Raw genomic sequence first — 112,682 nt, 5'->3', positions numbered from 1 at the left:
GCCCCGTTCGGCCAACGGCGTCAGCGCCTGGCGATAGGCCGATTGCCAGACCAGCGTGGCAAAGACCGCCACGCCGCACAGCGACAGGGCCAAGATCATGAGACGTCGCGACATCCTACCTCCGGCTCTTGGTTTAGCGCGCGGGGGCTTGCCTTGGCCAGTTCCCGCGATATGGATCTGGCATGACCATGCTGCATCAATCGCCCACCGATCCCGATTTCGTCCAGAACCCGTATCCGTTCTACCGCACCGCGCCTGCGCCGGTCTGCACTTGGGCCGAGTACGACATGCCCGCCGCCTTCACCTATGATGCAGCCAACGCCATCCTGCGCGACCGTCGCTTTGGCCGCGAGGTGCCCGCCGATCTGCGCGCGCCGGTGCCCGATCACCTGGCGCCCTTCTACGCGGTTGAGGACCATTCCATGCTGGAACTGGACGGCGATGTGCACCGCCGCCTGCGCGGGCTGGTGCTGCGGGCCTTCACCTCGCGCCGGATCGCCGGGCTGGCGCCCGAGATCGCGCAGCTGTGCCACGATCTGATCGATGCCTTTCCCGAGGGCGATTTCGACCTGATCCCCGCCTATGCCACCCAGGTGCCGGTGATCGTGATCGCCCGTCTTCTGGGCGTGCCCGAGGACATGGCCCCCCAGCTGCTGCGCTGGTCCAACGACATGGTCGCGATGTACCAGGCCCGCCGCACCCGCGAGATCGAGGACCGCGCCGCCCGCGCCGCCGCCGAGTTCGCGGCCTTTGTCAACGACTATGCCGATCAGCGCCGCGACGCGCCGGGCGATGACCTGATTTCCAGCCTGCTGGCGGCAGAGGAGGACGGCGCCCGCCTCAGCCGGGAAGAGCTGGTGACCACCTGCATCCTTCTGCTGAACGCCGGGCACGAGGCCACGGTGCACACCATCGGCAACGGGGTGAAGGCGCTGCTGGGCCTTCCGGATCCGGCGCATTGGCTGACGGAGGACCGGGTGGACGGCACGGTGGAGGAGATCCTGCGCCACGATCCGCCGCTGCACATGTTCACCCGGATCGCGCATCAGGATGTGGAGGTGCAGGGCCACAGGTTCCAACGTGGTGACAGCATCGCCTGCCTGCTGGGCGCGGCCAACCGCGACCCGGCCCGCTGGGAGGATCCCGACCGTTTCGATCCCGGCCGGCCTGTACAGGCCAACCTGGCCTTTGGCGCCGGGGCGCATTTCTGCATCGGCGCGCCGCTGGCCCGGCTGGAGCTGCGCGTCGCCCTGCCCGTCCTGCTGCAACGCTGCCCCGGCCTGACCCTGGCAGAGCCGCCGCGCTATGCCGACCTGTACCATTTCCACGGGTTGGAACGGCTGATGGTCCACTGCTGAGACAGGTCAAAGACAGGGCGCCGCCCTACCCGGACACGTCCAACGTCGCCAGAGGCAATTCGGTGGTGGATTTGATCTCCTCCATCGACAGCAGGGCGGTGACATTATGCACCCGCACCTCCGAGATCAGCGCCTGGTAGAAGGCATCGTAGGCGCGGGCGTTCCTGACCCGGACCTTCAGGATATAGTCGATATCGCCCGCCAGGCGGTGGGCCTCCATCACCTCGGGCCGATTGTGCAGGGCGTGCAGGAAGCGGGTCTGCCACTCCGCCTCGTGTTCCGAGGTGCGGATCAGCACGAAGAAACAGGCGTCGAATCCCAAGGTCTCGGCATCCAGCAGGGCGACCTGCGCGCCAATCACCCCGGCCTCCTTCATCTTGCGGATCCGGTTCCAGACCGGCGTCTTCGACGACCCGACCTTGCGCGCGATGTCATCCAACGATTGCGCCGCGTCGCTTTGCAGCTGCAAAAGGATTTTCCGGTCGATCTCGTCTAGTCGGGCCGTCATCCCCGGTTTCCCCCTTGTCATGGAACGCCCCCCCATCGCGGACGGCACGTTGGAACTGCGTTCTTATTTCCCCGCCCCCATGGCGTCAGATCGGGAATATTTCCTATCTTGTAGACAAGTCAACGCTTCAATCCGGGGACCGCAATGGAGGACCAGAGCATGCGTCATTTTCCGATCTTCGTGGATATGGACCGCGCCCATGTCGTCCTGTCGGGCGGCGGCGATGCCGCGCTCGCGAAACTGCGGCTGATCCTGAAAACCCGCGCCCGGGTCACCGTGCATGCCGCCCACCCGGCAGCAGAATTGCGGAACTGGGCCACGCAGGGCCGGCTGACCCTGACCGATGCACCGCTGAATGCCGGCGCCCTGGCCGGGGCCACGCTGGTCTATGCCGCCGACGAGGACGTGCGCCGCGATGCGCGCACCGCCGCGCTGGCCCAGGCGGCAGGGGTGCTGTGCAATATCGTCGATGATCTGGACGGCTCGGCCTTCATCACGCCTGCGATGGTGGACCGCGCGCCGCTGACCATCGCCATCGGCACCGAAGGCGCCGCCCCCATGCTGGCCCGCAAGATCAAGGCAGAACTGGAAGAACGCCTGCCCGCCGCAACTGCTGCCCTGACCCGTGCCGCCCAGGCGTTTCGCCCCGAGGCGGAGGCCCTGCCCCATGGCCGCGCCCGGCGGGAATTCTGGGCCGACTGGTTCGACCACGAAGGCCCCGCCGCCCTGGCCGCCGGCTCCGACCTGCCCGACGCGCTGCGCGATCTGCGTGACAGGCATCTGGCCGGCTGGACCCGCGCGGCGCGGATCACCCTGTCCTTCACCGGCTCGCCCGATCCGGACTTGATGACCCTGAAAGCGCGCAAGGCGCTGGCCGCCGCCGATGTGGTGGTACACGACGCCGCGATCGCCCCCGCCGTGCTGGAGCTGGCCCGCCGCGAAGCGAAGTTCGTGTCACTCTCCGGCACGCCCGAGGTTCCGCCGCTGCACGCGCTGCTGGCGGGGGAGACGCGGGGGGGCGCGCATGTGCTCTACCTCGGGGCGACATCCCTGCCCCAGACGCTGGTGGCCGCCTGTCGCGCCACCGGCATCGACACCCAGATCATCCCCGGCCTTCCGGCCCAAGACACCGCAGAATTGAGGGAAACCGCCTGATGGCCCGCCGCCCGTTCACACCCAAAGTCATCACCGCCAACGCCCTGCTTGAGGGCGACGTGGTCTATTTCACCGCAGCCGATGTCTGGACCCGCCATCTGGCGGAGGCGGAAATCCTGACCGACGAAGCTCATGCCGACCTGCGCCTGCTGGACGCTGCACGCCAGGCCGATCAGGTCGTCGGCCCCTACCTTGCCGACATGGCAGAGGGTGCCGACGGCCCCCAACCTACCCATTTCCGGGAGGAGTTCCGGCGCACCGGCCCCTCCAATTACTTCCACGGAAAACAGGCGGAGCACTGACATGTATCGTTACAACGATTTCGACGCGGCCTTTCTGGCCGAACGCAACGCCCAGTTCCGCGCCCAGGTGGCGCGACGCATCGACGGATCGCTGACGGAAGACGAATTCAAGCCGCTGCGCCTGATGAACGGGCTCTACCTGCAATTGCATGCCTACATGCTGCGCGTGGCCATACCCTATGGCACGCTGGGCAGCGCCCAGATGCGCCAGCTGGCGATGATCGCCGACCGCTGGGACAAGGGCTATGGCCATTTCACCACCCGCCAGAACATCCAGTACAACTGGCCGAAGCTGCCCGATGTGCCCGATATCCTGGACGCGCTGGCGGAGGTGCAGCTGCACGCCATCCAGACCTCGGGGAACACCATCCGCAACGTGACGGCGGACCATTTCGCCGGCGCCGCCCGGGACGAGATCGAAGACCCCCGCCCTGTGGCCGAGCTGATCCGCCAATGGTCCACCGACCACCCGGAATTCCAGTTCCTGCCGCGCAAGTTCAAGATCGCCGTCACCGGCAGCCCTCGCGACCGGGCCGTCACCCGCGCCCATGACATCGGCCTGCGCATGGTGCGCAACGCCGCCGGGGAACCGGGGTTCGAGGTTCTGGTGGGTGGCGGTCTGGGCCGCACCCCGATGATCGCCAAGGTGATCCGCGACTTCCTGCCCAAGGCCGACCTGCTGCCCTACCTTGAGGCCATCGTCAGCGTCTACAACCTGCTGGGCCGCCGCGACAACAAGTACAAGGCCCGGATCAAGATCACGGTCCATGAAAACGGCATCGACACGGTGCGGGAGAAGGTCGAGGCGCGGTTTGCCCAGCTGCGGCCGCTGTTCTCGGGCGTGGATCAGCAGATGCTGGACGGGATCGAGGCGCAATTCGCCCCGCCCGCCTTCCGCAATGCGCCGGTGGACCTGTTCGAGGCCGCCTACCAGACCGATCCGGTGTTCCGCGCCTGGGCCGATGTGAACCTGACGCCGCACAAGGCCGAAGGTTACGCCATCGTCTCCATCAGCCTGAAGAAACACGGGGCCACGCCGGGGGATGCGACCTCCGCGCAGATGCGCGTGATGGCCGATCTTGCCGAACGCTTCGGCCATGACGAGCTGCGGGTCAGCCACGAGCAGAACATCGTGCTGCCCCATGTGCACAAGTCCGACCTGCCCGCATTGTATCGTGCGCTGCGCGATGCGGATCTGGCGACGGCCAACATCGGACTGGCCTCCGACATCATCGCCTGCCCCGGCATGGATTACTGCGCCCTTGCGACCGCCCGGTCGATCCCCGTCGCGCAGGAAATCGCTCGCCGGTTCGAGGACATGAAGCTGGAGCATGACATCGGCCCGCTGAAGATCAAGATTTCGGGCTGCATCAACGCCTGCGGGCACCATCACGTCGGCCATATCGGCATCCTGGGCCTGGATCGCGCGGGGGTGGAGAACTACCAGATCACCCTGGGCGGCGACGGGACGGAGGACGCGGCCATCGGCAGCCGCACCGGGCCGGGCTTTGCCTATGACGAGATCACGGATGCCATCGAGCGGATCCTGATGGCCTATCTCGACCTGCGGAGCGATCCGGGGGAGACCTTCCTTCAGGCCTATCGCCGCGTGGGCGCCGATCCTTTCAAGGCCGCGCTTTACGAGGCTCCTGCGGAAGAGACGCGGGAACCGGCCCATGCCTGAAGCCGCCCTTGACGTGGCTGCCCCCGCACCGCCCGAACAGGCGGCGCGGATCGCGGCCCTGAACGCCCGCTATCGCCACCACAGCGCCACCGCCGTGCTGGACGGCGCGCTGCGCGATCCGCAGGCCGGCCGGCTGACGCTGGTGTCGTCCTTCGGGGCGGAATCGGTGGTGCTGCTGCACCTCGTCTCGGTCATCGATCCGGCCACGCCGGTGCTGTTCATCGACACGCAGATGCTGTTCACCGAAACGCTGGAATACCAGCAGGACCTGTCCGAACGCCTGGGCCTGCGCGATGTGCGCATCATCCGCGCCAGCGATGCGGCAATGGCGGCCGAAGATCCCGACGGCACCTTGAACCAGCGCGATACCGATGCCTGCTGCGACCTGCGCAAGACCCGGCCCCTGCAAAAGGCGCTGTCCGGCTTCGATGGCTGGATCACCGGACGCAAGCGGTTCCAGAGCGGATCGCGCGCCGCGCTGGATTTCTTCGAGGCCGACGGCCCGGGCCGGATCAAGGTGAACCCCCTGGCCCATTGGGCGCCCGAGGACGTGCGCGCCTACATGGAGGAGAACCGCCTGCCGCGTCACCCGATGGTGGCCCGCGGCTACCCCTCCATCGGTTGCGCGCCCTGCACCTCGCCGGTGGCGCCGGGCGAAGATCCCCGCGCCGGACGCTGGCGTGGACAGAACAAGGAAGAATGCGGCATCCATATCGTCGATGGCCGCGTGGTGAGAGGACCGATTGCATGACTGCGCACCCCGACCAGACCCCCGAAACCGCCGTGGCGGACCATGTCATCGTCACCGATGCGGGATTTGCCGCCGTCGATCCCAAGGGCGGCGCACCGCTGTCGGTGGTGGAGTTGTGCTCCGACGCCGATCCCGACACCGCGCCGCTGGACGCCGACATGATCGTGGTGGATTTCCCCAGCTTCGCCGATGGCCGCGGCTTTACCATCGCGCGGCGGCTGCGCCTGCGCGGCTATGCCGGGCACCTGCGGGCGCGCGGCCATGTCATCGCCGATCAATACGCCATGGCGCGGCGCTCGGGGTTCGACGATGTCGCGATCTCTGCCGAGCTGGCGGCGCGCCAGCCGCAGGAGCAATGGGTGTTCCGCGCCGCCTGGCAAACACATGACTATCAGTCGCGGCTGAGCGCCGGCTGAGACGCTGGAAATCCGCTCCAATTCCGACTAAACCGCTCAGGACTCCGAGGTAGAGATGAACGAGGCACCTGCCGTGACCCAACCGACCGACGCGGCCGCCCCCGCTGCCGCCACCCCCACCGCCGCCGCGCCCAAACCCAAGGCACTGCCCGACACGCAGAAGGTGACTTTCGTGCGTCACTGGACCGACCGGCTGTTTTCCTTCCGGGTGACGCGGCCGCAATCGCTGCGCTTCCGCTCGGGTGAATTCGTGATGATCGGGCTGATGGGCGACAATGGCCGCCCGCTGCTGCGCGCCTATTCCATCGCCTCCCCCTCATGGGACGAGGAGCTGGAATTCTACTCGATCAAGGTGCAGGACGGGCCTCTGACTTCGCGCTTGCAGCATATTCAGGTCGGTGACGACCTGGTGCTGCGCCCCAAGCCGGTGGGCACGCTGGTGCATGACGCGCTGCTGCCGGGCAAGCGTCTGTGGCTGTTCGCCACCGGCACCGGCATCGCGCCCTTTGCCTCCCTGCTGCGCGATCCCCAGACCTTCGAGGATTACGAAGAAGTCATCCTGACCCATACCTGCCGGGAAGTCGGGGAACTCGCCTATGGCGCGGAGCTGATCGAGACGATCCGCAACGACGACCTGCTGGAAGAGCTGATCGGCCGCGAGAACCTGGGCAAGCTGCGTTACTACCCCACCACCACCCGGGAGGAGAGCGCGAAGATGGGCCGGATCACCGACCTGATGCGATCCGGCGAAGTCTATGCCGATCTGGGCATCGCCCCGATCGAACCGGGCACCGACCGCGCCATGGTCTGCGGCAATCTGGCCTTCAACATCGAGATCAAGGAATTGCTGGAAGGGTATGGCCTGCGCGAAGGCGCGAATTCCGACCCGGCCGAATACGTGGTCGAAAAGGCCTTTGTCGACTGAATGGCCCGACGGGCGCCGATCCCGCGCCCGTCACGGTAAAAAAGCGCGGCTCTCAGGGCCGATCCCCCGCTTTTGGCTCGATTGCGGGTTGAAAGGCGGGGCCTTGGTGGCTACCTTCCCGCCTCACACCGGATAACGATCAAAGGACGAAAAAGATAGCTCGCAGACCTCACAACGCGCCGCCCACCCGTGACACCGGACCGCGCGTCAACGACCGAATTCGTGCAAATGAAATCCGCCTCATCGGGGCGGACGGCGAAAATGTCGGAGTCGTCACTCCGACCCGTGGCATGGCCCTGGCAGAAGAGGCGGGGCTTGACCTTGTCGAAATCTCGCCGAACGCCAATCCGCCGGTCTGCAAGATCATGGATTTCGGCAAGTTCAAATATGAACAGCAGAAGCGGGAATCCGAAGCGCGCAAGAAGCAGAAAGTGATCGAGGTGAAGGAGGTGAAGTTCCGCCCCAACACCGATACCCACGATTACGACGTGAAGATGCGCAACGTGATCAAGTTCCTGGAAAACGGCGACAAGGTAAAAGTCACCATGCGGTTCCGTGGCCGCGAAATGGCGCACCAGAACCTGGGCAAGGAATTGCTGGAACGCGTCGCAGCGGACGTCAAGGATCTGGGCAAGGTCGAGAACATGCCCAAGATGGAAGGCCGTCAGATGATCATGATGGTCGGCCCGATCAGCCGCTGATCCGACGCCCGGCACCGTCCGGGACGCACCGGAGCAAGTTGTTGACGCCCCTGCGCCTCTGGCCGGGGGCGTCTGGCGTTTTCGGGTGGCGCTATGGCCGCGGGACACGGGGCGGGGTGCGGACCATCGCGACAGGCGCGGACCGCAAAACCAGAGCCCAGAGCAATCACCCATATTCAGCAGCGTCGGCAACCGGCTGCGCGGCTACCCTTCGCGGGGGCGGGGGCGGGTCGGGATTTCCTTGAGCAGGCCGCCGACGCCCATCGCGGCGATGCCCTGCGGAGTGACGGGAACCCCGCACAGCAGCCGTTCCAACACCCAGTCCGCGCCGTTCAGCGCAGGCGACCGGGCGCAGCCCGGCAATCCGATCACGGGGCGCCCGGCATGGCTGCCAAAGAACAGCAGGTTCCCCGGATCGACAGGCATTCCGAAATGGATCACCTCGCCGCCCGCGTCGCGCAGGGCGGCCGGGGCCAGGTCATCGGGATCGGAAGTCGCAGAGCCGGTCAGAATCAGCACCGCCTCCCCCTCCGCTTCGGCGATGGCGCGGGCCAGGTCGGCGCGGCGGTGGCGGATGCGCTGCGGCGTGGTCATGGCGACGCCCAGCCGGTCCAGCCGAGTGCGGATCGCGGCCTCTCCCTTGGTTGACAGGGTATCCTGCCCCTCGACCAACGTCTCCACGTAGGCGGCGCGGGCGATCACCGGGGGGCAAAGCCGCAGCGCCCCGCCCGCCGCCACGGCGCAGGCGCGGTCCAGCGCGGCGCCCGGTACGGCATAGGAGATGATCTTGATCGTCGCGGCCATGGTCCCGGCGATGACCCGCTGCCATTCCGGCAGGGTGGCCAGGGTGATCATCGGGTGCACCCCATTCACCGCCGCCACGATCGCGGGGTCGATCCGCATCACCCCCGCCCCGGCGGCCGTGACATTGACCCGCCCCGTGGCCGCGCTGCCCAACCGCAGACCCAGCGCCTCCGGGTCGGGGGCCAGGGCGGCGGCCAGGCGCGTGGCGGCAGCGTCTTCGGCGACATCATCGGGGGCAAGGCGCGCCGCCGTGACCTGATCGAACCCGGCCTCCCCCAGCGCGCGCAGAGCCGCCGCGTCCAGCCGCTGCCCCTTGCGCAGGCGCCCCTGGGGCAAGGCGATGGAATGGGCCAGGATGGCACCCTGCGCCTGATCCAGCGGTACGGGACCGAAGATCATGCGCCGCGCCGCAACACACGGATGAGTTCCGCCAGCGTGGCGGTCGCGATCTCTGCCGGGGTGGCCGCGCCGAGGTCCAGACCGATGGGCGCGTGGATGCGTCCGATCTGCTCCGGCGGGATCCCGGCCTCCGCCAGGCGGGCTGTCCGCTTGGCATGGGTGCGGGTCGAGCCGAGCGCACCGATGTAGAACACATCCGTTTCCAGCGCGGCCAGCAGCGCGGGATCGTCCAGTTTCGGGTCATGGGTCAGCAGCACCACCGCCGTGCGGGCGTCCGGCGCCTCGGCCTTGATCGCAGCGTCGGGCCAATCGTCCAGCAGACGCTCGCCGGGAAACCGCGCCGGGCTGGCGAAGGCCGGGCGCGGGTCGATCACCACCGGGTCGAACCCGGCGATGCGTGCCATCGGCAGCAGCGCCTGCGCGATATGTACCGCGCCGACACACAGCAACCGCAGCGGCGGGTTATGGATGGCGACGAAGCTGCGGCCGTCCTCCTCCACCCCGGAGCGGTCCATGCGAAACCGGTCGGCATGGGCGTCGGGCGTGGCCACGCGGCTGCTGTGATCTTCCAGATCGGTGACCAACGCCACGGCGCGGCGGGCACCGCGCGCGGCACAAAGATCGGCCAGCGTGGCCTCCGTCAGGCCGGAGGGGGCAGCGCCCACCGGCTGCACCAGCACCCGGATCGTGCCGCCGCAGGCCAGCCCGACGGCAAAGGCATCGTCGTCCGACACCCCGTAGCTGAGCAGCCGGGTCTCCCCGGTTTCCATCGCCTCCAGCGCCTCCATCACCACGGCGCCTTCTACGCAGCCCCCGGAAACGGAACCGGTCATCTCCCCTTCGGCGCTGACCGCAAGCGTGCTGCCGGCGCGGCGCGGGGCACTGCCCCAGGTGTCCACCACCGTGGCCAACGCGGCCCCCTGGCCAGCGCGAAACCACGCCAGCGCCTGTTCGGGCGCAGTATCGAAACGGTCCATGAGGGGCTCCTTTCGGTCTGACGGGGCATGTGGTTGGGGCAGCTTAGGCATGGCTTCGGGCGGCGCAACCGCCAATTTGAGGCGCTCTCGCCGCGCCCTGGCCCGGCCAGTGCAGGTCAAGGGAGCGGGCAGGAAGGCGGGCCAGAGGGGCGAACATGACAAGGGCCGCCCCCAGTGGGACGGCCCCTTATCATGGTCTGAACCCGCACAGGCCGGGCCGGGCGGCGCGGGGTCGGGCCGGTCAGCTTTCGGTCAGCAACTGGGTGATGCGGCGCACGGCGGCGCGGCGGTTTTCGCGATTGGCATCGCTGGTGCGGATCTTCAGATCACTTTCGCCATAGCCCTGCACCACCATGTTTTCCGGCGGCACGTCGAAATATTGCGTCAGCGCCAGCGCCACGGTTTCCGCCCGCCGGTCGGAGAGCGCGAGGTTGTAGCCCGCGTTGCCCACGGCGTCGGTATGGCCTTCGATCAGGAACACCTCCTGCGGGTTGCGGTCGATCAGGTCGCGCATCAGGGTACCCAGCTCTGCCAGTTCCTCCGCCTCTTCGGGGCGGATCGCGGCGGAGCCGGTGTCGAAATTGATGGTGTCCACTTCGATTTCCGGAACCAAGGCGCGCACGCTGTCGATATTGCGCACCTGCGACAGGGAGAACGTCCGGTTCACGTCACGGGCCAGTTCGGCCTCCAGCGCGCGGCGCAGGGAGGTCTCGTCGGCGCGGGCCATATCGACCCCGTCGCTTTCGCGAACCTGGGGCAGCTCGTTCACATCCACATCGGCGACCTGGCGGGTATCGTCGAACAATACGACCTCCCGCCCGTCGGGCAGGATACGGGTCCGGCGCAGCACGCGCCCATCGGCAGAGCGGATGGTTTCGACCTGTGCGCCATTCTCGCGCGTCACCACGGTCCGGGTGGAGCCGTCGTCAAAGGCATAGGTCTTCACGTCCGAGCCGGGACGGCGCAGCAGGGCGTCGTCATCCTTCAGCACGCGGTAGCGGCCGTTTTCCTCGACCACGACGCGGTCACCGGAATTGGTCACGACCTTTTCGCCCGATTTCAGCACCTGACCCACGGCCAGTGCGCCCAGCCCCAGCAGAGCGGCCTTGCCCGCCGTGGACAGGCCCCGGTCCTCGTCATTGGTATCGGCCTGCGCCTCGGCATTGGCCTCGCCGCTGACGGAAGTGTCGAAATCCTCCTCGGCAGAGCGGGCGGTTTCCTCGGTCACCTGCTCTTCACGGACTTCGGCGGCGTCGCCGCCCTGCGCGGCCATGCTTTCGGTTGCCTGCTGGGCGGCTTCGGCTTCGGCCTGGGCCTGGGCTTCGCTGTCCTGCTGGACGACCTCGTCCTGGGCGGAGTCTTCCTCCGCAGGCTGTTCGGCGGTTTCTTCGGCCGGGGCGTCCTCGGCGGGTTGCTCGGCAGTCTCCTCGGCCGGGGCATCCTCGGCAGGCTGTTCGGCGGTCTCCTCGGCCGGGGCATCCTCGGCAGGCTGTTCGGCGGTCTCCTCGGCCGGGACGTCCTCCGCAGGCTGCTCGGCGGTCTCCTCGGCCGGGGCATCCTCCGCAGGTTGTTCGGTGGTTTCCTCAGCGGGAACGTCCTCCGCAGGTTGTTCGGTGGTTTCTTCGGCCGGGGCGTCCTCCGCAGGTTGTTCGGTGGTTTCTTCGGCCGGGGCATCCTCCGCAGGCTGTTCGGCGGTTTCCTCGGCCGGGGCATCCTCGGCAGGTTGCTCAGTCGCCTCGGCCTCCGCTGCGGCTTGCGCTTCGGCTTCCTGCTGGCGGGCCAACTCCGCCTCCAGCTCGTCGATCTGGGATCTCAGCGCTTCGCCCATGCTGTCGGCCGAGGTGATCCGGTCACTGTCTACTCCGGTCTCGCTCGACTCCATCTGCTGCAACTGGATGCGCAATTCCTCGATCCGGTTGGCCAGATCGTCGTCCTGCGCCAGGATCGGAGCGGGCATTGCAACCGCAACCGCAAGGGCGATCGCCGTCGTGGATTTCAGAAACCGTTGTTTCATCCTGTAGATACTCCTTTTTGCGGCTTCCCGGTGGCCCGCACCCGGTATGGGCGGGAGGGATCGCTTTGAACTCAGAACGCGCCAGCGGCGCATCGGGTTTCATCGCGGCGCAAATGATCCTGACCGCCACCGGCGAAAACACGCTGCGGGACCGGCCCCGATCCTGCCCGCCCTTGCCCGGCCCCTGACCGTTCACCCCTGGCCCGCCGGCCCGGAGGAGGTCGGCAAACCGCCCTAAATTCGCCATTCTGGTCACCGAAACATTGGCGAAACACCGGCCCGGCATGATACCACCCAACGGTGGGTGGCGCGGGAAACGGGACCAGGATCGCGGCGCTCCGTCAGGGCGACCCGCATAGCGAGCAGGGCACAGACATGACCAGAATCAAGCGTCAGGCGCGCGCGTCGCGATGAAGATCACCGCCATCACCTGCGTCAAGAACGAAGGCCCCTTCCTGCTGGAATGGATCGCCTTCAACCGACTGCTGGGCGTGACCGATTTCCTGATCTATTCCAACGATTGCACCGATGCGACTGACCGGATGCTGGATGCGCTGGACGGGCACGGCGTGGTGCGCCACCTGCCCAACCCCGCCCAGGGGCGCAACTACCAGATGGAGGCCCTGAAGGATTCGCGCAGACACGACATCGTCACCGGCGCCGATTGGGTCTGGATCGCCGATGTGGACGAGTTCCTGAACATCCATACAGGCGACCACACGATCCCGGCGCTGATCGCCGCCTGTGGCGACCCGCAGGCGATTTCCGTCACCTTCCAGTTCTTCGGCAATGACGGTATCGACGCCTTTGCCGACCGCCCAGTGATTGAACAATTCACCCGGTCGCACAATCCCGACATCTGGTGCGGGGAAAAGGCAATCGAGGTCAAGTCCCTGGTCCGCAAAGATTTCCCGCTGCAATATTACGGCGCGCATCGCCCGTTCTTCAAGAAGACGCTGCCGCCACGCCGCCGCCCCGCCTGGACCGACGGATCGGGTCGCCCGGTGCCGCACAAGTTCCTGGTGGCCGCCAACGACCGCCGCATCCGCAAGTTCCCGGCCCAGGGTGCGCGCGACCTGGCGACGTTGAACCATTACGCGCTGCGCTCTCTGGACAGCTATCTGGTGAAAAACGACCGGGGCGACGTGAACCGCGAAAACCGCGCCTTTGACAACACTTACTGGCGCGAGCGCGCCGATGTCGCCTATCAGGACCAAAGCATCCAACGCTATCTGCCCCGGTTGGAGGCCGAGATCGCGGCGCTGAAATCACTGCCCCGCATCGACAGCCTGCATGCGGAGGCCGTGATCCAGCACCGCGCCTGCCGCGACGCGCTGCTGGCGCTGCCCGCCTACCAGGCGATGCAGGCGCAGTTGCGCGCCGTCTCCACCCTGCCCCCGCAGGAGGAGGCGCTGTTGCACCGCCTGGGTCTCCTTCCGGAGGGCACGGGATGAGCCGGATGCGCGTGATCAACCTTGGCCTGCCGAAAAGCGGCACGACCACCTTCGCGGAGGCGATGAAAGCCGCCGGGCTGGCCGTGGCCGACCACCGCATCCGGCGCGGCCAGACCGCCGACCCGGCGCTGTGGCGCAATTTCGTCGGGTTGGTTCTGTATCGCGGGTTCTTTGCCACCGGCGATCCGCTGCATCTGCTGGGAGAGTTCGACGCCGTGGCCGAGGCCTCGTTCCTCAAGGGCGGACATTCGGCCTGGCCGCAGATGGATCACGCCCTGATCGCCGCGCTGCGCGCGCGTCACCCGCAGGTGAAATTCACCGCCACCCGCCGCGACGCCGGCGCACTTGCCGGATCGATGATGCGCTGGACCAACATGGCCAAGCGTCTGCCCGATGCCGATATTCCCGGTCTTCCCAGCGGCTTTGGCACCACGCAGGCCGAGCTGACGCGCTGGATCGACGGGCATTACGCACATCTGGAGCAGATTTTCGCAGGCGATCCCGCCTACCTGGAACTGGACATCGCCGCCCCCGACGCGCAGGCACGGCTGGCAGCGCATCTGGGGCTGGATCTGCCATGGTGGGGCCGCGCCAACGAGAATGCGCAACGGCGCGATCCGGCCGCCATGCACCAGGAGGGACCAGCATGAAGATCCACCTGCATATCGGCCCCGACCAGACCGGCGCCCTGCGCCTGCAACGCGTGCTGGCGGACAAGCGGGACCAGCTTTTGGCCAGGGGCGTTCTGTTCCCACGCGCCCCCGGCCCCCGCAACCACACCCGCCTGTTCATGGCCGTCTCCGATCCGCAGGCCGTGGATCCGCTGCGCTTCAACCGGGGGTATGTCACCGCCGAGAAACAGCAGACCCTGCGGGAGGATGTCCAGCGTGGATTGCTGCGAGAGGTGGAGACCCATCGCCCCGACGTGCTGATCCTGTCGGCCAGCCAACTGGCCAGCGGCCTGACCCGCCCGTCGGAGCTGGAGCGCCTGCGGGCGCTGCTGGCGCCGCTGTCCGGCGACATCAGTGTCACCGCCTGGGTCGACGACCGCGCCCGGCTTCTGGCCCGCAGCTATGCCCAGCAGGTGATGGAGGGCCGCGCCCGACCGCTGGACCTGGAACGCGACCTGCCGCAGGGTGCCGATTGGTGGGACGCCTGCCTGGCACTGGCCCCGGAGGCCGATCCCGTGGCCGGTCGGTTCCAGCGCATCCAGACCCCGGTTTTCTGGCTGGATTACGCGCGGCTGGTGGCCCATTGGGACGGTATCTTCGGCGCCGGTGCGACGCGGCTGCGGCCCTATCTGCCCGACCGCCTCCATGGCCCCAAGGTGACAGCGGAACTGCGCGCCGCCTTCGACATTCCCGACCAGATCGGCAAGGCCGAGCCAACCGCCGCCCCCGCGCAGCCCCCTGCGGCATTTGTCACCCGCGCGCGGCAGATGAACGACCTGCTGCTGCGCCATCTCTCTGACCGGACGCGGGTTCTGCCGCGCAAGCTGTGGTCCGCGCTGCTGGAGGACGTGTTCATCCCCGGCCCGCCGCTGGACCCTGCCGCGCTGTCGGACATGGTGCAGCGCCTTGCCCCGCAGGATTCCACGCTGCGCGCCGCCCATCCCGCCCTGGCCGATTTCCCCCTGACCCCGCCGCCGCCGACCGGCGGCCAGACCTGGGCAGAAGCCGACCCGACGCGGGGCTATCGTCCCTCGCAATACCTGCTCGCCAATCTCTGGCGGATCGACCGCGCCACCGCCGAGGCCACCGCCGAAAAGCGCCCCGACACGGCGGACGCGCCGACGGCTGCCCTTTCCCCTGGAGGGCAGCAGGCCCTGCCGCCCCTGGCGGTTGAGAAATTCCACGCCCTCCAGACCTCCAGCTTCAAGCCGCACAACGATATCGGCCGCCTGGCGGAGGAAGCCGCGGCCCCCGCCTACACTCCTGCCGCGCCCCGCACCCTGCCGCCGGGCAGCACCGGCAATGTCGCCGTCGCCTGCATGAAGAACGAGGCCCCCTATATCCTGGAATGGATCGCCTATCACCGCGCCGTGGGGTTCGACAATTTCCTGATCTACACCAATGATTGCAGCGACGGGACCGATGCGATCCTGGACCGGCTGGACCACTTGGGCGTGGTCCATCACCGCAACAACAACGATTGGAAGGGCAATTCCCCGCAGCAATGGGCGCTGGACAACGCGCTGACCGAACCTGTGGTGCAGAACGCCGAGTGGATCGCCCATTTCGACGTTGACGAATTCGTCAACGTGCGCTGCGGCAATGGCACGCTGGCCGATTTCTTCGACCGGGTGCCGGGCGCGACCAACGTGGCGATGACCTGGCGGCTGTTCGGCCACAACGGCGTGACCGACCTGCGCGATGACCTGGTGATTGACCAGTTCGACAGCTGCGCCCCGAAATTCTGCCCCAAGCCGCATACCGTCTGGGGGTTCAAGACGATGTACCGCAATATCGGTGCCTACGCGAAACTGTCCTGTCACCGCCCGAACAAGCTGGACGAAGACAGGACCGACCAGGTGCTGTGGGTGAACGGCTCGGGCGCGCCGATGACCAGGGAGGTACTGAAGAACGGCTGGCGGTCGTCGAAAAAGACCATCGGCTATGACTTGCTGCAACTGAACCATTACGCCCTGCGCTCCGCCGAGAGCTACCTGGTGAAACGCCAGCGGGGCCGGGCGCTGCATGTCGACCGCTCCATCGGGTTGAACTACTGGATCCGCATGGATTGGTGCGATTTCCGCGACATCACGATCAAGCGCAACGTGCCCCGCACCCGCGCCGAGATAGACCGCCTGATGCAGGACGCCCCGCTGGCGCAGCTGCACCGCGACGGATTCGACTGGCACCGGGCCAAGGCCGTCGAACTGCACGCGACACCGGAATTCGAGGATCTCTACCAGCAGGCCATCGCCCTGCGCCTGACGGCGGCAGAGCGCGTGGCCTACGCCCTGGCGCTGGACCTGGAAAGCTGAGCCATGCGCATCCTCGCCATCCTGACCCTGCGCAACGAGGCCGCGTTCCTCTTGGAATGGCTGGCCCATCATCGCGCCTGTGGAATTACGGATTTTCTGGTGTTTTCAAACAATTGCCAGGATGGCACCGATGCAATGCTGGACCGGTTGCAGGCGATGGGTCAGCTGACCCACATCCGCAACGACGGCCCGCATGACAAGGGCGGCATCCAGTTCACCGCCCTGAAACAGGCCGCCGGGCTGGAGATCACGCGCCGCGCCGACTGGATCCTGCCACTGGACGTGGACGAATTCGTCAACATCCATGTCGGGGCGCGCCGCATTCCCGATCTGCTGGCCGCCCTGCCCGAAGCCACCGCGATCACCCTGACCTGGCGGCTGTTCGGCAATGCTGGCCAGATCCATTACGACGACCGCCCGGTCACCGAAATCTTCACCCGCGCCGCGCCGGAGGTCATCCACTGGCCCTGGCGCGCGGCGATGTTCAAGACGCTATATCGCAATGACGGCATATATGCCAAACCCGGCGTCCACCGCCCCCGCGCCCCGGCTCCCGACCGCCTGGACAGCGCGCGCTGGTTCGACGGGCATGGCCGGGAGCTGGATGCGGCGTTTCGCAGCGGGCGCATCTTCTCCCCCTATGGACGGCCCAATTTCGGGTTGGCGCAGCTGAACCATTATCCGCTGGGCGCGATGGAAAGCTACGTGCTGAAGGCCGATCGCGGACGCGCGGTGCATGATGCCGACATGCTGGACGTGGATTACTGGGTGGATCGCAATTTCAACACGGACGAAGACCGAAGCATCGCCGCGCTTGCCCCCCGGATGCAGGCCGCCCGCGCCGAATTGCTGGCCGATGCGACGCTGGCCCGCCTGCACGCCGCCGCCGTCGCCTGGCGCAAGGCGCGGTTCACCGAACTGATGGGGTCAGAACCCTTTCGCGCCCTGTTCGGCCGTCTGCTGATGACCGGCCCGACCCGCCCCCTGCCCCCGGAGGCAGCGCGCTTCATGGTGCATCACGCCAACCTGGCGCGCGCCCGGAGAGAGGCGGAGGCACGCCCGGAAAAGTGACAACAAGTTGCATGAAGTTTTCCCAGTTTATGCCCGAATCCGCCGCTAGCCTGACCCTTCACCCCGGCGCGCATGCGGTGGCCGATCCCGCCCCCGGCGCGCCTGCGGAAGAACGGCCGGACAATCGGTCCGAAAAACCGGGACCGGGACAATCACCAGGACCGGCCACGGCCCGGTAGCCAGATACGCGAGGCAGACCACATGGCGCAGGATTCACCCGTCGATCTTTCCGCATCCCTGTCACATCTTTCCCGGGCGGACTGGCTGCGCGCCTTGATGGCCGTCAGTCGGGAGGCCGGCCATTTCCAACCGCTGGGCAAGCGCCATTTCGCCGCCATGATCGACGGTGGACGGTCGCTTCTGGTGTCGTTTGAAACGATCCAGGGCATGCAATCGCTGAACGAGGGCGCCCAGCCGCTGGGCTGGACCATGGTACGCGACCACGGCTGGTCGCATATGTGCCTGGCATCGGACGGCGACACCTGGTTCCGCAACCCACGCGTCTATGCCTTCTTTGACCGGTTGATCGACGACGGCATCTTCGAGGAATTCGACCAGGTGCTGTTCTACGGCGCCGGGCCCTGCGCCTATGCCGCCTGCGCTTTTTCCGTAGCAGCCCCTGGGGCGCGGGTGGTGGCAGTGCAGCCGCAGGCGACGCTGGATCCGCGCGTGACCGAATGGGACGACAGGTTCAGCCACATGCGCCGGACCTCCTTTACCGATCGCTACGGCTATGCCCCCGACATGATCGACGCCGCCGAGCGCGTGCATGTGCTCTACGATCCGCGTCACGATATGGACGCCATGCATGCCGCCCTGTTCACCCGCCCCCATGTGACCAAGCTGCGCCTTCCCTTCATGGGCGAGGCGCTGCAAGGCAGCCTTCTGCGCATGGGCATGTTCTACCCCCTGCTGGAGGCCGCAATGCTGGGCGAACTGACGCCCGCGCGCTTTGCCGTCTTGCACCGCGCCCGGCGCGACCATCCGCCCTACCTGCGCAGTCTCCTTGGCCATCTGGAGACGGAGGAGCGGGAACGGCTGGTCTATTACCTCTGTGCCAATGTGTCGGACCGGCTGTCTATGCCCCGGTTCCGCAAACGTTTGGAACGGTTCGAAAACGCCGACCGCCCGCTTCGGGACGACGCCGCGCCGGAATAGGGTCCGCAGGGACAGCCAGCGCGACGGCGGGCCTGCGCGATCAGCCGCCGCTCACCCCCGCCTCGGCAAAGGTCGCCATGCCGGAATGGCAGGCAATCGCCCCCTTCAGCACCCCGAGGGCCAGCGCAGCGCCGGAGCCTTCGCCCAGGCGCAGATCCAGCGACAGCAACGGCGTCTTGCCCAGCCGGGACAACAGCGCAGGATGCGCGGCCTCGGCACTGACATGACCGGCCAGCGCATGATCCAGCGCACCGGGCACCACATCGGCGAGCGCGGCGGCGGCGGCACAGCAGATGAACCCATCCAGCAGCACCGGGATGCGCAGCAGCCGCGCCCGTGCGATGGCCCCCGCCATGGCCGCGATTTCCCGTCCGCCCAGGCAGCGCAGCACCTCCAACCCGCCGACGGGACGGTTGGCGGCCACGCCCGCAGCGACGACCTCGGCCTTGCGGGCCAGCCCTTCGGCATCCACGCCGGTGCCGCGCCCGACCCATTCCGCCGCCGCGCCGCCGAACAGCGCATGGACCATGGCCGCCGCCGACGTGGTGTTGCCGATCCCCATCTCTCCGGTGATCAGCAGATCGGCCTGCGGATCCACCGCGTCCCAGCCGGTGCGCAAGGCGGCCAGGCAGTCCGCCTGGGTCATCGCCGGGCCCTGGGTGAAATCGGCGGTGGGACGGTCCAGCGCCAGCGGATGGACCGACATGGCCGCGCCATGCAGGTCGGACAATTGGTTGATCGCCGCCCCACCCGCCTGGAAATTCAGCACCATCTGGGCCGTCACCTCCGCCGGGAAGGCCGAGACACCGCGCGCTGCAACCCCGTGATTCCCCGCGAAGATCAGCACCTGCGGCGCGGTGATCCGGGGCCTTGGGTCGCCGCGCCAGCCGGCATACCACTCCGCCAGATCCTCCAGCCGGCCCAGGGCGCCGGGGGGCTTGGTCAGCTGACCGTTGCGCGCCGACGCGCCGGCAGCAGCGCCGGAATCGGGACCGGGCGCGGCGCGCAAGACCTCGGCAAACGCGGTGAAGGTGGCAAAGGGGTCGGACATCGCGCTGGCTCCGCATCTGGTATAGGATCCGACCTGTCTAATCTGTCCCCCGTGCGGAGCAAGCTGAAATGACCCCTGCCCGATATGCCCCCGCCGATCTGCTCGCCGCGCTTGGATTGCTCAGCCGGTTGCCGCTGCCCGACCACGCGCCCCGCGGCGCCGGGGCGGCCTGGGCCTATCCGCTGGCGGGGCTGGTGCTGGGCGCGCTTGCGGCCCTGGCGGGAATGCTGGCGCTGCGGCTGGGCCTGCCGTCGGGTGGCGCGGCGATCGTGGTGCTGGGCCTGTCGGTCTGGCTGACCGGCGCGCTGCACGAGGACGGGCTGGCCGATTGCGCGGACGGATTCGGCGTTCAGGCCGACCGCGCGCGCCGGCTGGAGATCATGCGCGACAGCCGGTTGGGCAGCTACGGCGCGGTGGCGCTGATGCTGGCGCTTCTGGCGCGGTGGTACGGTCTGACCCTGGTGCTGGCGCAACCGGGTGGCGGCTGGGCGGTGCTGGGCGTCTTTGCCCTGTCGCGCAGCGCCATGGTGCCGCTGATGGCAGTGCTGCCCTTTGCCCGCGCCGACGGTTTGGCGCGCGGCATGGGCCGGGTGCGCGGGGGCGATGCGGCGCTGGCCGTCGGGCTGGGACTGGCCGTGGTACTGGCCACGGCAGGGCTGCGCGACATGCTGGCAGCCGGGTTGCTGGCCGGCGTCGCGGTGCTGGCGCTGGCGGTGCGGGCCCGGCGGCTGATCGGCGGTCAGACCGGCGACGTGCTGGGCGCCGCGCAACAGGTGGCGGAGATCGCGATCCTGGCTGCATTGATGGTCTGATGCCCGGCAGAGCCTGAAGGCGTGCCCCCCGCCGCCCCCCGGGACGTGAAAAAGCCGCAGCACGGGGCCACGGCTTGTTCGGATCTTTACCGGGTCTTCACCCTTTCGCGTCAGGCTGCACGGGAGACGAGAACCTCATCCACCTGCTTTGCCGCCGCGACCTCATCCCCGCCGGACACAGCCGCGACTTCGCGGGTCAGCCGTTCCAGCGCCGCTTCGTACAGCTGGCGTTCGGAATAGCTCTGCTCCCGCTGATCATCGCTGCGATGCAGGTCACGCACGACCTCAGCGATGGCGATCAGATCGCCGGAATTGATCTTCTGTTCGTATTCCTGCGCGCGGCGGGACCACATGGCGCGCTTGACCTTGGCCTTGCCCTTCAGCGTGGTCATCGCCTTGGATACCACATCGGGGGTGGACAGGGACCGCATCCCGATCTCCGTCGCCTTGTGCGTCGGGACGCGCAGGGTCATCTTGTCCTTTTCAAAGGAGATGACGAACAACTCCATGGAGATGCCGGCGATCTCCTGCTCCTCGATAGAGATGATCTGACCCACCCCATGCGCAGGATAGACGACATAATCGTTCGGACGGAATTCGGGTTTCTTGGCTTTTGTCATAGAGTTTCTTCCTCTAACGCCCACGTCCGGACGAAACGAGGACCGCAGGCGCTGTGTGCAACGCCGATACGATCGCGAATTTCGTCAGATGAACGTCGTCCGGCAGGCAGCAACCGGAAACGAGAGCAGGCAGTCTTGTTCATACGTAGCGTGAACGTATAACACAGAATCACCCCGAATCAAAGGGGTGTGCAAACTGCGCCGCAATGCGACCCTGGCTCAGCCGCCCTCGCCAGGGGTTTCGGAGAAATACTTCTCCAGTTTGCCGGGCTCCCCATCGCGGGCGTCGGCCTCCGGCAGCGGGTCTTTCTTGGTGATGATCACCGGCCACATCTCGGAATACTTCCGATTGAATTCGACCCATTTTTCCATGTCAGGCTCGGTATCCGGCCGAATCGCGTCGGCGGGGCATTCCGGCTCGCAGACGCCGCAATCAATGCATTCGTCGGGGTGAATCACCAGCATGTTTTCCCCCTCGTAGAAACAATCCACAGGGCAGACTTCAACGCAGTCAGTGTATTTGCAGGCGATGCAGTTGTCGTTGACGATATAGGTCATCATTCTCTCGCGGCTCGGGCCTCTTGCGGCCTAGCTAATCCAGCCTCGGGGATCATTCAACCCGGGTCAGTCGATCTCGGTCTTGCGGATCTGCTGCAACTTGCGCCGATCCCGCTTGGTCGGGCGGGCGTTGCCCTCCATCCGGGCGATCGGGGGCGGGTCGGCGGGGGCCTTGTCCTGCGGCGGGTCCAGGTCAAAGTACAGCGCCTGCGCCTCGGGCGCCGGGCCGCGCCGGGTGCCCAGGGCCTCCACCCGGATGACGCGCACCACCTGCCCCTGGGAGAAGGTCAGCACATCGCCCGGTCCCACCCCATGCGAAGCCTTGACCGTGCGCTGACCATTGATCCGCAGATGCCCACCAGTGACACAGGCGGCGGACAGGCTGCGGCTCTTGAAGAACCGCGCCTGCCACAACCACTTGTCGATCCGCAGTTTTTCGTCCCCGGCCATGGCCGTCTATTGCTTGCCCTTCAAGGCCGCCAGCGCGGCAAAGGGATTGTCCGGGTCGATCTTCTGTTCCTTGCGCGGCGGCCGCGCCTGGTAGGTCTTGGCCTTGTCCTCGCGGGGGCCCTGCCCCTTGCCGCGCGGCTTGCCCCGAGGCTTTCCACCCGGCTTGTCGCCGTTGCGGTCATTGCCGCGATCGCCACGGCCCTTGCCATCGCCCTTGCCGCCAGCGGACTGGTTCCCGGCAGAGCGGTTGCGGCCCCGGCCACGCTGGGCACCGTCGCCCTGACGGCCGCGGCCCCCGGCACGCCCCCCCCAGGTGAAGGTAAAGAAAACCTCCGTCTCCTCTTCCTTGGGGGCGCCCTCGGCGGACGCATCTGGCGTGGTCTCAGCGGGCGCTGCATCTGTCGGCGTCTCAGCCGTGGTCGCGGCTTCGGCGCCGGTCTCCGCACCAGCGGCCTCCGGCACGGCCTCAACTTCGGAGACAGGCATGGTCGCGCTCTCCTCCGGCGGCTGGGCCGGGGTTGTGGCGTCCTCCGCAGGGGCGTCCAGGGCGGGTGCTTCCGTCACGGCTGTAGGCTCCGCCGTCGCGTCGGACGAGGTGCTGCCACCTTCACCCTTTGCATCAACTTCACCTGCCAGCCCCTTGTTTTCGGAGGGAGCTTTCCCCTCCGCGGCAGGGGTCGCCTGCGGTTGCGTCGCGGGTTCGGCCACCGCGCGCTGCTTTGCCCGCTCGCCCTTCTCGGCCTTGTAGCCAAGACCCTGCATCAGCTCCGCAAATTGTTCCAGCGTCATGCCGGTGATCGACAGCATGTCGGCCTTGGCCTCGAACCCGCCACGGCTGTCTTCACCGCGCAGCATGTCCGCCAGGCGCTCCAGCATGTCGATGCGGATCGCGCGATCCCCGGCCGCACGGTAGCCCGCCATGGCGAAATAGCCCTGCGGCACGTCGCGTGGCGCGGGCACCGTGACCAGACCGGGCGGCGGCGCCTCCGGAAATTCGTCCAGCCCCTGGGACAGCGACCACAGCACCAGCCGCAGCCGGGTCGGCGCGGGTTTCAGCAGCAGCGGCAGGAAGATGGTGAACTGGCCGAAGCGCAGCCCGTGCTTGCGCAGGGCGCCGCGCGCCTCCTGATCCAGCGCCTTGACCTCCTCGGCGACATCGCCGCGCGGCAGGATACCCAACGCCTCGACCATGCGGAAGGCAAAGCCCCGCGCCAGCCCGGTCAGCGCCTCGTCGTGTTGCAGGTTCAGCAACGGCTCCATCAGGGCGGCGACCTTGCGGTCGATGAAATGTTGCAGGCGGCGCTGCACTTTCTGGGCGACCTCAGGCCCGGCCTCGTCATCGACGAAAGCGCTGACCTGCGGCTTCAGCGGCTCTGCGCCCGCGATCAGCTTGCCCACCGCCTGGTCGCCCCACATCAGGCCACCCTGTTCGGTGAAATCAATCTCGGTATCGGGGGCGTTGTAGAACCGATCCGCGCGCAGATGGAACTGCGGTTGCAGCGCCTGCAAGCTGGCCTGGCGCAACGTCTTTGCCTCCTGGCCCGATGCGTCCTTGTCCTGCCGGAAGCGGAATCCCTCCAGCCGTCCGACGAATTCGCCTTCGACGGTCACGTCACCGTTGTCATTCACTTCGGCCAAGAGGGCCTCCTTCTGTTTGAGCCGGCGCAACAAAACCGAGGTGCGCCGGTCCACAAATCGCTGAGTCAGCCGCGCGTGAAGCGCATCCGACAAGCGGTCTTCTACCGCGCGGGTCTCGCCGCGCCAATGACTTTCGTCGTGCACCCACCCGTTGCGTTGCGCCACATAGGTCCAAGTGCGGATATAGGCCAATCGTTTCGAAAGTGTATCGATATCCCCGTCGGTGCGGTCAATACGGTTCACCTGTCGCGCGATCCAATCATTGGGAATGTGGCCGCGTTCATGCAGGTGGCCGAATATCGTCTCCAGCAGAGAGGCATGTTCGGCGTGGCTGATGCCCCGGAAATCGGGAATCCGGCAGACATCCCACAGCAGCCGCACCGCGCGCGGATCGGAGGCGCGCGCGCGGGTTTCGACATCGGCGGCCAGCGATTTCAGCGCGATCAGGTCATCGGCATCGCGCGCCTTCATCAGCCGCTCGTCCGCAGGCCCGCGTTCGAGCGAGGCGATCAGCGCATCGACGTGACCGAAGGACAGGTCCGAATTGCGCCACAGCAATTTGCGGATCGGGGTAAAGCGATGCTCCATGATCGCCTCGGCGACTTCCTCATCCAGGGGCGGGGCCTCTCCTGTCACGCCAAAGGTGCCGTCCGACATGCCGCGCCCGGCGCGCCCGGCGATCTGCGCCAGTTCGTTCGGGGCCAGCTGGCGCATCCGGCGGCCATCGAATTTCGACAGGGCGGAAAAGGCGACGTGATTCACGTCGAGGTTCAACCCCATGCCGATGGCGTCGGTGGCCACCAGGTAATCCACATCCCCGTTCTGGTACAGGTCCACCTGCGCGTTGCGCGTGCGCGGGCTGAGCGCGCCCATCACCACCGCCGCGCCGCCCTTCTGCCGGCGGATCAGTTCCGCCATGGCATAGATATTGTCGACGGAAAACCCGACGATGGCACTACGCGCCGGCATCCGGCTGATCTTGCGGGAGCCGGCATAGCTGAGATGCGACATCCGTTCGCGGTGCATGAAATCCGCCTCAGGCACCAGCGCGGCGATGACGCTGCGCATGGTTTCGGCGCCCAGGAACAGTGTCTCGTGAGTGCCGCGCGCGCGCAGCAGCCGGTCGGTGAAGACATGGCCCCGCTCAGGATCGGCGCAAAGCTGGATCTCGTCGACGGCCAGGAAATCGGTGCCCATCCCCTCGGGCATCGCCTCGACCGTGCAGACCCAGTATTGCGTGCGCGGCGGCACGATCCGTTCCTCCCCCGTGACCAGCGCCACGACCGAGGGGCCGCGCACGGCGACGATGCGATCATAGACTTCCCGGGCGAGCAGCCGCAGGGGCAGCCCGATGATCCCGGTGCGGTATCCCAGCATCCGGTCGATCGCGTAGTGAGTCTTGCCAGTGTTGGTCGGACCGAGAACGGCCGACACCTTGCGCGGAAGGGCCATGAAATTCGCCTATACGCGCGCGCGTCAGATGTCCAACCCGGTGACGGCGCGGGACAATCTGTCCCGGCCCTCGGCCGCGTCTCGATGCGCCGGGTAGATGTCCAGGATGGCGCTGAAACCGTCATGCGCCTCCGCCTCCCGGCCGATCTGCTCCAGGATGACGGACATGCCGTAGACCACGGCGAAATGATCGGGGTTGAGCGCCAGCGCCTGTTGCAGATCGGCAAGCGCCAGGCCGAATTCCTCCGACCGGAAATAGGCCTGGGCGCGGGCGTGGTAGGCTTCGGCGAAATCGGGGGCGTGGTCGATCAGCGCCGACAGGTGGCCGATGGCGGTGGGGAAATCCCCCGCATCCAGCGAATCGCGCCCGCGTTGCAGCAGCAGGTCCATCGCGGCGGAGCCTGAGCGCGACCAGATCAGCCGCAATTCCCGGTCTATCCCGCGCGCCTCTGCCGGATCGGCCTCACGCAGGCGGGCCATCAGCGCGGGCACGTCATCGCGGCGCGCGCCCTCCTCCGGAGAAGGATCTGGGGGGACGGCGCCTTCGGGGGCCATCCGGTCCGCTGGTGCGGCGCGGTCCCGCATCGGCGCGTCCTCGGGCGGGGGCACCTCCTGGGCGAAGGCGGGCAGCCCTGCGGGCACCGCCAGCGCCAGTGACGCTGCGGCACAAACCGTCATGAAACCTTTGCCAGTGGGAAAGAATGCTACCATATCGACACGGAGTGTAACGCAGGCCACGGGCGTGACCAGCCCCTTGGCGCAAATGTGAAGGACAAGATCATGAGCGAGACGATCGACAAGGCCGTGGCCGCCCTGAACGAGAAGCTGGGCGGCGAAGGTATCGACGGCACCGCCAAGTTCGTCATCGAAGGCGAAGGCGCGGTTTTCGTGGACAGCGCCGGCGCCCGCGCCGCCGATGAGGACGCCGACGTGACCCTGACCGCCTCCCGCGAGACGTTCGAGGGCATCGTGTCCGGCGAAGTCAACGCCACCTCCGCCTTCATGTCGGGCGATCTGGCGGTCGATGGCGACATGGGCAAGGCGATGCAGCTGGGCGCGGCGCTGGCCTGACCAATGACGCAGGCACCGTTTCACGCAGATGTCGATGAGGGCCCCGCCGGGGGCCGCGCCGTCTGGCTGACCGCGTCGGACGGCGTGCGCATCCGGGTCGGGTACTGGCCCTGCGACGGAGCACGGGGGACGGTTCTGCTGTTCCCCGGCCGCACCGAATACATCGAGAAATACGGCCGCGCCGCCGCCGATTTCGCGATGCGGGGTTATGCCACGCTGGCCGTCGACTGGCGCGGCCAGGGGCTGGCCGACCGGGTCGCGGGCGATCCGGCGGTGGGTCACGTCGGCCATTTCTCGGATTATCAGGCCGATGCCGCGGCGGTCGTGGCCGCAATGCCCGGCCTGGACCTGCCCGCGCCCTGGCACCTGGTGGGCCATTCCATGGGTGGCGCCATCGGGCTGCGCGCGCTGATGGAGGGGCTGCCCGTCGCCTCTGCCGCGTTCACCGGGCCGATGTGGGGCATCGAATTGCCGCTGGCCCTGCGGCCGGTGGCCTGGGCGCTGTCAGCCGCGTCTGCCCGGCTGGGGTTGGGCGAACGGCTGTCTCCGGGCACCAAGGCCGAAAGCTACGTGCTGGCCGAGACATTCGAGGACAACAAGCTGACCACCGATACGGAGATGTACAACTACATGCAGCGCCAGACCCGCGCGCATCCCGAACTGGGGTTGGGCGGGCCGACGATGCATTGGCTGTACGAAGCCCTGTTCGAGACCCGGCGCCTGTCCCGCCTGCCCGCGCCGGATGTGCCCGGCCTGACTTTTCTGGGCACGGACGAGGAAATCGTCTCCGCCGACCGGATCCGCGCGCGGATGGACGGCTGGCCCGGTGGACGGCTGGAGATGCTGCCGGGCGGTCGCCACGAGGTGATGATGGAAGACCCCGCCACCCGGACCCGTGTCTTTGACATGGCGGTGGCGCATTTCGACGCGCACGGCCCTGACTGACCCGCCCCCGCCCGCGCCGATCCCTCGGCGCGGCATGGGGCGCCCGACGCAGCCGACCTGTCCGGCGCGCCGAACGGGCCGGATTTAGCGCGCAGGCTTCCCTTGTTGTCCGAAGGCTATGACAATATGTCTGAAAGATCCGTAACCTGGCGAGGCTTCTCATGTTCCCGACCCCGTTTCCCGTCCACGACGCCAAGGCCACCGGCCAATCCGATACCCCGCTGGGCGATCTGCCCGAATGGGATCTGTCGGACCTGTACACCGGAGCCGACGCCACCGAGCTGAAGCGCGATCTGGACTGGCTGGAACAGGCCTGCCGCAGCTTTGCCGACGATTTCGAGGGGCAGTTGGCCAGCCTCGACGCCGCCGGCTTCCTGGATTGCGTGAAGCGCAACGAAACCATCCAATCCGTGTCGGGGCGGATCATGTCCTTTGCGGGCCTGCGCTACTACCAGATGACGACGGATGGCGAGCGCGCCAAATTCCTGTCGGACATGCAGGACCGGATCACCACCTTTACCACGCCGCTGGTGTTTTTCACGCTGGAGGTCAACCGCCTGCCGGACGACCACCTGGACGGGCTGTTCGCCGAGGACCCCGAATTGGCGCGCTACAAGCCCGTGTTCGACCGGATCCGCACGATGAAACCCTTCCAGCTGTCCGACGAGCTGGAAAAGTTCCTGCATGATCTGGGGGTTGTCGGCGACGCCTGGGAAAAGCTGTTCGACGAGACGATCGCGGGCCTGACCTTCGTCGTCGAGGAGGACGAGCTGAACATCGAAGGCACGCTGAACCTGCTGACCGACCCTTGTCGCAGGAAACGCGAGGCCGCCGCCCGCGAACTGGCCCGCGTGCTGGGGCAGAATCTGCGGATCTTTGCCCGGGTCCACAACACACAGGCCAAGGAGAAGGAGGTCATCGACCGCTGGCGCGGAATGCCCAATCCGCAAACCGGGCGCCACCTGTCCAACCACGTCGAACCCGAGGTGGTGGAGGCACTGCGCAACGCCGTGGTGCAGGCCTATCCGAAGCTGTCCCATCGTTATTACGAGCTGAAACGGAAATGGCTGGAACTGGACCGGATGCAGGTCTGGGATCGCAATGCCCCCCTGCCCAGCGAGACCCAGAAAACCGTCGATTGGGCCGAGGCGCGCCAGACCGTGATGGATGCCTATGCCGGGTTCGATCCCCGCATGGCCGACATCGCGGCGCCCTTCTTCGACAAGGGGTGGATCGACGCGGGTGTGAAACCGGGCAAGGCCCCCGGCGCGTTCGCCCACCCCACCGTCACGGATGTGCATCCCTACGTGATGCTGAACTACCTGGGAAAACCGCGCGACGTGATGACCCTGGCCCATGAGCTGGGCCACGGCGTGCACCAGGTACTGGCGGCCGGACAGGGGGAAATGCTGTCCTCCACCCCGCTGACGTTGGCGGAAACCGCGTCGGTCTTCGGAGAGATGCTGACCTTCCGCGCGTTGCTGGACCGTGCCACCACGCAGGAGGAACGCAAGACCCTGCTGGCCGGCAAGGTCGAGGACATGATCAACACGGTCGTGCGCCAGATCGCCTTCTACGATTTCGAATGCAAGCTGCACGAGGCGCGTCGCGGCGGCGAATTGACGGTAGAGGACATAAACGCGCTGTGGATGTCCGTTCAGGCCGAAAGCCTGGGCCCGGCCTTCGACTTCATGGAAGGCTACGAATCCTTCTGGTCCTACGTGCCGCATTTCGTGCATTCGCCATTCTACGTCTACGCCTATGCCTTTGGCGACGGGCTGGTGAACGCGCTCTATGCCGTCTACCAGGACCAGCCGGACGGGTTCCAGGAAAAGTACTTCGACATGCTCAAGGCGGGCGGTTCGAAACACCACAAGGAATTGCTGGCGCCCTTCGGCCTCGATGCCTCTGACCCGGCGTTCTGGGACAAGGGCCTGTCGATGATCGCCGGGATGATCGATGAGCTGGAAGCCATGGAAGACTGAGATGGCCCCGCCCCGCCGCCCCGGATCGCCCAAGGGCCTGCGCCGGGGATGGCGCGGGCGGCTGGCGCGGTTCCAGGTCCGCGCCCGGCGGACTCTGCCGCCGGTGGTGCGCAGCGTGCTGGGCCTGCTGCTGATTCTGGGCGGGCTGTTCGGGTTCCTGCCGATCCTGGGCTTCTGGATGCTGCCGTTGGGCCTGGCGCTGGTCGCGCTGGACCTTCGCGGGCTGCGCAATTGGCGCCAGCCACCGCATCCGCCTCGCCAGGGCTGATCCGCCCGCTCTCTTCGCCGATCTCCCCCCCCCGCCCCGCTCAAGCATCCGTGACGTCGGGTTCCCCTTGGAGCTGGCGCCAGGGCGCGTCTAGGCTTCGCCGCAGGGCACAAGGGAGGGATGGCCATGAGATTTCTGCGCAACCTGTTGGTCGGGCTGATCATCGTGATCGCGATAGCTGTCGCCGGGGTTCTGATCCTGGTTCCGGCGCAACTGGAAAAGGGCCGCAATTCAGTTCTGGCCCATGACCCCTACCCCGTCTCCGACGCGGCGCGGGCGCTGCATGACACGCTGGTGGTCGGCGACTGGCACGCAGATCCGCTGCTGTGGAACCGCGACCTGACGGAGCGGTCGGATTACGGCCAGGTCGACCTGCCCCGCCTGATCGAAGGCAACGTCGCAATTCAGGTCTTCACCGCCGTGACCAAATCTCCGGCAGGCCAGAATTACGAGGAGAATTCGACGGAGGCCTTTGACAACATCACCCCGCTCGCCGTGGTTCAGATGTGGCCGCCACGCACCTGGAACAGCCTGCTGGAACGCGCGCTCTACCAGGCGGAAAAACTGCACCGTTTCGAAGCCGCGGCCCCGGAGATGCTGAAGATCGTCACCAATCGCGCCGATCTGGACGCCGTGCTGGCGGCCCGCGCCGGCGGATCCGATCAGGTGGCCGGTATTCTGGGGATCGAGGGGGCGCATCCGCTGGAGGGCGATCTGGCCAACCTGGACCGGCTGGAACAGGCCGGCTATCGGCTTGTCGCGCTGCAACACTTCTTTGACAACAAGCTGGGCGGATCCCTCCATGGACAAAGCGGCGACGGGCTGACCGAGTTCGGCCGCGCGGTGGTGGCCGAGGTCGCTGCCCGGCCGATGATCCTGGACGTGGCACATTCCAGCCCGCAGGTGGTGCGCGACGTGCTGGCGATGACGGATATTCCGCTGGTTCTGTCCCATGGCGGCCTGCACGGTCATTGTCCCGTCACCCGCAACCTGACCGATGATCTGATGCAGGAAATCGCCGCCACCGGTGGCGTGATCGGCATGGGCTACTGGGCCGAGGTCGCCTGTGACAACATCGCCCCCGAAGGCATCGCCGCCATGATCGTGGCGGCGGTGGAGACGGTGGGCGCCGATCATGTATCCTTGGGTTCGGATTTCGACGGTTCGGTGGAAACGGCCTTCGACACTTCGGAACTGGCCGCGTTGACCCATGCGCTGCTGGAGGCCGGATTGGACGATGGCACCATCGCCAAGGTCATGGGCGGCAACATGCTGCGCGTCCTGCGCGAACGGCTGCAATAGGGCCGCGGCCCAGGCGGGCCGACGATCGGGAGGGGGCGACTGCGCCCCGTCCCCTGCCGCGGGCGCAATGCACCGCCCGCACGGGGGTCGGGCGGGCGATGCGGCTCAGGCCAGGATACCGTTGGCGGTGTCCAGAACGGCGGGCAGGATTTCCGCGCGCACACGGGCCTCGTCATAGGAATGCGCGGACACGGCGACCTGCACGGCGGCCTCCGACCGGCCGCTGACGCCCTTTATCGGGGCCGAGATGCTGATTTCGTTCAGGATCATCTGGTGGGCGGTGATCATGTAGCCCTCGGCGCTGGAGCGGGCAATCCGGGCGCGAATTTCCGCGCGGTCGGTCACTGTGCGCGCGGTCATGCCATGCACCGGCCAATCCGTGACGGCCGCCTGCCATTCAGCTTCGGGCCAGGTCGACAGCATCGCCCCCCCCGAGGCCGTGGCCAGTGCCGGCAGGCGGCGCCCGACGATGGAGGCGGCGAAATGGGTGCGCTGGCTGGGCAGGCGCAGCGAGTAGATGATGTGATCTCCCGACATCTGCGACAGGTTCACCGTCTCCCCCAGGGCCTGCGACAGATCCACCAGTTTCGGCAGGGCACGGGCGATCAGCGGATCGGACCAGTAATAGGCATAGGCCAGTTCAAGCCAGGCATGGGAAGGACGGTAACGCCGCGTTGCGGGATCGCGGTCCAGCATTCCCTCCGCATGAAGCGTATGTGCCAGCCGTTGCACCGCGCTTTTTTCCAGCCCGGTCCTGGTGACCAGTTCGCTCAGCGACAGCGTGGCATGTGATTCGTCGAAAACGCGCAAAAGCTTCAGCCCCTTGGCCAGGGTGCCGACATGCAGGGCGTGCTGCTTTTGGGTTGGGCTGTGCGTCACGAAAACTTCATCCCTTTCAAGGTTCGGCAAAAGCAGGACTTGACCTCCGCCCGTTCATTTCGATTATGATGATCATATACCAATGTGATGTGTCAAATAGTGATACATCTAACAACCGAAAATCCAACACACAGGGAAAAGACATGAAACGGATTTTTCTCGGAACTGCCGGACTGGCCGCTTTGACCGTCTCCTTGGCCATGCCCGCCTTCGCGGACAAGGCATCGGACACGCTGCGCGTTGCCTTCACCAAGGAGCTGGAGAACGTCGACAGCTACTTCAACTCCTCTCGCGAGGGCGTCGTGCTGCAACGCGCGGTCTGGGACGGGCTGATCTACCGTGATCCCGAGACCAACGAATATGTCGGCAACCTGGCCACCAGCTGGGAATGGATCGACGACACCACCCTGGAATTCAAGCTGCGCGAAGGCGTGACCTTCCACAACGGCGAGGCGTTCACCGCCGATGACGTCGTGTTCACCGTGAACTACGTCGCGGACGAGCAGAACGGCGTGAAGACGCAGCGCAACGTGAACTGGATGAAATCGGCCGAGAAGATCGACGATTACACCGTGCGCATCACCCTGAAGGACAAGTTCCCGGCGGCCATCGAATTCCTGTCAGGCCCCGTGTCCATGTATCCCGATGAATATTACGCCGAGGCGGGCCCCTCCGGCATGGGTCTGAAACCCGTCGGCACCGGCCCCTACAAGGTGGTCGAAGTGGTGCCCGGCCAGCATTTCGTGCTGGAAGCGAACGAGAATTATCACGACAGCCCCAAGGGCCAGCCGTCGATCAAGAACGTGGACATCCGCACCATTCCGGATGTGAACACGCAGATGGCCGAGCTGTTCTCCGGCTCGCTCGATCTGATCTGGCAGGTGCCCTCGGACCAGGCGGAAAAGCTGGCGACGATGGATCAGTTCACCGTCTCCAACGAATCGACCATGCGCGTCGGCTACCTGCAAATGGACAGCGCCGGCCGGTCCGGCGCCGACAACCCGTTCACCAAGAAAGAGGTGCGGGAGGCCGTCAACTACGCGATCAACCGCCAGGAGCTGGTCGACGCGCTGCTGAAGGGCAAGAGCCAGGTCGTGAACACCCCCTGTTTCCCCAGCCAGTTCGGCTGCGTGCAGGACGTGACCGCCTATGAGTACAACCCCGAGAAGGCCAAGGAACTGCTGGCCGAAGCAGGCTACCCGGACGGGTTCAGCACCGAATTCTACGCCTATCGCGACCGGCAATATGCCGAGGCGATCGTCAGCTATCTGAACGCCGTGGGCATCAAGACCGATTTCAAGATGCTGCAATATTCGGCCCTGCGGGAGCTGAACATGGATGGCAAGGTGCCGCTGTCCTTCCAGACCTGGGGCAGCTACTCGATCAACGACGCCTCCGCGATGGTGTCGCAGTTCTTCAAGCACGGCTCGCTGGACAGCACCCGCGACGACGAGGTGCTGGAATGGCTGAACGTGGCCGACAGCTCCACCGACCCGGACGAGCGGATCGAGTATTACACCAAGGCGATCGAGAAGATCACCGGTGAAGCGTTCTGGGCGCCGATGTTCAGCTACAACACCAATTACGTGTTCACCCAGGAGGTCGTCTATACGCCGACCCCGGACGAAGTCCTGCGCTTCGTCGATGTCACCTGGAAGTGATCTGACACGGGCGGGGGCCCCTTGTGGGCCCCCGCCCTCCCCCCTCCCCATCCAGCCCGAAGTCCGTTCCCCTGACCGGTTGCGAACCGTTCGACGCCAGAGGAAAGCGCAATGCTCCCCTTCATCCTGAAACGCCTGGGCCTCGCTCTGCTAGTGGCCCTCACCGTCAGTTTCATCAGTTTCTCCCTACTTTTCCTGTCCGGTGATCCGGCGGCAGCCCTGGCCGGCGAGACCGCCAGTGGCGAGGATATCGAGGCGATCCGCCGGCTTTACGGGTTCGACCGGCCCATGCTGGTCCAATATGGGGAATGGCTGTTCGCCGCCCTGCGCGGTGACTTCGGTGAAAGCTATTATTTCAAGCTGCCGGTTCAGAGCCTGATCGCCGACCGCCTGCAAGTCACCATGACGCTGGGCGTTTGCGGTATCCTGTTCGCGCTGCTGACCGCCGTGCCGCTGGGCGTGATCGCGGCGATCCGGCCCAATTCCATCATCGACCGCGTGGCGCTGTTCCTGTCTGTCGCCGGTCAGGCGATGCCGTCGTTCTGGTTCGGTCTGATCCTGATCGTCGTCTTCGCGATCCAGCTGGGGTGGCTGCCGCCCTCGGGCGCGGCAACGTGGCGCCATTTCATCATGCCCACCATCGTTCTGGGCTATTACGCCATGCCCGCGATCATGCGCCTCACACGCGCCGGGATGCTGGACGTTCTGAATTCCGACTACATCCGCACCGCCCGCGCCAAGGGCGCCAGCGAAGGCCGGGTGATGTTCAAACATGCGCTGCGCAACGCCATCATCCCCGTGGTCAGCCTGGCGGCTGTTCAGATGGGGTTCATGCTGGGCGGGTCCATCGTCGTGGAATCCGTCTTTGCCCTGCATGGCGCCGGCTTCCTGGCGTGGGAAAGCATCGCGCGCAACGACCTGCCCACCGTGCAGGCGCTGATCCTTGTCTTCTCGATGTTCTACATCGTCTTCACCTTCCTTGCCGACGTTCTCAACGCCTGGCTTGACCCCCGTATGCGGAGCTCCTGAGATGACCGATACGACCGATCCTCTGTTCCGCGAAGTGCAGGGCCCGACGCCCCGCCAGATGCTGAAAGCGCGGGCGAAATCGCATATGGGCCTGCTGTTCGGCCTGTCCATCGTCGGGCTGCTGGTGCTGGTGGCAATCTTTGCGCCATTGCTCGCGCCGCATGATCCCTATGCCCAAAGCCTGATGACGCGGATGGAACCGCCCGTCTTCCTGGGCGGCACCTGGGAACACCCGCTGGGCACCGACCACCTGGGCCGCGATTACCTGTCCCGGCTGATCTACGGCGCGCGGATCTCGCTGCTGATCGGGGCCATCGCGGCGCTGATCTCGGGCGTGATCGGGACCGCCATGGGCGTGGCGGCGGGCTATTTCGGCGGCCGTGTCGACGCCGTCGTGACCTTCCTGATCAATGTGCGGCTGGCGATGCCGGTGGTGCTGGTGGCGTTGGCCGTGGTGGCGATCCTGGGCGGATCCTTGACCGTGGTGATCTGTGTGCTGGGTCTGCTGCTGTGGGACCGGTTCGCGGTGGTCATGCGGGCCTCCACCCTGCAAATCAGCCGCCGGGATTACGTGGCTGCGGCGCAGGTGATCGGGGCCTCCACCCCGCGCATCCTGCTGACCGAGATCATGCCCAACATCTTCAACAACCTGATCGTGGTGATCACGCTGGAGATGGCCCACGCCATCCTGCTGGAAGCGGCGCTGTCCTTCCTGGGGCTGGGCGTGCAACCGCCGACGCCCTCCTGGGGGCTGATGGTCTCCGAGGGCAAGAACATGATGCTGTTCGAACCCTGGCTGGTGCTGATCCCCGGCGCGGTTCTCTTTCTCCTGGTGCTGGCGATCAACCTGATGGGTGACGGCCTGCGCGATGTGACATCCCCCGAAGGACGGAGCTGATCATGGCAGACGACACCCTTCTTTCCGTACGCAACCTGACGCTGAACATCCGCACCGGCGGCGGCACCTTGCACGCCGTGCGCGGCATCGATTTCGATCTGAAGCGCGGCGAAACCCTGTCCATCGTGGGCGAAAGCGGGTCGGGCAAGTCGCTGACATCGCTGGCCGTTATGGGCCTGCTGGACAAGGCCATCGCCTGCGAAGCCGATGAAATGCGGTTCGACACGACGGACCTGCGCAGTGCACCGCGCCGGGTGATGCGCGATCTGCGTGGCAACCGGATCGCCATGATCTTTCAGGAGCCGATGACATCGCTGAACCCCGCCTACACCATCGGCGACCAGTTGATGGAAACCCTGCGCCTGCACCGCAACGTCTCCAAATCCGCCGCCCGCGCGCGCGCGGTGGAATTGCTGGAAAAGGTCGGCATCACCTCCGCCGAAAGCCGGCTGGGCCAGTATCCGCACCAATTGTCGGGCGGGTTGCGGCAGCGGGTGATGATCGCGCTGGCGCTGATGTGCGAACCCGACCTGCTGATCGCCGATGAACCGACCACCGCGCTGGATGTGACCATTCAGGCCCAGATCCTGCGCCTGCTGGTCGATCTGACCAAAGAAATGAACATGGCCATGATCCTGATCACCCATGACCTGGGCGTTGTGGCCCGCGTGGCCGACAAGGTGGCGGTGATGTACGCGGGCGAACTGGTCGAAACCGGCCCCGCGACGGAGGTCTTTGCCGCGCCCAGTCACCCCTATACCCGTGGCTTGCTGCGCTGCATTCCACAGCCCGGCAAGACGGAGCGCGGCGCCGAGCTGGGCACCATTCCGGGCATCGTCCCCTCCCTCATCGGGGAGGTCACCGGCTGCGCCTTCCGCACCCGCTGCCCCCATGCCATCCCCACCTGCCGGGAGGCGATCCCGGTGCGTGGCACCCCCACCCACGATTTCCGCTGTGTGCATCCCGACGGCGCCCTGTCCGCCGAAACCGCCGCCGAAGGAGAGCCCGCATGAGCAATGCCATCCTCACGCTCGACAAGGTTCGCAAGACCTACACCGTGAAACAGGGCCTCTTTGGCGAACGCAAGCCGCTTACGGCGGTGAACGAGGTCAGCCTGTCCCTGAACAAGGGCGAAGTTCTGGGCCTGGTGGGCGAATCCGGCTGCGGAAAATCCACCTTGGCCAAACTGCTGTTGGGCCTGGAAAAACCCACCAATGGGCAGGTTCTGGTGGAGGGCCAGTCGCTGGAAGATCTGGACCGGCGCGGGCTGGCCAGCCGGTTGCAGCCGATCTTTCAGGATCCCTATTCCTCGCTCAACCCGCGCAAGTCGATCTACGACATCATCTCCCTGCCGCTGCGCGTCCACAAGATCGGCGACAGCGCAAGCCAGCGGAAGGCGGTAAAGGACATCCTGGACGTCGTCGGCCTGCCCCAGCGGGTGATGAACACCTATCCCAGCCAGATGTCCGGCGGCCAGCGCCAGCGCGTCGCCATCGCCCGCGCGCTGGTGATGCGGCCGGAGATCGTGATCTGCGACGAACCCACCTCGGCGCTGGACGTCTCCGTCCAGTCGCAGATCCTGAACCTGCTGGGAGAGCTGCGCCGCGAATTCGGTCTGACCTACCTGTTCATCAGCCACGATCTTGCGGTTGTCGAACACCTGGCCACCCGTGTGGCCGTGATGTACCTGGGCCGCATCGTCGAGGAGGCCCCCGTGGCCGAATTGTTCGAGGCGCCCAAGCACCCCTATACCCGCGCGCTGCTGAACTCCGTGCTGACCCCCGACCCCACGATGGGCGTGCCGGAAACCTCGCTTGGCACCGCTTATCCCAACCCGATTGATCCGCCCTCCGGCTGCGCCTTCCATCCGCGCTGCCCGATGGCGCAGGCGCATTGCAAACAGGTCGCTCCGCGCCCGCTGGATACCGGGGCGGGCCGCGTGGAATGCCATCTGCACGATCCCGAAAGCCCGATGTACCAGAAGGACGCCGCCTGAGATGAGAACCGCCCTCTCCGCCAGCCAGGACACCCGCAAACATGTGATCGAAACCGCCGGCGGTGTCGTCGCCTCGCAGCATCGCCTGGCCGCCGAGGCCGGGGCCGAGGTGCTCCGCGCGGGCGGCGATGCCGTGGATGCGGCGGTGGCCTGTTCCTTTGTCGTCGGGGTGCTGGAACCCTGGATGAGCGGCCCAGCCGGCGGTGGCGCGGCGATCCACTGGCGTGCCGACAGCGGCAGTGCGACAGCGATCAACTTCGGCATGAGGTCCCCCAAAGGATTGAACGTGAACGATTATCCCCTATCCGGGGAGGGCAAGGCCGGTGATCTTTTCCCCTGGGAACGGGTGGTGGAGGATCGCAACGTCCAGGGCGCCAAGGCCATCGCCGTGCCCGGCTCGGTCGAGGGGCTGGGCCGCGCGCATGAGCGATGGGGCCGGATGCCCTGGGCCGATCTTCTGGCCCCCGCCATCGCCCATGCCAAGGAAGGGATGCTGGTCGATTGGTACGCCGCGCTGATCATCGCCTCCACCGCGCGCGAACTGGCCAGAGATGCCGATGCCGCCGCCATGTTCCTGGATGACGGACACTGGCCCAAGGGTTCCGGATGGACGGCGCTGGCCGACAACCGGCTGGACCAGTCGCGCATGGCCGACAGCCTGGACACCATCGCCCGGGGCGGCGCCCGCGCGTTCCACCAGGGGGATCTGGCCCAGGCGCTGGCTGCGGATGTGCAGGCCAAGGGCGGATCTCTGACGACCGAGGATCTGGCCGGCTACCGCTCCTGGATGGGAGCGCCGCGCCAGGTGGGGTATCGCGATGCAATGTTCCACGTCATGCCCGGCCTGACCGCCGGCCCGACCTTTGCCCGCGTGATGGAACAGTTGGAAGGCGCCGACCTCTCCACCCCCGCGCAGACCTACGCCGCCTATGCCCGCGCGCTGGACGTGGCCTATGCCGAACGGCTGGGCAGCATGGGCGACGATGGCGAGGTGCCCGAAGCCCCGGGCTGCACCACGCATTTCTCCGTCGTGGACCGGGCGGGCAACATGATCACCCATACCCAGACGCTGCTGTCGATCTTCGGCAGCCGGGTGGTCAGCCCCACCACCGGGTTCCTGATGAACAACGGCATCATGTGGTTCGACCCAGAACAGGGCAAGCCGAACTCCCTGGCGCCGAACAAGGCCTGCCTGATGAACGTCTGCCCCGTTTTGGGCGAACAGGGCGACACGCGCTTTGCCTTCGGCGCATCGGGCGGGCGCAAGATCGTGTCGGCCGTGTCGCAGCTGTCCTCCTTTGTGGTGGATGGCGGGCTGGATGTGGGCGGCGCCTTTCACGCGCCGCGCATCGACGTCTCAGGCGGACCGCAAATCATCGCCGACGACAGCCTGCCGACCGAGGTCATCGCCAGCCTGGAAACGGTCAAGCCGGTGGAAACCACCCGCCGCACCGTCCTGCCCTATGCCTTCGCCTGCCCTGCCGGGGTGATGCGCCGCGAGGGGATGAATTCCGGCTGCACCGAAATCATGTCGCCCTGGGGCGACGCCGCATTGGAAGACGAACAGGAGCCCGCATGAGCCGCGACGCCGCAATCGCCAAGGTCAGCGATTATTTCGATCAGGGAACGTTCCAGTCCGAACTGGCCGATCTGGTCGCCTTTGAAAGCACCAGCCAGGATCCTGAAGGCGCACCTGAACTGCGCCGCTATCTGGACGAGGCGATGCTGCCCCGGCTCCAGGCCCTGGGCTTCGACTGCGAGATGCTGGAAAATCCCGATCCGCGCGGTGGGCCGCTTCTGATCGGGGAACGGCGCGAAGGCGATGACCTGCCGATGATCCTGACCTATGGCCACGGCGATACCGTGCGCGGACAGGAGGGCATGTGGCGCGAGGGGCTGCACCCCTGGACCTTGGTGGAGGAAGGTGACCGCCTCTATGGCCGGGGCGCTGCGGACAACAAGGGGCAACACCTGATCAACATCGCCGCGCTGGAGGCCGTTCTGGCCGTGCGTGGGCGGCTGGGGTTCAACCTGCGGATCGTCCTGGAGATGAGCGAGGAGGTCGGCTCCTGCGGGCTGCCGGAGGTGTTCCGCAGCCACAAGGACAAGCTGACCGCCGATGTGCTGATCGCCTCCGACGGGCCGCGCCTGCAACCGGACGTGCCGACGATGTTCATGGGCTCGCGCGGCGGAACGACCTTCGACCTGACGGTCGAGACGCATGAAGGCGCGCACCATTCCGGCAATTGGGGCGGCCTGCTGGCCGACCCGGCGATGATCCTGGCCCATGCGCTGGCCTGCATCACCGACCGCCGGGGCCAGATCAAGCTGCCCGAATGGCGCCCCGACAGCCTGACCGACAAGGTCCGCGCCGCCGTGCGCGATCTGCCCGTCACCGGCGGCGAGGGCCCGGAGGTGAACCCCGATTGGGGCGAAGCGGACCTGACCCCCGCCGAACGCGTCTTTGGCTGGAACAGTTTCGCCGTGCTGGCCATGGTTTCCGGCGTGCCGGAGGCCCCGGTGAACGCGATTTCGGGCTGGGCACGGGCCACCTGCCAGCTGCGCTATGTCGTCGGCACAGATCCCGAGGACGTGATTCCCGCCCTGCGCCGCCATCTGGATGCGCACGGGTTCGAGAATGTGACCATCACCCCCCATGATCGCGGCTTCTTTGCCGCGACGCGGCTGGACCCGGACCACCCCTGGGCCGAATTCGTCGGCCAGTCGATCCGCACCACCAGCGGCGGTGATCTGCATGTGCTGCCGAACCTCGCCGGATCGCTGCCCAACGACAGCTTCACCGACATCCTGGACCTGCCGACGATCTGGGTGCCGCATTCCTACCGCGGCTGTTCGCAGCACGCACCGAATGAGCATGTGCTGAAAGGTGTCAGCCGCGATGCCCTGCGCGTCATGGCCGGCGTCTTCTGGGACATCGGCGAAACCGGCGGCCCGGCCGCCTGATTCATCGCCCCGCCCCCTGTTCCGAGGGGCGGGGCCAGGCGACGCCGTGATCAGGCGATCGCCAGCATGCCCTTTTCACGGGCCAGATCGCGCATCTTCTGTTGCAGCTTTTCAAACGCCCGGACCTCGATCTGGCGAATCCGCTCGCGGCTGACGCCGTAGGTTTCCGACAGGTCTTCCAGCGTCACGGTCTCTTCGCTCAGTCGGCGTTGGGTCAGGATATCCTTCTCCCGATCGTTCAGGACAGACATCGCCTCTGCCAGAAGTTCGCGACGCGCGGTCAATTCGTCCCGCTCCGCGTAATCCTCTGCCTGGTTGGCATCCTCGTCCTCCAGCCAGTCCTGCCATTGCATGGCGCTGTCGGCTTCCGCACCCACGGTGGCGTTCAGGGACGCATCGCCGCCGGACATCCGCCGGTTCATGGAAATGACCTCAGCCTCTGTCACGCCCAGGTCGGTCGCAATCTGCTTGACCTTGTCGGGATGCAGGTCACCGTCCTCCAGCGCGCCGATCCGGGCCTTGGCCTTGCGGAGGTTGAAGAAGAGTTTCTTCTGCGCCGAAGTCGTGCCAAGTTTCACAAGGCTCCAGGAACGCAGAATATATTCCTGGATGGAGGCGCGAATCCACCACATGGCATAGGTCGCAAGCCGAAAGCCCTTCTCAGGATCGAAGCGTTTGACCGCCTGCATCAGCCCGACATTGGCTTCCGAGACGACCTCCGCCTGGGGCAGGCCATAGCCGCGGTAGCCCATGGCGATTTTTGCCGCCAGCCGCAGGTGCGACGTCACCAATTGGTGCGCGGCCTCGGTGTCCTGGTCTTCGACCCAGCGTTTGGCGAGCATGTATTCCTGCTCCGGCTCCAGCATTGGGAACCTGCGAATCTCCTGAAGGTAGCGGTTAAGCCCGCCTTCCGGGGTTGGTGCCGGAAGATTTGCATAATTGCTCACGACCCTGTCCTTCCTTGTTCGGAGGCCGATGTAAACGGCCTTAACATCCATCTAGTCAGCTGAACCTTTCCGTTCAACTCTCTTGCCTGAGATTATTTAACGTTCGCCTAACGGATTCCGTCGCCCACCGTCCGCGTGTTTCGGCAAATTCACGCCATCTTGTGCGGGAGCCCACAATGTTACACTCCGGCGTCCGGGTCTTCCGGTATTTTCGCAGGACCAATGTGCGCCCTTGGCGAAATCCGCACAAAGGCCGACCGGCCTGTAGCGCTGGACGCGCGGCTCTATCCGCGCAGGCGGGTCAGAAGATCGGCGAAATCGTCCGGCAATTCCGCCTCGAACCGCATCTCGGCGCCGGTGACGGGATGATCGAACCCCAGCACGGCGGCATGTAGGGCCTGCCGCCGGAACCCGGTCAGCGCCGCCGCCACGACCGGGCCCAACGCATTGGCAGAGGCCCGCCTGCGCCCGCCATATACCGGATCGCCGACCAGCCCGTGCCCGGCATAGGCCATGTGCACGCGAATCTGATGCGTCCGCCCGGTTTCCAGCCGACATTCCAACAGCGCCGCTGCCGCAGGCTGGCCGAACCGCTCCAGAACCTTCGCCCGCGTGACCGCATGGCGGCCCCCGTCAAAGGTCACCGCCTGCTTCTGCCGATCGCCGCGATGGCGGTCCAGCTGTGTGGCCATCCGCAGGATCGCGCCGCTTTCCCAACCGACGCCGCGTAGGCCGCGCAACCTGGGATCCGACGGATCCGGCACCCCGTGACACAGGGCAAGGTAGGCCCGTTCCGCCGTGTGGGCGGCGAATTGCGCCGCCAGGCCGTGATGCGCCCGGTCCGATTTCGCCACCACCAGAAGGCCCGAGGTCTCCTTGTCGATCCGGTGCACGATCCCCGGGCGGCGTTTGCCACCGATCCCGGACAACGTGTCCCCGCAATGGGACAGCAGCGCGTTGACCAAGGTGCCATTCGGGGCGCCTGGCGCCGGGTGCACCACCATGCCGGCCGGTTTCAGAACGACCACCAGATCCGCATCCTCGTACCGGATGTCGAGGGGAATCGCCTCCGCCGCTGTTGGGATATCGACGATCCGGGGGACATGGATCACGATATCCTCCCCCGCCGTCACCCGCGTTTTCGCATCGGTCAATGCTATTCCGCCGCGGCGGACGGCTCCCTCTGCAATCAGCCGCGCCAACCGGGTCCGCGACAGCGCCGCCGCCACTGGCACATCGCGGGCAAGCGCCTTATCAAGACGGGCAGGCGGATCGTCAGCGATCCGGACGATGATATGATCTGCCTCGGGAGCGGTGACCATGGCCGAGAATCCTCGTAACGACATGCCGGAGGCGGACCCGGTGGAAGAACCCGCCAACCTGCGCTTGCTGCGTCAGCTCGTGACCGTGCTGACCGCTGTGATGATTGCGGGGTTTCTAGTCCTCCTTGTCGTGGTTGTCATCCGCTTTACCGCCGTGCCGGAGGCCGGGATTCCCGATACGATCACCTTGCCTGAGGGTATGATACCGGCCGCCTTCACACGGGGGACCGACTGGTTCGCCGTGGTCACGGCGGACGATCGCATCCTGATCTACTCCGCCGAAACTGGCGCGCTGCGGCAGGACATTCAGATCGTGACGGACAGGTAGCGGATTGCCACGGCCAAACGGCGGCCGAAACTCGCACATACCAAAATAAATGAGAAGCAGGGAAGCTATGGTACCGCCTCCCCGGTTTGAACGGGGGACCTCTGGATCCACAATCCAGCGCTCTAACCAACTGAGCTAAGGCGGCACGTGGAGGGCCGAATACCCCCCTCCCGCGCTGAATGCAAGAGGGTCGGCACGCCATCTTTACACGGGAATCGAATTTCCCGGGCGGCATGCGTCCAGAGGGCACAGGGCCATCCCGCATCTGGACAGCCGCCCAAACACGCGGCGTGTATGAATGGCGCAACCTGGTGACAGACTTGCAAATCATGGCCGTCGGGAGTAGCGACTGGCGAAATTCGGAGGCATGCACATGGGCATCGACACAGAACGCGACATCGAAGCGAATCTTCAGATCGGACCGACCGATACGGGGATGGTTCGACTTTTCATCGAAGCCAACGGAATGGAAATCCCGATGGATTTCGAACCCGGTGAGGCGATCGAGATTGCCGAAGAGATTCGCGCAGCCGCCATGGCGGCCGAAAAGGTTGGCAAGAAGAGCAAGCGTCGCTGAACTACAGCGCGGCGCCCGTTTTCCCCGCACTATAATCGGGGATCGCGCAAACCTTGCAGCCGGCGCGCCGCGTCGCGCGCCAGTTTCGTGGTCAGCGCCTTGCGCCGGGCCCCGGCCAGCCGCGTCTCCGGCCCCATGCGCAGGATTTCCCCACCATGGGAATCGGCCAGGATCAGGCCACTCTCCTCCGGAAGAAGGTCGACCGGGAAATCGGCGTCCACGGCCCAGAAGAAGCGGTCGCCCCATTCCAGATAACTTTGCCATTTCGCGTCGGAGGTGAAATCCGCCCGCGATGATTTGCATTCGACGATCCACAATTCCCCCTTCGGGCCAATCGCCATCACATCCAGCCGCTTCCCCCTTTTTGGCACGAACTCCTCCACACAGGCGAAACCGTGACTGGCCAGCAGGCGGCAAACACCGCGGGCCAGAATCTGCCCCGGTTGCGGCGGCACCGGGGTGGGGGTGAATGTCGTCAATACCATCCGCAAACAATGAACATTTCGTGAACAAATGCAAGGCGACAGGGCTGTTTGCATGACTTTTGGCACCTACATGCCTATCTTCTCGGGCAGGCCCGTCGCCGATCCTCGCGCGACAGGTATGTCGGGAGAAAGCAATTGGGTGGCACGGATTCGGGTCAGGATGCCCGTCAGGCAGGCGATCGCGGCACGCGCATGGCGCGGGAGCTGGAGGGACACCTGGGGGTCCTGGATAGCTTCACCGGCGCGGCCCTGGGCATTTTGTCCGTAGCATCAGGCATTTACACTTACCTTGGCGTGTCCTCCCTGTTGGATGGCGACGGCGCCATGACGGCTTTTGCCGCAATCGCCTATTCGGTCGCCGTCTCGGTCGGGATCTTCGTCTTCTGGTCCTACATGATGCGCCTGTTCCCGGCGATGCGCACGGCGCGGGCGCGCAGCGGGTTGCTGGGGGCCATGGGCTTGGGATCATTGGCAATTGTGGCGATGTCCTCGTGGTTGAATGCCGCCGCCCTGGCAGGGGCCGCCGCGGTGGAGCAACACCTGGCCGCGACGGTTCAGGAATACCAGGTCTCACTGGAGCGTGCGCATGAAGTTTCCCTTCGGGCGCAAGGGCTTGAGCGAGACGTCGCCCGCGCCCGGCAATCGTTCGAAGATCTGTCCGAACAGGAGGCGACAGGCAATCTGTCAGGCCTTGCGGGGCGCGGGGCGGTGTTTCGTGTCCTGCGCCAGAAGTCGGAGGAATTGCAAGGCCTTGAGCGCCAGATCTCAAGTCAGGAACCGCTTGTGGCCAGCGCTTTCGCCGAAGGCAACGCCTTGTTGTCGCGGATGCGGGCCCTGACGGTGGAACCGGGCCCGGTGGAGACCCGGTCGGTGGAATTTTCCGAACAGGCCGTACGGCTGGCGGGAATCATCACCCGCTTGCGACAATTGTCGGTAGCGCCCTTGGTGCAACGGGCGGCGCAGGACCTTGCGGCCTCGGTCGTGCTGCCGGAACTGGACGGCAGCAGCGCGGCCAGCCGGGATGCCCAGGGCGCGACGATCACCTCCGTGCTCGAGGTTCTGGGCCAGCGCGCGCGAACCTTGCAGGCGGCGGCGGAAGAGGTCATAGCCCTGCCCCCGCCGGTGGAGACGACATATACCCCGATTTCCGCCGCCGATGCCGTGATCCTATACGCGCGAAACTTCATTCCGTCCTGGGCCGGGGCCATCGCCATCGACCTGCTACCCGGTGTGCTGGTCCTGATCCTCGCCATCACGCAGAGCGCCATCCGCTCCGGCAAGGAAGGCAAGGCGATGGAGGACGTGATGACCATCGCGGAGCTGCGCGCCGCCCTGAAGGCCGCGCGGGATATCGACATGGCTCTGATCCAGCCGGGCGCTGCCCAGACTGCGAGACCGCCCGCCGGGACAAAGGCCTCTCCTCAGACCCAACGCCCGGACCAGGACACGCCCCCCTCCGCCCATCCGAAAGAGGCGCTAGAATGAGTGCAGAGACCGGCGACCGATCTGACGGACGAGCGATCCGGCGGGCGATGGCAGCGGTCCTGGTATTCCAGCTTGGCCTGGCGCTGTTCCTTTTTCTGGGCGATCTGGGCCGTGACTTCGCCCTGCCCCGCCTGGGCGGTCCCACCGCACCGCGCATGGACCAGCCAGTCAATCCCGGCGACCAGACCCGACGCTATTCTCCTACGGAGGTCACGCGCCCTGCAAGCCCAGGCGTGCAGACCAATGGTCCTCTGCCAGAGCGGCTGATGCTGGAACAGGAGGGCGGCGGCACCTATCGCCTGACTGGCAGCATCGCGGGCGGTGATGCGGAGCGTATACTCGCCCAGCTCGACACCGTGGAGCCGGCCCCGGAGACCTTCATCCTGAATTCGCCCGGCGGATCGGTCCAGGACGCCTTGGCCCTGGGCCGGGCACTGCGCAAGCGGGGGGTCACCACCCGTATGGAGGAGGCGGACATCTGCCTGTCCGCCTGCCCCTATCTTCTGGCTGCGGGCACCACGCGCAGCGCCGCGTCCGGCGCGCGGATCGGTGTGCATCAGCATTATTTCGGGGAAAACACGTTTCTCCCCGCCTTCACGGCCGTATCCGACATCCAGCGCGGACAGGGCGAAGTCATGCGCTACCTGTCAGACATGGGAGTGGACCCGATGATGATGAGCCACGCGCTGGTCACGCCGCCGGATGAAATCTACCTCCTCCTGCCCGAGGAGCTGACACGTTACAATCTTCTGACCATCGCGCCCGAAGAATGAAGATTTCGTCAACTTCAGCGACAAAGGCGCATTTTCACCACCGCCCGGCGCCTGGCATGCCGCGCCCCCTTGCGAAGCCCCCAGCGAGGGCCTAGATCTTCGGACAGGCGGGTGCTGCCCTTCCCGTGCTCGGTTACATTCCGGTGGCCTTAAGCAAATCCGAGGGAGCTGGCTCTGTCCGGGCCCTGGTCCGGTTACCTGGCGCCCACCTGTATGAACAGGTCCTCGGGAATGCGTTAACCAAACGGTCGCGTGCGGGCCCGCCTACCCTGCCCAACACCAGCATACGAAAACGCGCGCCACAGCGGGCGCGCGTTGCTAAAATCAGTCGATTTGTCAAAAGCTTGGCTATTGGCCCATATTCCCGAACCGCGCGGCGACACCGGTCAAGGCGCCCGGGCCGAAGCTTCAGAACGCCTCTGGCCGGGCCTCCCGCGCCATGTGATCCAGCACGGCATTGACGAATTTCGCCTCTTTCCCCTGCGGGAAGAAGGCAAAGGCCACGTCGACATATTCGACGATCACCACCTTGGGCGGCGCATCCCCTTCCAGAAGCTCCGCGCCGGCGGCACGGAACAGGGCGCGCAGGGTCGGATCGATGCGCGCGATCGGCCACTTGGCGACCAGCGCACGGTCGGTCATCTGGTCGATCCTGGCCTGCCAGTTGACCGCGTCTTCCACGACAGAGCGGAACAGGGTCAGGTCGCCCTCCTCCATCTCGCCTTCCTCGTAGATGGCGCCCAGGCGATGGTCCTCGAACTCCACCATCACACGTTGCGCGGTCTGGCCCGAGGCCTCCATCTGGAACAACGCCTGCACGGCATACAACCGCGAGGCAGAGCGCATCCGCCGCTTGCGATTGCCCGACAGGGGCAGCGCGGCCTTGGGTTCGGGCAGGTCGGAATTGGTATCGTCTGTCATGGGGCCCTCTCAGGCGGTGGGGGTGTCGTCGGAATGTCCTGCCAGCCGAAACTCCCCTTCGGAGGGGCGAAAGCCCACACCTTTCCGCTGGGCGCCCCATTTGCGCGAAAGCGCGAGAAGATGCAAGGCCGCAGCTGCGGCACCGCCGCCCTTGTTCTGTTCCGCCACCCGCGCGCGGGCCAGCGCCTGGTCACGGGTCTCCACGGTCAGAATGCCGTTGCCGATGGCCAGCCCCTGCAAGCCCAACAGCGTCAGCGCGCGGGAGCTGTCGTTGCACACCGTCTCGTAGTGGGTCGTCTCACCGCGGATCACGCAACCCAGGGCGACGAAGGCGTCAAAACTGGACATCCGTTCAGCCATGCCGATGGCGGTGGGGATTTCCAGCGCACCGGGGACCTCGATCAGGTCATGGCTGGCGCCCCAGGCCTCGGCTTCGGCGCGGGCGCCGGCGATCAGCTGGTCGGCAATGTCGCGATAATAGGGCGCGACCACGATCAACAGCTTGGCAGGGCGGTCCAGAGTGCCGCGCGGCAGGGTGTAATGCTGTTCGTTGGCGGCCATTACGCGTCCTCGATCCTGCGGGTTCCGGTGATTTCCAGGCCATAGGCGTCCAGCCCGACGATGCTGGGCTTCGGCGAATTGGTCAGCAACTCCAACCGTGACAGGCCCAGCGAGGACAGGATCTGCGCGCCCAGCCCGTATTGCCGCAGCACCTGCGGAGAGACCTCGTCGCCCACGGCGATCTTCATGTGGGTGTCGCGCAGCAGAACCAGCACGCCCCGCCCCTCGGCGGCGATCAGGCGCATGGCCCTGCGAAATTCGTCGGATTTACCCAAGGGGCCGGTGCCGATCACGTCCTGCAAGGGATCCAGCGCGTGCATCCGGGTCAGTACGGGCGCATCGCCGGTGATGTCGCCCTTGACCAGCACGATATGTTCGCTGCCCTGGGTCTCGTCCGCATAGATCCGCATATCCCAATCGCCACCGAATTCCGAGGTAATGGTTTCGGACGCGCGCTGGCGGACCAGGTTGTCGTGACGCCGACGATAGGCGATCAGGTCGGAGATCGTGCCGATCTTCAGCCCGTGTTTCTGGGCAAAGGCCACCAGTTCGGGCAGACGCGACATGGTGCCGTCATCGCTCATGATCTCGCAGATCACCCCCGAGGGGTTCAGCCCGGCCAGGCGCGCCACGTCCACGGCCGCCTCCGTATGACCGGCGCGGACCAGAACGCCGCCGTCGCGGGCGCGCAGCGGAAAGACATGGCCTGGCGTGGCGATATCCTGCGCGCCCTTGGCTGCGTTGATCGCGGTGGCCACGGTCAGGGCACGGTCATGGGCGGAAATCCCGGTGGAGACGCCATCGCGCGCCTCGATGGAGACGGTGAACGCGGTCTCGTGGCGCGACGAATTCTGCGACGCCATCAGCGGCAGGCCCAGCTCGTCCACGCGTCTGCCCGTCAACGACAGGCAGATCAGGCCCCGGCCGTGGGTCGCCATGAAATTGATCGCATCGGGTGTGGCCATCTGGGCGGGGATCACCAGGTCGCCCTCGTTCTCGCGGTCCTCGTGATCGACCAGAATGAACATGCGCCCGTTGCGGGCGTCTTCGATGATCTCCTCCACCGGGGAGATGGCATCGGACCATCCCTCCTCGACGGGGCCGGGTTGTTCGTAGATCACGTTGTCGGACATGCCATTCCCTCCTGACGCGGTGCGCCGCAGATAGCGCAGGTGGTGGCGAAAGGCCAGCCGCGCGATGCACCGGGGCTGCGCGACTGCGCACAATCGCCACGCGCGCCCGCGGCGTCTTCGCGCCGTCCCGGCCTCCTTCGGGCGACAAATACCGCCGCCGGAGGCCCGCCCGTCAGGGCGGATCTGTCGGCCCGCCGGCACGCCCGCGCACCGCCCGGATCAGCGGACCACCGGACCGGCGGACCGGGCCGAACTCAGCCGGGCATTTCTTGCAGCCGCGCGACGTAGCGGGCCATGGTGTCGATCTCCAGGTTGACGCCATCGCCGACCGCCACATTGCCCCATGTTGTCACGGCCTTGGTATGCGGGATCATGTTGATGCCGAAGGTCGGGCCCTCGACCTCGTTCACGGTAAAGGACGTGCCGTTCAGCGCCACGGACCCCTTGGGCGCGATGAACCGGGCCAGCGCGTCAGGCGCGCGGAAGGTGACACGGGTGCTGTCGCCCTCCGTCGTCAGGCTCAGCACCTCGGCCACGCCGTCCACATGGCCCGAGACGATATGCCCGCCCAGCTCGTCCCCGACCTTCAGCGCGCGTTCCAGGTTCAGCCGTCGGCCTTCCGGCCAGCCGTCGGCGGCAATGTTGGTCTTTGACACCGTCTCGGCGCTGACCTCCACGTCGAACCAGTCGGCGCCGGTTTCGATCACCGTCAGGCAAACCCCGTCACAGGCGATGGAGGCGCCAAGCGCTATGCCCGCCGTCTGGTATGCGGTGGCGATCCGGGCGCGCAGATCGCCGCGCCGCTCGGTCGCACGCACGGTGCCGATATCGGTGATGATGCCTGTGAACATGCGCGTTTCTCCGCTTTTGGGCTGACAGGAGGTCGCGATCTGCGTAGCCTCGCCGACGGGGAAAAGGCAAGCCCCCGCCATATTTCCGCCCCTCCCGCAGGCTAGACCATCGTCACGATTGGCAGGACCGGATCGAAACCAGATGACAGCGCAACCCCAGGACCGACAGGTGTTTCTGTTCCTACAGGGCCCGCATGGGCCGTTCTTTGCCCGGCTGGGACGCATGCTGCGGCTGGCCGGGGCCGAGGTCTGGCGCGCGGGGTTCAACGCCGGCGACGCCGCTTTCTGGCCCGGGGCCGACAGCTATATCCCCCATACCGGCGCGGTGGCCGACTGGCCCGACCATTTCGACCGCATCGTGGCCGAACGCGGCGTGACCGACCTGGTGCTGTACGGCGACACGCGCACCATCCACACATGCGCCATCGCCCGCGCCCGTCAGGCCGGGCTGCGGGTCCATGTCTTCGAGGAAGGTTACATCCGGCCCTATTGGGTGACCTACGAACGGGACGGTTCGAACGGTCATTCCCGGCTGATGCGCATGGGCCTGCCGGAAATGCGGCGGGCGTTGGAAAACTGCGATCTGGACACGCCGTTGCCACCGGCGAAATGGGGCGATATGCGCCACCATATCTTCTACGGCGCCGCCTATCACGGGCTGGTCCTGCTGGCCAACCGGCGCTATCGCGGATTCCGGCCGCATCGCAGCCTGAGCGTGACCCAGGAATTCCGCTTGTATCTCAAACGCTTGCTGCTGATGCCCTTCACCGCGCTGGAGCGGATCGCCGCGTCTTCCCGCATCCGGCGGGGCGGCTTTCCCTATCATGTCGCGCTGCTGCAACTGGAACATGACGCGTCCTTTCAGACCCATTCTCCCTTTGCCTCCATGGCCGAGTTCATCGAGGAGGTGATGCGCGGTTTTGCCGAAGGCGCGCCGCGCCACCATCACCTGGTGATCAAGGCCCATCCGCTGGAGGACGGCCGCGCCCCCATCCGCGCCACCATCCGCCGGCTGCGCGCCGAGCTGGACCTGCACGGCCGGGTCCACTACGTGCGCGGCGGCAAGCTGGCGCAGTTGCTGGCCGATGCCCGTAGCGCGGTGACAGTGAATTCCACCGCCGCCCAGCAGGTGCTGTTCCGCGGGATTCCGCTGAAGGTCTTCGGCGATGCGGTCTTTGCCAAACCGGAATTCGTCTCCTCCCAGCCGCTGGCGGATTTCTTCGCCGGCGCCGCCCGTCCGGACGCGACCGCCTATCGCGATTACCGGCGTTTCCTGCTGGAGACCTCGCAGGTGGCGGGCGGGTTCTACTCGGCCCGGGCGCGGCGGCAGTTGCTGCGGCTGGTGGTCGACATGATGCTGGATCCTGCCGATCCCTATGACGCGCTGAAGTCCGGGACCGCGGCGCCGCGGCAACAGTTGCGCGTCGTGAACTAGGCCCCGCAGGATCATCAGACTGGCCTTTGCGCCGCGATTCCCGTAACATGTGCGGAAAACAGGCAGCAAAAAATACAAGGTCGAGGAGACCGGGCAGTGAAATCCAATGCAACCCGATGGGCGAGATCCGTCGCGATCGTGGCGGCCGTATCGCTGGCGTCGTCCTGTTCCGTGCTCCCCCGCACGGGCCCGAACAAGCGCGAAATCTACGCCGGCTCCGTGCAGCAGGAAGGGGACGCCTTCATCGTCGCGGTCAATGACCGCGTCACCCGTGCGACCGCGGTGATCCCGGCCCTGGGCTTTTCCGACGCGTTCCGAAATGCCGCGCAACTCGGCTCTGACACGATCCGGCCGGGCGACGTGCTCTCGTTGACGATCTGGGAAAACGTCGATGACGGGCTGTTGGCGGGCGAGGCGCAGAATTCCACCGTGCTGGAAGCCGTGCAGGTCGATGGTGCGGGCTTCATCTTCGTGCCCTATGCCGGGCGCATCCGCGCTGCCGGCAACACCCCCGAGGCGATCCGCCGGATCATCACCGACAAGCTGGAAGAGCAGACCCCCGATCCCCAGGTCGAGGTCCGGCGCGAGGCCGGCGACGGGGCCACCGTGACACTGGTCGGCGCCCTGGGCGGCCAGGGCGTCTACCCGATCGAACGGCCGACCCGCACATTGTCGGCGATGATTGCCAATGCCGGCGGGCTGGCGATCGAGCCGGAGCTGGCACAGATCACCGTGATCCGGGGAGACATGCGCTCGACCATCTGGTTTCAGGACATGTTCGACGATGCCCGCTATGACATCGCCCTGCGCAACGGCGACCGCATCCTGATCGAGGAAGACACCCGTGCCTTCACCGCTCTGGGGGCCACCGGGTCGCAGGCACGGATAGATTTCGAATCGCAGACGCTGTCGGGGATCGAGGCCATCGCCCAGGCCGGCGGCCTGACCGCCACCGCCGCCGACCCCACCGGGGTCTTCGTCTTTCGCAACGAGGCCGCCGAAATCGCAGGCCAGGTACTGGGCCGCGACGACCTGATCGGTGCGCAAAGGATGGTCTACGTGCTGGACCTGACCCAGCCCAACGGCATGTTCATGGCCCGTGACTTCATGATCCGGGACGGCGATCTGCTCTATGTGACAGAGGCACCGTTCACCCAGTGGAACAAGACGATCTCGGCCCTGACCGGGACATTGGGATCGGTCGGCACCGTCAGCAACGCCGCCAGCGGGTTCTAGGCCGCCGCGCCGTGGCCCCGCGCCTCGCATGTCCTCGCCCCTGACCCCGCACCCGGCCTCGACGCCAGCCTCGGCCCTGTCCGCAACACCGGGCGGGGCCGACACACCGCGCCAGCCGCTACATGTCTTCTCCGCCGGGTTCGTGCGGCAGCGCCGGCTGCGGCGGATCCTGTCGCTGGCAGGCTACGACCTGCGGCTGGGTTGGCCCGGCGCCGATGGCACGATCGCCGTCTGGGGTCATTCCCCCTATGCCGCGCGCGGCGAATCCGTTGCCGCCCGTACCGGCGCTGCGCTGCTGCGGGTCGAGGATGCGCCACTCCGCTCCCTGTTTCCGGGACGTGGCGGAGAGGCGCCACTGGGCCTGATCGTCGATCCGGTGATGCCCTTCGACGCGCGCCAGCCCTCGGGGCTGGAGCGGCTGTTGGCCGATCACCCGCTGGACGACACCGCCCTACTGGACCGCGCGCGCGCTGTCATGGCCCGCCTGCGGGAGGGGCACCTGTCGAAGTATTCCGCCACCCGCCCCGACCTGACGCCGCCCGAACCCGGCTACGTGCTGGTGATCGATCAGACCCGGGGCGATGCCTCCATCACCCTGGGCGGCGGGGACGAGAACAGCTTTCGCGAAATGCTCTATTGGGCGCAGGAGGATCACCCCGCCGCGCGCATCGTGATCAAGACCCATCCCGAAACAGCGCAGGGCCACCGCCAGGGCCATTTCGACAGCGGCGATGCTCAGGGCCGCATCAGCCTGTTCACCCGTCCGATCAGCCCCTGGGTGCTGATGGAAAATGCCGTCGCCGTCTATACCGTTACCTCGCAGATGGGGGCCGAGGCGATCATCGCCGGGCACCGCCCCGTCACCTTTGGCCAGCCGTGGTATGCGGGCTGGGGCCTGACCGACGATCGCCATCCGCTGGCCCTGGGCGCCCCGCGCCGAGGCCGCCGCCTGACCCCGGCGCAGATGGTCGCGGCGGCGCTGATCCTGCACCCGCTGTGGTACGACGCCTATCGCGACAGGCTTTGCCAGGTAGAGGACGTCCTGGCGACGCTGGAGGCCCGCAGCCGTGCCTGGCGTGAGGACCGCGACGGCTGGACCGGGCACGGGATGCGGCTGTGGAAACGGCCCGCCTTGCAGGGATTTTTTGGCGGCCACCGGCGGATGACCTTCGCGAACGCCCCCCCACCCGCCCCGGAAGCGTCCGGGGCGGGGCGGCGCCACATGGCCTGGGCCGCACGCACCGACCAGGATGCGGATGTCGTGCGGGTGGAGGACGGCTTCCTGCGCTCGCGCGGGCTGGGCGCGGCGCTGGTGCCGCCACTGTCGCTGGTGCTGGACGACCTTGGCATCTACTACGACCCGTCGCGCGAAAGCCGGCTGGAACGGCTGATCGCCGAACGCTGGAAACTGCGCTCTGACCAGGAGTTGCGGGCCGAAGCTCTGGTGGATTTCCTGACACGGTCGGGACTGTCGAAATACAACACCGGCCAGCCGCGCGCATTGGACGACCTGCCCCCCGGTCCCCGGATCCTGGTCCCCGGCCAGGTCGAGGATGATGCCTCCATCCGGCTGGGCGCGGGGCAGGTACGGGACAACCTGTCGCTGCTGCGCGCCACGCGGGAGGCCCGGCCGGACGCGGTGATCCTCTACAAGCCCCACCCCGATGTCGAAGCCGGGCTGCGCCCCGGCCAGGTCCCGGCCTGGGCGCTTGACCAACTGGCCGATCGCGTACTGACGGATGCCGATCCCGCCAGCCTGCTGCCGCAGGTCACCGAGGTCTGGACCATGACGTCGCTTCTGGGCTTCGAGGCACTGCTGCGCGGCCTGCCAGTCACAGTGCTGGGCCAACCCTTCTATGCCGGCTGGGGGCTGACGCGCGACCTGGGCGCGCCCCTGCCCCGCCGGGTGGCCCGGCCCGGTCTGGCCGGGTTGGTCCACGCGACGCTGATCGACTACCCACGCTACCGCGACCCGGTCACCGGCCTGCCCTGCCCGGTGGAGGTGGCCGCCGAACGGCTGGTCAGTGGCGCGGGCCTGCGCCGGGCCCCGGCGTTGCGGATGTTGTCACGGGTGCAGGGACTTCTGGCCAGCCGCGCGTCGCTCTGGCGATAGCCGGGATCAGCCCGGAGCGCGGTCCCACAGCGTGATCACATCGCCCCCGCAGGGCCGCGTATCGCGCAGGGTGAACCGGGGCGCCTCCGCCAGGCGATCAAGGCCCATCGCGCCTAGGGCAGGCTGCCCTTCCGCCCCCAGGGCCAGGCCCGCGCCCATCACCACCAGCCGATCCACCAGATCCGCCCCCAGCAAGCTGGCCGCCAGCGCGCCGCCGCCTTCGCAGAACACACGCGTCAGACCGGCCGCACCCAGGGCAGTCAGCATTGGCGCAGGATCAACCTGGCGCCCCCGCCCCTCCACCGCGATCAACCGCGCGCCCAGCCCTTGCCACGCCTCGATCAACTGCGGATCGGCGTCGCGGCCATGGCAGATCCAGACTGTTCCGTCCGCGGCCGTCCGCGCCAATTGCCCCATCAACGGCAGATCCAGCCGCCGCGACACGACCAGCCGCACCGGCTGATGGCTGATCCCCAGATCGCGCACCGTCAGCGCCGGATCATCGGCCCGCGCCGTGCCCGCCCCCACCATCACCGCGTCATGCCGCGCCCGCATCGCGTGCACCTGACGCCGCGCCTCGGGCCCGGTGATCCACTGACTTTCACCGGTGGCCGTGGCGATGCGCCCGTCCAGTGACAGCGCCAGCTTCAGCGTAACCAGGGGACGCCCGTGTTCGCGATTGATCAGGAACCCGGCGTGATCCTCCATCGCCTCCGCCACGCGCAGGCCGGTCGTCACCTCGACCCCCGCAGCCCGCAACATGGCAAAGCCCGCGCCGCCGACGCGGGTGTCGATATCCTCGATCGGGGCGACAACGCGCGCGATGCCCGCCGCGATCAGGGCCTCCGCACAGGGCGGTGTCTTGCCATGATGCGCGCAGGGTTCAAGGGAAACATAGGCCGTGCCCCCGCGCGCGGCCGCGCCGGCCTGGGCCAGGGCCATGACTTCTGCATGGGGGCGGCCGCCCGGCTGGGTCCAGCCGCGCCCGACGATGCGGCCCGCACGTGTGATCACGCAGCCCACCGCCGGGTTGGGTGCCGTCCGTCCCAGCCCGCGCCGTCCCAGCGACAGCGCCAATCCCAGGAACCTGTCGTCGTCCTGCGCGGTCATCGCGGGATCACCCGTCCGGCTTGGCCGTCGGGCGCAGCTCACTGACGAACTTGTCAAAATCATCAGCCGCCTGGAAATTCTTGTAGACCGAAGCAAAGCGGACAAAGGCCACCGTGTCGATCCGCGCCAGGCTTTCCATCACGATCTCGCCGATGGTCTTGGAAGGGATATCCGTCTCCCCCATGCTTTCCAGGCGCCGCACGATGCCGGAAATCATCTGGTCGATCCGCTCCGGCTCCACCGGGCGTTTCTGCATGGAAATCCGGATGGAGCGTTCCAGCTTGTCCCGGTCGAAATCCTCGCGCCGGCCACTGGACTTGATCACCACCAGGTCGCGCAGCTGCACCCGCTCATAGGTGGTGAACCGGCCCCCGCAGGCCGGACAGAACCGCCGCCGCCGGATCGCAACATGGTCCTCCGCAGGTCTGGAATCCTTGACCTGCGTGTCGATATTTCCGCAAAACGGGCACCGCATTCGCCACGTCCCCTTGTCTGCCACCGTATGCCGTGGGGTTTCCCCACTTGTCCACAGCGACTATAGGGCGTCTACAGAACTTTGGGTAGGCCCCAATTTAGCCGCCTAGATGTGCTGAAACTTGGCGTCGATGCGGGGCAGCGCGGTGTTCGACAAGGTAAATGCCCTGCCAGGTGCCCAATTCCATCCGCCCGGCCCGCACCGGGATCGACAGGCTGACCGGCAGCAGCGCCGCCTTGATATGGGCCGGCATATCGTCGGGCCCCTCATGGACATGGGTCAGGTAGGACATGGCGGGATTGTCGGCGGGCGGCACCAGGCGATGCAGAAATTCCGTCAGGTCGCGGCGGACCTCCGGATCTGCGTTTTCCTGCACCAGCAGCGAGGCCGAGCTGTGGCGGATGAACAATGTCAGCAGCCCGTCGCCCTGCCCCGCCAGCCAGGTCATGACCTGGCCGGTGAACTCGTAAAGGCCGGGACCATGGGTCGCGATGTCGAAACGGGTCAGCGCCATGGCGAGAGGGTGCCAGATCCGGTGGGATCTGACCAGAAGCGGCAGAAGTTTCAGGGGGGTACGATTTCGGGACGCAGCCGGATCAGCCGCGGCCGTCTGCCAGCACGCATGCCGTTGCCGGTGCCAACGCCGAGGGATCGCGAAGATCCGTCGCCGTCTGACCGGGGAACGGCGCGCCAAGGGCCTGGGCAAGGGTGGCCCGGCAATCTGCGATTTCGGCCGCGATTTCATCGTTATGCACTATCATCGGCTGCGCCAGGGAAAGAGTGTCAGGCCGCAGCGCCTCCGGCTCCGCCTCAGATCCGACAGAAGCAAGGACGGGGTTCGCGATCAGAAGGGCGGCAAGGGATAGGGCAAAGGGGCGCATGGCTGGAAGTCTCCGTGACTGTGCATCTCTCAACGCGCGAAACCGCATTCGGTTGCATCGCGGATATGGGGGCCATCCCGATCGGCGGCAAGACACCGATGTCACATAGCTGTCATGCAAAAAAGCTCGCCCTTGCGTATCAAGAGGATATTGATATCAATTGATATGGGATGATATAGAGGAGAGCTACCATGAAGAATATTTCAATCTCTGAAGCCGCTTTCGATTATTTGAGCTCGATGGCGATTCCGCTGATAGACACACCTGCAACGGCTCTGGACAAACTGATCGCCGAGCATCGTGAACTTCGCAGGGAAAATGCGAAGAAAACCAGCCGAACAACGGTGATCTCTTGCTCTTCCGACCATCTGCCAAATGTTACCCATACTTCGATCCGCAGGGCCTCGATCGGCGGAAACGCCGCCCCGAAGTATTGGAACGAGCTGTTAAGCGACCTGCTAGAAAAAGCGTTACATGCCCCTCGGGATTTGAGCTGGCTTCGGCAGCATTTACCACTGAGCCTGCTTTCGGAACCTTTTGAAAACAACGGTTATAGAAGGATCGGCAATAGCGGCTTTGCCTTTCAAGGGGTCGACGCCAACCGCGCCTGCAAGGCAATCGCTCTCCTGGCGGAAGACTTGCGGGTCCCAGTTGAAATGGAGGTTACCTGGTCCACAAAGCCCAAAGCGGAGCTTCCTGGTGAGACACGTCGCTTGTCTTTCGGCGTGTAAATTAAGGAAAGGCGCCGCCGAACGGATCGGCGACGCCCCTGGTATCGGGCCAGGCCGGGGCCGGCCTATTGGTCCAGGAAACTCCGCAACTTGCGCGACCGGCTGGGATGTTTCAGCTTTCTCAAGGCCTTGGCCTCGATCTGACGAATCCGTTCGCGGGTCACGCTGAACTGCTGGCCGACCTCTTCCAGCGTGTGGTCGGTGTTCATCCCGATGCCGAACCGCATCCGCAGCACACGTTCCTCCCGCGGGGTCAGGCTGGCCAGAACCCGCGTCGTGGTTTCCTTCAGGTTTTCCTGAATCGCACTGTCCAGCGGCAGAACCGCGTTCTTGTCCTCGATGAAATCGCCCAGCTGGCTGTCTTCCTCGTCGCCGATCGGCGTTTCGAGGGAGATCGGCTCCTTGGCGATCTTCATCACCTTGCGGACTTTCTCCAGCGGCATCTGCAACTTTTCGGCCAGCTCTTCCGGCGTGGGCTCGCGGCCGATCTCGTGCAGCATCTGACGTCCGGTGCGAACCAGCTTGTTGATCGTTTCGATCATGTGGACCGGGATACGAATGGTGCGGGCCTGGTCCGCGATGGACCGGGTAATCGCCTGGCGGATCCACCACGTGGCGTAAGTGGAGAACTTGTAGCCGCGCCGATACTCGAACTTGTCCACGGCCTTCATCAGACCGATATTGCCTTCCTGAATGAGATCAAGGAATTGCAGGCCACGGTTCGTGTATTTCTTGGCGATGGAGATGACGAGGCGCAGGTTTGCCTCCACCATTTCCTTCTTGGCCTGCCGGGCCTCCTTCTCGCCTTTCTGGACCTGCTGCACGATGCGGCGGAATTCGGAGATGTCGAGGCCGACATATTGCCCGACCTGCGCCATGTCGGCGCGCAGCTCCTCCACCTTGTCGGAAGATCGTTCAATGAACATCTGCCAGCCGCGACCGGGCTTCTCGCCCATGCGGTCCAGCCAGTTGGGATCCAGTTCGTGACCGCGATAGGCCTCGACGAAATCACGACGGTTGATGCGCGCCTGATCCGCCAGCTTCACCATGGAGCTGTCGATCTGCATGATCCGCCGGTTGATGCCGTAGAGCTGGTCGATCAGCGCCTCGATCCGGTTGTTGTGCAAGTGCAGCTCGTTCACCAACAGGACGATCTCGGACCGCAATTTCTGGTAAACCTGCTCCTGACCGGCGTTGAATGATCCGTCTTCGTTCAGCGTGGCGCTGATGCGGCTGTCCTGCAATTCGGACAGGCGCGCATAATCGTCGGCGATACGGTCCAGCGTTTCCAGCACGGTCGGCTTCAGCGCGGCTTCCATCGCGGCCAGCGACATGTTGGCCTGCTCGTCCTCGTCGTCGTCGTCTTCCTTGGCGATCGGGTTGCCGTCGGCGTCCAGCTCCGGCCCGTTGTCGGTCTTGGGCGCAGACTGGACGTTGGCGGGTTCGACCACCGGCTCCCCCTCGTCGCCCAGCTGGTCGCCAAATGTGGTTTCCAGGTCGATGACATCGCGCAGCAGGATGTCTTCGGACAGCAGTTCGTCGCGCCAGATCGTGATTGCCTGGAAGGTCAGCGGGCTTTCGCACAGCCCGGCGATCATCGTGTTGCGCCCGGCCTCGATCCGTTTGGCGATGGCGATTTCGCCCTCGCGGGACAGCAGTTCGACCGACCCCATTTCGCGCAGGTACATGCGAACCGGATCGTCGGTCCGGTCCAGCTTTTCCGACCCGCCGGAGCCAAGCGCGACTTCGCGGTTGGAGGCCGCTTCCACCACGGCGGTGGATTTGCTTTCCTCCTCCTCGGCTTCTTCGTCCTCGATGATGTTGATGCCCATTTCGGAGAGCATCGACATCACGTCTTCGATCTGTTCGGAGGACACCTGATCCGGGGGCAGGACCTGGTTCAGCTGGTCATAGGTGATGAACCCCTTTTCCCGCGCCTCGGCGATCATTTTCTTGACCGCCGCCTGGCTCATGTCCAGGGAAACCTCGGTTTCCTGGTCGTCGGTCTGGGTGTCATCATTGTCCTTGGCGGCCATCGGCAAGCTCCTGGCTGTGGCGGTCGGGCGCGGCGTGATTCGATAAGATCGAATCAATAGCCTCTTTGGATGATTCGCACACCCGTTTACCCTTATTTCTTTAGCAACTTATCAAGAATCCGCAGATTTCTTGGTCTTCGAGAACCGAATCGCCCCCAATATGGCATCCAGAGCCCCGCGTTCAGCGCGGTTGATTCGTGCCCCGTTATCGCCCTGGTCATATTCGGCCCGGTCCTCCTGTTCCTGTCGGGCGGCCCGGTCGCGGGCCACGGCGGCCTGGCTCAACCGCCAGGTCATCGCTTCGGTCTCCGCGGCGGCGATCTCCTCCTGCGCCTCCGCCATTTCCTCTGCCCAGCCCCGGAAGGCCCGAAGCTTCGCCAACTCCCCCTCCAGGGTCAATTCCGCAGTTTCCAGATTCCCGGCATCCCGTACCGCCGGGCAAAGTGCCACATGGTCCCGCGCCATCAATTCGTCAAGGGCTTCGGGCCCCAACCTGGCCATCACCGCCTCCTTCAGGGGGGCGTCGCCCTCCCCGTGGCAGGTCAGGATCGCGTCCCGCACCCGTAGATGTAGCGGATCACGGCATTCCATCAATTCCAGGCGCGTCAGGAAATCGCCGACGACCTGCGGCGTGGCCAGACAGGTGGCCAGGATCACCGCCTCCCGGACCCGGTCTGTCGCCCCCTCGTCGGCGGCGGCCAGAAAAGACCGGCGCGTCCCGTCCAGCGGCAGCGCGGCCGAAGGCAGGCGCGGCGGAAAGCCCCGGCCGGTGGCACCGGTGCGCGGGCGCGGCGCCGGGCGAAACAGCTCCCGTTGACGGTCGCGCAGGGCCTGGGAATAATGGTAGCGCAGGGTTTCATCGGTGATCGCGCCCAGGCGCGTCTTCAACGCCGCATCCAGCGCGGCACGGCGGTCGGGCGTGTTGAAAGTCCGGCCCTCCGTTTCTTCCTGCCACAGCAGATCGACCAGCGGCACGGCCGCGGCCAGCTGTTTCTGCATGCCCTCCGGACCTTCGGCGCGGATCACGTCATCGGGATCCTTGCCCGGCGGCATCAGGGCGAAATTCAACGTCTGGCCCGGCTTCAGCTTGGGCAGGGCCAGGCGCATCACCCGTTTCGCGGCCTCCAGCCCGGCGCGGTCGCCGTCCAGCGCCACCACCGGTTCCCCGCTCATCCGCCACAGCATGTCCAGCTGGGCCTCAGTCACGGCGGTGCCCAGGGGGGCCACGGCGGTGAACCCGGCCTCGCCCAGGGCGATGACGTCCATGTAGCCTTCGGCCACGACGATCTGCGCCCCCTTCCCCGAGGCCTCCCGCGCGCGGCCGTGATTGTACAGGGTGACGGATTTGTCGAACAGCTGCGTCTGCGGCGAGTTCAGGTATTTCGCGTTGTCCTCGGGATCCATGGCGCGGCCGCCGAAGGCGATGCAGCGCCCGCGCGGGTCGCGGATCGGGAACATGATGCGGTTGCGGAACGTGTCATAGGGTTTGCCGCCCCTGGACGAGTCCTTGATCAGCCCGCAGGCCAGCAGATCCTTCTCCGCCACCCCCTGCCCCGTCAGGTGATCGCGCAGCCCCTGCCAGCCGGCGGGGGCGAAGCCGATCTCCCAGCGGTCGCGCGCCGCCTCGCTCAGGCCCCGGCGATCCAGGTAGGCACGCGCCTCCGCCCCCGGTCCGGTGGACAGCGCCCGGCGGAAATAGCGCACCGCCTGGTCCATGATCTCTCCCAACCGGTCGCGCGCCTCTGCCTGTTTGGCGGCGCGCGGGTCGCGGGCGGGAAGGGTCATCCCCGCTTCCTTGGCCAGGATTTCGATCGCCTCCATGAAGTCGACATTCTCCGTCTCCCGGACAAAGGAGATGGCGTCGCCCTTCGCGTGACAGCCGAAGCAATAATAGAATCCCTTGCGGTCATCGACGTGGAAGGAAGCCGTCTTTTCCTGATGGAACGGACAAGGGGCCCAGAGGTCGCCCTTTCCCGGTTGGGATTTTCTTTGATCCCACATGACTTTGCGCCCGACCACCTGCCCAAGGCTGATGCGGCTGCGCAATTCGTCCAGGAAACCGTCGGAAAGACTCATGACCGGCAATATCGGAAAGCCCGCGCCCGGTGTCCAGATGCCCGCCGATCAATCTTTCGCCTCAGCGTGGAAGCGCCCGTCGTGCCGCCGCCCCGCGCAGGGCGGTTTCCAGATCGTGCCAGGCCGTTTCGGCCATCGACCGGAACACCATCACCCGGAACCGTTGCGGCCCTGTGCGGGTGATCGCCGCCATCATGTGCCGCAGCTCCGTCCGGGCCGTGGCCCCGTCGGCAAAGGCCCCGGCGCGCAGATCCAGGGATGTCAGACGGGCCAGCGTGGCGCGGGCGTCCGGCCCGTCGAGGGCCAGCATCGCCCAACCGTCGGACAAATCGGTCAGCGCGGCGTGTTCGTCCAGCCCCTCCGGGCAGGCACCGATCACCAGCCATTGGTTGCGCGCGAACCACAGCACCTCGGCCATGTCGCCGCGATGGGTTGAACCGGGCGCCGGAAGATCCAGCCCCGCCTCGCGCAACGCACCCGCCAGCGCGGGGCCGCCGCCCCCCGCCACCGACGACAGGGACGGCGAGGGCATCAGCGCGGTCAGCCGCGTCATGGGAAGGGCGGTCAGCGTGGTTTCGCCCAGCCGGATCGCCCGGCCCTTCTCCAGCGGTGGGGCCGCGCCGACATCGGGTGTGGTATGATGCTCAGCCACGCAGGCGCTCCCCCTTGTTGTCGTAGAACACCGGGTCGCAGACCTCACAAATGGCAGTGACCTCACGCAGGTGATCGACCATCCGCACCCGCTCTCCGACCCGTTCCAGACCCCCGATCAGGAATCCCAGCCCCAGGAACCCGCCCAGCGTCGGCGAATACCCGACAGAGGTAACATGCCCCTGTACCTGTTCGCGGACCGGCTCTGCCCCCTCGTCAAAGAGGAATGCCCCGGCAGTCAACTGTTTCACCGCTCCCGCAGGGCGCAGCCCGACCAGCCGGGGCCGGTCCTCGTCCAGCAGGCCCGGACGGCTTGCGGCAGCGCGGCCGATAAAATCCTTTCGGGTGGACATCATGCGGCCGGCATTCAGATCCCCGGCGGTGGTGCGGCCGTCGATCTCCGCATGGGTCAGAAACCCCTTCTCGATGCGCAGCACATTCAGCGCCTCCATCCCGTAGGCCCCGCCGCCGCGCGCTTCCGCCCGCGCAACCAGCAGACGGAACAGGCTTTCTCCGAATCGCGCGGGCACGGCGATCTCGTAGCCGCGTTCTCCCGAGAAGGAGATGCGGAACAACCGCCCCGCGATCCCCGCCACCCGCACCGCCCCGCAGGACATGAAGGGAAAGGCCGTATCGTCCAGCGGACCATCAACCAGATCCGCCAGCAGATCGCGCGCCTGCGGCCCTGCCACAGCGAATTGCGCCCAATGTTCGGTGACGGAGGTCAGGCGCACATCCCAGTCCGGGCGCAACACCTGCGCCGCGAATTCCAGATGCTGCATCACCTGTCCGGCGGCGGCGGTGGTGGTGGTCATCAGGTAATGATCCGGCCCCAGCCGCGCAGTGGTGCCGTCATCCATGACATGCCCGTCCTCGCGCAGCATCAGGCCATAGCGCACCCGCCCCTCCGCCAGGGTGGAGAAGGTATTGGCATAGACGAAATCGAGGAACCGCGCCGCATCCGCGCCCCGGATGTCGATCTTGCCCAGGGTTGAGACATCGGTGACCCCGACCGCGTTGCGCACCATCGCGACCTCCCGGTCGCAGGATTGGCGCCAGGTCACGTCGCCCTTTCGCGGGAAGTAGGAGGGGCGGAACCACAGCCCGGCCTCCACCATCGGGGCGCCCATGGCCAATGCTGCCGCATGGCTGGTGGTCAGCCGGCGCGGCGCGAACCCCTGGCCGCCGCCCCCCGCCCCCATCGCAGCGATGGGCACCGGCACATAGGGCGGACGGTAGGTGGTCGTGCCGGTCTGGGCAATGTCGCGCCCCGTGGCATCGGCCAGCACCGCCAGCGCCGCCATGTTCGACAGCTTGCCCTGGTCGGGGGCCATGCCCTGCGTGGTATAGCGCTTCATATGCTCGACCGAGCGGAAGTTCTCTGCCGCCGCCTGGCGCACGTCCTTGACGGTGACGTCGTTTTGCAGATCCAGCCAGGCACGGCCCCTGCCCGGCACGTACCACAGCGGTGTCGCGCCCTCCGGGCTGTCGGCGACTTCGGGCACAGGCATGTCAGGTGCGGTCAGATCCAGCGCCGCCAGCGCCCGCCGCGCCGCGTCCCGGCCCGAGGCCAGGCAGCCGCGCAGGCCCATAACCCCCGCCGCCGCCCCGGCGGGGACCAGCCCCGGCACCGCGTCGGGCGCGGGCAGGAACATGGCCCGCGCCGCATCCCAGACCGGGCGCCCATTCAAATGGCAGGTCAGGTGCAGCGACGGATTCCAGCCCCCCGACACCGCCAGGCAATCGGTGCGCAGGTGATGTTCTGCCCCGGTGGCATTGCGGATGGTGACGGATTCCAGCTCTGTCCGGCCGGTGGTGTTGCAGATCACCGCACCCGGATAGAATGGCACATCCAGCCCACAGGTCGCATCCGGGCGCGGATCGACCAGCGCGGCCACATGCACGCCCGCAGCGCGCAGGTCGGCAGCCGTGCGATGGGCGTCGTCATTGGTGGCAAAAACCGTCACCGCGCGCCCCGGCGCCACCGCCCAGCGGTTGACATAGGCCCGCAGCGCACCGGCCAGCATCACGCCGGGCCGGTCATTGTTGGCAAAGGCCACGGGGCGTTCCAGCGCGCCGGCGGCCAGCACCGCCTGCCGCGCCACGATCCGCCAGAAGCAATCCAGCGCCGCCCCCTCGGGCCGGGTCCCGACATGGCGCGACACCCGTTCCAGCGCGCCATAGGTGCCCTGGTCATAGACGCCGGTCACGCTGGTTCGGCGCATCACCCGCACGTTGTCCATCGCCTCCAGCGCCGAAACCTGCGCCGCGGCCCAATCGGCACCGGGCGTGCCGTCCAGCGTCTCCCGCTCTGCGTTAAGACGCCCGCCGGGAAGGGCATCCTCATCCGCCAGAATGACATCGGCACCCGCCTCCGCCGCCTGTCGCGCGGCCATCAGCCCAGCCGGCCCCGCCCCGATCACCAACACGTCGCAATGGGCGAACGCCGTCTCGTTCCGGTCGGGATCGGCGCGGCCCGACAATGCGCCCAGACCTGCGGCCCGGCGGATCAGCGGTTCGTAGATCCGTTCCCAGACCTTCAGCCGGGGCAGATGCGGGCCCATCAGCGACTTGTAGTAGAACCCGGCCCCCAGAAAATCGCTGAACAGGTCGTTCACCGCCATCAGATCCCAGTTCACCGACGGCCAGCAATTCTGCGCCCGCGCCTCCAACCCGGCGAAAAGCTCCTGGGTGGTGGCGCGGATGTTCGGTTCCTGCGTCGCGCCTCGGCCAAGGGTGACCAGCGCGTTCGACTCCTCGCTGCCGGCGGTGAAGACACCGCGCGGGCGATGATACTTGAAACTGCGCCCCACCACCCGGATGTCATTCGCCATTAACGCGGAGGCCAGGGTATCGCCCGCCATCCCCGCATACTCCCGCCCGTCGAACCGAAAGCTGATGCGCCGGTCCCGATCAATACGCCCGCCGGTGGCCAGCCTCATGCCGCGCCCTCCCCGCTTGCGACAACGACGTTCTGCACCGCATGGGTCACCGTATCGCGCGTTACCCGCAGCCAGGCGCCGCAGCCCATGGCATGGACCCAATATTCCACGGAGACCCCCGCGGGATTGTCCCGGAGATGCAGGTAGGCGTCCCAATCCGCCCCCCATTCGGCCCCGTCCGGCCGTGCCAGCGCGGCACCGCCATAGGTGAATTCGCGCCGGTCGCGCGTCCCGCAAAACGGACAGCTCAGCCGCATGGGCCTGCCCCCTTCGTCGTTCCCGAAATACGCAGATGCCCCGCGCAGGAACTGCCCCGGCCCCGCTGTGGACGAAACCCCGGCCGCCGCCCTGAAACAGCGCCCTCAATGCAGGTTGTGTTGCGCACCGGTTCCCTCCTCGTCCATCAGCCCGGCCCCATCGCGGAACCGGTTCAGCCGGAACCCCGCCGCCGCCGGATGCGGCCGGTCCGTCGCCAGCAGATGCGCCAGCGCAAAGCCGGAGGCCGGCACCGCCTTGAACCCGCCGTAGCACCAGCCGCAATCCAGGTAGAGCCCGCCGATATCCGTGCGATCGATCACCGGCGAGCCGTCCGGCGTCATGTCCATGATCCCGCCCCAGCTGCGCAGCACCCGCGCCTTGCCGATCGCCGGCATCAGGGTCATCCCCGCCTCCATCACATGTTCCGCCATCGGCAGGTTGCCGCGCTGCGCATAGGAGGGATGAAAATCCAGATCCCCGCCGAACACCAGCCCGCCCTTGTCCGACTGGCTGATGTAGAAATGCCCCATGCCGAAACTCACCACGTGGTCGATCACCGGCTTCAGCCCTTCGGTGACAAAGGCCTGAAGGATATGGCTTTCCACCGGCAGGCGCATCCCGGCCAGTGCTGCCACCTGACCCGAGCGTCCGGCGGTCACGATGGCCACCTTGCGCGCCCGGATCGCCCCGCGCGAAGTCCGGACCCCGGTGACGGCGCCGTTTTCCATGTCGATCCCGGTGACCTCGCAATTCTGGATCAGGTCCACCCCGCGATCCGACGCCCCCCGCGCATAGCCCCAGGCCACCGCGTCATGGCGCGCCGTGCCGCCGCGCGGATGGTAGAGCCCGCCGTAGATCGGGAACCGCCCCTGCTCGAAATCCAGATAGGGCAGCATGGCGCGCACCCCCTCCCGGTCCAGCAGGACAGCATCGTCGCCCTGGTTGATCATCGCATTGCCGCGCCGGGCAAAGGCATCGCGCTGGCCGTCGGAATGGAACAGGTTGATCAGCCCGCGCTGCGAATGCATCACGTTGTAGTTCAGATCGCGTTCCAGCCCCTCCCACAATTTCATCGACAGCGAATAGAATTCGCTGTTTCCCGGCAGGAAGTAATTCGCCCGCACGATGGTCGTGTTGCGCCCGACGTTGCCGCCGCCCAGGTACCCCTTTTCCAGAACCGCGACATTGCTCAGCCCGTGTGCGCGCGCGAGGTAATAGGCGGCGGCCAGCCCGTGGCCGCCGCCGCCGATGATGACGATATCATAGGCGGGCCTGGGCTCAGGGTCGCGCCAATGCGGCCCCCAGCCCCTGTTGCCGGTCAGACCTTCGCGGATCACCCGCCATCCCGAAAACCGCATCTGCCGCTCCTCGCCATCTGCGCAAAGAGAAGCAATTAAGCGCGTCGGGATCAATGCCCCCGCGCGACTTTTCACGATCCACCCGCGCCACCGCCCGGCGCGTCGGCACGATCCCCCCCTCCCGCGCCTGACCCCGTTCGTTCCTCACTCTGCCCCCTTCGGGCGCAAATACCGCAGGGGGGTGAATTGCGCGCAGCGCAAGAGGGGGGACAGCGTCCCCCCTTCCCGTCCTGCCACCGGAACGGCGCGGCGTTACAGCCCCTTCGCCCGGTAGCTTGAGGCAACGCGGGTGATCGACACCAGATAGGCCGCCGTGCGCAAATCCTGCACGTCGGGCCGACCGTGCCAGACCTCGCGCATGGATTGGTAGGCGGTGCGCATCGTGTCATCCAGGCCCGAGCGGACCAACTCCAGCTCATCCGCGCCGCGCAGGTATTTTGCCTTGAAATCCGGAGACATGGACCAGGCCCCGCCCAGGTAGCGGTCCAGCCGCTCCAGCTCCTGCACGATCAGTTCGTGCCGGGCCTCCTCCTGGCGGCGCTGCATTCGGCCGAACCGGATATGGCTGAGGTTCTTGACCCATTCGAAATAGCTGACCGTGACGCCGCCGGCATTGGCGTACATGTCGGGGATGATCACCGTGCCCTTGGCGCGCAGGATGTCATCGGCGCCGGCGGTGATCGGGCCGTTCGCGGCCTCGATGATCAACGGGGCCTTGATCCGGGGCGCATTCTCCATGGAAATCACCCCCTCCAGCGCGGCGGGGATCAGGATGTCGCATTCCTCCTCCAGCACGGCGGCGCCATCGGCGCTATGGATGGCGTCGGGAAAATCGCGCACACCGCCATGCTTGGCGATCCACTCGTGCACGGCGCGCACGTCCAGCCCGTCGGGATTGAAAAGCGCCCCGTCGCGTTCGATGATGCCGGTGACCCGCGCGCCATCCTCCTCGCGCAGGAACAGCGCCGCGTGGTAGCCGACATTGCCCAGCCCCTGCACGATGACCCGCTTGCCATCCAACGTACCGGACAGCCCTGCCTTGGCGATGTCATCGGGATAGCGGAAGAACTCGCGCAGCGCGTATTGCACCCCCCGGCCCGTCGCCTCCACCCGACCGGCGATACCGCCTGCATTGGGCGGCTTTCCGGTGACGCAGGCGCGGGAATTGATGTCGGTGGTGTTCATCCGTGCATATTGGTCGGCCATCCAGGCCATTTCCCGTTCGCCCGTGCCCATGTCCGGGGCGGGGACGTTCTGGGCGGGGTGGATCAGGTCGCGCTTGATCAGTTCATAGGCAAAGCGGCGGGTGATCTGCTCCAGCTCGTGCTCTTCCCACGCCCGCGGGTCGATGCGCAGCCCGCCCTTGGAGCCGCCGAACGGCGCCTCCACCAGCGCGCATTTGTAGGTCATCAGCGCCGCCAGCGCCTCCACCTCGTCCTGGTGCACGGCGGTGGCAAAACGGATGCCGCCCTTGACCGGTTCCATGTGCTCCGAATGGACCGAACGATAGCCGGTAAAGGTATGGATCTGGCCGCGCAGCCGGACACCGAACCGCACGGTATAGGTGGCGTTGCAGACCCGGATCTTCTCTTCCAGCCCCGGCGGCAGGTCCATCAGGGCCACCGCCCGGTTGAACATCAGGTCGACACTCTCGCGAAAGCTCGGTTCTCTGGCGGCTGACATCCGCATCCCTCCATCCTGGTGCGATCCCGGCGCGGGGCCGATCAGCTGCCCCGTGTCCTCCGTCGCCGGGGAAGTGTGGCACGGGATTATCGCAGTTTCGAGACAAACCTACCCCGATTCTCCCCCGTTCCTGCCCAGCCTCTGCCACGCCCCTGCCCCGCACCGGCCCCGCCTTGCCTGTTCCGGGCCGCGAACAATGCGCCAACGGCCCCGCAATTGTCCGCCGCAGCGCGGCAGCAGGGCGCGGCGGAACCGCATTGCCGCCCTAATTTCGCCCGATAGAGAAACTACGCCTCTACTCCACGGCCTGTGATGAGAGGGGAATCATCATGCGCCTCTGGAAAGTGGGTAGATGGTAAACAACACCAAGAAGCTGAAGCGACAAGGAGCCGGGCCCCGCCCGCGCCGCGCCGCCGTGGTGTCCCGCCTGGTCGGGTTCGCACGCGACGAAAACGGCGTGATGGTTCCGCTGACGCTGTTTCTGTTCCTGATCATGCTGATCGGTGGCGGCATGGCCTATGATTTCATGCGCTTCGAAATGGAGCGCGTGCGCCTTCAGGCGGTGATGGATCGCGCCCTGCTGGCTGCCGCCAACACCAAGAACGACCTTGAACCAAAGGAAATCGTGAAGGATTATTTCGCCAAGGCAGACATGGCCAGCTATCTTGACCCCGATGACATCTCGGTCATCAACCGGGCGGGGTATCGCCGGGTCGAGGCCCAGGCGAACAAGCAGATCTCGACCCAGTTCATCGGCCAGGTCGGGGTAGATGTGCTGGATGTGTCCGCCCGTGGCATCGCCGAGGAATCGATCGGCAATGCCGAAGTGTCGCTGGTGCTGGACATTTCCGGCTCCATGGGGCGCAGCAGCCGGCTGAGCAACATGCGGACCGCGGCCAAGGAATTCGTCGACACGGTGATCAAGGAGGACACCGAAGACCTCGTCTCCGTGTCTCTTGTCACCTATTCCTCGCAGGTCAATCCTGGCCGCGATATCATGACCCGGCTGAACGTCACGCAGTTGCATGACTATTCCCACTGCATCGAATTCAAGGACAGCGATTTCGACACCACCGCGATTTCGCCCGACACGTCCTATACGCAATTCCCGTTCTTCGCGGACAATTACGACACCGGCGGCTACATCGACAGCCCGGAATGCCCGGACGAGAGCTTCGAGGAAATCGTGCCCTTCTCGCAGAGCACGGCCAAGCTGAAGGACGTCATCGGCGATCTTCAGGCACGGGAGAACACGTCGATCCACCTGGGCATGAAATGGGGTGTGGGCCTTCTGGATCCGGCCTTCCAGCCGATTATCCAATCCATGGCCGAGGCCGATGACAATGGCGGCAGCGAACTGGTGCCCGACGTCTTTGCCGACCGCCCGACCGCCTGGACCGCCGGCGCATTGAAAACCGTGGTGCTGATGACCGACGGCGAGAACGTCAAGACCATCCGCATCCGTGACGAGGCCTACGAAACCCCGTCGATGCGCTATCACTGGGCCTACAACGAATTGTCCAGCTGGCTGGACGAGCATGTCGACGAAGACAAGCACGACGATTACTACCGCACGGCCTATACCGCCGACGAGGGCGACGACCTGCTGGACCGGATCTGCACCGAAGCCAAGAAAAAGGGCATAATCGTCTGGACCATCGGCTTCGAAGTCAACAATGACGGGGCCGATGTGATGGAAGATTGCGCCTCCTCGCCCGCGCATTTCTACCGTGTGGAGGGGATCGAGCTTTCGGAGGCCTTCGGCTCCATCGCACGGCAACTGAACCAGCTGAGGCTGATCCAGTGAGACACCGCATCCTGTCCCGTCTCCGCCGGTTTTCCGGCGACGAAAGTGGTACCTCCACGGTGGAATTCGCCTTTGCCTTCTTCATCCTGTTCATCACCGCGATGTCCGGGGTTGAACAGGGCATGATGACGCTGAAACAGACCATGCTGGAACGCGGGCTGGACCTGGCCGTGCGCGACTTGCGCCTGATTTCGGGCAACGAGGTGCAGCACGCGGACATCAAGGATCGGATCTGCTCCTATGCCGGGTTCATCCCCGATTGCGAGGAAACGCTGCGGCTGGAGATGAAACCGACCAATCTGCGCTCCAACTACGTGGAATTCACCAACAGCACCGATTGCATCGACCGCAGCGAAGAGGTGACGCCCGTGCGCCAATTCACCAACGGTGGCCAAAACGAACTGATGCTGCTGCGCGCCTGCGTGAAGATCAAGCCGATCTTCCCCGGTGCCGGGCTGGGCAAACAGGTGATGAAGGACGGCAATGGTGAAATCAGCATCTTCTCCCTCAGCGCCTTTGTGAACGAGCCGAAGTGATGACAGCCCTTCGCCGCCATATCCTGCGCTTTGCCCGCCGCGAGGACGGGTTCCTTGCAGCCGAGTTCATCATCATGTTCCCGCTGCTGATCTGGGCCTTCCTTGCGATCTACGGTTTCTACGACGTGATGCGCGTGAAGGTGCAGAATGAAAAGGCCGCCTATTCGATCTCGGACATGCTCTCGCGGGAAACGCAGTACATCACGCCGACCTATATCTCGAACACCAAGAAGTTCTACGATTACCTGCTGAACGGCGGCAACAACAGCGCGCTGCGCGTCAGCTCCGTGCGCTATTCCGACAGCGACGATCAGTACAAGATCACCTGGTCCCAGGTCCGCGGCGGCCAGTCCGCCCTGACCAGCAGCGACATCTACGATTACCACGATCACCTGCCCATCCTCGCCTCCGGAGACGAGCTGATCCTGGTCGAGACATGGAACGATTACGAGTTCCCCGTGGAAACCGGAATCGACGATTTCACCATGACCACCTTCGTCTTCACCCGGCCGCGTTTTGCCGCGCAGCTGAAGTTCGACCCCGACGGCTGAGGCCCGGCGCCCGGCTCAGCCCTCCCTGCGGGCCAGCATCACCGACAGTACATCGGCCATGGCCCGCGCCTCCGCCGCGCGGGTCAGCCCGCCGACACCGACCCGACGCCGCGCCTGCCAATAGACCCCCGGCCGCCAGCGCGCCGCCACCGGCCGGGACAGTCGCAGGATGAACCCGTTCGATGGCTTGAAGGCAAAGAACCCGCGATCCACGCTGGCGATATCGGTGATCCGCGTGATCTCGTGGCCGCTGCTGTCGCACAGCGCCTCCTCGGTCAGGGTCAGGGTCAGCGCGGTGGCTTGGTACATGCGCAACGCCGCCCAGCCCGTCAGCCCCGCCATCGCCAGAAGCATCATCCGCCATGGCAGCGCGGCCGGCGCCTCTGCCAGGGCCAGCAGGGTCAGCACCGCAGCCAGCCCGCCCAGAACGGCCAGCCCGGTCACCCGGCGTGCCTGGCTGACCTCCAGCATTGCCAACACGCCGCTGTTCCCTCCTGCGCTTCCGGTGCCGTCACCCCGCCCGGCGCTGTCCCGTGTCTCGTTCGGCTGTGCATTCATGCGCCATCCCCCTGCCCTGATGCAGCCCTGCCCCTACTTGGTTGTCCCCGTTCTGGCAACTACATCCATCCCAGCGAGAGGAGACCGCCATGTCCATCAGACCGACCCTTGAAACCCGCCTGGCCCAGCCCACGATCGAGGGCGCCGGTGTGAATCTTCACCGCGCCTTCGGCTTTCACAACCCGTCGCAGCTGGACCCTTTCCTGTTGTTCGACGACTTTCGCGGCGAGACGCCCGCCGATTATCAGGCGGGGTTCCCCTGGCACCCCCACCGCGGGATCGAGACGATCACCTATGTCCTGTCAGGCAGTGTCGATCACGCCGACAGCCTGGGCAACACAGGCACGCTCGGCGCGGGGGATGTGCAATGGATGACGGCCGGATCCGGTATCCTGCATCAGGAAATGCCGACCGGGTCGCAATCGGGGCAGATGCACGGCTTCCAGCTTTGGGCCAATCTGCCCGGCGCGCTGAAGATGACCGATCCGCGCTACCAGGACGTGCCCTCGCGAGAAATTCCAGAGATCACCGACGATGACGGCACCCGCGTGCGGGTGATCATCGGCACCTTCTGGGGCAGGACCGGGCCGGTGGACGGGATCGCGGCGGACCCGCAATACCTCGACATTTTTGTCCCGGCAGGAGTGAAGAAGACGTTCCCGGTGGACACTTACCGCCGCGCCTTCGCCTATATCTTCGAAGGCTCCGGCGCCTTTTCCGATGCCAGCGCGCCCACAGGCGTGCTGCTGGAAAAGGAGGTCATGGGCCAGGAGGTCAACATCCGCGACATGTCCGGCAACCGCACCCTGGTCCGTTTCGGCACCGGGGATGAGGTCACGGTGCAGGCCGGCGAGGAAGGGCTGCGCTTTCTCCTTATCTCGGGCGCACCGATTCAGGAGCCGGTCGCCTGGCACGGACCCATCGTGATGAATCGGGCCGAGGAAATCCGCCAGGCTCTGGCGGAGCTGAAGAACGGCACCTTCATCCGCCCCGCCCATTGATCGCCCGGGGGCGCCCATGCCCATGCCCCCAACCACATCTGCACGGGCACGGGCGCCGCACCCCTATTTGCCGCCACCGGCGCGGCGCACGGCACGGGCGGTCGGGTCAGGCCGCCACCAAACGGCGCACCATCTCCCAGTATCGCGCCTCGATCTCCACCAGGGACAGGCGGCCGCCGGCGCGGAACCAGGTCGTGACGCCGGTCAGCATGGCGATGATCGCCAGCGCCGTCAGCTTGGCGTCCTCGGGATGCATCCGGCCCTGCGCTGCCCCGGCCTCCAGGATCGCGCCCAGCCGCGCCTCGTAGCGGCCGCGCAGCGCCTCGATCTCAGCGAAATTCGCGGGCGAGAGGTTGCGCAGTTCCATGTAGGAGATGAACACCTCATCCGGACGTTCGGAATGGAACCGGATATGGAACCGGGTGAATGCTTCCAGCGCCGCGACCGGATCATCATCGGGCAGGGCGACGGCATCCAGCGCCAACAGCAGCTCGGCCATGTGGCTGTGCATCAATCCGGCCAGCAGGCTCTGCTTGTCGGCAACGTGATTATAGAGCGCGCCGACCTGCACGCCGGTCTCCGCCGCGATCTGGCGCATGGAAACGGCGGCATAGCCGTGGCGGGCGAACAACGTCAGTGCCGCCCTGCGCAGGCGGTCGGCGGTCGATGCGGTGGAAGATCCAGACGGGCGTGCCATCCGTCCAAACTACATGAACAGCCGTTCAGCTCACAAGTCCCCATCGCCACCCTTGCGCGCCTTCGGCACGCCCCGCACCGGAACCGCACCCGCCCCAACCCGGCCTGGGCCGCGCACGCCCAGGCCAGGCGGGTCGGGCGGGCGTCTCGCCTCTTGCCTTGGCGCCCGGCGTCGGGCAAACCATCCCCATGCGCCACCTGCCCCGCCTTCTGTCGCCCGCGCTTCTGACGCTGGCCTTGTTCCTGCCCGCAGGTTGCGCCCGGTTTCCCGACCTGGATGCCACCATCACCGCCGAGGCCCGCGCCGCCGACTACCCCGACCTGCTGCCGATCTCGGACGTCCTGTCCGTGGCAGAGGATCCCGCCCGCCTGGCCCCCGCGGATGGCGACAGCCTGGACGCCCGCGCCGCCGGGCTGCGCGCCCGGGCCGACCGGTTGCGCCGCCACCGCATGGCCCCGCTCCCCACACCCCGCTGACCTGTGTCGGGCGCCAAATCCCATTTGCCGCGTTGCGCCGCGCCGCCGAAGGCAATAGTGCAGCACCCGACGTGACCGCCTGACAGGAGACTACAGAATGACCGAACCGCTTCGCCTTGGGATCGCCGGTCTGGGCACCGTGGGGGTGGGCGTCATGCGCATCCTGCAAAAGGAGGTCGACCTGCTGGAGGCCCGCACCGGACGCCGCATCGTGCTGAACGCCATTTCAGCGCGCAGCCGCGCCAAGGATCGCGGCGTCGACCTGTCCGGCTACGAATGGGAGGACGATCCCGTCACCCTGGCCCGCCGCGACGACATCGACATCTTTGTCGAACTGATGGGCGGCTCCGACGGACCGGCCAAGGCCGCGACCGAAGCGGCGCTGGACGCCGGCAAGGACGTGGTCACCGCGAACAAGGCGATGATGGCGATCAACGGCCAGGCCCTGGCCGAACAGGCCGAACGCATGGGCCGCGTCATCCGCTTCGAAGCCGCTGTCGCCGGTGGCATCCCGGTGATCAAATCCCTGTGCGAAGGGCTGGCCGGCAACCGCATCACCCGGATCCTGGGCGTGATGAACGGCACCTGCAACTACATCCTGACCCGGATGCAATCCGCCAAGCTGACCTACGAGGAGGCCTTTGAAGAGGCCAACCAGCTCGGCTTTCTGGAGGCCGACCCCCAGCTGGACGTCGGCGGGATCGACGCCGGGCACAAGCTGGCGCTGCTCGCCTCCGTCGCCTTCGGCACCCAGGTCGATTTCGCCGGGGTGGAGCTGGAAGGCATCGGCCGCATCACGATCGAGGACATCAACGCCGCCGCCGACATGGGCTTTCGGATCAAGCTGCTGGGCACCAGCCAGATGGCCGAAGGTGGTCTGGAACAGCGTATGGCGCCCTGCCTCGTGCCGGCGACCAGCCCGCTGGGGCAACTCGAAGGCGGCACCAACATGGTGGTCCTCGAAGGCGATTCCGTGGGCCAGATCGTGCTGCGCGGCGCCGGCGCGGGCGAAGGGCCGACCGCCTCCGCTGTGCTGTCGGACATCTGTGACATCGCACGCGGCTTCCGCTACCCGGTCTTTGGTCAGCCGGCCGGCTCGCTGATCGCCGCGACCCCGTCGCAATCCAACACCGCCGCGCCGTTCTACCTGCGCTTTGCCTTGCAGGATCGCCCCGGTGCCCTGGCCAAGGTCGCCGCGATCCTGGGGGAGGCCGGCGTCTCCATCCACCGCATGCGGCAATACGATCACGACGGCGTCGCGGCCCCGGTCCTGATCGTGACCCACGCCACCCCGCGCGCGGCGCTGGACCGCGCCATCGCGGGCATGACCGCGACGGATGTGGTCGACGGCGAGCCTGTCGCCCTGCGCATCGAAGCGGTCTGAGGCTGGGCGCGGACGCTTGGACTTCCTGGGCATCTCCGCCTCGCTGACCGGGCGCCGCTGGATCGGCCCCTCGCCCGAGGTCGAGCGCCAGGCCGAGGCGCTGGCCCAGTCCGACCATCTGCCCCTGGCGCTGTGCCGTGTGCTGGCCCGGCGCCAGGTCACGCCGGGCAGCGCCGCAACCTTCCTGAACCCGCAGATCCGTGACCTGCTGCCCGATCCCCGCAGCCTGCGCGACATGGAAACCGCCGCCGCCCGGTTCCTGCGTGCGGTGGAACGGCAGGAACGGATCGCCATCTTCGCCGATTACGACGTCGACGGCGGCACCTCCGCTGCGCTGCTCATCGACTGGCTGCGCCGCAAGGGCCTGCACCCGACCCTCTACATCCCCGATCGCATCGACGAGGGCTATGGCCCCAACGTCCCCGCCATGCGCGACCTGGGGGCCGCCCACGACCTGATCCTCTGCGTCGATTGCGGCACACTCAGCCACGAACCGGTCGCGGCGGCGGGCTGCGATGTCGTCATCCTCGATCACCACCTGGGCGGGGAGACCCTGCCCGATTGCCTCGCCGTGGTGAACCCCAACCGCCAGGACGAGAGCGGGGAACTGGCCCATCTCTGCGCCGCCGCCGTTGTCTTCCTCATGCTGGTGGAGGCCAACCGCCAACTGCGCGACCAGGGCCAGACAGGCCCGGACCTCCTGTCGATGCTCGACCTTGTGGCCCTGGCCACGGTCGCCGATGTCGCGCCTCTGATCGGGGTGAACCGCGCCCTGGTCAGGCAGGGCCTGCGCGTCATGGCCCGCCGAGAACGCCCCGGCCTGGTCGCCCTGTCCGATCTTGGCCGGATCACCACCGCCCCCACCTCGCACCACCTGGGCTTCATCCTTGGCCCGCGCGTGAACGCCGGTGGCCGGGTCGGTCGCGCCGATCTGGGCGCCCGCCTTCTGGCCACCGATGACCCGGCCGAAGCCCAGGCCATGGCCGAAAAGCTGGACCAGCTCAACACGGAACGCCGGGAGATCGAGGCCCAGGTCCGTGCCGCCGCCCTGGCCCAGGCAGAGGAACGCGGCCTGGACGCGCCACTGGTCTGGGCCGCTGGCGAAGGTTGGCACCCCGGCGTCGTCGGCATCGTCGCCTCCCGCCTGAAGGAGGCCACCAACCGCCCTGCCGTGGTGATCGGTCTCGACGGGGCGGAGGGCAAAGGCTCCGGCAGGTCCATCGCCGGAATCGACCTGGGTGCCGCCGTCCAGCGCCTGGCCGCGGAGGGCGCCCTGCTCAAGGGCGGAGGCCACAAGATGGCCGCCGGCCTGACCGTGGCACGCGACGCCCTCCCCGACGCGATGGCCCGTCTCTCAGCACTGCTGGAGAAACAGGGCGCGGGGGAGGCAGGCCCCGCCGATCTCCGCCTCGACGGGCTCTTGATGCCCGGCGCCGCCGATGTCGATCTGGTACACCAGGTCGAATCGGCCGGCCCCTTCGGCGCGGGTGCCGCCGCCCCGCGCTTTGCCTTTGCTGACATGCGCATCGCCTCCGCCCGCCGAATCGGAGACACGCATCTCAAGATCGCTTTCACCGACGGCATGTCCCCCCGGCTCGACGCCATCGCCTTCGGCGCCTTCGACACCGCGCTGGGCCCCGCCCTGGAGGGCCACAACGGCCGCCGCTTTCACCTTGCCGGCCGGTTGGAGATCAACGACTGGGGCGGCCGTCAGCGTCTCCAGCTGCGCCTGGACGACGCCGCACCCGCAAGTGAGCGCTGACATCGCCTCGGCTTTCCGCCACCTTCCCCATGGTCACGCGAAAATCCTGAGATTCGGTAAAATTTCCGCTTGCTCCTCCTCCAAACCTCCCCTAAATAGCGCCTCACGCCACAGAGTGGCCCGTTCGTCTATCGGTTAGGACGCCAGGTTTTCAACCTGGAAAGAGGGGTTCGATTCCCCTACGGGCTGCCATTTTCCTACGCATCTTGGCGTTTCCTCCTATTCAAAGCTCAGAGAAATTGCACACCGCAAGACACAGGTCAGAAGATACTGTAGCAGGCGCGGCCGTTTCGTTTTGCTGAGTAAAGCGCCTTGTCTGCCGCGGCGAGGACTTTCACGGGTTCGACCTTCGCGAAATCGATAGAGCGGGAGAGTCCGATGCTGGCGGCGATCTTGCAGGATTGTCCCTCGTATTGAATCGGCTCACTGATACGATCGATCAAACGCTGGGCGATCTGTGCAAGGCGCGCACGTGCGGTCAATCCTTCGAAGATCAGCACGAATTCATCACCACCAATACGTGCCACAAGGTCTTCCTGACGGGTTTCTTCCACCATGATGCGCGCCACCCTTTGCAAGACCGCGTCTCCCGCGGCATGGCCGTGCGCATCATTGACCGCCTTGAAAAAGTCGAGGTCCAGATGGGCCAGGGAAAACGCGCGCCGGGTCCGGACGAGCCGATCCAGCACCTGGTCCATGGCACGGCGGTTCTTCAGGCCGGTCAGCGTGTCGGTATAGGCCTGCACTTCAGCAGCGAGCTTGGCACCCTGCAACTGCCTGTTCAGCCGTCGGGAGGCTGACATCGCCGCGCTTTTGGCTTCGACGAGGTAGAGCACCTCTATGGTCAGTTCCGTCGCAGCGAAATCGGTGCTGTTCAACGAAAAGTCGCGCACAGCATCCAGGATGGTAAAACCGAAGGACAAATTGACAAGAACTGCGCCAACTGGCGTGGTAATCGGTGTGACGATACCCTTGAGCGGCGTGTGCGGGGACGCGCTGGGGTGCAGGTAGAGAGTGCGCGCGCAAGCTTCTAATGGAACCATCCCGGTCCTCACTGCGCGGGGCCGCAGGATCGAGAATACTTGGTCAAACCTGCGGCCGATCAACGGGTTGTCGAAGATCTTTTGCGATGTCGGCCCCGAATGCCGGATCAGACCTGCCGCGTCCACGATCACATGCATCGGCATCAACCGGTCCAGCGCCGCATTGGGCAGGCCCCATGCCCCGGTATCCGCCGCTTTCACAACCGCGCCCTCCTTTTCGGAAGTCCCGTTCCGAGTATTCGCAGTCCCATGCGCGGCAGGACCGCAGCTCAAAGCGAGTCTTCGCGCGTGCATCTTGCGAGGATTTTCGGGTTGGGTCATCCCAAGCTTGCGCCCAGATCAAACTGGCGCCCCTCTGCAAAGGCTTGCTCCACCATCTTGACGTCGATCTCCGCAACTCCGTCGGCAATGCCGATACGCTCCAACACGACCAATGCGCCGTAATCGTCTGCCATGGCGCGCAGCACCCCGATCAGGACGAACGAGACGCCTGGGAAAGGTTCCCGACAACGGATGCGATATTGCCCCGCCCCCTGTTCCAGCAATTCCATGGCAGGAATGTCCAGGTCGGCGACGGCAAGCCGCGCCCGGTCCGGCAAATCGTCAAGGGAGTACAGAAAATCTTCGAACGTCACGCCGGCAAAGCGCAGCAACCGTCGCAAACCTTCGCAATTCGGATGTGACACGAGGTAGGTTCCCAAATCCTCCAGCAATGCGGTCGGTCGCTTTTTCAGAAGATCGCAGGCCGCGACGACGACGTCGCGTGTAAGGCCCGCATCATAGATCAGCATCGCCTCGAAATCGGCGAAGGGAAGATTGGCATGAAGCCCGATTTCCGCCCACATTTCCGAGCCATAGATATCCATCAGGAAGTTCTGAATCGCCTTGTTGACCAACCCGTGCATGAGATCCGCATGCTCCTTTCACGGGAGCAGCTTGCACGGCAGAACTTAACAATTCCCCAATACCTGCAATTCGAGGGATATTGTCGGTCAGAAATCCGTCGGCGCTCCGCCTTCGGCGCGCCGTTTCTCCACGAATTCTTCCAATGCGGCCCGCGCCTTGTCTGCCATGGGGGGCGGCATATAATCCTCCAGGATATTCTGATAGATCACATGCGCCCGTTCGGCAGTCCAGAGACCGCCCGCCCCTTCCCAGGCCTCAAAATTCCGCCAATCCGAAGCAAATGGTTGGTAGAATGCGGTTTCATACCGATCCTGCGTATGCTGCGTGCCGAAGAAATGGCCGTCATGGCGAACTTCGCGCATCGCCGCCAACGCCAGTTCGTCATGCCCCGTGGCGCAGATTTCCGGTTCGAAATAGCGCTGGATCATCTGCAACACCTCGCAATCCATCACGAATTTCTCGGGGGAGGCGATCAGACCGCCTTCAAGCCAGCCTGCCGCATGGTAGACCATATTGGCCCCCGATTGCACTGCGGACCAAAGCGAATTCGACGTCTCCCACATCGCTTGCCCGTCGGGCACATTGGCCGCGCAGACGCCCGAGGCGCGCATCGGCAAACCATAGAATCGGCACATCTGCCCGGTCATCTGGGTGGCGCGCATGTATTCGGGCGTGCCAAAGGCCGGCGCCCCGGATTTCATGTCGACATTGGAGGTAAAGGTGCCAAAGGCACAGGGCGAACCCGGACGGATGTATTGCGCCAGGACAATGGCTGACAATCCTTCGGCGAGAGATTGCGCGACCGCACCCGCCATGGTGACAGGCGCCATGGCGCCGGCCAGGGTAAAAGGCGAGACGACCAGCCCTTGGCCACGCCGCGCCAACCGTATCCAACCATCCAGCATGGGATGGTCGTGTTTCAGAGGGGAGGTTGAGTTGATATTCGTGAATATGTGGGGTGTTGCAGTGAATTCTTCATCCGAAAACCCACCCGCGAGGCGAGCCATTTCCATCCCGTCCTCGACCCGTTCCGGGCCCAGGGAATAGGCATGTGGCACCTTGTCGGTCAGGGTCAATTTGTCGAACAGAACGTCCAGGTGACGCGTCGCGGGGTGCAGGTCGACCGGCTCCACCGGATAGCCACCGGCAAAGTGGATACAGTTAAAATATTGCGTCAGTTTGAATAGATTCGCACAGTAATCACGGGTTCCCGGCACCTTTCTTCGCAGGCCAAGATCCCAGTAGTTCGGTGGCGAAGAGACGTTGCCAAATAGGATATTCCGCCCACCCAACGCAATCTTTCGGGCGGGATTACGGGGGGTTATGGTGAATTCGGACGGCACATGGGACAGCATTTCCGTCACGAATTCCCGGTCGAAATAGACGATATCCCCTTCGATCTTGCAGCCGGCACCGGCCAGAATGGTGCGGGCTTCCGGATTGAGCATGGCAATGCCGATCTCCTCCAGGATCGTCATGGCGGTCTTGTGCAGGGCGTGAACTCCGTCCTCCGTCAGGGGTTCGGTCGGGGCGTCCGTGTTGACAGGAATGCGCCATGCGCTTTGCACGATCGCGGCCGCGCCGCGCCGCGCCGCATGACCGCGCCGCCCGCCGTTGCGACGGCGTTTCGGGGCGGGAGTGTCAGCTGGTTTCGCTATGTCCGGCATGTGCAAACTCCCTGTGCTGAGGTTCAGAAAACCGGCACATGACTGCAATTGCCGCGCCAATCACGACGGTTTTCGTCGCATTCGGACAGCGAAGCCCCTCCTCCAGAAAAAAAGGCGACCTGCCCGACCCGCCCCACCAGGTCCATGCCACATTTTTCGCATTGTGCGGGGGTCAGCTGGCCGGGGCCTGCCGTCCCAACCACTCCGGGAGATACCCGATATGGGGCAGGATCGCATCGGCGTGGGGCGCCAGTTCGGCCTGCGTTGCAGGGCCGGTCAGGACGCCGACACGGATCATGCCCGCGCGTTCGGCGGCGTGCAGATCATGCAAGCTGTCCCCGACCATGACCACGCTGGCCGGGAGTAGGTCCAATTTGTCACAAAATGCCAGCAAGGGGGCGGCATCGGGTTTGGCGCCATGACCAGAATCGAAGCCTGCGACGAAATCGAATAGGCCGTACAGGCCCGCCGCTTCAAGTTGACCGAAGGCTCCGACCTCGCTGTCGTTGGTAATCACGCCCAGGCCCAGGCCGCGCCCGCGCAAATCATCCAGCAACGGAGCAAGCGGCACGGGCGGCACGGGAACGGCGGCGGCCGCGCGTCGCGCCAAGAATTCCTCCAAGGCAATCAATGACATGCCCGGCAGGCAAGTCAGCAGACATTCCGCAGCCTGCCGGTTGGTCCCCGCGATCACCGGGCTGTCCGGCCGGAACCGCCCCGCCCCGAGATCGAAAAGAACCGCATTGGCCAGATCCCGCCGCAAACCCTCATTTCCGGCGGACAATTCCGCAAGGATTTCAAGACACCATGCATTCCACGTCGCACCGAATTCGAACAGGGTTCCGTCCTTGTCGAACAACACGCCCTTGATTGTCATACCGCCCTGCCCCGGTCCCAGCCTCGCTACGGCAGAGTGCGAAGACACCTTCCGCGGGGCAAGTGATTCGCACATCCGAAGTGAATCTTCCCCCACCGCGAGAAAACCGCCCAGGCCTCCTTCGGCGAGCGAGCCGATCGCCCCCATCACGGGCCGAAACGTCGTTCAGGTCCAGTGGGTCTGCGCGCCACCGGGCAGCGCCATGCGCGCCTGCATCGGCACCTCGTAGGCCAGGCCCTCCGCATCGCAGAACCCGACCACCCAGGCGTCGTCCATCAGCAGAAAATCCAGCACCGCGCCCGGCAGATCAGCACCGCCAGCCGTGCTGCGCAGATCATCCGGTGAAAGGCCGGATGCCCCCATGAAAACGCCCAGAAGTTCTGGATCGGCAGCCAGCCATGCCAGCGCCCGTGCACCGATTTCCTCGGCCCTATCGGTTGTCATCGCCATCTTTCCCCTGAACTCCGCAACGAATTCTTAACTACTTTCGAACATCCCTGTCTTGGGCAGAAAAGAAACACAAGCAGGTGAGACACGTTAATGCCAGGCCGAATTCTTGTTCTCGATCCAGATCTGACCAGTCGCATTACGGCATGTGCCACTCTGACCGGCGCATTTTATGACGTGATGGCAGCCGCCTCCATTGCAGAGGCCAGCCGCACGCTGGCCGATCATGACAGCGCCATGGTGATCGCGACCGGCACTGGCGACCCATCGTCCGCCTGTGGCGCCTTGCGCGCGCATCCACGCCTGGGTCAGCATCTTCTGGTGGTCGATGCGCCCGCACCAGCCAGCACTGCGAGCTGCATCGCGGCAGGCGCAGATGACGTGATCGACCTTGCCGCCGATCCCGAAGGGGCCCTGGCCCGGATCGCGGCGCTTTTCCGTCTGCGCGCCCAGCATGGTGCCTTGCAGCCGGTGGGCGCGCAGCCAGCCCTGCCTGGACTGGCCGAAGCGCCGGCCATGCTGGTCGCGCGGGGCCATGTCGCGCTTGTTCACCAGAGTGAGGAGGCGGCCCGCGATTGGCTCCGTACCCTTGCCCCGCACACGTCATTTCGCCTTCGCGGACTGGACCTTGGTACGGCAAGCGCCTGCACAGGGGCCGATCTGCGCGGTGAAATCGTTGTTTTGGCGCTGGAGCCGCGCAGTTGCGACCGTGCCTTGCGCCTGCTGGCCGAGATGCGGACCAACCCTTCCACCAGTGAGACGGAAATACTGCTGATCGACGACGGCGCCGGCCCTGCCCGGGTGAAGGAGGCACTGGCCCTGGGCGCCACCGCCGCCACGCGTGCGGGTTTCGAGGTGAAGGAACTGGCAGCCCGCCTGGCAGCCCTACAGGGGATTCACGCCCGCCGCGTCGCCCTGCGCCGGGCCTTGCGCGATCGGCTGCGGGCGTCGGTCACCGATCCGTTGACAGGGCTGTACAACCGCCGCTACGCGATGCCGCGCCTATCCGAAATCGCTGCAACATCAAATTGTTACACTGTCATCATCGCAGATGTAGATCATTTCAAATCGGTGAATGACCGCCACGGGCATCAGGCGGGGGATGCCGCGCTGATCGCGTTGTCGGATCATTTCCGTTGTCGCCTGCGCTCGGGCGACCTTCTTGCCCGCATCGGGGGGGAGGAGTTCCTGCTGGCCCTGCCCGACACCCCGCTGGAGGATGCCACGCAGATCGCGCGACACCTCTGCAAAGGGGTGGCCGCACGGCGTTTCGACGTGCCGGGGCTGGCATTGCCGCTGCGACTTTCCGTGTCCGCCGGCGTGGCGGAGGCGCAGGGAACGGGGCGTCGACCGATCGGCCCCCACGCGATCGAGGAAGGGCCACGCGCGGTTCTGGATCTGGCAGATCGTGCGCTCTACGCCGCCAAGGCACGCGGCCGCAATCGGGTTGAGACGGTCCCGCTGACCCTGCCAGCGCAGCCCGCGCCCCGCACCGCAGGATTGAAAGCCGGGTGAAGCATGCCATGCAAATGGGCAGCCGGAGCACGAAGGTCACCAGCGCGCCAGTCCCGCTGCCGACGGGATCGCAGAGCTGCACGGGCTACGCCAATTTCGAAGCAGGCCCTTGTCGCGCAGTGGCGAAACTGGTTCCTTGCGGGGATCACTCCGTGGCTGCGGCCTCGGGCTTGCGGTTCATCTTTCGATCAAGTCGTTCTTCGAACCGGCGCAGCCCCTCTTCGAGGCGCTGGGCATAGGCCATGCGCTCAGCCTCCGTCATCGCGTCGATATGGTTCAACAGCGCGGCGGTGGCCGCCTGCTGCCGTCGCACCACGAAGTCTGTCTGGTTTTCAAGCGATTGGCGCACCGCATCCGGGCGGTAGGGGGTGGCTCGCAGGGCCTGAAGAACCGCGTCGTACTCCGCGCGCACCTCATCCATGCTAGGGCGGTCCGGGCGTGTCTGGCGGCCGATCTCCCGACCGATGGCACGCCGTTCCTCGCCGTCCAGCGCCAGGGTCAGCGGACCGCCGGAGCGGTCGTGATGCCGCGCATTCTTCTTCGGCTCTCCCTTCAACAGGGCACCGGCGACCAGCCCTGCCACCAGCAGGTTCAGCGCGAGTGACAGAAATAGCAGTCCTTTGGTCAACGCCGGTCCCCGACCGAAACGCGACCCGTCGCGGGGCGATTTGTCGTCAGAAGCCATGGGTCATCCTTCCACCTGGGCAATTTCGAACGGGGTCAGAGGATCGACGAGGTACAGATCCTCGGTGCTCTCCTGCCCCAGGTAACGGGCCATCTCGCTTTCCAGCGCGAGGGGCGGGTTGGCTCCGATCCAAACCCCGGCCACTGTGGCCGCTGCCAGCCCGGCCAGTCCCCGCCGCCCGCCGATGCCGCCAAACAGCGCAAACCAACCACTTCGGGCGTAGCCACGCCGGGTCGCCGCCAGGCGTGCAGCGGCGCTGTCGGCCGCAATGTCTTTGCGGGTCTGCTGTTCCGTCTCCGCATCGGCAAGGATGCGCGCGAACAGCGCATCTTCTGGTTCTGGCGGAGCGGTGCGGACGCTCGCAAAGAGGTCGTCCAGTTCTGCTTCCGGCAACAGGGGCACCGTGCCCCTCGAATCCTTGCGCTCAGTCATCGTAATACCCCAATTCTTCGCGCCGTCCGGCCAACAGCGCAGCCAGGGCGCGTTTCCCCCGTGCGGTCAGGCTTTCCACGGCTTCGGTGCTGATCTTCATGATCTCGGCAATCTCGGGATTGCCCAGCCCGTCGATATGGCGCAGGACCACCGCCTGGCGTTGCCGGTCGGGCAATTCGGCCAGGGCAGCGTTCAAGGCCGCGTTCCGGCTGGCCTCCTGCATACGGGACGCCACGCCGGGTGTTTCATCCGCCGGTTCGGGCACCGCGTCGATATCGGCAGTGCCACGCCGTCGGCGCAGGCGGTCGGTGCACAGATTGGCCGTCACCCGGTAGAGCCAGGTTGTGACCTTTGCCTCGCCCTGGCGCCAGTCCGGCGCAACCCGCCAGAGGCGCAGCATCGCCTCCTGTGCGATATCCTCGGCCTCCGCGCGATCGCCCAGCAGGCGGAAGGCGTGTCCGAAAACGCGCGGCACCAACCGTTCCGTCAATTGACGTGCCGCGGCGGGATCCCCGTTGGCATAGAGCACAAGCAGGGCCTCGTCCGGGGCGGATCTGGGGTCATCAAAAGCCATATCGTCCATGCGGTACCGGCGTAACGCCTTCTGTCGGGGCAGGCAATGCACCCGGCGCCGGGCCTATTTGCCCCGACACACGTGAGAGGGGGGGGGCAAAGGTGGCACAGGGTGCGGGCATCGCCCCGCACCCGTCGGGTGCGAAGACGGGCGTGGCGGACAGCGGGCCCGCCACGCTGCGCGGTCAGCCTTCGTTGTCACCATGCTGATGCTGGCGCTTGTGCTCGTGACGATGTTCGCCGCCACGATGGTCATCGCGCTTCATCCGACGTTCGCCTTTCTTGCCCGCATCGGCCATTTCCTCGGCCGAGATGGCGCCGTCCTTGTCCTTGTCCAACCGCTCGAACATGCGGGTGGTGCGGTCCGGCCCGGCTTCCAATTCGGCGGCGGAGACCTTGCCATCGTCATCGGCATCCAGGCGCGCGATCATGCGACTGGCCATCTTGTCCATGCGCTCCGCCTTGGCCGCTTCGCGGGCCTTCGCGCGCTCTTCTTCGCGGGCCTTCATGCCGGCAACCATTTCATCGGCCGACAGGAAGCCATCGCCATCGGCATCGGCCTTGGCAAAGCGGTCGGCGGCGCGGGCGCGGATTTCGTCCTGGGTGACCTTGCCGTCGCCATTGGTGTCCATCTGTTCAAACCGGGCCTCGGGGCCCATGCGGTCGCCGCCGCGGGGGTGGGCCATCGCGCCGGCTGCGCCGGTCAGGGCCATCGCGGTCAGGGTGCCGAGAAAAATGATGCGTTTCATCGTTGATACTCCGTTTCAGGTTCTCGATGCGAGGAGTGTTCTGCCCGTCATCTGCAAACTCAAACGGCCCGGCCCGGCGCTTCCGTCGCAGAAAATTGCAGACCCTCCGAAAAAAAGTCCGGACTTCGGGCGGTCCGCGCGCGACATCGGGACGCAAGGACGTTTCGCCACCTTTATACCGCCCGATTTCCAGCCCAGATTGGCGGCGACCCGACGTTTTCGCCCCTCAACCCCCGGATCCGTATAGAAGCATGAGCATGACATTGACGCAGACAGACCAACCCGCCGAGCGGGATCTGAAGGCCGCCCTGATCAAGGGATGGCGCCGGAAATGCCCGAATTGTGGCTCAGGCCCCCTGATGAAAGACTATCTGAAGGTGCGCGACGCCTGCCCGGTCTGCCACGAAGAGCTGCACCATCACCGTGCCGACGACGGCCCCGCCTACCTGACGATCCTGATCGTCGGGCACCTGATGGCCCCGGCGCTGTTGACCGTGTTCACCATCTGGCAACCCGACCCGATGCTGTTGTTCACCGCTTTTGCTATTGGAACCGTCGGGTTGTCCCTATACCTTCTTCCCAGATTGAAAGGGGCACTGGTCGCATTCCAATGGGCGCGGCTGATGCACGGATTTGGGCGCTCCGGGTGATGTTTTCCCGCCGCGCGGCAGGGAAAGCGGAATGACTGACAAGACGGCGATCCGGAACGCGGCAACGGTGATCGTGCTGCGCGACCGGGAGACGGCACCGCAGGTGTTGATGGGGCAGCGCGGGGCCAAAGCGGTGTTCATGCCGAACAAGTTCGTCTTTCCGGGCGGCGCCGTCGACCGGGGCGATATCGACATCCCTCTGGCCGCGCCGATTCCGCAACCCTGCCATACCCGGCTGAGCGAGGGCACAGACCAGCCTGGCCTTGTGCACGCCCTGGGCGCCGCCGCGATCCGCGAATTGTGGGAAGAGACCGGCCTGATCCTGGGCCGCCCCGGCAGTTGGGACAACCCGCCGCCTGCCGATTGGCAGACCTTTGCCGCGCGCGGCTTCGTGCCTGACGCCTCGGCCCTGCGGTTCGTGTTTCGGGCGATAACCCCGCCGGGGCGGCCCCGGCGGTTCGACGCCCGGTTCTTCCTGATCGATGCCGATGCAGTCGCCACCGATCTCGATGATTTCGACGCCGCTTGCGATGAATTGTCGGCCCTGCAATGGATCCCGTTGGCAGAGGCGCGCAGCTTCGACCTGCCCTTCATCACCGAAGTCGTGCTGGCGGAGGTCGCGCAGCGTGTCAGCGATCCAACGCCGCCCGAAGGCGTTCCGTTCTTCTCCAATGACGACGAAAATCGCGAATTCCGGCGTCTGGCCGGGCAGATAGACCGCCAGGCGCGGATGGATTGACGCCCACGGGCCAGGCCGCGCCGGCCGTCACGCCACGACGATCAGGACCAGGACGCTGACGGTGATCAGGGCGATACCGGTGCCCTCGCGCCGAGTGATCCGCTCGCGAAAGAACAGCGCCCCGGCCAGCAGGCTCAGCACCACTTCGGCCTGGCCCACGGCATTGACATAGGCCGCATTCTGCAATGTGAAGGCGCTGAACCAGCAGAAGCTGCCCGCCAGGGACGCCAGGCCGACCCACCCCGCGATGCGCCAGGCCCGGAAAACGCGGGTGATCTGGCCCGGTTCGCGCAGTGCCAGCCACAGGATCATGGTGATCATCTGCACCGTCACCACCGCCGTCAGCGTGACCAATGCCCGGTACCACCCCTCTCCCGTCACCAACAGGCTGGCACCACGATAGGTGACCCCCGATATCGCGAAAAGCACCCCCGATCCGATGCCATAGACCGCCGCGCGGTTGCGGGTCCAGCCGCGCCAGCCATTGTTCAACTGCGGCGGATCGGCCAGCAGCAAGACGCCACCCAGCCCCAGCAGGATCGCGGTCAGCGCAGAGGGGCTGACCCCTTCTCCCAGGACCAGAAGGCCGACCAGAACGGCCATCAGGACCTCGGTCTTCTTCAGCGTGACGCCGACGGCGAAGTTCCTGCTTTTGAACAGCAATACCACCAGAACCGTGGCCAGGATCTGCGCCGCGCCGCCCGCCATCGCGTAGATCCAGAATTCGGGCCCCAACTGCGGCAGCCCCGGGGCCAACGCCCAAAGCGCGACCCAGACCAACGGCGCGGAGAAAACGAACCGTGCAAAGGTCGCGCCCGCGGCGCTGAGCGCGGCACGGGCCAGGGTTTTCTGCAACATGAAGCGCGCGGTCTGGAACACGACCGCCGCCAGCGTAAAGGCGATCCAGGCGGGCATGGCCCTCCCTGCCCTACTCCGCCCCCGGAGACCAGAGCGGATGCGGCACGGGGTCCTTGGTGCGGCCGAAATATCGGGTGAAAACCTCGGCATAGGAGCGATAGACATAGCCGTCATTGCGGGCCAGGTATTTCGCCCGGTGCTGACGATAAAGCGCCGGCAATTCATACCAGGGCCGGCGCGGATGCATGTGGTGGACGACGTGCAGGTTGTTGTTCAGGAACAGCAGGGCCAGCGGGCCGCGATCCTCGATGATGACGGTGCGGCCGCGGGCGCGTTCGTGGGCGCGATGTTCCAGGAACGTGCGGATTTTCAGGATCGAATGGGCCAGGTAGCTGCCCAGTAGCAACGCCCCGGCCGGGATCGTCGCCACCTGCGTCAACCACCAGACCACCGGCACCAGCCCGGCCAGGTGGCATAGCCATCCTGTCAGCACCCGGCGATCCCCGGCGCGGTGGGCGCGAATTTCCAGTGCGGCAAAACTGAGCGTGCCGATCACCGGTCCCAGGACCATCCGCCCGGCCAGGGTGTTGTTGACCACCAGCAGCGCCCTCATCGCGCGCGGCATCCGCGCCCATAGGGCGGGATCGTGAAAATTGCTTTCGGGATCGTCATAGGGGTCGGTCAGCACCTCGTCGCGGTGATGCGCCAGGTGGGTGTCGCGAAACCGGCAATAGGGCACGATCAGGCTGAGCGCCGGGAAGACCAGCGCCGCGTTCAGCCAGGGCCAGCGGGTCGGGTGGCCGTGGATCACCTCGTGACTGAGGGAGGAATGCAGCGCCGCCGTCACCGCCACGCCCGTCACCGCCAGGGGCAGCCAGAGCAGCGGCAACACCACCGTCGCCAATGCCCAACCCGCATAGCAGATCACGATCAGCCCCAGCGTCGGCCATTCGACGGCGGGCGCCACCCGCCTCACGCGAGACCCCAGGAGATGCGCGCCCAGACCCGTTCGTAGATGACATAGCAGACCATGCCGCTGGCAGCGTTGATCACCGCCATGCTGCCGCCGGTGGCTACCGACCCGGTGAAGATCCAGCCGACCGCCACCATCACCACCAATCCCAACAGGGTCCAGAGGCCTGCCTTTACCATCGTTCTGCGCCGCGTTTCCATGTCACCCCTTCATCTTTGCGATTTTGGCGAGGGTACGGCGGCATGGCCGGGTGAAACATTCGGAGAGCGGTTAACAAATCCGTCGTTTGGTGATATTTTCCAGAATATGCCAGATTTTGTCGACAAGCGTGACCGCGCGCAACAGTTCCGCACCCGCCTGAGTCAGGCGATGGCCAGCGCAGGCCAGACCCAAAGCGGGCTGGCCCGTCGGATCGGGGTGGATCGTTCCACCATCTCGCAGCTGATCGGAGGCAGCGGCGCGCGATTGCCCAATGCACAGGTGGTGGGCGAATGCGCTGCGGCCCTGGGGGTGTCGGCGGATTGGTTGCTGTCGCTGTCGGACCGGCCCGAGACCGCCGCCGACATGCTGGCCCACGCGACAGAACTGACGGCCGCGCCGCGGGCGTTGGTGGACGAACAGATCTTTGCCTGGCACGTGGAGACGGCGGGGTTCAAGATCCGCCATGTTCCGGCTTCCCTGCCGGACATGATGAAGACACAGGGCCTGCTGGAATGGGAATATGCGCCGCATCTGGCGCGGACCACGGCGCAGGCGATCGGGGCGTCGCAGGATCGGCTCAGCTGGATGCGGGCGTCCTCCTCCGATTACGAGATCGCCTTGCCGCTGCATGAGATGCAGAGCTTCGCCCGGGCAGAAGGCTATTACCGGGGCCTGTCCGACGAGGTCCGCAAAGAGCAGCTGACCCGGTTCATCGCCCTCACCGAAACCCTGTATCCAAGGCTCAGGCTGTACCTGTTCGATTCGCGGCGCATTTTCTCTGCTCCGGTCACCTTGTTCGGGCCGCGCCTTGCGGTGCTTTATGCCGGGCGGCACTATCTGGCCTTTCGCGACAACGAACGGGTCACCGCCCTGACCCGGCATTTCGACGAGTTGCTGCGTCAGGCCAGCGTCACCGCGCGCCAGATGCCGGATTTCCTGCGTGCCCTCCAGGCCGAGATCGACGGAAGCGTGACGCCCCCTTCCGATACGCCCGGACCGCTGGGGCCGATGCCCTGATCACCCCAACCGACGCCAGAGCCGAAGCGCCCTCCGACGCGGTTCGCATCTCAAAGCGGGTGCCCCTTCAAAGCGCCCGCCAAGTCGAAGCGCCTGTCACAATCATGGCGCCGCCACCGTCAAGGGACTTGGCCCCATCCAGACGACCAGCCATTGCAAGGCGCCAGACCCGGCTCCGTGCGGCTGTCCTCAGAACCCCTGTCCGATATGGCGCCCGGCGCCTTCTGGCGGTGGCAAAGTCGCCTGCGCCTCCGCCAGACGGGACAGGCGTTCCGCCAGGACAGGTGTCAATTCGCAGCTGCGCCGCGTCTCAAGGTCGACATGCAGCAACATATGCTCCCCGGTCGCCAACAGCCGATCGCCGGACCGCAGTTCATGCCACAGATGCATCCGTTTTCCCGCACCGGCCAGCACGCGGGTGGTCACCGCCAGATGCGCCCCGGCACGCACCTCGTCGATATGGCGAATATGGGTCTCAACCGTAAAGAAACTCTTTCCAGAGGCCACATAATCCGCATCGCAGCCCACCAGATCCATCAATTGATCGGTCGCGGTGGCAAAAACCTCCAGGTAGCGCGCCTCGGTCATGTGGCCGTTGTAATCCAGCCAGTCCAGCGGCACCGCCCGCGCCACCGTGGGCACCGGCTGTTCGGGGCTTGTGATCTCGGCATAGGTCGAGGCCAGGCCGGCCTCCGCCCGGCGGCGCGCGTCACCCCGTGCAAGAACCGCCCCGGCGCCCTGGTTCCGTCCCCGCAGGGCGCGCAGAATTGCGACCAGGCTGGCATCCCGCGCGTCCTCCAGCATGGCCAGGTCCGCGACGCCGGGCGGATCCTCCGATTGTTCGGCGATCCGGCGCGCCAACGCAGCATCCATGTCGGGCACGTCGGTCAGTCGGGACCAGGGCGCCTTGAGCTCTGGCGCGATCGCCTGCATGGCCCGCGCCATATCCGCCCCGGCGCCTGCGATCCGCGCCGCTTCGAACGGACCGCTCTGGGCCCAGGTCGGCCCCAGGCCCAGGCGGATCGCGGCGTCGACTTCCTGGGTGGTGGCGATCCCGTCCCGGATCAGCCACAGCGCCTCGCGCCACAGCGCCTGCGCCAGCCGGTCGGAGACATGGGCAGGCTGTTCGGCGCGCAATTGCAGCGGACGCATCCCGATGTCTTCCAACACGTCGACACAGCGCGCCATCACCGCCGCCCCGTTGCGATCCGATCCGACCAGTTCCACCAGCGGCAGCAGATAGACCGGCTGTACCGGATGGGCCACGACGATCTGTTCGGGACGTTTCGACATGGCCTGAAGGTCGGTCGGGGTGAAACTTCGGGTGGAGGAGCCCAGGACGACCCCCGGCTCCATGTAATCCTGCAACGTCTGGTAGAGCGTCTGCTTCAGTTCCAGCCGGTCAGGGACGCTTTCCTGGACCCAGTCCGCCCCGGCCACCGCCTCCGACATCAATCCGTGAAAGCTGAGCTGCCCGGCCTCCGGCAGCGCCACGTCTCCAAGGCCGGGCAACGCCAGGCGGGCGCGGTCGATCACCTGCGCGGTGCGGGCCTGCACCTCGGGCGCAGGATCGAACAGCCGCACGTTCCAGCCATGCAGCAGGAACCGCGCGGCCCAACCCGCGCCGATCACGCCCCCCCCGATGATCGCGGCGGTCGAGGTCATGGCCCTGGCCACCTGCCACGGCATCGCGGCGCGAAAACGGCCGGCACGGGGCACATCCCCCGGTTACTTGTCACACATAACGACATCGGCACCCCCCAGGCGCAACGCCCACAGCACAGCGCGGAACCCGCCCGCTGGCAAGCGTCAAGGCAGGCGCGACGGCAATCATTCGGGGGATGTGGTCCGAAAGTCATGATCCGGGATGGCCGGGCCACTGGTACCGGTCAAGGGTCCGGGGCAGCGGTACGTTCCGGGATCAGGTCACGTTCAGCCGGGGATCAATACGGCATCGGATGATCGCGATGCACCCCGTCCAGATCGGCCAGCACGTCGTCGGGCAGGACCAGGTCGGTGCCGGCCAGGATATGCTCCAGCTGATCGAAGGTCGTGGCGCCAAAGATGACCGAGGCCATGAACGGGCGCTGCGCCGCCCAGGCCAGCGCCATGTGCACCGGATCCAGGTTATGGCGATAGGCGACGTCCAGGTAATCGTCCACCGCCGGGAACACGCGCGGCGTCTTGCGGCCTCCCAGCTCGGGGACCAGTGTCATGCGGCTGCCGCGCGGCAGGGCGTTGCCCTGGTACTTGCCGGTCAGCAAACCAGCCGCCAGCGGCGAATAGGACAGCAGGCCGATGTCCTCGTTCAGGCAGGCCTCTGCCAGATCGGTGTCAAACAACCGGCAGAGCAGCGAATATTCGTTCTGGATGGCGGCCACACGCGGTCCGCCCCCCGCCTCGGCCAGGCGCAACCATTGCGCCACGCCCCAGGCCGTGTCGTTGGAGAGGCCGAAGGCCCGGATCTTGCCGGCGCGGCGCGCCTGTTCCAGCGCCTCCAGGCATTCGGCCATGTTGTCCAGCACCTCTGCCGGAGCCTGGCCGGAGGGGTCGTAATCCCAATATTGCCGAAAATGGTAGGAGCCGCGATTGGGCCAGTGGAATTGATAAAGGTCGACGTAATCCGTCTTCAGCCGTTGCAGCGAACCGTTCAGCGTCGGCGCGATGGTGGCGGCCGAGATCGGGGCCCCGTCGCGCACCGCCTCCAGCCCCTGACCGGAATGTTTCGTCGCGATCACCACGTCACCGCGCCGGGCGGCATTTTGCTCCACCCACTGGCCGATGATGCGTTCCGTCCGGCCGATCGTCTCTGCCTTGACGGGGTTGACCGGGTACATTTCCGCCGTGTCGATGAAATTGATGCCATGGGCCAGGGCGGCATCGATCTGGCGATGCGCCTCGGCGCTGCGGGTCTGGGTGCCCCAGGTCATGGAGCCCAGGCAATACTCCGTCACCGCGATCCCGGAGCGGCCCAGTTCATTCATCTTCATCGTGTGGCGCCCCTTGCGTCGGTCCAGTTCCGTTCCGGCCAAGGTAAGGAATTCGCCGGATATGTTCACCCCCCGAAACGCCCGCATCCGTGCAGGTGCCGGATTGCGGAGAAAATCGGGCCGGGATCGCGCATGCGGGCTGGTCTTCCTCGGCGCGCGGGACAACAAATGCGTCATGCGCCTGCTTCTCGGCTTTTCCGCCCTGTTCCTGTCGGTCATCCTGCTGCAACTGTCCTCGGGCGGGGTCGGACCGCTGGATGCCCTGTCGGGGATCGCCCTGGGGTTCACCCGGGCCGAGATCGGGATGCTGGGATCTGCGCATTTCCTGGGCTTCTTCCTGGGCTGCTGGGGCGCGCCGCGCCTGTTGGGTCGGGTCGGCCACGCGCGGGCCTTTTCCGCCTTTGCGGCATTGGGCGCGATCGGACTGATCAGCCACATGATGGTGGTCCACCCCTGGGCCTGGGCGCTGATGCGGGTGGCGACGGGATTGTGCGTCGCCGGAGCCTACACGGTGATCGAGGGCTGGCTGATGGCACGGCTGGACAATGCCGATCGGGGCCGGGTCACGGGGATCTACCGGGGGGTGGACATGGGAGCCTCGCTGGTGGCGCAACTGCTGATCGGGGTCCTGGCCCCGGCCTCCTACATCTCCTACAATATCCTCGCGATCCTGTGCTGCTGCGCGCTGCTGCCGCTGGCCATGTCGCGCGCGCCCGCCCCTGCCCTGACGCAGGCCCCGCGCCTGCGGCCCGGCCTGGCGCTGGCCGCCTCGCCGCTGGCGTGTTTCGCGGTCATCGTCTCGGCCCTGTCGGCGGCGACCTTTCGGATGATCGGGCCGCTTTATGGCCAGGAAGTCGGACTCCAGGCCGGGCAGATCGCCGGGTTCCTGGCACTATTCGTACTGGGCGGAGCGCTGGCGCAATACCCTGCCGGCTGGATGGCGGACAGGTTCGACCGGCGGCACGTGCTAGTCGGGCTGTCGGCGGCGTCGATCCTGACCTGCGCCACCTCAGCACTGACCGGCGGCGGCGCGGCGGGGACGCTGATCAATGCGTTCTTCTTTGGCCTTGCGACCTTCCCGGTCTATTCGGTGGCCGCCGCGCATGCGCATGATTTCGCCCGCAGCGAGGAACGCGCCGAACTGTCCGCCGCCCTGCTGTTCTTCTACGCAGTGGGGGCGATCGCGGCGCCCTATGGCGCCTCCCTGCTGATGTCGGCCCTTGGCCCGAGAGCGATCTTCGGAATGGTGGCCGCCGGTCACCTGGCGCTGCTGGGCTACTCCCTGCACCGGATGCGCGCCCGTCCGGCGCCCGCCCGCGAGGACCGGACCAGTTTTGTCTATGCCCCGCGCACGACCTTCGTGATCGGACGCCTGCTGCGCCGCGCACGCGAACGCCGCTGAGCGCGCCGGCCCCTCCGGAGGGCGGAAGCGTCTGGCATCCGCGCGCACAGAAGGGTAAGGGGGGCACAACAACACATACAGGGGGCGCACCATGGCTCGGCATCTCATCACCTCCGCCATTCCCTATATCAACGGGATCAAGCACCTGGGTAATCTCGTCGGTTCCCAGCTGCCGGCGGATCTTTACGCCCGGTATCAGCGCGCACGGGGCCACGAGGTCCTGTTCCTCTGCGCCACCGACGAACACGGCACGCCCGCCGAACTCGCTGCGGCCAAGGCCGGCAAGCCGGTGGCCGAATATTGCGCCGAGATGCATGACACCCAGGCCGAGCTGGCCCGGGGCTTCCGCTTGTCCTTCGATCATTTCGGGCGCTCTTCCTCGCCGCAGAACCACCAGCTGACCCAGCATTTGGCCGGGCGCCTGGCCGATGCCGGGCTGATCTACGAGGTCAGCGAGAAGCAGGTCTATTCCATTGCCGACGGCCGGTTCCTGCCCGACCGCTACATCGAGGGGACCTGCCCCAATTGCGGATTCGACAGCGCCCGGGGCGACCAATGCGACAATTGCACCAAGCAGTTGGATCCCGTTGACCTGATCGAACCCCATTCGACGATTTCGGGATCCACCGATCTGGAAATGCGCGAGACAAAGCATCTCTACCTCAAGCAGAGCGCGATGCGCGACCAGTTGGAAACATGGATCGACAGCAAGGACGATTGGCCGATCCTCACCACCTCCATCGCGAAGAAATGGCTGAATGACGGGGACGGGTTGCAGGATCGCGGGATCACCCGTGACCTGAGCTGGGGCATCCCCGTGAAACGCGGCGATACGGATTGGCCGGGCATGGAGGGCAAGGTCTTCTACGTCTGGTTCGACGCCCCCGTCGAATACATCGCCTGCGCCGCCGAATGGGCGGAGGCCGCCGGCGCCAAGGCCGCAGATTGGGAACGCTGGTGGCGCACCGGGGCGGGCGCGCAGGACGTGCGCTACACCCAGTTCATGGGCAAGGACAACGTGCCGTTCCATACCCTCAGCTTCCCGGCGACGATCCTCGGCTCCGGCGAGGATTGGAAACTGGTCGATTACATCAAGTCGTTCAACTACCTGAATTACGAGGGCGGCCAGTTCTCCACCTCGCGCGGGCGCGGGATCTTCATGGACCAGGCGCTGGACATCCTGCCGTCGGATTATTGGCGCTGGTGGCTGCTGAGCCATGCGCCCGAAAGCTCCGACGCGGAATTCACCTGGGAGAATTTCCAGACCTCGGTGAACAAGGATCTGGCCGATGTGCTGGGCAATTTCGTCTCGCGGGTCACGAAATTCTGCCGCTCCCGCTTTGGCGAGGTCGTGCCCGAAGGCGGCGCCACCGGGCCGCGCGAACAGGCGTTGATCACCGAGCTGACCGAGCGGCTGGCCCGCTATGATGCCCATATGGAGGCGATGGAAGTCCGCAAATCGGCACAGGAATTGCGGGCGATCTGGGCGGCGGGCAACGAGTACCTGCAATCCGCCGCACCCTGGGCAGTGTTCAAGGAAGACCCGGAGGAGGCCGCCGGCATCGTGCGCATGTCGTTGAACCTGGCTGCCTTCTATGCCGATCTCTCCGCACCCTTCATTCCCGATGCGGCCGCCGAACTGCGCAAATCTCTGGCGCTGGACAGTGCCGGCTGGCCGGACGACGTTGTCCTGGCCCTGTCGCGGCTGGCTCCCGGCCATGCCTTCACCGTACCGGAGAACCTGTTTCGCAAACTCACCGACGAGGAATGCGAAGACTGGGCTGCCCGCTTCCAGGGCACGCGGGACTGAACCGCCGGGGCTGGTCATGTCGGGGCGGCCGCTGCGCCCCCTTGCGCCAACCGCCCCGGCACCGGGCCAGACGCTCCGGCCTGGCGTGATCGCCGCACCGTATTGCCCCCCTTTTGCCTGGCGGCTGCTCCCTGGTCCGGGGGCAGCGACATCCCGGCCCCTGCCCCCCTCTGCCCCATGCCTCAGCCCTGCCCCTCGTCGCGAAGAGGGGCACGTCGCGCCTGCGCGCATCGGGCAGGGTGCTACCGCCATTTTAGCGCCAGGATCGACAGGTCATCCTCCAGCGCCGGGCTACCGCGCCATTGCGACAGCGCGCCCACGATCCGGTCGGGCAAGTCGGCGCTGACGCCGCCACGGCCCTCGCGAATCAGCCTCTGCAACCGGGTGCTGCCAAAGGGTATTTTCCGCGCATTCTCTGCCTCCGGCGCGGCGTCGGAACAGACCACCAGCGATCCGCCCGGCCGCAGGGTGATCACCCTGGTCTCGAAATCCGCGTCCGGGAACATCCCGACCGGATACCCGCCATACCCCACCGGCTCCACCGCCCCCTCTGGCGTCAGGTAGTAGGGTGAGGGATAGGCCGCCTGGCAATAGGACAGCCGCCCGCTATGGTTGTCGAGAACGCCGCAGAACATGCCGAAAGACTCGCCATTGTCCGGTATCCTGAATCGGGTGTTCAGCCGCCGGACCAAAGCCGCCGGATCTGGCGCGTCCGAATTTTTCAGCACGGCCGTGGCGAAATAATGCGGCGTGACCATATGCCCGATCGCCACGGACAGAAGCGCGGCCCGGATGCCCTGTCCCGCGACGTCGACCGCGTAGAAGGCCAGCATTCGATCATCCAGCGCAAAACACCCGAACATGTCTCCCGACACCACCGCCGAGGGCACGAAGGCGGAGGCGACCTGCGTATCCAGCATCCTCTGGCTTCTGGCCGGAAGCAGGCGGCGCTGGGCGTTCGCCGCGCTTTTCAGATCCGCGGTGATACGCTCATTCGCCTGCCGAAGGGTGCGCTGATGCCCGGCCATGTCGCCGGCGTGCCGAATAAACCGGCTGGCCGCCCGCAGACGGGCCTTCAACGCGGCAGAATCCCGCTCACGCGGCAGGAATGCGTCCGCCCCCGCCGCGAGTGCGGCGGACCGGGTGTCGTCCTGATCGCGCCCGGTCATCAGAATGATATGAACGTAGTGATCCAGGTCCAGTTCCCGCACCGCCCGGGTCAGCCCGATCCCGTCCACCTGGGGCAGCTTGCAGTCGCTGATCACGATCTGCGCCCCGCTGTGACGCAACAGTTTCAGTGCCTCAACCCCGTCTGCCGCCGACAGCGTGCGATAACCCAGCCCCTCGATCAGCCGGCCAAGGCTATGCCGGCGTCCGGGATGTTCACCGGCGACGACAACGTCAAGCGGTGCCATGAGCTGCCCCACATTCGCCAGGCCTGCCAGACCCCCAGCGGTGCATGAGAGACCGCTGCGGCCGCTGCCAAACACGGACCCTGCTGACCGTTGATCGTGAAAAACCCGTAAACTCCATCGTTTTTCCATGCCTCATGTGCCGCCGATCTGACCCTGCTCGTGGTCTAAGTGACACTAGCCCGCGCCTGCAGAGCGATGATACGGCGCAAAGGAGCCCTGCCAGTGCCATCCGCAGGCCCACCTGTGCATCAGGATAGGACATCTATGCGCCTGCCCCGGATCGAGGACAAAGCCCCCTCAGCCCCACAAGGTGCGACGGAACAGGGCTGAGATAATTTTTTCAGGAGAAATATGGTGCCCCCACACGGACTCGAACCGCGGACATCCTGATTACAAATCAGGCGCTCTACCAGCTGAGCTATAGGGGCCCCTGCGCGCTGGCGCGCGAAAGCAGGGCGTTGCTACCCCGGAACGGCCCGCTCTGCAAGCCCTCCGGACGGGGAACGATACGCAAGGCTAGCGGTTCGCCCGCGCCAGAAGGCCCACGGCGGCCAGCCCCACCAGGATGATCAGCAAGGCGGCCGGCGCGGCTTCGCCCAGCAGCTCCAGGCTGGCCTTGTCATGGGTCAGCGTGGCCAGCGTGTCGTAATTGAACGGGCGCAACAGCAGCGTCGCGGGCAGTTCCTTGACGCAATCAACGAAGACCAGCAGCAGCGCCGAGGCGAGGGAGCCGCGGATCAACGGGAATTGCACCTCCCGCAGCACCTGCCCGCGGCTGCGGCCCAGCGATCGCGCGGCCATCGGCAGCGAAGGCGCCACCCGCCCCATCGCCGCATCCGCAGCGCCCTGGGCGATGGCGAAGAACCGCACGCAATAGGCCAGCACCAGCGCAAAGGCGGTGCCGGTCAGGAACAGCCCCGGATCCCAGCCGGTGGCGGCCAGGATGCCGTCGGCCAGCACATGGTCCAGCGCCGCCAACGGGATCAGGATGCCGACCCCCAGCACCGCGCCCGGCGCGGCATAGCCGATCGTCGTCACCGGCAGCAGGACGCGGGGCAGCACGGCACCGGACAGGCGAACGCCGTAGACCAGAAAGACCGCCGCCAGCACCGTGACACAGGCGGCGATGCCCCCAACGATCAGCGTGTTCCACAAGGCCTGCACCAGGTCGGGATCGCCCCAGACCTCCACCTGGTCCAATGCATGGCCCGCGATCACCCCGCCCGGCAGGACGAAACCGGCGCCGAACGGCACCAGGCAGGCAAGCGTTGCCAGCAGGCCCGTCATGCCCGTCAACTGTTGCCGGGGCACCGGACGGTGGCGGGAGGAGAGGTTGTAGAACCGGGACCGCCGGCGGGAGGCCTTCTCGATCAGTACCAGCGCGACGATCAGCACCAGGATCACGCAGGACAATTGCGCCGCGCCGCCCGGATTGGAGCTTTGCAACCAGACGGAGAAGATGCCGGTGGTCAGCGTCTGTACGGCGAAATAATCCACCGCGCCGAAATCATTGACCGTTTCCATCATCACGATGGCCATGCCAGCGGCGATGGCGGGCCGGGCCAGGGGCAGGCCGACGCGCCGGAACCGGGCAAAGGGGCCCAGGCCGAGCGACATCGCGACCTCCTCGCCGCCGCCCGATTGCTCCCGAAAGGCGGCGCGGGCGAGCAGGTAGACATAAGGATAAAGCGCCGCGCTCAGCACCAGTACGGCGGCGGGCAAGGACCGGATCTCCGGAAACCAGTAGTCGCGCGCCGATTGCCAGCCAAACAGCCCACGCAGCGCGGTCTGCACCGGACCGGCATATTCCAGCAGATCCACCAGCGCATAGGCGCCGACATAGGCCGGGATCGCCAACGGCAGCAACAGCAACCATTCCAGCCAGCGCGACAGCGGGAACCGGTAACGCGTCAGCAACCAGGCCGCCCCGGTCCCCGCCATGCCGGTGACGATCCCCACCGACAGCATCAGGATCACCGTGCTGCGCAGGTAGCGCGGCAGGGTTGTGGACAGCAGATGCGGCCAGATGTTTTCCGTCGGCGTAAAGGCGATCCAGACCACCGACAGGATCGGAATCAGCACCAGCAGCGCGATCAATGCCGCGCCGACCGACCACGGGCCGGGCCACCGGATCTGCAAGGCCTTGCGCGCCGGAACCATAGTCTTCCCCTCGTCCGCCATGGCGGCTGAGTGCCCCAAACCGGTTTAACTGTCCAGTCGGCAGGCCTATATATGGACGAATCCCGCACCGACCCGGATCAGGTTACCTATGGAAGTTGTCATCCACGCCGGCGTTCACGCGACAGACGAGGACCGGCTGGTGAAATGCCTGCTGCGCAACAAGGAAAAGTTCCTTGAAACCGGCGTGGCGACCCCAGGCCCCTCGCGCTATCGGCAATTGCTGCGCGACGCGATGGTCGCGGTAGAGCGCGGCGCGGTGGAGCCGGGCGCGCGCGAAGTCCTGCTGGATGCCATCATGGAGCAGGACCACGTCAATCGCCTGCTGTTGTCGAGCGAGAATTTCTTCTGCAACCCCAAGCTGGCGATTTCCGGCGATCGGTTCTACCACCGCGCCGAACGGCGGTTGGCGGATTTCTGCACTCTCTTTGCTGGTGACGAGGTAGAGCTGTTCCTGGCGATCCGCGATCCCGGCACCTTCATCCCGGCCATCTTCGCCGCCTCCCCGGAGGAGGATTTCCCGACCTTCCTGCAAGACACCGACCCGACCCGCCTGCGCTGGTCCGAATTGATCACCCGCCTGCGGGACAACCTGCCCAACGTCGCTCTGACCGTCTGGTGCAACGAGGACACGCCCCTGATCTGGGCCGCGCTGGTGCGCGAGATCGCGGCGCAGGATCCCGACGCGCAGGTGCTGGGCGGCTACGATATCCTGCGGGAGATCATGTCGCGGGAGGGGATGCGCCGGTTCCGCGCCTATATCGACACCCATCCCGACCTGACCGAACGGCAGAAGCGCCGGGTGATCGCCGCCTTTCTCGACAAATATGCCGAGGAGGACAAGATCGCCGAAGAGGTCGATCTGCCCGGCTGGGACGACACGATGATGGATGTGCTGGCGGAGATTTACGAAGAAGACGTCGATGCGATCGAGCGGATGGACGGCGTCACCTTCATCGCGCCCTGACACCCGCGCCGTCCTGCCCCCGGCGCCCGCCCCGTCCTGACCCTTGCGCCACCTCGCCGCTTCGCGTCTTCTCACCGCTCCGTCGCGCACGGCCCGTCGCGCCCCGGCCCTGAAGAGGGCCGCGCCACGCGCCCACCCCTTCCCCTTGGCGTCCTGAACGGGTATCCCCGCGCCAACACGATTTCAGGGACCACGACGATCATGGCGATGGACAAGACCTTTGACGCGGCCGAAGCCGAGGCGCGCATTTACGAGACCTGGGAAAAAGCCGGCGCCTTCAAGGCCGGGGCCAATGCCTCCCGTTCGGAGACCTTCTCCATCATGATCCCGCCACCGAACGTGACCGGATCGCTGCATATGGGCCATGCCTTCAACAACACGTTGCAGGACATTCTGGTGCGCTGGAAACGGATGCAGGGCTTTGACACGCTGTGGCAGCCCGGCACCGATCACGCCGGTATCGCCACCCAGATGGTCACCGAACGCGAGATGGCCGCCAATGGCGAACCTACCCGCACCGAAATGGGGCGCGACGCCTTCATGGAACGGGTCTGGCAGCAGAAGATCAAGTCGCGCGGCACGATCATCGGCCAGCTGAAACGGCTGGGGGCCTCCTGCGATTGGTCGCGCGAGGCCTTTACCATGTCCGGCGCCCCCGGCGCGCCCGCCGGCGAGGATGGCAATTTCCACGACGCGGTGATCAAGGTCTTCGTGGACATGTACAACAAGGGGCTGATCTATCGCGGCAAGCGGCTGGTCAACTGGGATCCCCATTTTGAAACCGCGATCTCCGATCTGGAGGTCGAGAACGTCGAAGTCGCGGGCCACATGTGGCATTTCAAATACCCGCTGGCCGATGGCGCGACCTATGAATATCTGGAGAAGGACGAAGACGGCACCGTCCTCTTCCGCGAAGAACGGGATTACATCTCCATTGCCACCACGCGGCCCGAGACGATGCTGGGCGATGGCGCGGTCGCGGTGCACCCCTCGGATGAACGTTACGCGGCAATTGTCGGGAAATACTGCGAAATCCCGGTGGGGCCGAAAGAACACCGCCGCCTGATACCGATCATCACGGATGAATATCCCGATCCCACCTTCGGCTCCGGCGCGGTGAAGATCACCGGCGCGCATGATTTCAACGATTACCAGGTGGCCAAACGCGGCGGCATCCCGATGTATCGCCTGATGGACACCCGCGGTCGGATGCGCGCCGACGGCGCCCCCTATGCGGAAACCGCCGCCATCGCCATGCAGGTTGCCCGTGGTGACCGCAGCCTGACAGAGGCCGAGGCCGACGACCTGAACCTTGTCCCCGACGACCTGCGCGGGCTGGACCGGTTCGAGGCGCGTGAAAGGGTCATCGCCCAGATCACCGGCGAAGGTCTGGCCGTCATGACCCAGGCCACCGATCCGCGCCTGGGCAAAGCCGCCGCCAAGGCCCCCACCGCCCCGGAGGAAGGCGGGGAGGACCGCGCCGAACACCCTGTCCCGCTGGTGGAGGCCAAGACCATCATGCAGCCCTTCGGCGACCGGTCGAAAGTGGTGATCGAACCCATGCTGACGGATCAATGGTTCGTGGATACCGACCAGATCGTCGGCCCCGCACTGGAGGCCGTGCGCAACAAGACCACCACCATCCTGCCGGAGCGGGACGAAAAGGTCTATTTCCACTGGCTGGAGAATATCGAGCCCTGGTGCATCTCCCGCCAGCTGTGGTGGGGGCACCAGATCCCGGTGTGGTTCGACGACGAAGGCAACCAGTATTGCGCCCCGACCGAGGCCGAAGCCCAGGCCATGGCCCCGGGCAAGGCACTGACCCGCGACCCTGACGTACTCGACACCTGGTTCTCCTCCGGCCTCTGGCCGATCGGCACGCTGGGCTGGCCGGAAAACACCGAGGAACTGGCGAAGTATTTCCCCACCTCCGTTCTGGTCACAGGCTTCGACATCATCTTCTTCTGGGTCGCCCGAATGATGATGATGCAATATGCCGTGGTCGGCGACCGGCCCTTCGATACCGTCTATGTCCACGCGCTTGTCCGCGACGAGAAGGGCAAGAAGATGTCGAAATCGCTGGGCAATGTGCTCGATCCGCTGGACCTGATCGACGATTACGGCGCCGATGCCGTGCGGTTCACCCTGACGGCCATGGCGGCGATGGGGCGCGATCTGAAACTGTCCAAGGACCGGATCGCGGGCTATCGCAACTTCGGGACAAAGCTCTGGAACGCCGTGCGCTTCGCCGAGATGAACGGCGTCTATGCCGACGGGGCGCCCGTCGCCGACCGTCCGGCCACCAGCGCCACGCTGAACACCTGGATCGTCGGCGAAACCGCTCGCGTCCGGGAGGATGTCGACGCCGCGCTGGCGGCCTATCGCTTCGACGACGCGGCCAATGCGCTCTACCGGTTCGTCTGGGGCAAGGTCTGCGACTGGTACGTGGAATTCTCCAAGCCGCTGCTGCAGGACGACGCGCCGGAGAAGGCGGAGACACAGGCCGTCATGGGCTGGGTGCTGGATCAATGCATGATCCTGCTTCACCCGATCATGCCCTTCGTGACCGAAGAGCTCTGGTCCGCCACCGGCCATGACGGGATGCTGGTCCACGCCGATTGGCCGACCTATGGCAGCGATCTGATCGACCCGGCGGCGGATCGCGAAATGAACTGGGTCATCACCCTGATCGAGAACATCCGCTCGGCCCGCGCGCAGATGCATGTCCCCGCCGGCGCCCAGATCCCGATGGTCGTCACCCAGATCGACGCCCCCGGTCGCGCCGCCTGGGACCGGAACGTCGCGCTGATCAAGCGTCTGGCCCGTGTCGACAGCCTGGAAGACGCCGACGCCTTTCCCAAGGGCACGGTAACCATCCCCGCAGAGGGCGCCAATTTCGGCCTCCCCCTCGCAGGCGTGATCGATGTGGCGGCGGAAAAGGCGCGGCTGGAAAAGACACTGGGCAAGCTGGCAAAGGAAATCGGCGGCTTGGAAGGGCGATTGAAAAACCCCAAATTCGCCGAAAGCGCCCCGGCCGAGGTGGTCGAGGAAACCCGCGCCAACCTGGCCGCGCGTCTGGACGAACGGGCCAAGCTTCAGGCCGCGCTGGACCGCATGGCCGAACTGGGCTGACATCTCCTCGGCGCGCGCCTCCTGCGCGCGCGCCGCACCCCACCGGGGCCGCCCCCGATCTGCGCCGCCTCCTCGACCCCGCACCGAGAGGCTCCCCAATCCCTTCGGGCGAAAATACCGCAGGGGGTGAATTGAGCGCAGCTCAAGAGGGGGACAGCGTCCCCCTTCTCCTCCTTCATACCCGGCAAATCCGCCGCGCAGCCGCGCAGAACCAGGCGCCGGGCCTTAGCGCCCCACCCGCCCCATCCGCCGGGCCAGCCGCTGTTCCAGCTGCACCAGCCCGTCGTGGATCAGCACCGCGAACAACCCCACGATCAACCCGCCCTGCACCACGTAGGCGGTGTTGTTGGTCAGCAACCCGGCGATGATCACCTCTCCCAGGGTCCGGGCCGCGACAGTCGAACCGATGGTCGCGGTGCCCAGGGCGATCACGACCGACAGCCGGATACCGGTCAGCATCACCGGCAACGCCAGCGGCAATTCCACCCGCAGCAGCCGTTGCCAACGGTTCAACCCGATGCCGCGCGCTGCCTCGATCGTGGCGGGGGGCAGCGTCGTCAGCCCGGTCACCGCATTCTCGAAGATCGGCAGCAGGCCATAGAGAAACAGCGCCACCAGCGTCGGCCCCGCCCCGAATCCCAGGGCCGGCACCGCCAGCGCCAGCACAGCCACCGGCGGAAAGGTCTGGCCCAGATTGGTGATGGTGCGCGACAGCGGCCGGAACGGCGCGCCCGACGGTCGCGTGACCAGTACCGCCAGCGCCACGGCCACCAGCGTCGCCGCGCCGGCCGCCAACACCACCAGCCCCAGGTGGCTGAGCGACAGCGACAACAGCGACACCCGCTCGTAGATCACCGGCCCGCCCGCCGGGGCCAGCGGCGCCAGCACCGGCGCGAACCAGTCTGGCCGAAGCACCAGCGCCAGCAGCAGCGCCACCAGCGCCGCGCGCAAGGCGCCGCCACGCGAGGGCCGGGGCAGGTTCATCCGTGCTGCTCCGCCCGGGCGCGCAGCGCGGTGAGGGTTACGCGGCCCAATGGCCTGTTCCCGTCAACGACGGGCACGGCCTCCCGACCCGTCCACAGGCAGGCCGACAGCGCCTCCCGCAGGCTGGCGTCCGGGGCCAGCGAAGGGCCGTCGGCGGCGCCGTCCTCCAGCAGCTCCGACACCGGGATCAGCGACAACAGGCGCAGCGGCCGGTCCACGTCGCCCACCATCTCGGCCACGAAATCGGTGGCCGGGCGGGCGATGATCTCGGCCGGGGGGCCATGCTGAACCAGCCGCCCGGCATCCATCACCGCCACGCGGTCGCCCAGGCGGATCGCCTCCTCCATGTCGTGGGTGACCAGCAGGATGGTAGATCCCAATTGCCGCTGGATCCGTCGCAGATCGTCCTGCGCACGGGCCCGGATGATCGGGTCCAGAGCGCCGAAGGGTTCGTCCATCAACAGCAGGTCCGGTCGCGAGGCCAGCGCCCGCGCCACGCCGACCCGCTGCGCCTGGCCGCCGGACAATTCCGACGGGTACCGGTGGCGGAACTCCTCGGGCGCAAGGGAAAAGAGCGTCAGCAGCGCGTCCACCCGTGCCGCGATCTCTTCCCGCGACCACCCCAGCAATTCGGGCACCGCGCCGATATTGCGGGCCACGTCGTGATGCGGGAACAGACCATGGCCCTGGATCGCATAGCCGATGCGGCGGCGCAGCAGATGCGGCTTCATCCTGTGGGTCGCATCGCCATTGATCCGCACCTCGCCCGATGTGGGTTCCACCAACCGGTTGATCATCCGCAGCAGCGTCGTCTTGCCCGAACCGGAGGTCCCGACGATCACCGTGATGGTGCCGGTCTCGGCGGTCATCGACACGGCATCGACGGCGCGGCGCCCGTCGTAGACCTTGGTTATGGCGTCGATCTCGATCATGCGGGGGCCTCCGCTTTGGGGGTCTTGGGCGGCGGCGGCGTACCGCGGCCGGAGGGACGCGCCAGGTCAACCAGGATATCCATCACGATGGCCGCCACCAGCGCCAACAGCACCGTCGGCAGCGCGCCCAACAAGATCAGGTCCGTCGCCGTCTGGTTCAGTCCCTGGAAGACGAAGGTGCCGAAGCCGCCGCCGCCGATCAGCCCGGCAATCACCGCCAGCCCGATGTTCTGCACCAGCACGATGCGCAGCCCGGCCAGCAGCACGGGCAGGCCCAACGGCAACTCCACCCGAAACAGGCGTTGGCGCGGGGTCATTCCCATGCCGCGCGCGGCCTCCAGCGCGGCGGCGGGCACGGCGGCCAGCCCGGCAACGGTGTTGCCCACCACCGGCAACAGTGAGTAGAGGACCAGCGCCAGGAAGGCCGGGGCGAACCCGATGCCCGCGATGCCCAGGGCACGCGCGCCCGGCAGGCTGTCGCCCACCCAGCCCAGAACCGGGATCATCAGGCCGAACATCGCCAGCGACGGAATCGTTTGCAAGAACGACAGAACCGGCAGCACCGCATCGCGCATCCGCATCCGGCGGGCGCAGTAGATTCCCAGCGGAAAGCCGATGCAGGCCGCCGCCGCCAAGGAGCCGAAGGCCAGACCCAGGTGACGCAACGCCGCATCAGCGAAGGCATCGGCGCGGCTGAAATATTCCTGCGCGATCGACAGATCCGCCAGCGCGCCTGAGGCCAGCACCGCCCCCAGGGCCGCCAATCCCGCCGCCAGCAGGACCGCCCGCAGGCGCGGTCCCGGCGACATCTGCGCAAGCGCGTCGGCCAGCAGCATCAACAGGATCACCAGCAGGCACCAGAACCCAGCGGCCGGCGAAACGCGGGCATATTCCCCCGCGCCCTCCAACAGGGCAGAAGCGCCCCGCGTCAGCAGCCACAGCAGCCCCGCCAGCCCCAGCCCGGCCCCCGCCAGCCGCACTCGCGGCCAGGCGGCGGGCAGGCCCAGCAGCAGCCCCGCGATCACCGCGAACAGCCCCGACAGGCCGGTGGTCGCGCCGGGCAGCTCCCAGGCGCGCGCCCCCTGCCCCGTGACAATGCGGTTGGCGGCCAGCGTCAGCACCGGCGCCGTGGTCAGCGCCAGTCCCAACACCGCGAACAGCACGCCGGGCGGGGACAAGGCCGTTGCGGCCCCGCGAGGGGTCATGACCCTGTCGATCAGTCCAGGATCCCGGCCTGGGTCAGGTAGTCGCGAGCGACGGATTCGGCCGGTTCACCGCCAACCTGGATGCGGCCGTTCAGCTTTTGCAGGGTGGCCATGTCCAGCCCGGCCATGATCGGGTTCAGGATCTCGGGGATGGCGGGATATTCGGCCAGCACGGCGTCGCGGATGATCGGGGCGGGTTCATAGACCGGCTGCACGCCCTTGTCATCCGCCATCACCACCAGCCCGGTGGCACCCACACCGCCATCGGTGCCGTAAACCATCGCCGCATTCACACCCGAGGTGCCGCGCGCCGCCGCCTGGATCGTCGCCGCCGTGTCGCCGCCCGACAGGATTACCGTCTGGTCCTGCGACAGGGAGAAGCCGTAGGTCTCCTGCATCGCCGGTAGCACGGCGGGGGAGGAGACGAATTCGGTCGATGCAGCCAGTTTGACCTCTCCGCCCCCGGCGACCCAGGTGCCGAATTCCGACATGGTGGTCAGCCCGTTCTCCGAGGCGACCGGCCCGGTCAGGGCGATCGCCCAGGTGTTGTTGGCGGGGGCGCTGTCAAGCCAGGTGATGGCGTTATCGCTATCCAGTTCGGCGGCGCGGGCATGGGCCTTGGCCGCATCCTTCCACACGTCGCTGTCGGCCTCGTTGAAGAAGAACGCAGCGTTGCCGGTATATTCGGGGTAGATGTCGATCTGCCCGGCCAGGATGGCTTCCCGGACGACCTGGGTGCCGCCCAGCTGCAAGCGCCGTTCGACGGGCAGGCCGGCGTCTTCCAGGGCCAGGGCGATGATGTTGCCCAGCAGGCCGCCCTCGGTGTCGATCTTGGAGGACACGGTAATGTCCGCCTGTGCGGACCCCGCCAGCGCAAGGGCCAGACCGGTGCCGAGTAGGATGGTGGTTTTCATGACGGGATCGTCTCCTTGAACGCGGGTCGGGGCGTGCGATGCGCGCCCTGCTTCGCCTCAATGTAGCGGCAGATTCCCAAAGGCAAAGGTGCGGGGCCCGGCCTTTTTCGACGAAAATGCGACGCCTCTTCACATTCCGGTGGCTGCGCCCGCGACCCGCTTTGACCGGTCCGGCTACGCCCCCGCGCCAGGGCGCTTGGCAAGTGCCCCCTCGCGTCGGTCGATGCGCAGGACCGACAGGGCCGAGACCAGGCCCGCAAGGCTGGCCAACGCCATCAGACCCGGCAGCAACCACACCCCCTGCTCGGCCGAAACGACGGCCCCGGTCAGCGTCGACAGCACGGCGCCAAATCCCACGATCATCGCGCTGCTGACCCCGGAGGCCGTGCCGGCCAGGTGCGGCCGCACCGACAGCGCCCCGGCGGAGGCATTGGGCGTGGTCAGCCCGTTGCCGATTCCCGACAGCACCATCGCGCCAAAGAACAGCGGCACGGACACGATGCCGAACGCCAGCAGGACCGTTGCGCCGCCCAGCCCCACCAGTGCGACCACGCGCCCGGCCAGCATCATCGCGGTGATCGACACCCGCGCATTCAGCCGTGTCGACAGCCCGGCCCCCAGCATGAAACCCAGGGTGATGGTGCCCATGAAGACGCCCAGCCGCGCAGTGGTCATGCCGAACACCGCCTTCACCACCAACGGGGCGCCGGCGATGAAGATGTAGAACGTACCGACGGAGAACCCCATGCAGGTCGCGTAGCCCCAGAACCGGCGAGAGCGGAACAGCTCGGGATAGCTAGCGAATTGCGTGGCAAAGCTGCGAGAGCGCTGGTGATGCGTTTCCCCCAGATCCAGCCAGGCGATGGCGAACAGGATCGCCCCACCGCCGCAATAGGCCCAGAAGCTGGCCCGCCAGCCGAAGGCGGAATCGAGAAATCCGCCGATCGTCGGTCCCACCATCGGCGCGACCGCCATCATGAAGGCCACCAGGGACATCTTCTTCGCCGCCTCCCTGGTCTCGAACATGTCGCGGATCACCGCCCGGCTCAGCGCCATGCCGGCGCCGACGCCGGTCTGACAGATCCGCGCGACCAGGAAGACCGTGAAACTTTCGGTCAGCGCACAGACCAGCGAGGCCAAGGCAAAGATCGCCAGCCCGCCCAGCAGCAGCGGCCGCCGCCCGTAGCGGTCCGACAGCGGCCCGACCAGGACCTGCACCACCGCTGTCACCGCCAGGTAGCCGCCGATGGCCAGGCTCATCACCCCGTAATCCACGTCGAAATCCGCGGCCATGTGGGCCAGAGAGGGCGCGAACATGTTCAGCGACATGACCGAAGCGCCGGTCAGCATGATCAGGGTCAGCAGGTGGGGCGGGGTCTTTGCAGGGCGCAGCATTCAGGGGTCCGTCGCAGTTTCGTGCGCATCTGGCACGGGGACTGACCGAATGGCAAATGTATTGTCTGACGAGTCAAATCGCCACCGCCGCCGGGGCGCCGCCGGCGGTGGCGGCGGTTACGTCCGGCCCGGCCGGTCCTGGTCGGCCCCTGAATCGTCCGATTGCGTCGCCGCCAGGTCTGCTTCCGGGTTGCCCCCTGTGGCCGCTCCGGGGTCGGCCTGCCCGATGCCCCGGAACACCGCGCGGAACGGCAGCGCCCACAACAGGCCCAGCCCGACATAGACCACCAGTTCCACCACCATCGATGGTCGGTCCAGCCAGTTCAGAATGGAAATCGCAGCCACGATGTAGACCGGCAGACCGATCAGCAGGATGACCAACGCCCAGCGGCGCCGTGCCTTGTAGCTCAGCGCCATGGCCGGGCTCCTTCAGGTTGGCCCGGCCGCGCCGGGGGCAAGGATGGGCCCGCACATGCGCGCGGAGCCCGAGAGGCAGCGCCCCGGACGGTCAATCGGAGAACGGATCGGTGACCAGAATCGTGTCTTCCCGCTCAGGCGAGGTTGACAGAAGGGCCACGGGGCATTCGATCAGCTCTTCGACCCGGCGCACGTACTTGATCGCATTGGCCGGCAGATCAGCCCAGCTGCGGGCGCCTTCGGTCGATTCGCTCCAGCCCGGCATTTCCTCGTAGATCGGCGTGCAACGGGCCTGCTGATCGGCGGCGATGGGCAGATAATCCAGCCGCTCCCCGTCCAGCTCGTAGCCGGTGCAGATCTTCAGTGTCTCGAACCCGTCCAGCACGTCCAGCTTGGTCAGGGCGATGCCGGTCACGCCGCTGGTCACGCAGGTCTGGCGCACCAGGCAGGCGTCGAACCAGCCGCAGCGCCGCTTGCGCCCGGTGGTGGTGCCGAATTCATGGCCCTGTTCCCCCAGGCGCTGGCCGTTCTCGTCGTCCAGCTCTGTCGGGAACGGACCTTCGCCAACGCGGGTCGTGTAGGCCTTGACGATGCCCAGCACGAAATCGATCGAACCGGGGCCAACCCCGGTGCCCGTCGCCGCCTGCCCCGCGATCACGTTGGACGAGGTGACAAAGGGGTAGGTGCCGAAATCAATATCCAGCAGCGCGCCCTGCGCGCCCTCGAACAGGATGCGGTTGCCGGCGCGACGCTTCTCGTTCAGCACCTTCCAGACCGGGGCGGCATAGGGCAGGATCTTGCTCGCGATCTCCTTCAGCTGGGCGATCAGCCCATCGCGGTCCACGGCGTCGATGCCCAGGCCGCGGCGCAGCGGATCATGGTGCTGCAAGGCGCGGTCAACACGGGCGATCAACGTCGCCTCGTCGGCCAGGTCCGCCACACGGATGGCACGGCGGCCGACCTTGTCCTCGTAGGCCGGGCCGATGCCACGGCCCGTGGTGCCGATCTTCGTGCCTTTGGATGCGGCTTCTTCCCGCGCGCGGTCCAACTCCCCGTGCAGGGGCAGGATCAGCGGCGTGTTCTCCGCGATCATCAGCGTCTGGGGCGTGATCTCCACCCCCTGTTTCTGGACCGTCTCGATCTCGGTCACCAGATGCCAGGGATCCAGCACCACACCGTTGCCGATCACCGACAGCTTGCCGCCGCGCACCACGCCGGACGGCAGCGCGTGCAGCTTGAACACCTCGCCATCAATGACCAGCGTGTGACCGGCGTTGTGACCGCCCTGGAAGCGGCAGATCACGTCTGCCCGTTCGGACAGCCAATCAACGATCTTTCCCTTACCTTCGTCACCCCACTGGGCTCCGACGACGACGACATTGGCCATGCTCATACTCCCTGAGGCGAAAACCCGCGCCGGTATAGCGAAGGCCGGTCGGGCGTGAAACCACAATCTGCGGCCTGCGCGCCGGGCCGCTCTCGCGGGGGCGGTCACTTGGACTGGACAGAACGCCGCGCTCAGGTAAAACCCCTGCATTGTGTTCAATTCTTATACGAGAGGGTCCGGCATGGGGTTCTTTGTTCGCTGGGTTGCAGCCTTTGTCTTGTTGGCGCTGACCTTCAATCCGACGCAGTGGAATTACGTCCGCTGGAGCAGTCAGCACTGGGAGGAGCAGATGCCGCTGGCCCTGTTGTTCGGGCTGCTACTGTTCGTCGCATACCTGATCTACCTGCGCGCCACGCTGCGGTCGATCGGGCTGTTCGGCATGGGGCTGGTGCTGGCGATCACCGGCGCGTTGCTGTGGGTTCTGTACGATTACGGCATTCTTGATCTGGGCAACCGCAACCAGAACGTCTGGCTGGGCATCTTCGCGCTGTCGCTGGTGCTGGGAATCGGGCTGAGCTGGTCGTTGATCCGCCGCCGGCTGTCCGGTCAGGTCGATATCGACGACGTGGACGAAGAATAGCCCCGCACTGCCCTCCCCCGCCGCGTGTTTCACACGGCCCCCGCGCCTTTGCCGGGGCCAGGGCGCACCGCATGCGGACGATCCCGGCCTAAAGGGTTGCGGCACTCCTTCCTGTGGCATAGATAGCCGCAAACCGCCGCTGCCGTCGTGCTGCTGGCGGCCCGACGCGATACAGACGGAATACCGACGTCCGCGGACGTCCCGAGTCATAGGCTGAGCAATGGAAAACGTCGTTCTCATCGTCCACCTGATCCTGGCGC

The 112,682-nt window shown here is 66.3% G+C and carries 107 protein-coding genes and 3 tRNA genes (2 of these 110 running past the window's edge); 53 read left to right on the top strand and 57 right to left on the bottom strand.

Annotation, left to right across the window (positions count from 1 at the left end):
• Window positions 1–114 carry the 5' portion of a sensor histidine kinase gene (locus tag G5A46_RS11070; RefSeq protein ID WP_163849446.1) on the bottom strand. 1,734 nt of this gene lie to the left of the window's left edge, so only the first 114 of its 1,848 coding nucleotides appear in the window; the start codon lies at window positions 112–114; its stop codon lies beyond the left edge, outside the window.
• Window positions 115–182: 68 nt separating this feature from the next.
• Here G5A46_RS11070 and G5A46_RS11065 point away from each other — a divergent pair, with 68 nt between their 5' ends.
• Window positions 183–1,358 (top strand): cytochrome P450, encoded by a 1,176-nt coding sequence (locus G5A46_RS11065; RefSeq protein WP_163849445.1) that lies wholly within the window; start codon window positions 183–185, stop codon window positions 1,356–1,358.
• 25 nt (window positions 1,359–1,383) lie between these two features.
• Here the strand turns inward: G5A46_RS11065 and G5A46_RS11060 are convergent, their stop codons facing one another.
• Entirely contained in the window at window positions 1,384–1,866 is a 483-nt protein-coding gene (locus tag G5A46_RS11060) for an Lrp/AsnC family transcriptional regulator (RefSeq protein WP_163849444.1), read from the bottom strand.
• Between the two features lie 159 nt (window positions 1,867–2,025).
• Between G5A46_RS11060 and G5A46_RS11055 the strand changes: the two genes are divergently transcribed.
• The 7 genes from G5A46_RS11055 to infC all read left to right on the top strand — a co-directional run bounded on the left by G5A46_RS11055 (window position 2,026) and on the right by infC (window position 7,800).
• Complete coding sequence (locus G5A46_RS11055; protein WP_163849443.1) at window positions 2,026–3,021, top strand: siroheme synthase; 996 nt, start codon at window positions 2,026–2,028, stop codon at window positions 3,019–3,021.
• A complete protein-coding gene (locus tag G5A46_RS11050; RefSeq protein ID WP_163849442.1) occupies window positions 3,021–3,323 on the top strand; it encodes a DUF2849 domain-containing protein in 303 nt (100 codons plus the stop codon). The genes G5A46_RS11055 and G5A46_RS11050 overlap by 1 nt, the downstream gene beginning before the upstream one ends.
• A gap of 1 nt (window position 3,324) precedes the next feature.
• On the top strand, window positions 3,325–5,007 hold the full coding sequence (locus tag G5A46_RS11045; protein WP_163849441.1) for a nitrite/sulfite reductase: 1,683 nt from the start codon (window positions 3,325–3,327) through the stop codon (window positions 5,005–5,007).
• The gene (locus G5A46_RS11040; protein ID WP_163849440.1) at window positions 5,000–5,758 is read left to right on the top strand and encodes a phosphoadenylyl-sulfate reductase; all 759 of its coding nucleotides are present in this window, start codon (window positions 5,000–5,002) and stop codon (window positions 5,756–5,758) included. The genes G5A46_RS11045 and G5A46_RS11040 overlap by 8 nt, the downstream gene beginning before the upstream one ends.
• Window positions 5,755–6,174, top strand: coding sequence for a DUF934 domain-containing protein (locus G5A46_RS11035; protein ID WP_163849439.1), 420 nt, complete (start codon window positions 5,755–5,757; stop codon window positions 6,172–6,174). The genes G5A46_RS11040 and G5A46_RS11035 overlap by 4 nt, the downstream gene beginning before the upstream one ends.
• A 55-nt stretch (window positions 6,175–6,229) precedes the next feature.
• Complete coding sequence (locus G5A46_RS11030) at window positions 6,230–7,099, top strand: ferredoxin--NADP reductase (RefSeq protein ID WP_163849438.1); 870 nt, start codon at window positions 6,230–6,232, stop codon at window positions 7,097–7,099.
• 155 nt (window positions 7,100–7,254) lie between these two features.
• Window positions 7,255–7,800 (top strand): translation initiation factor IF-3, encoded by a 546-nt coding sequence (gene infC / locus G5A46_RS11025; protein ID WP_163849990.1) that lies wholly within the window; start codon window positions 7,255–7,257, stop codon window positions 7,798–7,800.
• A gap of 204 nt (window positions 7,801–8,004) precedes the next feature.
• Here infC and G5A46_RS11020 read toward each other — a convergent pair whose 3' ends face one another.
• The 3 genes from G5A46_RS11020 to G5A46_RS11010 all read right to left on the bottom strand — a co-directional run bounded on the left by G5A46_RS11020 (window position 8,005) and on the right by G5A46_RS11010 (window position 11,994).
• A complete protein-coding gene (locus tag G5A46_RS11020; protein WP_163849437.1) occupies window positions 8,005–9,003 on the bottom strand; it encodes a molybdopterin-binding protein in 999 nt (332 codons plus the stop codon).
• On the bottom strand, window positions 9,000–9,980 hold the full coding sequence (locus tag G5A46_RS11015) for an XdhC family protein (RefSeq protein WP_163849436.1): 981 nt from the start codon (window positions 9,978–9,980) through the stop codon (window positions 9,000–9,002). Before G5A46_RS11015 ends, G5A46_RS11020 begins: the two co-directional genes overlap by 4 nt.
• Before the next feature lie 241 nt (window positions 9,981–10,221).
• Window positions 10,222–11,994 (bottom strand): OmpA family protein, encoded by a 1,773-nt coding sequence (locus G5A46_RS11010; protein ID WP_163849435.1) that lies wholly within the window; start codon window positions 11,992–11,994, stop codon window positions 10,222–10,224.
• Window positions 11,995–12,404: 410 nt separating this feature from the next.
• Between G5A46_RS11010 and G5A46_RS11005 the strand changes: the two genes are divergently transcribed.
• From G5A46_RS11005 to G5A46_RS10985, 5 genes are all read left to right on the top strand, one after another.
• Window positions 12,405–13,448, top strand: a complete 1,044-nt coding sequence (locus tag G5A46_RS11005) for a glycosyltransferase family 2 protein (RefSeq protein WP_163849434.1) — start codon at window positions 12,405–12,407, stop codon at window positions 13,446–13,448.
• The gene (locus G5A46_RS11000) at window positions 13,445–14,098 is read left to right on the top strand and encodes a sulfotransferase family protein (protein ID WP_338050030.1); all 654 of its coding nucleotides are present in this window, start codon (window positions 13,445–13,447) and stop codon (window positions 14,096–14,098) included. The genes G5A46_RS11005 and G5A46_RS11000 overlap by 4 nt, the downstream gene beginning before the upstream one ends.
• Window positions 14,095–16,434 carry a glycosyltransferase family 2 protein gene (locus G5A46_RS10995; protein WP_163849433.1) on the top strand — a complete coding sequence of 780 codons (2,340 nt, stop codon included), beginning with the start codon at window positions 14,095–14,097 and terminating at the stop codon, window positions 16,432–16,434. Before G5A46_RS11000 ends, G5A46_RS10995 begins: the two co-directional genes overlap by 4 nt.
• Window positions 16,435–16,437: 3 nt before the next feature.
• Window positions 16,438–17,505: a glycosyltransferase family 2 protein gene (locus tag G5A46_RS10990; RefSeq protein ID WP_163849432.1), complete on the top strand. Its 1,068-nt coding sequence runs from the start codon at window positions 16,438–16,440 to the stop codon at window positions 17,503–17,505.
• A 201-nt stretch (window positions 17,506–17,706) separates the two neighbouring features.
• The gene (locus tag G5A46_RS10985; protein WP_163849431.1) at window positions 17,707–18,663 is read left to right on the top strand and encodes a phosphoadenosine phosphosulfate reductase; all 957 of its coding nucleotides are present in this window, start codon (window positions 17,707–17,709) and stop codon (window positions 18,661–18,663) included.
• 40 nt (window positions 18,664–18,703) lie between these two features.
• Here the strand turns inward: G5A46_RS10985 and cobT are convergent, their stop codons facing one another.
• Complete coding sequence (cobT, locus tag G5A46_RS10980; protein WP_163849430.1) at window positions 18,704–19,714, bottom strand: nicotinate-nucleotide--dimethylbenzimidazole phosphoribosyltransferase; 1,011 nt, start codon at window positions 19,712–19,714, stop codon at window positions 18,704–18,706.
• 68 nt (window positions 19,715–19,782) lie between these two features.
• Here cobT and cobS point away from each other — a divergent pair, with 68 nt between their 5' ends.
• A complete protein-coding gene (cobS, locus tag G5A46_RS10975) occupies window positions 19,783–20,526 on the top strand; it encodes an adenosylcobinamide-GDP ribazoletransferase (RefSeq protein WP_163849429.1) in 744 nt (247 codons plus the stop codon).
• A gap of 110 nt (window positions 20,527–20,636) precedes the next feature.
• On the opposite strand, the gene G5A46_RS10970 is transcribed toward cobS, so the two are convergent.
• The 5 genes from G5A46_RS10970 to G5A46_RS10950 form a co-directional block, all read right to left on the bottom strand.
• Window positions 20,637–21,146: a CarD family transcriptional regulator gene (locus G5A46_RS10970; protein WP_163849428.1), complete on the bottom strand. Its 510-nt coding sequence runs from the start codon at window positions 21,144–21,146 to the stop codon at window positions 20,637–20,639.
• A 219-nt stretch (window positions 21,147–21,365) separates the two neighbouring features.
• On the bottom strand, window positions 21,366–21,704 hold the full coding sequence (fdxA, locus tag G5A46_RS10965; RefSeq protein ID WP_163849427.1) for a ferredoxin FdxA: 339 nt from the start codon (window positions 21,702–21,704) through the stop codon (window positions 21,366–21,368).
• Between the two features lie 66 nt (window positions 21,705–21,770).
• Window positions 21,771–22,154 (bottom strand): RNA-binding S4 domain-containing protein, encoded by a 384-nt coding sequence (locus G5A46_RS10960; RefSeq protein ID WP_163849426.1) that lies wholly within the window; start codon window positions 22,152–22,154, stop codon window positions 21,771–21,773.
• A 6-nt stretch (window positions 22,155–22,160) separates the two neighbouring features.
• Entirely contained in the window at window positions 22,161–25,244 is a 3,084-nt protein-coding gene (locus tag G5A46_RS10955; RefSeq protein ID WP_163849425.1) for a helicase-related protein, read from the bottom strand.
• 24 nt (window positions 25,245–25,268) lie between these two features.
• Window positions 25,269–25,922 carry a tetratricopeptide repeat protein gene (locus G5A46_RS10950; RefSeq protein WP_239520767.1) on the bottom strand — a complete coding sequence of 218 codons (654 nt, stop codon included), beginning with the start codon at window positions 25,920–25,922 and terminating at the stop codon, window positions 25,269–25,271.
• 102 nt (window positions 25,923–26,024) lie between these two features.
• Here G5A46_RS10950 and G5A46_RS10945 point away from each other — a divergent pair, with 102 nt between their 5' ends.
• From G5A46_RS10945 to G5A46_RS10925, 5 genes are all read left to right on the top strand, one after another.
• Window positions 26,025–26,315 (top strand): SCP2 sterol-binding domain-containing protein, encoded by a 291-nt coding sequence (locus G5A46_RS10945; protein WP_163849424.1) that lies wholly within the window; start codon window positions 26,025–26,027, stop codon window positions 26,313–26,315.
• Between the two features lie 3 nt (window positions 26,316–26,318).
• Window positions 26,319–27,260 (top strand): alpha/beta fold hydrolase, encoded by a 942-nt coding sequence (locus G5A46_RS10940; RefSeq protein ID WP_163849423.1) that lies wholly within the window; start codon window positions 26,319–26,321, stop codon window positions 27,258–27,260.
• Between the two features lie 161 nt (window positions 27,261–27,421).
• On the top strand, window positions 27,422–29,245 hold the full coding sequence (locus G5A46_RS10935; protein WP_163849422.1) for a M3 family oligoendopeptidase: 1,824 nt from the start codon (window positions 27,422–27,424) through the stop codon (window positions 29,243–29,245).
• Between the two features lies 1 nt (window position 29,246).
• Window positions 29,247–29,513, top strand: a complete 267-nt coding sequence (locus G5A46_RS10930; protein WP_239520766.1) for a hypothetical protein — start codon at window positions 29,247–29,249, stop codon at window positions 29,511–29,513.
• A 126-nt stretch (window positions 29,514–29,639) separates the two neighbouring features.
• Entirely contained in the window at window positions 29,640–30,815 is a 1,176-nt protein-coding gene (locus G5A46_RS10925; protein ID WP_163849421.1) for a dipeptidase, read from the top strand.
• A 105-nt stretch (window positions 30,816–30,920) separates the two neighbouring features.
• On the opposite strand, the gene G5A46_RS10920 is transcribed toward G5A46_RS10925, so the two are convergent.
• Window positions 30,921–31,694: an IclR family transcriptional regulator gene (locus tag G5A46_RS10920; protein WP_163849420.1), complete on the bottom strand. Its 774-nt coding sequence runs from the start codon at window positions 31,692–31,694 to the stop codon at window positions 30,921–30,923.
• A 143-nt stretch (window positions 31,695–31,837) separates the two neighbouring features.
• Here G5A46_RS10920 and G5A46_RS10915 point away from each other — a divergent pair, with 143 nt between their 5' ends.
• The 7 genes from G5A46_RS10915 to G5A46_RS10885 all read left to right on the top strand — a co-directional run bounded on the left by G5A46_RS10915 (window position 31,838) and on the right by G5A46_RS10885 (window position 40,242).
• Window positions 31,838–33,355, top strand: coding sequence for an ABC transporter substrate-binding protein (locus tag G5A46_RS10915; RefSeq protein WP_163849419.1), 1,518 nt, complete (start codon window positions 31,838–31,840; stop codon window positions 33,353–33,355).
• Window positions 33,356–33,466: 111 nt separating this feature from the next.
• Window positions 33,467–34,384 carry an ABC transporter permease gene (locus G5A46_RS10910; RefSeq protein ID WP_163849418.1) on the top strand — a complete coding sequence of 306 codons (918 nt, stop codon included), beginning with the start codon at window positions 33,467–33,469 and terminating at the stop codon, window positions 34,382–34,384.
• A gap of 1 nt (window position 34,385) precedes the next feature.
• Window positions 34,386–35,282: an ABC transporter permease gene (locus tag G5A46_RS10905; RefSeq protein WP_163849417.1), complete on the top strand. Its 897-nt coding sequence runs from the start codon at window positions 34,386–34,388 to the stop codon at window positions 35,280–35,282.
• Between the two features lie 2 nt (window positions 35,283–35,284).
• Entirely contained in the window at window positions 35,285–36,295 is a 1,011-nt protein-coding gene (locus tag G5A46_RS10900; RefSeq protein ID WP_163849416.1) for an ABC transporter ATP-binding protein, read from the top strand.
• Complete coding sequence (locus tag G5A46_RS10895; RefSeq protein ID WP_163849415.1) at window positions 36,292–37,278, top strand: ABC transporter ATP-binding protein; 987 nt, start codon at window positions 36,292–36,294, stop codon at window positions 37,276–37,278. The genes G5A46_RS10900 and G5A46_RS10895 overlap by 4 nt, the downstream gene beginning before the upstream one ends.
• Window position 37,279: 1 nt before the next feature.
• On the top strand, window positions 37,280–38,857 hold the full coding sequence (locus tag G5A46_RS10890) for a gamma-glutamyltransferase (RefSeq protein WP_163849414.1): 1,578 nt from the start codon (window positions 37,280–37,282) through the stop codon (window positions 38,855–38,857).
• Window positions 38,854–40,242 (top strand): M20 family metallopeptidase, encoded by a 1,389-nt coding sequence (locus G5A46_RS10885; protein WP_163849413.1) that lies wholly within the window; start codon window positions 38,854–38,856, stop codon window positions 40,240–40,242. Before G5A46_RS10890 ends, G5A46_RS10885 begins: the two co-directional genes overlap by 4 nt.
• 50 nt (window positions 40,243–40,292) lie before the next feature.
• On the opposite strand, the gene rpoH is transcribed toward G5A46_RS10885, so the two are convergent.
• A complete protein-coding gene (gene rpoH / locus G5A46_RS10880; RefSeq protein WP_163849412.1) occupies window positions 40,293–41,189 on the bottom strand; it encodes an RNA polymerase sigma factor RpoH in 897 nt (298 codons plus the stop codon).
• 284 nt (window positions 41,190–41,473) lie between these two features.
• Entirely contained in the window at window positions 41,474–42,511 is a 1,038-nt protein-coding gene (locus G5A46_RS10875) for an RluA family pseudouridine synthase (RefSeq protein ID WP_163849411.1), read from the bottom strand.
• On the opposite strand from G5A46_RS10875, the gene G5A46_RS10870 reads away from it, so the two are divergent.
• Complete coding sequence (locus G5A46_RS10870) at window positions 42,510–42,839, top strand: DUF6476 family protein (RefSeq protein ID WP_204318728.1); 330 nt, start codon at window positions 42,510–42,512, stop codon at window positions 42,837–42,839. The two genes, G5A46_RS10875 and G5A46_RS10870, sit on opposite strands and share 2 nt — an antisense overlap.
• 68 nt (window positions 42,840–42,907) lie before the next feature.
• On the opposite strand, the gene G5A46_RS10865 is transcribed toward G5A46_RS10870, so the two are convergent.
• Window positions 42,908–42,984 (bottom strand) — tRNA-His (locus G5A46_RS10865).
• 228 nt (window positions 42,985–43,212) lie between these two features.
• Between G5A46_RS10865 and G5A46_RS10860 the strand changes: the two genes are divergently transcribed.
• Window positions 43,213–43,416, top strand: coding sequence for a DUF6324 family protein (locus G5A46_RS10860; RefSeq protein ID WP_163849410.1), 204 nt, complete (start codon window positions 43,213–43,215; stop codon window positions 43,414–43,416).
• A gap of 29 nt (window positions 43,417–43,445) precedes the next feature.
• On the opposite strand, the gene G5A46_RS10855 is transcribed toward G5A46_RS10860, so the two are convergent.
• Entirely contained in the window at window positions 43,446–43,895 is a 450-nt protein-coding gene (locus G5A46_RS10855; protein WP_239520759.1) for an MmcB family DNA repair protein, read from the bottom strand.
• Between the two features lie 198 nt (window positions 43,896–44,093).
• Between G5A46_RS10855 and G5A46_RS10850 the strand changes: the two genes are divergently transcribed.
• Both G5A46_RS10850 and G5A46_RS10845 read left to right on the top strand, forming a co-directional pair.
• Window positions 44,094–45,386, top strand: coding sequence for a hypothetical protein (locus tag G5A46_RS10850; RefSeq protein ID WP_163849985.1), 1,293 nt, complete (start codon window positions 44,094–44,096; stop codon window positions 45,384–45,386).
• Window positions 45,383–46,159, top strand: a complete 777-nt coding sequence (locus G5A46_RS10845; protein ID WP_204318727.1) for a COG3904 family protein — start codon at window positions 45,383–45,385, stop codon at window positions 46,157–46,159. The genes G5A46_RS10850 and G5A46_RS10845 overlap by 4 nt, the downstream gene beginning before the upstream one ends.
• A 408-nt stretch (window positions 46,160–46,567) precedes the next feature.
• Here G5A46_RS10845 and nusB read toward each other — a convergent pair whose 3' ends face one another.
• The 4 genes from nusB to G5A46_RS10825 form a co-directional block, all read right to left on the bottom strand.
• Window positions 46,568–47,080, bottom strand: a complete 513-nt coding sequence (gene nusB, locus G5A46_RS10840) for a transcription antitermination factor NusB (RefSeq protein ID WP_163849408.1) — start codon at window positions 47,078–47,080, stop codon at window positions 46,568–46,570.
• Window positions 47,081–47,089: 9 nt separating this feature from the next.
• Entirely contained in the window at window positions 47,090–47,641 is a 552-nt protein-coding gene (locus G5A46_RS10835) for a 6,7-dimethyl-8-ribityllumazine synthase (RefSeq protein ID WP_163849407.1), read from the bottom strand.
• Complete coding sequence (gene ribB / locus G5A46_RS10830) at window positions 47,641–48,774, bottom strand: 3,4-dihydroxy-2-butanone-4-phosphate synthase (RefSeq protein WP_163849406.1); 1,134 nt, start codon at window positions 48,772–48,774, stop codon at window positions 47,641–47,643. The genes G5A46_RS10835 and ribB overlap by 1 nt, the downstream gene beginning before the upstream one ends.
• Before the next feature lie 254 nt (window positions 48,775–49,028).
• The gene (locus tag G5A46_RS10825; RefSeq protein ID WP_163849405.1) at window positions 49,029–49,625 is read right to left on the bottom strand and encodes a riboflavin synthase; all 597 of its coding nucleotides are present in this window, start codon (window positions 49,623–49,625) and stop codon (window positions 49,029–49,031) included.
• Between the two features lie 142 nt (window positions 49,626–49,767).
• On the opposite strand from G5A46_RS10825, the gene G5A46_RS10820 reads away from it, so the two are divergent.
• From G5A46_RS10820 to G5A46_RS10810, 3 genes are all read left to right on the top strand, one after another.
• Window positions 49,768–51,060 (top strand): capsule biosynthesis protein, encoded by a 1,293-nt coding sequence (locus G5A46_RS10820; RefSeq protein ID WP_163849404.1) that lies wholly within the window; start codon window positions 49,768–49,770, stop codon window positions 51,058–51,060.
• A 96-nt stretch (window positions 51,061–51,156) separates the two neighbouring features.
• Window positions 51,157–52,296, top strand: coding sequence for a polysaccharide biosynthesis/export family protein (locus G5A46_RS10815; RefSeq protein WP_163849403.1), 1,140 nt, complete (start codon window positions 51,157–51,159; stop codon window positions 52,294–52,296).
• Window positions 52,297–52,324: 28 nt separating this feature from the next.
• The gene (locus G5A46_RS10810) at window positions 52,325–54,409 is read left to right on the top strand and encodes a capsular polysaccharide biosynthesis protein (protein ID WP_163849402.1); all 2,085 of its coding nucleotides are present in this window, start codon (window positions 52,325–52,327) and stop codon (window positions 54,407–54,409) included.
• Between the two features lie 6 nt (window positions 54,410–54,415).
• On the opposite strand, the gene ribD is transcribed toward G5A46_RS10810, so the two are convergent.
• The 4 genes from ribD to G5A46_RS10790 form a co-directional block, all read right to left on the bottom strand.
• On the bottom strand, window positions 54,416–55,519 hold the full coding sequence (gene ribD / locus G5A46_RS10805) for a bifunctional diaminohydroxyphosphoribosylaminopyrimidine deaminase/5-amino-6-(5-phosphoribosylamino)uracil reductase RibD (RefSeq protein ID WP_163849401.1): 1,104 nt from the start codon (window positions 55,517–55,519) through the stop codon (window positions 54,416–54,418).
• A 7-nt stretch (window positions 55,520–55,526) separates the two neighbouring features.
• Window positions 55,527–55,994, bottom strand: coding sequence for a transcriptional regulator NrdR (gene nrdR / locus G5A46_RS10800; RefSeq protein WP_163849400.1), 468 nt, complete (start codon window positions 55,992–55,994; stop codon window positions 55,527–55,529).
• A 97-nt stretch (window positions 55,995–56,091) separates the two neighbouring features.
• Entirely contained in the window at window positions 56,092–56,508 is a 417-nt protein-coding gene (locus G5A46_RS10795; protein ID WP_163849399.1) for a secondary thiamine-phosphate synthase enzyme YjbQ, read from the bottom strand.
• A gap of 82 nt (window positions 56,509–56,590) precedes the next feature.
• Window positions 56,591–56,875, bottom strand: coding sequence for a hypothetical protein (locus G5A46_RS10790; RefSeq protein ID WP_163849398.1), 285 nt, complete (start codon window positions 56,873–56,875; stop codon window positions 56,591–56,593).
• 14 nt (window positions 56,876–56,889) lie between these two features.
• Here G5A46_RS10790 and G5A46_RS10785 point away from each other — a divergent pair, with 14 nt between their 5' ends.
• Window positions 56,890–57,039 (top strand): hypothetical protein, encoded by a 150-nt coding sequence (locus G5A46_RS10785; RefSeq protein WP_163849397.1) that lies wholly within the window; start codon window positions 56,890–56,892, stop codon window positions 57,037–57,039.
• 27 nt (window positions 57,040–57,066) lie between these two features.
• Window positions 57,067–57,606, top strand: a complete 540-nt coding sequence (locus G5A46_RS10780; protein ID WP_163849396.1) for a T4SS efffector SepA family protein — start codon at window positions 57,067–57,069, stop codon at window positions 57,604–57,606.
• A gap of 65 nt (window positions 57,607–57,671) precedes the next feature.
• Here the strand turns inward: G5A46_RS10780 and rpoD are convergent, their stop codons facing one another.
• The 7 genes from rpoD to G5A46_RS10745 form a co-directional block, all read right to left on the bottom strand.
• Window positions 57,672–59,642 carry an RNA polymerase sigma factor RpoD gene (gene rpoD, locus G5A46_RS10775; protein ID WP_163849395.1) on the bottom strand — a complete coding sequence of 657 codons (1,971 nt, stop codon included), beginning with the start codon at window positions 59,640–59,642 and terminating at the stop codon, window positions 57,672–57,674.
• A gap of 111 nt (window positions 59,643–59,753) precedes the next feature.
• On the bottom strand, window positions 59,754–61,718 hold the full coding sequence (gene dnaG / locus G5A46_RS10770) for a DNA primase (protein WP_163849394.1): 1,965 nt from the start codon (window positions 61,716–61,718) through the stop codon (window positions 59,754–59,756).
• A 61-nt stretch (window positions 61,719–61,779) separates the two neighbouring features.
• The gene (locus G5A46_RS10765) at window positions 61,780–62,370 is read right to left on the bottom strand and encodes a sarcosine oxidase subunit gamma (protein ID WP_163849393.1); all 591 of its coding nucleotides are present in this window, start codon (window positions 62,368–62,370) and stop codon (window positions 61,780–61,782) included.
• Entirely contained in the window at window positions 62,363–65,311 is a 2,949-nt protein-coding gene (locus G5A46_RS10760; RefSeq protein WP_163849392.1) for a sarcosine oxidase subunit alpha family protein, read from the bottom strand. Before G5A46_RS10760 ends, G5A46_RS10765 begins: the two co-directional genes overlap by 8 nt.
• The gene (locus G5A46_RS10755; protein WP_163849391.1) at window positions 65,308–65,568 is read right to left on the bottom strand and encodes a sarcosine oxidase subunit delta; all 261 of its coding nucleotides are present in this window, start codon (window positions 65,566–65,568) and stop codon (window positions 65,308–65,310) included. Before G5A46_RS10755 ends, G5A46_RS10760 begins: the two co-directional genes overlap by 4 nt.
• 105 nt (window positions 65,569–65,673) lie before the next feature.
• The gene (locus G5A46_RS10750) at window positions 65,674–66,927 is read right to left on the bottom strand and encodes a sarcosine oxidase subunit beta family protein (RefSeq protein ID WP_163849390.1); all 1,254 of its coding nucleotides are present in this window, start codon (window positions 66,925–66,927) and stop codon (window positions 65,674–65,676) included.
• A 252-nt stretch (window positions 66,928–67,179) separates the two neighbouring features.
• A complete protein-coding gene (locus G5A46_RS10745) occupies window positions 67,180–68,610 on the bottom strand; it encodes a Glu/Leu/Phe/Val family dehydrogenase (protein ID WP_163849389.1) in 1,431 nt (476 codons plus the stop codon).
• Between the two features lie 352 nt (window positions 68,611–68,962).
• Between G5A46_RS10745 and G5A46_RS10740 the strand changes: the two genes are divergently transcribed.
• Genes G5A46_RS10740 through G5A46_RS10730 form a run of 3 tightly spaced genes read left to right on the top strand, consistent with a single transcriptional unit; the run spans window position 68,963 to window position 71,504 of the window.
• Window positions 68,963–70,417 carry a TadE/TadG family type IV pilus assembly protein gene (locus tag G5A46_RS10740; protein WP_163849388.1) on the top strand — a complete coding sequence of 485 codons (1,455 nt, stop codon included), beginning with the start codon at window positions 68,963–68,965 and terminating at the stop codon, window positions 70,415–70,417.
• The gene (locus G5A46_RS10735; RefSeq protein WP_163849387.1) at window positions 70,414–70,953 is read left to right on the top strand and encodes a TadE/TadG family type IV pilus assembly protein; all 540 of its coding nucleotides are present in this window, start codon (window positions 70,414–70,416) and stop codon (window positions 70,951–70,953) included. Before G5A46_RS10740 ends, G5A46_RS10735 begins: the two co-directional genes overlap by 4 nt.
• Window positions 70,953–71,504: a TadE/TadG family type IV pilus assembly protein gene (locus G5A46_RS10730; RefSeq protein ID WP_163849386.1), complete on the top strand. Its 552-nt coding sequence runs from the start codon at window positions 70,953–70,955 to the stop codon at window positions 71,502–71,504. The genes G5A46_RS10735 and G5A46_RS10730 overlap by 1 nt, the downstream gene beginning before the upstream one ends.
• Before the next feature lie 15 nt (window positions 71,505–71,519).
• Here G5A46_RS10730 and G5A46_RS10725 read toward each other — a convergent pair whose 3' ends face one another.
• Window positions 71,520–72,062, bottom strand: coding sequence for a hypothetical protein (locus tag G5A46_RS10725; RefSeq protein WP_163849385.1), 543 nt, complete (start codon window positions 72,060–72,062; stop codon window positions 71,520–71,522).
• A gap of 89 nt (window positions 72,063–72,151) precedes the next feature.
• Here G5A46_RS10725 and G5A46_RS10720 point away from each other — a divergent pair, with 89 nt between their 5' ends.
• Window positions 72,152–73,063 carry a pirin family protein gene (locus tag G5A46_RS10720; RefSeq protein WP_163849384.1) on the top strand — a complete coding sequence of 304 codons (912 nt, stop codon included), beginning with the start codon at window positions 72,152–72,154 and terminating at the stop codon, window positions 73,061–73,063.
• A gap of 106 nt (window positions 73,064–73,169) precedes the next feature.
• Here G5A46_RS10720 and G5A46_RS10715 read toward each other — a convergent pair whose 3' ends face one another.
• Window positions 73,170–73,760, bottom strand: coding sequence for a TetR/AcrR family transcriptional regulator (locus G5A46_RS10715; protein ID WP_163849383.1), 591 nt, complete (start codon window positions 73,758–73,760; stop codon window positions 73,170–73,172).
• A gap of 188 nt (window positions 73,761–73,948) precedes the next feature.
• Between G5A46_RS10715 and G5A46_RS10710 the strand changes: the two genes are divergently transcribed.
• From G5A46_RS10710 to G5A46_RS10695, 4 genes are all read left to right on the top strand, one after another.
• On the top strand, window positions 73,949–74,236 hold the full coding sequence (locus tag G5A46_RS10710; RefSeq protein ID WP_163849382.1) for a hypothetical protein: 288 nt from the start codon (window positions 73,949–73,951) through the stop codon (window positions 74,234–74,236).
• A 97-nt stretch (window positions 74,237–74,333) separates the two neighbouring features.
• Window positions 74,334–75,620, top strand: coding sequence for a homoserine dehydrogenase (locus tag G5A46_RS10705; protein WP_163849381.1), 1,287 nt, complete (start codon window positions 74,334–74,336; stop codon window positions 75,618–75,620).
• Between the two features lie 16 nt (window positions 75,621–75,636).
• Window positions 75,637–77,382, top strand: coding sequence for a single-stranded-DNA-specific exonuclease RecJ (recJ, locus tag G5A46_RS10700; protein ID WP_163849380.1), 1,746 nt, complete (start codon window positions 75,637–75,639; stop codon window positions 77,380–77,382).
• A gap of 117 nt (window positions 77,383–77,499) precedes the next feature.
• Window positions 77,500–77,574, top strand: a tRNA-Glu gene (locus G5A46_RS10695).
• A 68-nt stretch (window positions 77,575–77,642) separates the two neighbouring features.
• On the opposite strand, the gene G5A46_RS10690 is transcribed toward G5A46_RS10695, so the two are convergent.
• The 5 genes from G5A46_RS10690 to G5A46_RS10670 all read right to left on the bottom strand — a co-directional run bounded on the left by G5A46_RS10690 (window position 77,643) and on the right by G5A46_RS10670 (window position 82,325).
• The gene (locus G5A46_RS10690; protein WP_239520757.1) at window positions 77,643–78,626 is read right to left on the bottom strand and encodes a GGDEF domain-containing protein; all 984 of its coding nucleotides are present in this window, start codon (window positions 78,624–78,626) and stop codon (window positions 77,643–77,645) included.
• Between the two features lie 116 nt (window positions 78,627–78,742).
• Window positions 78,743–79,330 carry a heme NO-binding domain-containing protein gene (locus G5A46_RS10685; protein WP_163849379.1) on the bottom strand — a complete coding sequence of 196 codons (588 nt, stop codon included), beginning with the start codon at window positions 79,328–79,330 and terminating at the stop codon, window positions 78,743–78,745.
• An 87-nt stretch (window positions 79,331–79,417) separates the two neighbouring features.
• Window positions 79,418–80,998 (bottom strand): trimethylamine methyltransferase family protein, encoded by a 1,581-nt coding sequence (locus G5A46_RS10680; RefSeq protein ID WP_163849378.1) that lies wholly within the window; start codon window positions 80,996–80,998, stop codon window positions 79,418–79,420.
• A 172-nt stretch (window positions 80,999–81,170) separates the two neighbouring features.
• Window positions 81,171–82,022: an HAD family hydrolase gene (locus G5A46_RS10675; protein ID WP_338050034.1), complete on the bottom strand. Its 852-nt coding sequence runs from the start codon at window positions 82,020–82,022 to the stop codon at window positions 81,171–81,173.
• 18 nt (window positions 82,023–82,040) lie between these two features.
• Complete coding sequence (locus tag G5A46_RS10670; RefSeq protein WP_163849377.1) at window positions 82,041–82,325, bottom strand: DUF3572 domain-containing protein; 285 nt, start codon at window positions 82,323–82,325, stop codon at window positions 82,041–82,043.
• A 90-nt stretch (window positions 82,326–82,415) separates the two neighbouring features.
• Between G5A46_RS10670 and G5A46_RS10665 the strand changes: the two genes are divergently transcribed.
• The gene (locus tag G5A46_RS10665) at window positions 82,416–83,837 is read left to right on the top strand and encodes a GGDEF domain-containing response regulator (protein ID WP_163849376.1); all 1,422 of its coding nucleotides are present in this window, start codon (window positions 82,416–82,418) and stop codon (window positions 83,835–83,837) included.
• Window positions 83,838–83,982: 145 nt separating this feature from the next.
• On the opposite strand, the gene G5A46_RS10660 is transcribed toward G5A46_RS10665, so the two are convergent.
• From G5A46_RS10660 to G5A46_RS10645, 4 genes are all read right to left on the bottom strand, one after another.
• Window positions 83,983–84,522 (bottom strand): periplasmic heavy metal sensor, encoded by a 540-nt coding sequence (locus tag G5A46_RS10660; protein WP_163849375.1) that lies wholly within the window; start codon window positions 84,520–84,522, stop codon window positions 83,983–83,985.
• Window positions 84,523–84,525: 3 nt separating this feature from the next.
• Window positions 84,526–84,954 carry a dihydroorotate dehydrogenase gene (locus tag G5A46_RS19630; protein WP_204318726.1) on the bottom strand — a complete coding sequence of 143 codons (429 nt, stop codon included), beginning with the start codon at window positions 84,952–84,954 and terminating at the stop codon, window positions 84,526–84,528.
• Window positions 84,947–85,537: an RNA polymerase sigma factor gene (locus tag G5A46_RS10650; protein ID WP_163849374.1), complete on the bottom strand. Its 591-nt coding sequence runs from the start codon at window positions 85,535–85,537 to the stop codon at window positions 84,947–84,949. Before G5A46_RS10650 ends, G5A46_RS19630 begins: the two co-directional genes overlap by 8 nt.
• Window positions 85,538–85,712: 175 nt before the next feature.
• The gene (locus tag G5A46_RS10645; protein ID WP_239520754.1) at window positions 85,713–86,276 is read right to left on the bottom strand and encodes a CREC-EF hand family protein; all 564 of its coding nucleotides are present in this window, start codon (window positions 86,274–86,276) and stop codon (window positions 85,713–85,715) included.
• 257 nt (window positions 86,277–86,533) lie between these two features.
• On the opposite strand from G5A46_RS10645, the gene G5A46_RS10640 reads away from it, so the two are divergent.
• Both G5A46_RS10640 and G5A46_RS10635 read left to right on the top strand, forming a co-directional pair.
• The gene (locus G5A46_RS10640; protein WP_239520752.1) at window positions 86,534–86,926 is read left to right on the top strand and encodes a DUF983 domain-containing protein; all 393 of its coding nucleotides are present in this window, start codon (window positions 86,534–86,536) and stop codon (window positions 86,924–86,926) included.
• 31 nt (window positions 86,927–86,957) lie between these two features.
• Window positions 86,958–87,665 (top strand): NUDIX hydrolase, encoded by a 708-nt coding sequence (locus G5A46_RS10635; RefSeq protein WP_163849372.1) that lies wholly within the window; start codon window positions 86,958–86,960, stop codon window positions 87,663–87,665.
• Between the two features lie 27 nt (window positions 87,666–87,692).
• On the opposite strand, the gene G5A46_RS10630 is transcribed toward G5A46_RS10635, so the two are convergent.
• From G5A46_RS10630 to G5A46_RS10620, 3 genes are read right to left on the bottom strand one after another with little or no spacing between them, the layout of a single operon-like run.
• Window positions 87,693–88,580 carry a DMT family transporter gene (locus tag G5A46_RS10630; protein WP_163849371.1) on the bottom strand — a complete coding sequence of 296 codons (888 nt, stop codon included), beginning with the start codon at window positions 88,578–88,580 and terminating at the stop codon, window positions 87,693–87,695.
• A 13-nt stretch (window positions 88,581–88,593) separates the two neighbouring features.
• Window positions 88,594–89,499, bottom strand: coding sequence for a fatty acid desaturase (locus G5A46_RS10625; protein ID WP_163849370.1), 906 nt, complete (start codon window positions 89,497–89,499; stop codon window positions 88,594–88,596).
• Window positions 89,496–89,675: a DUF2061 domain-containing protein gene (locus tag G5A46_RS10620; protein WP_338050029.1), complete on the bottom strand. Its 180-nt coding sequence runs from the start codon at window positions 89,673–89,675 to the stop codon at window positions 89,496–89,498. Before G5A46_RS10620 ends, G5A46_RS10625 begins: the two co-directional genes overlap by 4 nt.
• A gap of 127 nt (window positions 89,676–89,802) precedes the next feature.
• On the opposite strand from G5A46_RS10620, the gene G5A46_RS10615 reads away from it, so the two are divergent.
• The gene (locus G5A46_RS10615) at window positions 89,803–90,714 is read left to right on the top strand and encodes a helix-turn-helix domain-containing protein (protein ID WP_163849368.1); all 912 of its coding nucleotides are present in this window, start codon (window positions 89,803–89,805) and stop codon (window positions 90,712–90,714) included.
• 189 nt (window positions 90,715–90,903) lie between these two features.
• Here the strand turns inward: G5A46_RS10615 and G5A46_RS10610 are convergent, their stop codons facing one another.
• On the bottom strand, window positions 90,904–92,379 hold the full coding sequence (locus tag G5A46_RS10610; protein ID WP_163849367.1) for a carnitine 3-dehydrogenase: 1,476 nt from the start codon (window positions 92,377–92,379) through the stop codon (window positions 90,904–90,906).
• A 278-nt stretch (window positions 92,380–92,657) separates the two neighbouring features.
• Entirely contained in the window at window positions 92,658–93,704 is a 1,047-nt protein-coding gene (locus tag G5A46_RS10605; RefSeq protein WP_163849366.1) for an aldo/keto reductase, read from the bottom strand.
• Between the two features lie 175 nt (window positions 93,705–93,879).
• Between G5A46_RS10605 and G5A46_RS10600 the strand changes: the two genes are divergently transcribed.
• Together G5A46_RS10600 and metG are read left to right on the top strand one after the other, a co-directional pair.
• Complete coding sequence (locus tag G5A46_RS10600) at window positions 93,880–95,106, top strand: MFS transporter (protein WP_163849980.1); 1,227 nt, start codon at window positions 93,880–93,882, stop codon at window positions 95,104–95,106.
• Window positions 95,107–95,197: 91 nt separating this feature from the next.
• Window positions 95,198–96,916, top strand: a complete 1,719-nt coding sequence (gene metG / locus G5A46_RS10595; RefSeq protein ID WP_163849365.1) for a methionine--tRNA ligase — start codon at window positions 95,198–95,200, stop codon at window positions 96,914–96,916.
• 242 nt (window positions 96,917–97,158) lie between these two features.
• Here the strand turns inward: metG and G5A46_RS10590 are convergent, their stop codons facing one another.
• From G5A46_RS10590 to G5A46_RS10580, 3 genes are all read right to left on the bottom strand, one after another.
• On the bottom strand, window positions 97,159–98,331 hold the full coding sequence (locus G5A46_RS10590; RefSeq protein ID WP_163849364.1) for a PP2C family protein-serine/threonine phosphatase: 1,173 nt from the start codon (window positions 98,329–98,331) through the stop codon (window positions 97,159–97,161).
• Between the two features lie 352 nt (window positions 98,332–98,683).
• Window positions 98,684–98,759: transfer RNA gene (locus tag G5A46_RS10585), tRNA-Thr, on the bottom strand.
• Window positions 98,760–98,847: 88 nt separating this feature from the next.
• Window positions 98,848–100,512: an ABC transporter permease gene (locus tag G5A46_RS10580; RefSeq protein ID WP_163849363.1), complete on the bottom strand. Its 1,665-nt coding sequence runs from the start codon at window positions 100,510–100,512 to the stop codon at window positions 98,848–98,850.
• Window positions 100,513–100,600: 88 nt separating this feature from the next.
• Between G5A46_RS10580 and G5A46_RS10575 the strand changes: the two genes are divergently transcribed.
• Together G5A46_RS10575 and G5A46_RS10570 are read left to right on the top strand one after the other, a co-directional pair.
• On the top strand, window positions 100,601–101,476 hold the full coding sequence (locus G5A46_RS10575; protein ID WP_163849362.1) for a hypothetical protein: 876 nt from the start codon (window positions 100,601–100,603) through the stop codon (window positions 101,474–101,476).
• Between the two features lie 201 nt (window positions 101,477–101,677).
• Window positions 101,678–104,608 carry a valine--tRNA ligase gene (locus tag G5A46_RS10570; RefSeq protein WP_163849361.1) on the top strand — a complete coding sequence of 977 codons (2,931 nt, stop codon included), beginning with the start codon at window positions 101,678–101,680 and terminating at the stop codon, window positions 104,606–104,608.
• Window positions 104,609–104,833: 225 nt separating this feature from the next.
• Here the strand turns inward: G5A46_RS10570 and G5A46_RS10565 are convergent, their stop codons facing one another.
• From G5A46_RS10565 to G5A46_RS10535, 7 genes are all read right to left on the bottom strand, one after another.
• Entirely contained in the window at window positions 104,834–105,592 is a 759-nt protein-coding gene (locus G5A46_RS10565) for an ABC transporter permease (protein WP_163849360.1), read from the bottom strand.
• Entirely contained in the window at window positions 105,589–106,524 is a 936-nt protein-coding gene (locus tag G5A46_RS10560) for an ABC transporter ATP-binding protein (protein WP_163849359.1), read from the bottom strand. The genes G5A46_RS10565 and G5A46_RS10560 overlap by 4 nt, the downstream gene beginning before the upstream one ends.
• Window positions 106,521–107,729, bottom strand: coding sequence for an ABC transporter permease (locus G5A46_RS10555; protein WP_163849358.1), 1,209 nt, complete (start codon window positions 107,727–107,729; stop codon window positions 106,521–106,523). Before G5A46_RS10555 ends, G5A46_RS10560 begins: the two co-directional genes overlap by 4 nt.
• 11 nt (window positions 107,730–107,740) lie before the next feature.
• Window positions 107,741–108,643 (bottom strand): glycine betaine ABC transporter substrate-binding protein OsmF, encoded by a 903-nt coding sequence (gene osmF, locus G5A46_RS10550; protein ID WP_163849357.1) that lies wholly within the window; start codon window positions 108,641–108,643, stop codon window positions 107,741–107,743.
• Window positions 108,644–108,817: 174 nt separating this feature from the next.
• A complete protein-coding gene (locus tag G5A46_RS10545) occupies window positions 108,818–110,038 on the bottom strand; it encodes a multidrug effflux MFS transporter (RefSeq protein ID WP_204318725.1) in 1,221 nt (406 codons plus the stop codon).
• Window positions 110,039–110,155: 117 nt separating this feature from the next.
• Window positions 110,156–110,455, bottom strand: a complete 300-nt coding sequence (locus G5A46_RS10540) for a DUF2842 domain-containing protein (RefSeq protein ID WP_163849356.1) — start codon at window positions 110,453–110,455, stop codon at window positions 110,156–110,158.
• 91 nt (window positions 110,456–110,546) lie between these two features.
• Window positions 110,547–111,842 (bottom strand): adenylosuccinate synthase, encoded by a 1,296-nt coding sequence (locus tag G5A46_RS10535; protein WP_163849355.1) that lies wholly within the window; start codon window positions 111,840–111,842, stop codon window positions 110,547–110,549.
• Between the two features lie 181 nt (window positions 111,843–112,023).
• Between G5A46_RS10535 and G5A46_RS10530 the strand changes: the two genes are divergently transcribed.
• The gene (locus G5A46_RS10530; protein ID WP_163849354.1) at window positions 112,024–112,422 is read left to right on the top strand and encodes a DUF6524 family protein; all 399 of its coding nucleotides are present in this window, start codon (window positions 112,024–112,026) and stop codon (window positions 112,420–112,422) included.
• A 220-nt stretch (window positions 112,423–112,642) separates the two neighbouring features.
• A protein-coding gene (gene secG, locus G5A46_RS10525) for a preprotein translocase subunit SecG (RefSeq protein WP_163849353.1) crosses the window boundary here: on the top strand, window positions 112,643–112,682 show its start. It continues 335 nt past the right edge of the window; only the first 40 of its 375 coding nucleotides appear in the window; it begins with the start codon at window positions 112,643–112,645; its stop codon lies beyond the right edge, outside the window.

Source organism: Pseudooceanicola aestuarii, from assembly GCF_010614805.1.
Lineage (GTDB): Bacteria > Pseudomonadota > Alphaproteobacteria > Rhodobacterales > Rhodobacteraceae > Pseudooceanicola > Pseudooceanicola aestuarii.
Note: the sequence above shows the minus strand (reverse complement) of the source record. Positions and strands in the feature narration are given on the sequence as shown.

Bases quoted from the DNA above. Each gene is read 5' to 3' on its own strand.
- G5A46_RS10545 (WP_204318725.1), bottom strand. From the start codon at position 110,038: ATGCTGCGCCCTGCAAAGACCCCGCCCCACCTGCTGACCCTGATCATG.
- G5A46_RS10760 (WP_163849392.1), bottom strand. From the start codon at position 65,311: ATGAGGCTGGCCACCGGCGGGCGTATTGATCGGGACCGGCGCATCAGC.
- G5A46_RS10645 (WP_239520754.1), bottom strand. From the start codon at position 86,276: ATGAAACGCATCATTTTTCTCGGCACCCTGACCGCGATGGCCCTGACC.
- G5A46_RS10795 (WP_163849399.1), bottom strand. From the start codon at position 56,508: ATGGCGCTGACCCGTTTCGACATCGCGACCCATGGTCCCGGCCTTTAC.
- nrdR (WP_163849400.1), bottom strand. From the start codon at position 55,994: ATGCGGTGCCCGTTTTGCGGAAATATCGACACGCAGGTCAAGGATTCC.
- nusB (WP_163849408.1), bottom strand. From the start codon at position 47,080: ATGACAGACGATACCAATTCCGACCTGCCCGAACCCAAGGCCGCGCTG.
- G5A46_RS10900 (WP_163849416.1), top strand. From the start codon at position 35,285: ATGGCAGACGACACCCTTCTTTCCGTACGCAACCTGACGCTGAACATC.
- G5A46_RS10615 (WP_163849368.1), top strand. From the start codon at position 89,803: ATGCCAGATTTTGTCGACAAGCGTGACCGCGCGCAACAGTTCCGCACC.
- G5A46_RS10810 (WP_163849402.1), top strand. From the start codon at position 52,325: ATGTCCTCGCCCCTGACCCCGCACCCGGCCTCGACGCCAGCCTCGGCC.
- G5A46_RS10905 (WP_163849417.1), top strand. From the start codon at position 34,386: ATGACCGATACGACCGATCCTCTGTTCCGCGAAGTGCAGGGCCCGACG.
- G5A46_RS10850 (WP_163849985.1), top strand. From the start codon at position 44,094: ATGGCGCGGGAGCTGGAGGGACACCTGGGGGTCCTGGATAGCTTCACC.
- ribB (WP_163849406.1), bottom strand. From the start codon at position 48,774: ATGTCCGACAACGTGATCTACGAACAACCCGGCCCCGTCGAGGAGGGA.
- G5A46_RS10960 (WP_163849426.1), bottom strand. From the start codon at position 22,154: ATGGCCGGGGACGAAAAACTGCGGATCGACAAGTGGTTGTGGCAGGCG.
- G5A46_RS10630 (WP_163849371.1), bottom strand. From the start codon at position 88,580: ATGCCCGCCTGGATCGCCTTTACGCTGGCGGCGGTCGTGTTCCAGACC.
- G5A46_RS10705 (WP_163849381.1), top strand. From the start codon at position 74,334: ATGACCGAACCGCTTCGCCTTGGGATCGCCGGTCTGGGCACCGTGGGG.
- G5A46_RS11035 (WP_163849439.1), top strand. From the start codon at position 5,755: ATGACTGCGCACCCCGACCAGACCCCCGAAACCGCCGTGGCGGACCAT.
- G5A46_RS11005 (WP_163849434.1), top strand. From the start codon at position 12,405: ATGAAGATCACCGCCATCACCTGCGTCAAGAACGAAGGCCCCTTCCTG.
- G5A46_RS10575 (WP_163849362.1), top strand. From the start codon at position 100,601: ATGGAAGTTGTCATCCACGCCGGCGTTCACGCGACAGACGAGGACCGG.
- G5A46_RS10670 (WP_163849377.1), bottom strand. From the start codon at position 82,325: ATGGCGATGACAACCGATAGGGCCGAGGAAATCGGTGCACGGGCGCTG.
- G5A46_RS10580 (WP_163849363.1), bottom strand. From the start codon at position 100,512: ATGGCGGACGAGGGGAAGACTATGGTTCCGGCGCGCAAGGCCTTGCAG.
- G5A46_RS10685 (WP_163849379.1), bottom strand. From the start codon at position 79,330: ATGCACGGGTTGGTCAACAAGGCGATTCAGAACTTCCTGATGGATATC.
- G5A46_RS10675 (WP_338050034.1), bottom strand. From the start codon at position 82,022: ATGGGGGCGATCGGCTCGCTCGCCGAAGGAGGCCTGGGCGGTTTTCTC.
- G5A46_RS11050 (WP_163849442.1), top strand. From the start codon at position 3,021: ATGGCCCGCCGCCCGTTCACACCCAAAGTCATCACCGCCAACGCCCTG.
- G5A46_RS10635 (WP_163849372.1), top strand. From the start codon at position 86,958: ATGACTGACAAGACGGCGATCCGGAACGCGGCAACGGTGATCGTGCTG.
- dnaG (WP_163849394.1), bottom strand. From the start codon at position 61,718: ATGAGTCTTTCCGACGGTTTCCTGGACGAATTGCGCAGCCGCATCAGC.
- G5A46_RS10535 (WP_163849355.1), bottom strand. From the start codon at position 111,842: ATGGCCAATGTCGTCGTCGTCGGAGCCCAGTGGGGTGACGAAGGTAAG.
- G5A46_RS11040 (WP_163849440.1), top strand. From the start codon at position 5,000: ATGCCTGAAGCCGCCCTTGACGTGGCTGCCCCCGCACCGCCCGAACAG.
- G5A46_RS10970 (WP_163849428.1), bottom strand. From the start codon at position 21,146: ATGACAAAAGCCAAGAAACCCGAATTCCGTCCGAACGATTATGTCGTC.
- G5A46_RS10540 (WP_163849356.1), bottom strand. From the start codon at position 110,455: ATGGCGCTGAGCTACAAGGCACGGCGCCGCTGGGCGTTGGTCATCCTG.
- G5A46_RS10875 (WP_163849411.1), bottom strand. From the start codon at position 42,511: ATGGTCACCGCTCCCGAGGCAGATCATATCATCGTCCGGATCGCTGAC.
- G5A46_RS11065 (WP_163849445.1), top strand. From the start codon at position 183: ATGACCATGCTGCATCAATCGCCCACCGATCCCGATTTCGTCCAGAAC.
- G5A46_RS10565 (WP_163849360.1), bottom strand. From the start codon at position 105,592: ATGAACCTGCCCCGGCCCTCGCGTGGCGGCGCCTTGCGCGCGGCGCTG.
- G5A46_RS19630 (WP_204318726.1), bottom strand. From the start codon at position 84,954: ATGACTGAGCGCAAGGATTCGAGGGGCACGGTGCCCCTGTTGCCGGAA.
- G5A46_RS10845 (WP_204318727.1), top strand. From the start codon at position 45,383: ATGAGTGCAGAGACCGGCGACCGATCTGACGGACGAGCGATCCGGCGG.
- G5A46_RS10945 (WP_163849424.1), top strand. From the start codon at position 26,025: ATGAGCGAGACGATCGACAAGGCCGTGGCCGCCCTGAACGAGAAGCTG.
- G5A46_RS10930 (WP_239520766.1), top strand. From the start codon at position 29,247: ATGGCCCCGCCCCGCCGCCCCGGATCGCCCAAGGGCCTGCGCCGGGGA.
- G5A46_RS10665 (WP_163849376.1), top strand. From the start codon at position 82,416: ATGCCAGGCCGAATTCTTGTTCTCGATCCAGATCTGACCAGTCGCATT.
- cobS (WP_163849429.1), top strand. From the start codon at position 19,783: ATGACCCCTGCCCGATATGCCCCCGCCGATCTGCTCGCCGCGCTTGGA.
- G5A46_RS10915 (WP_163849419.1), top strand. From the start codon at position 31,838: ATGAAACGGATTTTTCTCGGAACTGCCGGACTGGCCGCTTTGACCGTC.
- G5A46_RS10870 (WP_204318728.1), top strand. From the start codon at position 42,510: ATGGCCGAGAATCCTCGTAACGACATGCCGGAGGCGGACCCGGTGGAA.
- G5A46_RS10710 (WP_163849382.1), top strand. From the start codon at position 73,949: ATGCGCCACCTGCCCCGCCTTCTGTCGCCCGCGCTTCTGACGCTGGCC.
- G5A46_RS10885 (WP_163849413.1), top strand. From the start codon at position 38,854: ATGAGCCGCGACGCCGCAATCGCCAAGGTCAGCGATTATTTCGATCAG.
- G5A46_RS10745 (WP_163849389.1), bottom strand. From the start codon at position 68,610: ATGTCAGCCGCCAGAGAACCGAGCTTTCGCGAGAGTGTCGACCTGATG.
- G5A46_RS10725 (WP_163849385.1), bottom strand. From the start codon at position 72,062: ATGAATGCACAGCCGAACGAGACACGGGACAGCGCCGGGCGGGGTGAC.
- G5A46_RS11030 (WP_163849438.1), top strand. From the start codon at position 6,230: ATGAACGAGGCACCTGCCGTGACCCAACCGACCGACGCGGCCGCCCCC.
- G5A46_RS10600 (WP_163849980.1), top strand. From the start codon at position 93,880: ATGCGCCTGCTTCTCGGCTTTTCCGCCCTGTTCCTGTCGGTCATCCTG.
- G5A46_RS10820 (WP_163849404.1), top strand. From the start codon at position 49,768: ATGACAGCGCAACCCCAGGACCGACAGGTGTTTCTGTTCCTACAGGGC.
- G5A46_RS10780 (WP_163849396.1), top strand. From the start codon at position 57,067: ATGAAGAATATTTCAATCTCTGAAGCCGCTTTCGATTATTTGAGCTCG.
- G5A46_RS10890 (WP_163849414.1), top strand. From the start codon at position 37,280: ATGAGAACCGCCCTCTCCGCCAGCCAGGACACCCGCAAACATGTGATC.
- G5A46_RS10985 (WP_163849431.1), top strand. From the start codon at position 17,707: ATGGCGCAGGATTCACCCGTCGATCTTTCCGCATCCCTGTCACATCTT.
- G5A46_RS11000 (WP_338050030.1), top strand. From the start codon at position 13,445: ATGAGCCGGATGCGCGTGATCAACCTTGGCCTGCCGAAAAGCGGCACG.
- G5A46_RS10660 (WP_163849375.1), bottom strand. From the start codon at position 84,522: ATGGCTTCTGACGACAAATCGCCCCGCGACGGGTCGCGTTTCGGTCGG.
- G5A46_RS10555 (WP_163849358.1), bottom strand. From the start codon at position 107,729: ATGACCCCTCGCGGGGCCGCAACGGCCTTGTCCCCGCCCGGCGTGCTG.
- G5A46_RS11045 (WP_163849441.1), top strand. From the start codon at position 3,325: ATGTATCGTTACAACGATTTCGACGCGGCCTTTCTGGCCGAACGCAAC.
- G5A46_RS10570 (WP_163849361.1), top strand. From the start codon at position 101,678: ATGGCGATGGACAAGACCTTTGACGCGGCCGAAGCCGAGGCGCGCATT.
- G5A46_RS10925 (WP_163849421.1), top strand. From the start codon at position 29,640: ATGAGATTTCTGCGCAACCTGTTGGTCGGGCTGATCATCGTGATCGCG.
- G5A46_RS10790 (WP_163849398.1), bottom strand. From the start codon at position 56,875: ATGCGCCCCTTTGCCCTATCCCTTGCCGCCCTTCTGATCGCGAACCCC.
- G5A46_RS10940 (WP_163849423.1), top strand. From the start codon at position 26,319: ATGACGCAGGCACCGTTTCACGCAGATGTCGATGAGGGCCCCGCCGGG.
- G5A46_RS10910 (WP_163849418.1), top strand. From the start codon at position 33,467: ATGCTCCCCTTCATCCTGAAACGCCTGGGCCTCGCTCTGCTAGTGGCC.
- ribD (WP_163849401.1), bottom strand. From the start codon at position 55,519: ATGACCGCGCAGGACGACGACAGGTTCCTGGGATTGGCGCTGTCGCTG.
- G5A46_RS10640 (WP_239520752.1), top strand. From the start codon at position 86,534: ATGACATTGACGCAGACAGACCAACCCGCCGAGCGGGATCTGAAGGCC.
- G5A46_RS10730 (WP_163849386.1), top strand. From the start codon at position 70,953: ATGACAGCCCTTCGCCGCCATATCCTGCGCTTTGCCCGCCGCGAGGAC.
- G5A46_RS10620 (WP_338050029.1), bottom strand. From the start codon at position 89,675: ATGGTAAAGGCAGGCCTCTGGACCCTGTTGGGATTGGTGGTGATGGTG.
- G5A46_RS11015 (WP_163849436.1), bottom strand. From the start codon at position 9,980: ATGGACCGTTTCGATACTGCGCCCGAACAGGCGCTGGCGTGGTTTCGC.
- G5A46_RS11060 (WP_163849444.1), bottom strand. From the start codon at position 1,866: ATGACGGCCCGACTAGACGAGATCGACCGGAAAATCCTTTTGCAGCTG.
- G5A46_RS11020 (WP_163849437.1), bottom strand. From the start codon at position 9,003: ATGATCTTCGGTCCCGTACCGCTGGATCAGGCGCAGGGTGCCATCCTG.
- cobT (WP_163849430.1), bottom strand. From the start codon at position 19,714: ATGTCCGACCCCTTTGCCACCTTCACCGCGTTTGCCGAGGTCTTGCGC.
- metG (WP_163849365.1), top strand. From the start codon at position 95,198: ATGGCTCGGCATCTCATCACCTCCGCCATTCCCTATATCAACGGGATC.
- G5A46_RS10935 (WP_163849422.1), top strand. From the start codon at position 27,422: ATGTTCCCGACCCCGTTTCCCGTCCACGACGCCAAGGCCACCGGCCAA.
- G5A46_RS10860 (WP_163849410.1), top strand. From the start codon at position 43,213: ATGGGCATCGACACAGAACGCGACATCGAAGCGAATCTTCAGATCGGA.
- G5A46_RS10895 (WP_163849415.1), top strand. From the start codon at position 36,292: ATGAGCAATGCCATCCTCACGCTCGACAAGGTTCGCAAGACCTACACC.
- G5A46_RS10740 (WP_163849388.1), top strand. From the start codon at position 68,963: ATGGTAAACAACACCAAGAAGCTGAAGCGACAAGGAGCCGGGCCCCGC.
- rpoD (WP_163849395.1), bottom strand. From the start codon at position 59,642: ATGGCCGCCAAGGACAATGATGACACCCAGACCGACGACCAGGAAACC.
- fdxA (WP_163849427.1), bottom strand. From the start codon at position 21,704: ATGACCTATATCGTCAACGACAACTGCATCGCCTGCAAATACACTGAC.
- G5A46_RS10825 (WP_163849405.1), bottom strand. From the start codon at position 49,625: ATGTTCACAGGCATCATCACCGATATCGGCACCGTGCGTGCGACCGAG.
- G5A46_RS10950 (WP_239520767.1), bottom strand. From the start codon at position 25,922: ATGACGGTTTGTGCCGCAGCGTCACTGGCGCTGGCGGTGCCCGCAGGG.
- G5A46_RS10995 (WP_163849433.1), top strand. From the start codon at position 14,095: ATGAAGATCCACCTGCATATCGGCCCCGACCAGACCGGCGCCCTGCGC.
- G5A46_RS10680 (WP_163849378.1), bottom strand. From the start codon at position 80,998: ATGCCGGACATAGCGAAACCAGCTGACACTCCCGCCCCGAAACGCCGT.
- G5A46_RS10530 (WP_163849354.1), top strand. From the start codon at position 112,024: ATGGGGTTCTTTGTTCGCTGGGTTGCAGCCTTTGTCTTGTTGGCGCTG.
- G5A46_RS10750 (WP_163849390.1), bottom strand. From the start codon at position 66,927: ATGCGGTTTTCGGGATGGCGGGTGATCCGCGAAGGTCTGACCGGCAAC.
- G5A46_RS10605 (WP_163849366.1), bottom strand. From the start codon at position 93,704: ATGAAGATGAATGAACTGGGCCGCTCCGGGATCGCGGTGACGGAGTAT.
- G5A46_RS11055 (WP_163849443.1), top strand. From the start codon at position 2,026: ATGCGTCATTTTCCGATCTTCGTGGATATGGACCGCGCCCATGTCGTC.
- G5A46_RS10560 (WP_163849359.1), bottom strand. From the start codon at position 106,524: ATGATCGAGATCGACGCCATAACCAAGGTCTACGACGGGCGCCGCGCC.
- osmF (WP_163849357.1), bottom strand. From the start codon at position 108,643: ATGAAAACCACCATCCTACTCGGCACCGGTCTGGCCCTTGCGCTGGCG.
- G5A46_RS10835 (WP_163849407.1), bottom strand. From the start codon at position 47,641: ATGGCCGCCAACGAACAGCATTACACCCTGCCGCGCGGCACTCTGGAC.
- G5A46_RS10590 (WP_163849364.1), bottom strand. From the start codon at position 98,331: ATGGCACCGCTTGACGTTGTCGTCGCCGGTGAACATCCCGGACGCCGG.
- G5A46_RS11010 (WP_163849435.1), bottom strand. From the start codon at position 11,994: ATGAAACAACGGTTTCTGAAATCCACGACGGCGATCGCCCTTGCGGTT.
- G5A46_RS10650 (WP_163849374.1), bottom strand. From the start codon at position 85,537: ATGGACGATATGGCTTTTGATGACCCCAGATCCGCCCCGGACGAGGCC.
- G5A46_RS10715 (WP_163849383.1), bottom strand. From the start codon at position 73,760: ATGGCACGCCCGTCTGGATCTTCCACCGCATCGACCGCCGACCGCCTG.
- G5A46_RS10720 (WP_163849384.1), top strand. From the start codon at position 72,152: ATGTCCATCAGACCGACCCTTGAAACCCGCCTGGCCCAGCCCACGATC.
- G5A46_RS10755 (WP_163849391.1), bottom strand. From the start codon at position 65,568: ATGCGGCTGAGCTGTCCGTTTTGCGGGACGCGCGACCGGCGCGAATTC.
- G5A46_RS10610 (WP_163849367.1), bottom strand. From the start codon at position 92,379: ATGACCTCGACCGCCGCGATCATCGGGGGGGGCGTGATCGGCGCGGGT.
- G5A46_RS10955 (WP_163849425.1), bottom strand. From the start codon at position 25,244: ATGGCCCTTCCGCGCAAGGTGTCGGCCGTTCTCGGTCCGACCAACACT.
- G5A46_RS10990 (WP_163849432.1), top strand. From the start codon at position 16,438: ATGCGCATCCTCGCCATCCTGACCCTGCGCAACGAGGCCGCGTTCCTC.